At 71.9% G+C, this 113,212-nt stretch carries 105 protein-coding genes, 3 rRNA genes and 2 pseudogenes (2 of these 110 cut by a window edge); 76 read left to right on the forward strand and 34 right to left on the reverse strand.

The genetic code is table 11. The annotated features are described in order from the left end of the window. Positions 1 to 457, reverse strand: the start of a protein-coding gene (locus tag PZB77_RS25020) for an inorganic phosphate transporter (RefSeq protein WP_275494875.1). Its footprint begins 824 nt before the window's first position; the window shows 457 of its 1,281 coding nt (coding positions 1–457); its start codon is at positions 455 to 457; its stop codon lies off the left edge, out of view. 299 nt (positions 458 to 756) lie between these two features. Between PZB77_RS25020 and PZB77_RS25025 the strand changes: the two genes are divergently transcribed. The 3 genes from PZB77_RS25025 to PZB77_RS25035 all read left to right on the forward strand — a co-directional run bounded on the left by PZB77_RS25025 (position 757) and on the right by PZB77_RS25035 (position 4,207). Further along, positions 757 to 1,440 (forward strand): class II aldolase/adducin family protein, encoded by a 684-nt coding sequence (locus tag PZB77_RS25025; protein ID WP_275494876.1) that lies wholly within the window; start codon positions 757 to 759, stop codon positions 1,438 to 1,440. A 127-nt stretch (positions 1,441 to 1,567) separates the two neighbouring features. Then, positions 1,568 to 2,695, forward strand: a complete 1,128-nt coding sequence (locus PZB77_RS25030; protein ID WP_275494877.1) for an alpha/beta fold hydrolase — start codon at positions 1,568 to 1,570, stop codon at positions 2,693 to 2,695. 183 nt (positions 2,696 to 2,878) lie between these two features. Continuing rightward, entirely contained in the window at positions 2,879 to 4,207 is a 1,329-nt protein-coding gene (locus PZB77_RS25035; RefSeq protein WP_275496208.1) for a hypothetical protein, read from the forward strand. A gap of 33 nt (positions 4,208 to 4,240) precedes the next feature. On the opposite strand, the gene PZB77_RS25040 is transcribed toward PZB77_RS25035, so the two are convergent. Beyond that, complete coding sequence (locus PZB77_RS25040; protein ID WP_275494878.1) at positions 4,241 to 4,672, reverse strand: VOC family protein; 432 nt, start codon at positions 4,670 to 4,672, stop codon at positions 4,241 to 4,243. 223 nt (positions 4,673 to 4,895) lie between these two features. On the opposite strand from PZB77_RS25040, the gene PZB77_RS25045 reads away from it, so the two are divergent. The 3 genes from PZB77_RS25045 to PZB77_RS25055 all read left to right on the forward strand — a co-directional run bounded on the left by PZB77_RS25045 (position 4,896) and on the right by PZB77_RS25055 (position 8,025). After that, a complete protein-coding gene (locus tag PZB77_RS25045; RefSeq protein WP_275494879.1) occupies positions 4,896 to 6,494 on the forward strand; it encodes an ABC-F family ATP-binding cassette domain-containing protein in 1,599 nt (532 codons plus the stop codon). Positions 6,495 to 6,871: 377 nt separating this feature from the next. Beyond that, positions 6,872 to 7,093, forward strand: a complete 222-nt coding sequence (locus tag PZB77_RS25050) for a helix-turn-helix domain-containing protein (protein WP_266702971.1) — start codon at positions 6,872 to 6,874, stop codon at positions 7,091 to 7,093. A 140-nt stretch (positions 7,094 to 7,233) separates the two neighbouring features. After that, the gene (locus PZB77_RS25055; protein ID WP_275494880.1) at positions 7,234 to 8,025 is read left to right on the forward strand and encodes an enoyl-CoA hydratase/isomerase family protein; all 792 of its coding nucleotides are present in this window, start codon (positions 7,234 to 7,236) and stop codon (positions 8,023 to 8,025) included. Positions 8,026 to 8,066: 41 nt separating this feature from the next. Here the strand turns inward: PZB77_RS25055 and PZB77_RS25060 are convergent, their stop codons facing one another. Then, positions 8,067 to 8,897: a hypothetical protein gene (locus PZB77_RS25060; protein ID WP_275494881.1), complete on the reverse strand. Its 831-nt coding sequence runs from the start codon at positions 8,895 to 8,897 to the stop codon at positions 8,067 to 8,069. A gap of 96 nt (positions 8,898 to 8,993) precedes the next feature. Here PZB77_RS25060 and PZB77_RS25065 point away from each other — a divergent pair, with 96 nt between their 5' ends. The 5 genes from PZB77_RS25065 (at position 8,994) to amaP (ending at position 11,401) form a co-directional block, all read left to right on the forward strand. Further along, positions 8,994 to 9,482, forward strand: coding sequence for an Asp23/Gls24 family envelope stress response protein (locus tag PZB77_RS25065; RefSeq protein WP_275494882.1), 489 nt, complete (start codon positions 8,994 to 8,996; stop codon positions 9,480 to 9,482). 108 nt (positions 9,483 to 9,590) lie between these two features. Beyond that, entirely contained in the window at positions 9,591 to 9,782 is a 192-nt protein-coding gene (locus PZB77_RS25070; RefSeq protein WP_275494883.1) for a hypothetical protein, read from the forward strand. After that, positions 9,779 to 10,132, forward strand: a complete 354-nt coding sequence (locus PZB77_RS25075; protein ID WP_275494884.1) for a hypothetical protein — start codon at positions 9,779 to 9,781, stop codon at positions 10,130 to 10,132. The genes PZB77_RS25070 and PZB77_RS25075 overlap by 4 nt, the downstream gene beginning before the upstream one ends. Positions 10,133 to 10,176: 44 nt before the next feature. After that, positions 10,177 to 10,818 (forward strand): DUF6286 domain-containing protein, encoded by a 642-nt coding sequence (locus tag PZB77_RS25080; RefSeq protein ID WP_275496209.1) that lies wholly within the window; start codon positions 10,177 to 10,179, stop codon positions 10,816 to 10,818. Between the two features lie 4 nt (positions 10,819 to 10,822). Further along, positions 10,823 to 11,401: an alkaline shock response membrane anchor protein AmaP gene (gene amaP, locus PZB77_RS25085; protein ID WP_275494885.1), complete on the forward strand. Its 579-nt coding sequence runs from the start codon at positions 10,823 to 10,825 to the stop codon at positions 11,399 to 11,401. 45 nt (positions 11,402 to 11,446) lie between these two features. Here amaP and PZB77_RS25090 read toward each other — a convergent pair whose 3' ends face one another. The 5 genes from PZB77_RS25090 to PZB77_RS25110 all read right to left on the reverse strand — a co-directional run bounded on the left by PZB77_RS25090 (position 11,447) and on the right by PZB77_RS25110 (position 16,221). Then, on the reverse strand, positions 11,447 to 12,202 hold the full coding sequence (locus tag PZB77_RS25090; protein WP_275494886.1) for an SDR family oxidoreductase: 756 nt from the start codon (positions 12,200 to 12,202) through the stop codon (positions 11,447 to 11,449). A gap of 4 nt (positions 12,203 to 12,206) precedes the next feature. Next, complete coding sequence (locus PZB77_RS25095; protein ID WP_275494887.1) at positions 12,207 to 13,997, reverse strand: glycoside hydrolase family 15 protein; 1,791 nt, start codon at positions 13,995 to 13,997, stop codon at positions 12,207 to 12,209. Between the two features lie 76 nt (positions 13,998 to 14,073). Continuing rightward, the gene (locus PZB77_RS25100) at positions 14,074 to 14,883 is read right to left on the reverse strand and encodes an SURF1 family protein (RefSeq protein WP_275494888.1); all 810 of its coding nucleotides are present in this window, start codon (positions 14,881 to 14,883) and stop codon (positions 14,074 to 14,076) included. Between the two features lie 60 nt (positions 14,884 to 14,943). After that, a complete protein-coding gene (locus PZB77_RS25105; protein ID WP_136320436.1) occupies positions 14,944 to 15,177 on the reverse strand; it encodes a hypothetical protein in 234 nt (77 codons plus the stop codon). A gap of 69 nt (positions 15,178 to 15,246) precedes the next feature. After that, a complete protein-coding gene (locus tag PZB77_RS25110) occupies positions 15,247 to 16,221 on the reverse strand; it encodes a DEDDh family exonuclease (protein ID WP_275494889.1) in 975 nt (324 codons plus the stop codon). A 110-nt stretch (positions 16,222 to 16,331) separates the two neighbouring features. Between PZB77_RS25110 and PZB77_RS25115 the strand changes: the two genes are divergently transcribed. From PZB77_RS25115 to PZB77_RS25130, 4 genes are all read left to right on the forward strand, one after another. Continuing rightward, entirely contained in the window at positions 16,332 to 17,054 is a 723-nt protein-coding gene (locus PZB77_RS25115) for a VIT family protein (protein ID WP_275494890.1), read from the forward strand. 140 nt (positions 17,055 to 17,194) lie between these two features. Further along, positions 17,195 to 18,091, forward strand: a complete 897-nt coding sequence (locus tag PZB77_RS25120) for a sterol desaturase family protein (protein WP_275494891.1) — start codon at positions 17,195 to 17,197, stop codon at positions 18,089 to 18,091. A gap of 98 nt (positions 18,092 to 18,189) precedes the next feature. Then, positions 18,190 to 18,804, forward strand: a complete 615-nt coding sequence (locus tag PZB77_RS25125) for a lysoplasmalogenase (RefSeq protein ID WP_275496210.1) — start codon at positions 18,190 to 18,192, stop codon at positions 18,802 to 18,804. An 18-nt stretch (positions 18,805 to 18,822) separates the two neighbouring features. Then, complete coding sequence (locus tag PZB77_RS25130) at positions 18,823 to 19,866, forward strand: zinc-dependent alcohol dehydrogenase family protein (protein ID WP_275494892.1); 1,044 nt, start codon at positions 18,823 to 18,825, stop codon at positions 19,864 to 19,866. A 66-nt stretch (positions 19,867 to 19,932) separates the two neighbouring features. Here PZB77_RS25130 and PZB77_RS25135 read toward each other — a convergent pair whose 3' ends face one another. Beyond that, a complete protein-coding gene (locus PZB77_RS25135; RefSeq protein WP_275494893.1) occupies positions 19,933 to 21,456 on the reverse strand; it encodes a S8 family serine peptidase in 1,524 nt (507 codons plus the stop codon). Positions 21,457 to 21,761: 305 nt separating this feature from the next. Between PZB77_RS25135 and PZB77_RS25140 the strand changes: the two genes are divergently transcribed. From PZB77_RS25140 to moaA, 3 genes are all read left to right on the forward strand, one after another. Continuing rightward, complete coding sequence (locus tag PZB77_RS25140) at positions 21,762 to 22,127, forward strand: DUF485 domain-containing protein (protein WP_275494894.1); 366 nt, start codon at positions 21,762 to 21,764, stop codon at positions 22,125 to 22,127. Continuing rightward, complete coding sequence (locus tag PZB77_RS25145) at positions 22,124 to 23,764, forward strand: cation acetate symporter (RefSeq protein WP_275494895.1); 1,641 nt, start codon at positions 22,124 to 22,126, stop codon at positions 23,762 to 23,764. Before PZB77_RS25140 ends, PZB77_RS25145 begins: the two co-directional genes overlap by 4 nt. Before the next feature lie 207 nt (positions 23,765 to 23,971). Continuing rightward, positions 23,972 to 24,961 carry a GTP 3',8-cyclase MoaA gene (moaA, locus tag PZB77_RS25150; protein WP_275494896.1) on the forward strand — a complete coding sequence of 330 codons (990 nt, stop codon included), beginning with the start codon at positions 23,972 to 23,974 and terminating at the stop codon, positions 24,959 to 24,961. Between the two features lie 51 nt (positions 24,962 to 25,012). Here the strand turns inward: moaA and PZB77_RS25155 are convergent, their stop codons facing one another. Next, positions 25,013 to 25,264: a hypothetical protein gene (locus PZB77_RS25155; RefSeq protein ID WP_275494897.1), complete on the reverse strand. Its 252-nt coding sequence runs from the start codon at positions 25,262 to 25,264 to the stop codon at positions 25,013 to 25,015. Positions 25,265 to 25,480: 216 nt separating this feature from the next. Continuing rightward, entirely contained in the window at positions 25,481 to 25,855 is a 375-nt protein-coding gene (locus tag PZB77_RS25160; protein ID WP_275496211.1) for a DUF3099 domain-containing protein, read from the reverse strand. A 201-nt stretch (positions 25,856 to 26,056) separates the two neighbouring features. Between PZB77_RS25160 and PZB77_RS25165 the strand changes: the two genes are divergently transcribed. Continuing rightward, positions 26,057 to 26,335 (forward strand): GlsB/YeaQ/YmgE family stress response membrane protein, encoded by a 279-nt coding sequence (locus PZB77_RS25165; protein WP_275494898.1) that lies wholly within the window; start codon positions 26,057 to 26,059, stop codon positions 26,333 to 26,335. A gap of 71 nt (positions 26,336 to 26,406) precedes the next feature. On the opposite strand, the gene tyrS is transcribed toward PZB77_RS25165, so the two are convergent. From tyrS to PZB77_RS25180, 3 genes are all read right to left on the reverse strand, one after another. Beyond that, entirely contained in the window at positions 26,407 to 27,675 is a 1,269-nt protein-coding gene (gene tyrS, locus PZB77_RS25170; RefSeq protein ID WP_275494899.1) for a tyrosine--tRNA ligase, read from the reverse strand. A 158-nt stretch (positions 27,676 to 27,833) separates the two neighbouring features. Next, on the reverse strand, positions 27,834 to 29,228 hold the full coding sequence (locus tag PZB77_RS25175) for a metallopeptidase TldD-related protein (RefSeq protein ID WP_275494900.1): 1,395 nt from the start codon (positions 29,226 to 29,228) through the stop codon (positions 27,834 to 27,836). Further along, the gene (locus tag PZB77_RS25180) at positions 29,225 to 30,748 is read right to left on the reverse strand and encodes a TldD/PmbA family protein (RefSeq protein WP_275494901.1); all 1,524 of its coding nucleotides are present in this window, start codon (positions 30,746 to 30,748) and stop codon (positions 29,225 to 29,227) included. The genes PZB77_RS25175 and PZB77_RS25180 overlap by 4 nt, the downstream gene beginning before the upstream one ends. 252 nt (positions 30,749 to 31,000) lie before the next feature. Here PZB77_RS25180 and fabG point away from each other — a divergent pair, with 252 nt between their 5' ends. The 3 genes from fabG to PZB77_RS25195 all read left to right on the forward strand — a co-directional run bounded on the left by fabG (position 31,001) and on the right by PZB77_RS25195 (position 33,058). Next, a complete protein-coding gene (gene fabG / locus PZB77_RS25185) occupies positions 31,001 to 31,720 on the forward strand; it encodes a 3-oxoacyl-[acyl-carrier-protein] reductase (RefSeq protein WP_275494902.1) in 720 nt (239 codons plus the stop codon). Positions 31,721 to 31,725: 5 nt separating this feature from the next. Continuing rightward, complete coding sequence (gene fabI / locus PZB77_RS25190) at positions 31,726 to 32,493, forward strand: enoyl-ACP reductase FabI (RefSeq protein WP_275494903.1); 768 nt, start codon at positions 31,726 to 31,728, stop codon at positions 32,491 to 32,493. Positions 32,494 to 32,689: 196 nt separating this feature from the next. Next, entirely contained in the window at positions 32,690 to 33,058 is a 369-nt protein-coding gene (locus PZB77_RS25195) for a hypothetical protein (RefSeq protein ID WP_275494904.1), read from the forward strand. A 69-nt stretch (positions 33,059 to 33,127) separates the two neighbouring features. On the opposite strand, the gene PZB77_RS25200 is transcribed toward PZB77_RS25195, so the two are convergent. Then, positions 33,128 to 33,805: a FadR/GntR family transcriptional regulator gene (locus PZB77_RS25200; RefSeq protein ID WP_275494905.1), complete on the reverse strand. Its 678-nt coding sequence runs from the start codon at positions 33,803 to 33,805 to the stop codon at positions 33,128 to 33,130. A 191-nt stretch (positions 33,806 to 33,996) separates the two neighbouring features. On the opposite strand from PZB77_RS25200, the gene PZB77_RS25205 reads away from it, so the two are divergent. The 4 genes from PZB77_RS25205 to PZB77_RS25220 all read left to right on the forward strand — a co-directional run bounded on the left by PZB77_RS25205 (position 33,997) and on the right by PZB77_RS25220 (position 36,504). After that, complete coding sequence (locus PZB77_RS25205) at positions 33,997 to 35,292, forward strand: MFS transporter (RefSeq protein ID WP_275494906.1); 1,296 nt, start codon at positions 33,997 to 33,999, stop codon at positions 35,290 to 35,292. A 17-nt stretch (positions 35,293 to 35,309) separates the two neighbouring features. Continuing rightward, positions 35,310 to 35,426 (forward strand): SGM_5486 family transporter-associated protein, encoded by a 117-nt coding sequence (locus PZB77_RS25210; RefSeq protein WP_275494907.1) that lies wholly within the window; start codon positions 35,310 to 35,312, stop codon positions 35,424 to 35,426. A 252-nt stretch (positions 35,427 to 35,678) separates the two neighbouring features. Next, a complete protein-coding gene (locus PZB77_RS25215) occupies positions 35,679 to 35,885 on the forward strand; it encodes a hypothetical protein (protein ID WP_275494908.1) in 207 nt (68 codons plus the stop codon). A gap of 100 nt (positions 35,886 to 35,985) precedes the next feature. Continuing rightward, positions 35,986 to 36,504, forward strand: a complete 519-nt coding sequence (locus PZB77_RS25220; RefSeq protein ID WP_275494909.1) for a histidine phosphatase family protein — start codon at positions 35,986 to 35,988, stop codon at positions 36,502 to 36,504. A gap of 181 nt (positions 36,505 to 36,685) precedes the next feature. Here PZB77_RS25220 and serB read toward each other — a convergent pair whose 3' ends face one another. Continuing rightward, a complete protein-coding gene (gene serB / locus PZB77_RS25225) occupies positions 36,686 to 37,936 on the reverse strand; it encodes a phosphoserine phosphatase SerB (RefSeq protein WP_275494910.1) in 1,251 nt (416 codons plus the stop codon). A 296-nt stretch (positions 37,937 to 38,232) separates the two neighbouring features. On the opposite strand from serB, the gene PZB77_RS25230 reads away from it, so the two are divergent. Beyond that, positions 38,233 to 40,770 carry an FHA domain-containing protein gene (locus tag PZB77_RS25230; RefSeq protein ID WP_275494911.1) on the forward strand — a complete coding sequence of 846 codons (2,538 nt, stop codon included), beginning with the start codon at positions 38,233 to 38,235 and terminating at the stop codon, positions 40,768 to 40,770. Between the two features lie 142 nt (positions 40,771 to 40,912). Here the strand turns inward: PZB77_RS25230 and PZB77_RS25235 are convergent, their stop codons facing one another. Further along, positions 40,913 to 41,698 (reverse strand): transglycosylase SLT domain-containing protein, encoded by a 786-nt coding sequence (locus tag PZB77_RS25235; protein WP_275494912.1) that lies wholly within the window; start codon positions 41,696 to 41,698, stop codon positions 40,913 to 40,915. 531 nt (positions 41,699 to 42,229) lie between these two features. Here PZB77_RS25235 and PZB77_RS25240 point away from each other — a divergent pair. Continuing rightward, entirely contained in the window at positions 42,230 to 43,375 is a 1,146-nt protein-coding gene (locus tag PZB77_RS25240; protein WP_275494913.1) for a GAF domain-containing sensor histidine kinase, read from the forward strand. Continuing rightward, positions 43,368 to 44,012 (forward strand): response regulator transcription factor, encoded by a 645-nt coding sequence (locus PZB77_RS25245; protein WP_275494914.1) that lies wholly within the window; start codon positions 43,368 to 43,370, stop codon positions 44,010 to 44,012. The genes PZB77_RS25240 and PZB77_RS25245 overlap by 8 nt, the downstream gene beginning before the upstream one ends. 48 nt (positions 44,013 to 44,060) lie before the next feature. Here PZB77_RS25245 and PZB77_RS25250 read toward each other — a convergent pair whose 3' ends face one another. Then, entirely contained in the window at positions 44,061 to 44,849 is a 789-nt protein-coding gene (locus tag PZB77_RS25250) for a hypothetical protein (protein ID WP_275494915.1), read from the reverse strand. Positions 44,850 to 44,994: 145 nt separating this feature from the next. Between PZB77_RS25250 and PZB77_RS25255 the strand changes: the two genes are divergently transcribed. The 4 genes from PZB77_RS25255 to PZB77_RS25270 all read left to right on the forward strand — a co-directional run bounded on the left by PZB77_RS25255 (position 44,995) and on the right by PZB77_RS25270 (position 48,292). Then, positions 44,995 to 45,792: an ABC transporter ATP-binding protein gene (locus PZB77_RS25255; protein WP_275494916.1), complete on the forward strand. Its 798-nt coding sequence runs from the start codon at positions 44,995 to 44,997 to the stop codon at positions 45,790 to 45,792. A gap of 86 nt (positions 45,793 to 45,878) precedes the next feature. After that, a complete protein-coding gene (locus PZB77_RS25260) occupies positions 45,879 to 46,301 on the forward strand; it encodes an NfeD family protein (protein WP_275494917.1) in 423 nt (140 codons plus the stop codon). Positions 46,302 to 46,433: 132 nt separating this feature from the next. Continuing rightward, positions 46,434 to 47,378, forward strand: coding sequence for an SPFH domain-containing protein (locus tag PZB77_RS25265; RefSeq protein ID WP_275494918.1), 945 nt, complete (start codon positions 46,434 to 46,436; stop codon positions 47,376 to 47,378). A gap of 146 nt (positions 47,379 to 47,524) precedes the next feature. After that, complete coding sequence (locus PZB77_RS25270) at positions 47,525 to 48,292, forward strand: sulfite exporter TauE/SafE family protein (protein ID WP_275494919.1); 768 nt, start codon at positions 47,525 to 47,527, stop codon at positions 48,290 to 48,292. A 96-nt stretch (positions 48,293 to 48,388) separates the two neighbouring features. On the opposite strand, the gene PZB77_RS25275 is transcribed toward PZB77_RS25270, so the two are convergent. The 3 genes from PZB77_RS25275 to PZB77_RS25285 all read right to left on the reverse strand — a co-directional run bounded on the left by PZB77_RS25275 (position 48,389) and on the right by PZB77_RS25285 (position 50,477). Then, positions 48,389 to 48,895, reverse strand: coding sequence for an HNH endonuclease (locus PZB77_RS25275; RefSeq protein ID WP_275494920.1), 507 nt, complete (start codon positions 48,893 to 48,895; stop codon positions 48,389 to 48,391). A 141-nt stretch (positions 48,896 to 49,036) separates the two neighbouring features. Continuing rightward, a complete protein-coding gene (locus PZB77_RS25280) occupies positions 49,037 to 49,570 on the reverse strand; it encodes a YbhB/YbcL family Raf kinase inhibitor-like protein (protein WP_275494921.1) in 534 nt (177 codons plus the stop codon). A gap of 124 nt (positions 49,571 to 49,694) precedes the next feature. Further along, positions 49,695 to 50,477, reverse strand: a complete 783-nt coding sequence (locus tag PZB77_RS25285; RefSeq protein ID WP_275494922.1) for a sporulation protein — start codon at positions 50,475 to 50,477, stop codon at positions 49,695 to 49,697. 89 nt (positions 50,478 to 50,566) lie between these two features. Here PZB77_RS25285 and PZB77_RS25290 point away from each other — a divergent pair, with 89 nt between their 5' ends. From PZB77_RS25290 to PZB77_RS25315, 6 genes and pseudogenes are all read left to right on the forward strand, one after another. After that, positions 50,567 to 51,208 (forward strand): DNA-3-methyladenine glycosylase, encoded by a 642-nt coding sequence (locus tag PZB77_RS25290; protein ID WP_275494923.1) that lies wholly within the window; start codon positions 50,567 to 50,569, stop codon positions 51,206 to 51,208. Between the two features lie 692 nt (positions 51,209 to 51,900). Then, positions 51,901 to 53,426, forward strand: a 16S ribosomal RNA gene (locus PZB77_RS25295). Between the two features lie 311 nt (positions 53,427 to 53,737). Beyond that, a 23S ribosomal RNA gene (locus PZB77_RS25300) occupies positions 53,738 to 56,862 on the forward strand. A 110-nt stretch (positions 56,863 to 56,972) separates the two neighbouring features. Next, positions 56,973 to 57,089: ribosomal RNA gene (rrf, locus tag PZB77_RS25305) — 5S ribosomal RNA — on the forward strand. Together the 16S, 23S and 5S rRNA genes form the textbook arrangement of a ribosomal RNA operon. Positions 57,090 to 58,034: 945 nt before the next feature. Next, positions 58,035 to 58,619 (forward strand): annotated as a pseudogene (locus tag PZB77_RS25310) (RNA helicase); the annotation flags it as partial. A gap of 276 nt (positions 58,620 to 58,895) precedes the next feature. Beyond that, positions 58,896 to 59,870 (forward strand): tetratricopeptide repeat protein, encoded by a 975-nt coding sequence (locus tag PZB77_RS25315; protein ID WP_275496212.1) that lies wholly within the window; start codon positions 58,896 to 58,898, stop codon positions 59,868 to 59,870. 114 nt (positions 59,871 to 59,984) lie between these two features. Here the strand turns inward: PZB77_RS25315 and PZB77_RS25320 are convergent, their stop codons facing one another. Continuing rightward, positions 59,985 to 61,259 (reverse strand): DUF1015 domain-containing protein, encoded by a 1,275-nt coding sequence (locus PZB77_RS25320; protein ID WP_275494924.1) that lies wholly within the window; start codon positions 61,257 to 61,259, stop codon positions 59,985 to 59,987. Positions 61,260 to 61,330: 71 nt separating this feature from the next. On the opposite strand from PZB77_RS25320, the gene PZB77_RS25325 reads away from it, so the two are divergent. Beyond that, complete coding sequence (locus PZB77_RS25325) at positions 61,331 to 62,371, forward strand: HAD hydrolase-like protein (RefSeq protein WP_275494925.1); 1,041 nt, start codon at positions 61,331 to 61,333, stop codon at positions 62,369 to 62,371. 105 nt (positions 62,372 to 62,476) lie between these two features. Here the strand turns inward: PZB77_RS25325 and PZB77_RS25330 are convergent, their stop codons facing one another. Continuing rightward, positions 62,477 to 62,824 (reverse strand): SCP2 sterol-binding domain-containing protein, encoded by a 348-nt coding sequence (locus tag PZB77_RS25330; protein ID WP_275494926.1) that lies wholly within the window; start codon positions 62,822 to 62,824, stop codon positions 62,477 to 62,479. Positions 62,825 to 62,866: 42 nt separating this feature from the next. Between PZB77_RS25330 and PZB77_RS25335 the strand changes: the two genes are divergently transcribed. The 5 genes from PZB77_RS25335 to PZB77_RS25355 all read left to right on the forward strand — a co-directional run bounded on the left by PZB77_RS25335 (position 62,867) and on the right by PZB77_RS25355 (position 68,315). Beyond that, positions 62,867 to 63,211: a hypothetical protein gene (locus PZB77_RS25335; protein WP_275494927.1), complete on the forward strand. Its 345-nt coding sequence runs from the start codon at positions 62,867 to 62,869 to the stop codon at positions 63,209 to 63,211. A gap of 8 nt (positions 63,212 to 63,219) precedes the next feature. Then, positions 63,220 to 64,035 carry a TlyA family RNA methyltransferase gene (locus PZB77_RS25340; RefSeq protein WP_275494928.1) on the forward strand — a complete coding sequence of 272 codons (816 nt, stop codon included), beginning with the start codon at positions 63,220 to 63,222 and terminating at the stop codon, positions 64,033 to 64,035. Beyond that, positions 64,032 to 64,940 carry an NAD kinase gene (locus PZB77_RS25345; protein ID WP_275494929.1) on the forward strand — a complete coding sequence of 303 codons (909 nt, stop codon included), beginning with the start codon at positions 64,032 to 64,034 and terminating at the stop codon, positions 64,938 to 64,940. Before PZB77_RS25340 ends, PZB77_RS25345 begins: the two co-directional genes overlap by 4 nt. A gap of 127 nt (positions 64,941 to 65,067) precedes the next feature. Next, positions 65,068 to 66,822 (forward strand): DNA repair protein RecN, encoded by a 1,755-nt coding sequence (recN, locus tag PZB77_RS25350; protein ID WP_275494930.1) that lies wholly within the window; start codon positions 65,068 to 65,070, stop codon positions 66,820 to 66,822. Between the two features lie 398 nt (positions 66,823 to 67,220). Then, positions 67,221 to 68,315, forward strand: coding sequence for a glycosyltransferase family 4 protein (locus PZB77_RS25355; RefSeq protein WP_275494931.1), 1,095 nt, complete (start codon positions 67,221 to 67,223; stop codon positions 68,313 to 68,315). On the opposite strand, the gene PZB77_RS25360 is transcribed toward PZB77_RS25355, so the two are convergent. From PZB77_RS25360 to PZB77_RS25370, 3 genes are all read right to left on the reverse strand, one after another. Next, positions 68,299 to 68,484, reverse strand: coding sequence for a BBE domain-containing protein (locus tag PZB77_RS25360; RefSeq protein ID WP_275494932.1), 186 nt, complete (start codon positions 68,482 to 68,484; stop codon positions 68,299 to 68,301). The genes PZB77_RS25355 and PZB77_RS25360 overlap by 17 nt on opposite strands. Positions 68,485 to 68,701: 217 nt before the next feature. Continuing rightward, positions 68,702 to 69,244, reverse strand: a complete 543-nt coding sequence (locus PZB77_RS25365) for a DapH/DapD/GlmU-related protein (RefSeq protein WP_275494933.1) — start codon at positions 69,242 to 69,244, stop codon at positions 68,702 to 68,704. Between the two features lie 253 nt (positions 69,245 to 69,497). Continuing rightward, positions 69,498 to 71,351 (reverse strand): glycoside hydrolase family 15 protein, encoded by a 1,854-nt coding sequence (locus PZB77_RS25370; protein ID WP_275494934.1) that lies wholly within the window; start codon positions 71,349 to 71,351, stop codon positions 69,498 to 69,500. 416 nt (positions 71,352 to 71,767) lie between these two features. Here PZB77_RS25370 and PZB77_RS25375 point away from each other — a divergent pair, with 416 nt between their 5' ends. The 13 genes from PZB77_RS25375 (at position 71,768) to PZB77_RS25435 (ending at position 86,722) form a co-directional block, all read left to right on the forward strand. Further along, positions 71,768 to 73,432, forward strand: a complete 1,665-nt coding sequence (locus PZB77_RS25375) for a CTP synthase (RefSeq protein ID WP_275494935.1) — start codon at positions 71,768 to 71,770, stop codon at positions 73,430 to 73,432. Positions 73,433 to 73,516: 84 nt separating this feature from the next. After that, entirely contained in the window at positions 73,517 to 74,143 is a 627-nt protein-coding gene (locus tag PZB77_RS25380; RefSeq protein ID WP_275494936.1) for an NUDIX hydrolase, read from the forward strand. A 172-nt stretch (positions 74,144 to 74,315) separates the two neighbouring features. After that, the gene (locus tag PZB77_RS25385) at positions 74,316 to 76,445 is read left to right on the forward strand and encodes a tetratricopeptide repeat protein (RefSeq protein WP_275494937.1); all 2,130 of its coding nucleotides are present in this window, start codon (positions 74,316 to 74,318) and stop codon (positions 76,443 to 76,445) included. Positions 76,446 to 76,621: 176 nt separating this feature from the next. After that, on the forward strand, positions 76,622 to 77,737 hold the full coding sequence (ald, locus tag PZB77_RS25390; protein ID WP_275496213.1) for an alanine dehydrogenase: 1,116 nt from the start codon (positions 76,622 to 76,624) through the stop codon (positions 77,735 to 77,737). Positions 77,738 to 78,108: 371 nt separating this feature from the next. Beyond that, positions 78,109 to 79,227 (forward strand): ParA family protein, encoded by a 1,119-nt coding sequence (locus tag PZB77_RS25395; protein ID WP_275494938.1) that lies wholly within the window; start codon positions 78,109 to 78,111, stop codon positions 79,225 to 79,227. Beyond that, entirely contained in the window at positions 79,224 to 79,778 is a 555-nt protein-coding gene (locus tag PZB77_RS25400; protein WP_275496214.1) for a hypothetical protein, read from the forward strand. The genes PZB77_RS25395 and PZB77_RS25400 overlap by 4 nt, the downstream gene beginning before the upstream one ends. A gap of 163 nt (positions 79,779 to 79,941) precedes the next feature. After that, positions 79,942 to 80,976, forward strand: a complete 1,035-nt coding sequence (locus PZB77_RS25405; protein ID WP_275494939.1) for a ScpA family protein — start codon at positions 79,942 to 79,944, stop codon at positions 80,974 to 80,976. Continuing rightward, positions 80,973 to 81,734, forward strand: coding sequence for an SMC-Scp complex subunit ScpB (gene scpB / locus PZB77_RS25410; protein ID WP_275494940.1), 762 nt, complete (start codon positions 80,973 to 80,975; stop codon positions 81,732 to 81,734). Before PZB77_RS25405 ends, scpB begins: the two co-directional genes overlap by 4 nt. Beyond that, on the forward strand, positions 81,734 to 83,059 hold the full coding sequence (locus PZB77_RS25415) for a pseudouridine synthase (protein ID WP_275494941.1): 1,326 nt from the start codon (positions 81,734 to 81,736) through the stop codon (positions 83,057 to 83,059). Before scpB ends, PZB77_RS25415 begins: the two co-directional genes overlap by 1 nt. A 120-nt stretch (positions 83,060 to 83,179) precedes the next feature. Next, entirely contained in the window at positions 83,180 to 83,860 is a 681-nt protein-coding gene (gene pnuC / locus PZB77_RS25420) for a nicotinamide riboside transporter PnuC (RefSeq protein ID WP_275494942.1), read from the forward strand. Next, a complete protein-coding gene (locus PZB77_RS25425) occupies positions 83,857 to 84,936 on the forward strand; it encodes an AAA family ATPase (protein ID WP_275494943.1) in 1,080 nt (359 codons plus the stop codon). The genes pnuC and PZB77_RS25425 overlap by 4 nt, the downstream gene beginning before the upstream one ends. Next, entirely contained in the window at positions 84,933 to 85,700 is a 768-nt protein-coding gene (locus PZB77_RS25430) for an NUDIX domain-containing protein (RefSeq protein WP_275494944.1), read from the forward strand. Before PZB77_RS25425 ends, PZB77_RS25430 begins: the two co-directional genes overlap by 4 nt. After that, positions 85,697 to 86,722 carry an ADP-ribosylglycohydrolase family protein gene (locus PZB77_RS25435; protein ID WP_275494945.1) on the forward strand — a complete coding sequence of 342 codons (1,026 nt, stop codon included), beginning with the start codon at positions 85,697 to 85,699 and terminating at the stop codon, positions 86,720 to 86,722. The genes PZB77_RS25430 and PZB77_RS25435 overlap by 4 nt, the downstream gene beginning before the upstream one ends. A 44-nt stretch (positions 86,723 to 86,766) precedes the next feature. Here the strand turns inward: PZB77_RS25435 and PZB77_RS25440 are convergent, their stop codons facing one another. Continuing rightward, a complete protein-coding gene (locus PZB77_RS25440) occupies positions 86,767 to 87,465 on the reverse strand; it encodes a nucleotidyltransferase domain-containing protein (RefSeq protein WP_275494946.1) in 699 nt (232 codons plus the stop codon). Positions 87,466 to 87,849: 384 nt separating this feature from the next. Between PZB77_RS25440 and PZB77_RS25445 the strand changes: the two genes are divergently transcribed. The 5 genes from PZB77_RS25445 (at position 87,850) to der (ending at position 92,346) form a co-directional block, all read left to right on the forward strand. After that, complete coding sequence (locus PZB77_RS25445; RefSeq protein ID WP_275494947.1) at positions 87,850 to 88,212, forward strand: chorismate mutase; 363 nt, start codon at positions 87,850 to 87,852, stop codon at positions 88,210 to 88,212. Further along, a complete protein-coding gene (locus tag PZB77_RS25450) occupies positions 88,209 to 89,294 on the forward strand; it encodes a prephenate dehydrogenase (RefSeq protein ID WP_275494948.1) in 1,086 nt (361 codons plus the stop codon). Before PZB77_RS25445 ends, PZB77_RS25450 begins: the two co-directional genes overlap by 4 nt. A 165-nt stretch (positions 89,295 to 89,459) precedes the next feature. Beyond that, complete coding sequence (gene cmk / locus PZB77_RS25455) at positions 89,460 to 90,155, forward strand: (d)CMP kinase (protein ID WP_275494949.1); 696 nt, start codon at positions 89,460 to 89,462, stop codon at positions 90,153 to 90,155. Then, complete coding sequence (locus tag PZB77_RS25460) at positions 90,152 to 90,820, forward strand: lysophospholipid acyltransferase family protein (protein ID WP_275494950.1); 669 nt, start codon at positions 90,152 to 90,154, stop codon at positions 90,818 to 90,820. Before cmk ends, PZB77_RS25460 begins: the two co-directional genes overlap by 4 nt. 56 nt (positions 90,821 to 90,876) lie before the next feature. Continuing rightward, on the forward strand, positions 90,877 to 92,346 hold the full coding sequence (gene der, locus PZB77_RS25465; RefSeq protein ID WP_275494951.1) for a ribosome biogenesis GTPase Der: 1,470 nt from the start codon (positions 90,877 to 90,879) through the stop codon (positions 92,344 to 92,346). A gap of 130 nt (positions 92,347 to 92,476) precedes the next feature. Here der and PZB77_RS25470 read toward each other — a convergent pair whose 3' ends face one another. Continuing rightward, positions 92,477 to 92,788, reverse strand: a complete 312-nt coding sequence (locus PZB77_RS25470) for a hypothetical protein (protein WP_275494952.1) — start codon at positions 92,786 to 92,788, stop codon at positions 92,477 to 92,479. A 137-nt stretch (positions 92,789 to 92,925) separates the two neighbouring features. After that, a complete protein-coding gene (locus tag PZB77_RS25475) occupies positions 92,926 to 93,708 on the reverse strand; it encodes a hypothetical protein (RefSeq protein ID WP_275494953.1) in 783 nt (260 codons plus the stop codon). A gap of 409 nt (positions 93,709 to 94,117) precedes the next feature. On the opposite strand from PZB77_RS25475, the pseudogene PZB77_RS25480 reads away from it, so the two are divergent. After that, a pseudogene (locus PZB77_RS25480) lies at positions 94,118 to 95,100 on the forward strand (YafY family protein). 368 nt (positions 95,101 to 95,468) lie between these two features. After that, a complete protein-coding gene (locus PZB77_RS25485) occupies positions 95,469 to 95,684 on the forward strand; it encodes an I78 family peptidase inhibitor (RefSeq protein ID WP_275494954.1) in 216 nt (71 codons plus the stop codon). Positions 95,685 to 95,819: 135 nt separating this feature from the next. On the opposite strand, the gene PZB77_RS25490 is transcribed toward PZB77_RS25485, so the two are convergent. Continuing rightward, a complete protein-coding gene (locus PZB77_RS25490) occupies positions 95,820 to 96,824 on the reverse strand; it encodes a phosphatase PAP2 family protein (RefSeq protein ID WP_275494955.1) in 1,005 nt (334 codons plus the stop codon). A gap of 655 nt (positions 96,825 to 97,479) precedes the next feature. Here PZB77_RS25490 and PZB77_RS25495 point away from each other — a divergent pair. Further along, positions 97,480 to 98,718 carry an acyl-CoA dehydrogenase family protein gene (locus PZB77_RS25495; RefSeq protein ID WP_275494956.1) on the forward strand — a complete coding sequence of 413 codons (1,239 nt, stop codon included), beginning with the start codon at positions 97,480 to 97,482 and terminating at the stop codon, positions 98,716 to 98,718. 62 nt (positions 98,719 to 98,780) lie between these two features. On the opposite strand, the gene PZB77_RS25500 is transcribed toward PZB77_RS25495, so the two are convergent. Continuing rightward, entirely contained in the window at positions 98,781 to 99,224 is a 444-nt protein-coding gene (locus tag PZB77_RS25500) for a cell division protein SepF (protein WP_275494957.1), read from the reverse strand. Positions 99,225 to 99,537: 313 nt separating this feature from the next. Between PZB77_RS25500 and PZB77_RS25505 the strand changes: the two genes are divergently transcribed. Continuing rightward, positions 99,538 to 100,719: a DUF5685 family protein gene (locus PZB77_RS25505; RefSeq protein WP_275494958.1), complete on the forward strand. Its 1,182-nt coding sequence runs from the start codon at positions 99,538 to 99,540 to the stop codon at positions 100,717 to 100,719. Between the two features lie 56 nt (positions 100,720 to 100,775). On the opposite strand, the gene PZB77_RS25510 is transcribed toward PZB77_RS25505, so the two are convergent. Further along, positions 100,776 to 101,708, reverse strand: coding sequence for an ABC transporter substrate-binding protein (locus tag PZB77_RS25510; RefSeq protein ID WP_275494959.1), 933 nt, complete (start codon positions 101,706 to 101,708; stop codon positions 100,776 to 100,778). Between the two features lie 554 nt (positions 101,709 to 102,262). Here PZB77_RS25510 and PZB77_RS25515 point away from each other — a divergent pair. From PZB77_RS25515 to PZB77_RS25550, 8 genes are all read left to right on the forward strand, one after another. Next, positions 102,263 to 103,159 carry an amino acid ABC transporter permease gene (locus tag PZB77_RS25515; protein WP_275494960.1) on the forward strand — a complete coding sequence of 299 codons (897 nt, stop codon included), beginning with the start codon at positions 102,263 to 102,265 and terminating at the stop codon, positions 103,157 to 103,159. Then, positions 103,156 to 105,057 carry an FAD/NAD(P)-binding protein gene (locus tag PZB77_RS25520; protein WP_275494961.1) on the forward strand — a complete coding sequence of 634 codons (1,902 nt, stop codon included), beginning with the start codon at positions 103,156 to 103,158 and terminating at the stop codon, positions 105,055 to 105,057. Before PZB77_RS25515 ends, PZB77_RS25520 begins: the two co-directional genes overlap by 4 nt. Before the next feature lie 101 nt (positions 105,058 to 105,158). Continuing rightward, on the forward strand, positions 105,159 to 105,911 hold the full coding sequence (locus PZB77_RS25525) for an amino acid ABC transporter ATP-binding protein (RefSeq protein ID WP_275496216.1): 753 nt from the start codon (positions 105,159 to 105,161) through the stop codon (positions 105,909 to 105,911). 62 nt (positions 105,912 to 105,973) lie between these two features. Continuing rightward, positions 105,974 to 107,050: an LLM class flavin-dependent oxidoreductase gene (locus PZB77_RS25530; RefSeq protein WP_275494962.1), complete on the forward strand. Its 1,077-nt coding sequence runs from the start codon at positions 105,974 to 105,976 to the stop codon at positions 107,048 to 107,050. A 14-nt stretch (positions 107,051 to 107,064) separates the two neighbouring features. Beyond that, positions 107,065 to 108,345: an NtaA/DmoA family FMN-dependent monooxygenase gene (locus tag PZB77_RS25535; protein ID WP_275496217.1), complete on the forward strand. Its 1,281-nt coding sequence runs from the start codon at positions 107,065 to 107,067 to the stop codon at positions 108,343 to 108,345. Positions 108,346 to 108,348: 3 nt separating this feature from the next. After that, positions 108,349 to 109,134 (forward strand): DUF1684 domain-containing protein, encoded by a 786-nt coding sequence (locus PZB77_RS25540; RefSeq protein WP_275494963.1) that lies wholly within the window; start codon positions 108,349 to 108,351, stop codon positions 109,132 to 109,134. 264 nt (positions 109,135 to 109,398) lie between these two features. Next, a complete protein-coding gene (locus PZB77_RS25545) occupies positions 109,399 to 110,298 on the forward strand; it encodes a S1 family peptidase (protein ID WP_275494964.1) in 900 nt (299 codons plus the stop codon). Between the two features lie 277 nt (positions 110,299 to 110,575). Then, a complete protein-coding gene (locus PZB77_RS25550) occupies positions 110,576 to 111,055 on the forward strand; it encodes a hypothetical protein (protein WP_275494965.1) in 480 nt (159 codons plus the stop codon). A gap of 37 nt (positions 111,056 to 111,092) precedes the next feature. Here the strand turns inward: PZB77_RS25550 and PZB77_RS25555 are convergent, their stop codons facing one another. Continuing rightward, positions 111,093 to 111,992: a DUF4231 domain-containing protein gene (locus PZB77_RS25555; protein WP_275494966.1), complete on the reverse strand. Its 900-nt coding sequence runs from the start codon at positions 111,990 to 111,992 to the stop codon at positions 111,093 to 111,095. A gap of 330 nt (positions 111,993 to 112,322) precedes the next feature. Here PZB77_RS25555 and PZB77_RS25560 point away from each other — a divergent pair, with 330 nt between their 5' ends. Beyond that, on the forward strand, positions 112,323 to 113,033 hold the full coding sequence (locus PZB77_RS25560) for a hypothetical protein (RefSeq protein ID WP_275494967.1): 711 nt from the start codon (positions 112,323 to 112,325) through the stop codon (positions 113,031 to 113,033). Positions 113,034 to 113,171: 138 nt separating this feature from the next. On the opposite strand, the gene PZB77_RS25565 is transcribed toward PZB77_RS25560, so the two are convergent. Beyond that, a protein-coding gene (locus PZB77_RS25565) for a hypothetical protein (protein ID WP_275494968.1) crosses the window boundary here: on the reverse strand, positions 113,172 to 113,212 show its 3' portion. Its footprint extends 142 nt past the window's final position; 41 of the gene's 183 nt are visible here — the last part of the coding sequence; the start codon falls outside the window, past its right edge; the stop codon is at positions 113,172 to 113,174.

Genomic DNA, 113,212 nt, shown 5'->3' on the forward strand with positions numbered 1-113,212 from the left:
CGAGCATCGCGGCCGCACCCGCCACCAGCGGGGCGGCGACGGCGGGCAGCAGGACCTTGGTGACGACGGTGCCGCCGTTGACCGAGGACCAGCCCGCGGACATCACCGCGGCGCCGATGAGGCCGCCGAACAGGGCGTGGGACGAGCTGGACGGCAGACCGACCAGCCAGGTCACCAGGTTCCACAGGATGGCGCCGACGAGCGCCGCGAAGATGACCTCGGTTCTCAGGCCGTCCTCGGAGACGATCCCGCCGGAGATCGTCTTCGCGACCTCCACCGACAGGAAAGCGCCGACCAGATTGAGGGCGGCCGACATGGCCACCGCTGTCTTGGGCTTCAGGGCGCCGGTCGAGATGGTGGTGGCCATCGCGTTGGCGGTGTCGTGGAAACCGTTCGTGAAATCGAACACGAGAGCTGTCGCGACGACTATCGCGAGCAGCAGCGTGATGTGTTCCATTTACCCAGGCAATCGTTCGACGTCATTGGCAGGGTGAACGTAAGCAACCTGGGTGAACGGAAGATGAACTGGGCGGGGCGTCGCGGTGCCCTTCGGCGGGGCGGGTCATTCCGCTCGAGTCCGCGGAAGATCGCCCGGAGCCGCCGGCGCGGTGCGGGGACTGCCCCCGACCGGCGAGTCCCTCCGCACGAGGGAGCCCGCCGGGCCCCCGGATGTCTTTCCGGTCACGTTCCCGCCCGGTCGCCCGGTCCCCGGCGGATTCACAGGAAGCCGTCGTGGCGGTCCCTATGATCTCCTCCATGACCGAGGAGCGGGCGGCGAAGCGGAACCCACCGGAGCGGCACGCGCTCGCCCGGGCATGGGAGGACCTCGTCCGCACGGCGCGCAGGACGGCGGCGGAGGGGCTGGTCGTCGGTACCTCCGGCAACGTCTCCGTCCGCGTGGGCGACACCGTCCTGGTCACCCCGAGCGGAGTTCCGTACGACCGGCTCGGCCCCGAGGACCTCCTCGGCGTCGACCTCACGGGCCGCCGCACCGTCGGCACCCTCACCCCCACCAGCGAACTCCCGCTCCACCTGGCGGTCTACCGCGCCACCGGCGCCCTCGCCGTCGTCCACACCCACGCCGTGCACGCCACCGCCGTCTCGACGCTCGTCGACGAGATCCCGCCCGTGCACTACGCCGCCGCGATGCTCGGCGGACCGGTCCGCACCGCCGGTTACGCCCGCTACGGCACCCCCGAACTGGCGGCGAACATGCTCACCGCCCTCCGCGACCGCACCGGCTGCCTGCTCCGCAACCACGGCACGGTCACCTACGGGACGCATCCGGACGAGGCGTACGAGCGCACCGCCCAGCTGGAGTGGCTCTGCCGGGTCTGGCTCGCGGCCAGTTCCGTCCCCGGCCGCGCCCCCTCCCTGCTCACCGCGGAGCAACTCGACGAGGTCTCCGACGCGCTGCGGACCTACGGCCAGCCGGGCTGACCCGGCCGGCGCCTCCGGGGGCCCGCACCCGGCCGCCGCCCCACGCGGCACGCCCCGCGACACGCCGCCCCCACCGGACGGCCCATCCCACTGGCCTCCCGCACCCCCTTGCCCCGAGACTGGGGCCGTGCGCCAGGCAACAGCGACGGCAGCGGCCGTGTCCACGATCCTCGGCGCCGGCGCGGCAGCGGTCGCCGTCGGCAGATACGCCGGCGGCACCGCTCTCACGGTGCCCGCCGGCCGCCCCCTTCCCGCCGACCGCGGCCTGACCGTGCACGCGACGGCGCCCGGGCAGGTGACTCTGACCCGCTCCTTCGCCGCGCTCCGCCCCGGCGTCTGGGGACTCTCCGGCCCGGACGTGCACGCCGTCGTCGGCCCGGTGCTGGACGCACCGGCGCTCTCGGCCGACACCGTCGTCCGCCGCCTCGAACGCGTCACCCACGGCGCCCTCGAACCGGGCACCCGGGTCCGCGCCACCCCGCAGGTCCACCGGGGCGACCCCGGCAGCGCCCTCGGCCTCCTCCACCACGACGTCGAGATCCCGGGCGAACTCGGCGCGCTTCCCGCCTGGTTCACCCCGGCCGACCGCTCCACCTGGGTCATCGCCCTGCACGGCGTCGGCGCCACCCGCGAACACACCCTGAACGTCACGGGCTTCCTGCACGACCTGGGCTTCCCGGTGCTCGCCCTCGCCTACCGGGGCGACGCCGGGGCCCCGCGTTCCCCGGACGGGCTCGGCCACCTCGGAGCGTCGGAGTGGCGCGATCTCGACGCCGCGATCCGCTACGCCCTGCGCTACGGCGCCGAGAAGGTCGTCCTGCTCGGCTGGTCGTCCGGCGCCACCATGGCCCTGTACGCCTACGTCGACTCCGCGCTCCGCGACCACGTCAGCGGCCTCGTGCTCGACTCGCCCGTGATGGACTGGGAGACCACCCTGCGCGCCCTCGCCGCCGCCCGGGGAGTCCCGGCCGCGCTGATGCCGCTCGCCGTCCGCGCCGCCCAGGGGAGGACCGGCCTGCGCGGCGCCCCGCTCCTCCAGGGCAGGCTGCCCACCGTCCTGCACGTCCCCACGCTGATCTTCCACGGCCCCGGTGACACCCTGGCCCCCTGGGGACCCTCGCGGGAGCTCGCCGCCCTCCGCCCCGACCTCGTCACCCTGCACACGGTGCCCGACGCTCCGCACGCGTCCATGTGGAACCCGGAGCCCGCCGCCTACGAGGAGACCCTCCGCCGCTTTCTCACGCCCCTGATGTGAGGGTTGAGGGCAAACCGCCCGGTTGATGACGGCCGGGCGGGGCCGCTCGCACGAGGCGGCGCGTCCTCCGTTTGGGCTTTCGGCCCGTCAGAGGCAAGACTGCTCCCCGTGACGTCCCGTAACCCGCGCGACTCCAGGCTGCGACTTGTCCGCCCGCGACCCCTCGCCACGGCGCGCAAGGCCGTGACCACCCGCCGCACCAGGCCCGCCCCGCGCCCCCCCGAGGGCACTCCGCCACGCACCGAACTGGCCCGCCAGGCCAGGGAGGTGCTCGCCACGGACGTCCGGGTCGCCCACTGGGCCGCCGACGGCGGCAGCCCCGCCACGGCGCCGCTCGCCGCCCCCGACCTGGCACGCGCCGCCGCCGACCTGAACCTCACCCCCGACCGCGTGCTGGCCGGCTGGGACCGCGCCCGGCTGGCCGGTCTCGTCGAGGTGCACGGCGACACCGTGCGCCCCGGCTGGCGCCTGCGGGCCTGGGACCGCGACGACTCCGCGGTGCTCCGCGGCTGGGTCGCGCTCTTCGACGCCTGGTCGCTCGTGCACGCCTCGCCCGAGGGCATCGAGACGACCGCCGTCGCCGAGGCGATCGAGGCGGTGCCGCAGGTCCTCTCGCTGCTCCAGCTCTCGGCGGGCCCCGTCTCCGTGGCCGTCCTCCTGGACCTCCTCGGCCAGCGCGTCGCCGAGCTCCACGAGGAGCGGTGCGAGGTGCCGTACGCCCCCGGGGCCGAGGGAGCCCCGGCCGTCGCGCAGCCCGGCACCCCGGCCGCCGCCCCCTCCGAAGGGCTGAACGAGCTGCTGCTCCACTGGGCCCTGGAGGGTCTCGCCGCAGTCGGCGCCCTCACCCTCGAACCGGGCCACGCCACCCTCACCCCGCTGGGCAACTGGGCGGTCTGGGTCAAGCTGGAGCAGATCTGCGTCGCCGCGCAGAGTCCGGCCGGGAACATCGAGCAGTCCGCCGCCGACATGCTGCTCGGCTGCGCCCGCCTCACCCCGGGCCCGGCCCGCGCCGAGTACCGCGCCTGGCTCGCCGCCCGTACGGTCCCCGGCGCCGTCGCCGAACTGCTCACCGTCGCCCGGGGCGAGGACGCCCTGCTGCGCGGACTCGCCTTCGAGGCGCTGCGCGTCGTCGGCGCGCCGGCCGAACCCGAGGTACGCGCGGTCGTCACGCATCCCTCCCTCCGCCCGTACGCCCTGCTCTGGCTCGCCGAGTACGAGGGCGCCGACCCGGACGACGCCCAGGAGGTGCTCAGCCGCGAGGAGGCCACCTGGCTCTGGGTGGACACCGCGGCGGCCGTCGCCGACCACGGGGAGACCGGGCTGCTCGTGCGCCACCTCGACTCCGCCGTCCAGGGCACCGTCCCGGCGCTGCTCGAAGAGGTCCGGGCGGTCGGCCACCCGCGCACCGTTCAGGTCCTGGTCGCGCTCGCCGCCGCCCACCCCGACCCGGCACTCGCCAAGGCGATGCGCCGTGCGGCCTTCCAGGTGCACACCGGCGGCAGCCGCGCCTGACCGAATGGCGCCCCCGGGGCCCGGGGGCGTCGTTCAGGCGCGGCCCGGGGCATACGTCCCGAAGCTCCACACGTTGCCCTCGGCGTCCCGGGCCAGGTACTCCCGGGAGCCGTACTCCTGGTCGGCCGGCGGCACGAGGATCTCCATCCCGTGGGCCGCCGCCCGGGCGTGGTGGGCGTCCACGGCGTCCGCCGACGGGAGGACGACGTACACGCCCGCCGGACCCGCCCCCGCCATGGCCCGCGCGAAGGCGCCCTCGCGTCCCCGGGACCCCAGCATCACGCGGCCGTTGCCCAGGGACAGCTCGGCGTGGACCACCCTGCCGTCCTCGCCCTCGTACACCGCTTCCTCGACGAAACCCAGAGCCTGGGTCAGCGTCCTGATCGCCGCCCTCGCGTCCTCGTACAGGACCGTCGGGAAGACGGTCGGAGCGCCGGACGTTCTGCCGTGTGCCGTGTCCGCCATGGCTCGTCACCCTTCTCCGACTTCTCCGGCTTCCCCGACACTCGCGGAGCGATGTGATCCCCGTCTCATTCTGGCACCGCCCGGCGGTCCGGGCCCGTGCACGGCGGAGGAGTTGCGCACCGCCCGTAGAATGGGCCCATGGCAATTCTCCTTGTGCATTAGCGGCGTCGAGAGACCTCCGCCCCTCGTCCCTCCGCCGTCCATACCGCCCTGGAGTCTTACCGTGATCACCGCTTCCGGCATCGAGCTGCGCGCCGGCGCCCGCATCCTCATCGAGAACGCGTCCTTCCGCATCGCCAAGGGCGACCGCATCGGTCTCGTCGGCCGCAACGGCGCCGGCAAGACCACCCTCACCAAGTGCCTGGCCGGCGAGGGCACCCCCGCCGGCGGCACGATCACCTCCTCCGGCGAGGTCGGCTACCTCCCGCAGGACCCGCGCACCGGCGACCTCGACGTCCTCGCCCGGGACCGCATCCTCTCCGCCCGCGGCCTGGACGAGATCCTGCGCCGCATGCGCGAGAACGAGGAGCGGATGGCGAACGGCAAGGGCGCCACCCGCGAGAAGGCGATGAAGAAGTACGAGCGCCTGGAGACGGAGTTCCTCACCAAGGGCGGGTACGCCGCCGAGGCCGAGGCCGCCACCATCGCCGCGGCCCTCAGCCTCCCGGACCGGGTGCTGGGCCAGCCGCTGCACACCCTCTCCGGTGGTCAGCGCCGTCGTGTCGAGCTCGCCCGCATCCTCTTCTCGGACGCCGACACCCTCCTCCTCGACGAGCCCACCAACCACCTCGACGCCGACTCCATCGTCTGGCTGCGCGACTACCTCAAGTCCTACCGGGGCGGCTTCATCGTGATCTCCCACGATGTCGACCTCGTCGAGACGGTCGTCAACAAGGTCTTCTACCTGGACGCCAACCGGTCCCAGATCGACGTCTACAACATGGGCTGGAAGCTCTACCAGCAGCAGCGCGAGGCGGACGAGAAGCGCCGCAAGCGCGAGCGCCAGAACGCCGAGAAGAAGGCCGCGGCGCTCAACTCGCAGGCCGACAAGATGCGCGCCAAGGCCACCAAGACCGTCGCGGCCCAGAACATGGCCAAGCGCGCCGACCGCCTGCTCGCCGGGCTGGAGGCGGTCCGGGTCTCCGACAAGGTCGCCAAGCTGCGCTTCCCCGAGCCCTCGCCCTGCGGCAAGACCCCGCTGATGGCGGAGGGCCTCTCCAAGTCGTACGGCTCGCTGGAGATCTTCACCGACGTCGACCTCGCGATCGACAAGGGCTCCCGCGTCGTCATCCTCGGCCTCAACGGCGCCGGCAAGACCACCCTGCTGCGCCTCCTCGGCGGCGCCGAGAAGCCCGACACCGGCGAGATCATCGAGGGCCACGGCCTCAAGCTCGGCTACTACGCCCAGGAGCACGAGACCCTCGACCCGGAGCGCACGGTCCTGGAGAACATGCGCTCGGCCGCCCCCGACCTCGACCTGGTCGAGGTCCGCAAGACCCTCGGCTCGTTCCTCTTCTCCGGCGACGACGTGGACAAGCCCGCGGGCGTCCTCTCCGGCGGCGAGAAGACCCGGCTGGCGCTGGCCACCCTGGTCGTCTCCTCGGCCAACGTCCTGCTGCTCGACGAACCCACCAACAACCTCGACCCGGCCAGCCGCGAGGAGATCCTCGGCGCCCTGCGCACGTACAAGGGCGCGGTCGTCCTCGTCACGCACGACGAGGGCGCGGTCGAGGCGCTCCAGCCCGAGCGCATCATCCTGCTCCCCGACGGGGTGGAGGACCTCTGGGGCGCGGACTACCGCGACCTGGTGGCCCTGGCCTGACCGGTCCCGCGGACCGCCCGGGGGAGAGAGGCGCGGCTGACGCCGCCCGGATCGAATGATCCACCCCGGATGGATCATTCGGCCTACGCGTGATCCCTCATCTGTGCGAGACGGTCTCATCCCTCGGCGCGGCGCCCGGCAGATACCTGCCGGGCGCCGTCGTATCCGTGCCCCGCACCCGCACGGCCCTGACCTGCACCTTCCGTTCCGTGCTCTCCCCACCTGCCTCGTGAGCCCCTCGGAATGCTTCATTCCGCGTCCGTGGCCCCCTTCCCTGGCGCGGAATCGGGTTGTACGTACCTTGCCGAATGGGTGGCCAGGGCGCACGGTAGGGGTGATCATGAGATTCCAGAGCGCACTTCCTTGAGGAGGCACGGGTGGCCGAGACTCTGAAGAAGGGCAGCCGGGTTACCGGCGTCGCGCGTGACAAGCTCGCGGCAGACCTGAAGAAGAAGTACGACTCCGGGGCGAGCATCCGGGCACTGGCCGAGGAAACCGGCCGCTCCTACGGATTCGTCCACCGGATGCTCAGCGAATCCGGCGTGACCCTGCGGGGACGCGGCGGGGCGACACGCGGCAAGAAGGCCGCATCGGCCTGAGGGCCGACGGCGGGTCGCGGGCGGGCACGTGCCCCCCGGACCGGGATGACCACCCGGTCGGCCGACTGGCCGGCCAGGTGGTTACTGTTCAGTCACTTAGCAAGTCAAGTGCTGACAGCACCCCGATCCGGAGGCGCACGATGACCTCGCTCGACCCGCTGCTCGACAAGGACGGCGTACGACTCACCGTCGAAGACGCGGTCGCCACGGTGACCTTGACCAACCCGGCCAAGCGCAACGCTCAGTCTCCCGCTCTGTGGCGGGCGTTGACGGAGGCCGGGCGGGCAGTCCCCGGCACCGTGCGGGTCGTGGTGCTCCGCGGCGAGGGCGCGTCCTTCTCCGCGGGCCTCGACCGGCAGGCGTTCGCCCCCGAGGGCTTCGACGGTGAGCCGTCCTTCCTCGACATGGCACGCGGTCCCGAGTCCGAACTCGACGCGATCATCGCCTCCTACCAGGAGGCGTTCACCTGGTGGCGGCGGAACGACATCGTGTCGATCGCGGCGGTCCAGGGCCATGCCATCGGCGCGGGATTCCAGCTCGCCCTCGCCTGCGACCTGCGGATCGCCGCCGAGGACGCGCAGTTCGCCATGCGGGAGACCAGCCTCGGTCTCGTCCCCGACCTCACGGGCACCCACCCCCTGGTCCATCTCGTGGGGTACGCCCGCGCGCTGGAGATGTGTGCCACCGGCCGCTTCGTGCTCGCCCCGGAGGCCGAGCGCCTCGGTCTCGCCAATCTCGTCGTCCCCGCCGACCAGCTCGACGCCGCGACCCAGGACCTGGCCGCCGCCCTGCTGGCCGCGCCGCGCGACGCCGTCGTGGAGACCAAGGCGCTGCTGCACGGCGCCGTCTCACGCACGTACGAGGAGCAGCGCGCCGCCGAGCGGGCCGCCCAGGGCCGCCGTCTGCGCGACCTGGCCGGCCTCACCGACTGACGGCCCCGCCCGCCCCGAGGGCCGGCCGGCGCCGCCGGCCCTCAGCGGGGCTCCGGAGCCTCCACCACGGTGGTCTTCACCACGGTCGTCTCCACCACGGCGGCCTCCGTGGTGGGGGCCGCCACCACAGCGGTGACCAGCACCGACACCGGCGGCCCGTCCTCCAGGGCGCCCGTCACCGCCGTCCGCACCGCCCGGGCCACATCGAGCGCGCGATGGCCCCCGGCCGTCGCCACCTCGACCCGCACATGATCGTCGGACGTGGTCACCGGCGCGCCCAGCACCCGGGTCAGCGAGACCACCCCGGGAACCGCGGCGGCCGCCAGACCCACCGCCCCGTCGTCCCGCGCCGCGCGGACCTCGGGCCGGGGCGCACCGGCCGCCCCCTCCCCGGTCCCGGGCACCCGTCCCCCGTCCAGCAGGCCCGTCACCCGCAGATCCACCTCGGCCACGTCGAGGCCCAGCCGCCGGGAGGCGGCCTCCAGCAGCGCCTCCCTGAGCAGCGCGGCGGACGTCGGCAGCGGCCGGTCGGCGGCGGCGGCGAACTCCGCCTCGATCCGCAGCGGACCCGCCGGCAGCGCGCTGGGAGGGGCGGGCGGACGCCCGTCCGCGCGCTCCCGCCCTTCGTCCGCTCCCACGTCTTCCCGCGCCGGCGGGCCGGGGTCCGCGCCCGCCGTCGCCGCACCGATGCGCAGCCGCCCGAGCACCGTGCCGGGCCCCGCCGAGTCCCGCAGCACCGAAGCGGCGGCGCGTTCCGCGATCCACGCTCCGTCCGCCGGGCCGCCCAGAGGGAGCAACCGGCCCAGACCCAGCCGCTCGCGCACCGCGGCCGCCCATCCATTCGCCCGCCCGGGGCCGTCCGCAGTCGTCATCGCCCCAGCCTGCCGCATCCGCAGCGCGAACCCGGACAAGCGCACTTAATGTGGGCAAGGGAGTACACCCCTGCCCCATCGAAGGGATGAGCGGCCATGAGTGAGACCACCACGCAGCGCCCCGGCCCGGACAGCTCCGGTGAAGACCGGGGCAGGAGCCTGACCAAGCGCGCGGGCGACGCCGGTACCCGCGGGCGCACCACGATCGCGGACGGGGTCGTCGAGAAGATCGCCGGCCTCGCGGCACGCGACGTCGACGGTGTGCACGCCATGGGGGGCGGGCTGTCCCGTACCTTCGGCGCCATGCGCGACCGGGTCCCCGGCGGTGGCAGCGGCTCCAAGTCGCCCTCGCGCGGGGTGAAGGCCGAGGTCGGCGAGTCCCAGGCCGCGCTCGATCTGGAGATCGTCGTCGACTACGGCTTCCCCATCCACGAGGTGGCGCGTGACGTCCGCGAGAACGTCGTCGCCGCCGTCGAGCGGATGACCGGGCTCGAAGTCGTCGAGGTCAACATCGCGGTCAGCGACGTCAAGCTGCCCGACGAGGAAGACGATGACGACGACGGTTCCTCCTCGCGGGTCCAGTAGCCCCGGCCGCACCATGCGCCCGGTGTCCCAGCACACCCCGCGGCCCGGCGGTCCGCCGGTCCACCGGATCCGGTTACCCCTGTGCGACCAGGGAGTTGAGGAGTCAGCATGAGCATGGCCGTGGTCGGCATGGTGGCCGGCATGGCACTCGGATTCGCCGGATACTTCGGCGGATTCGGTGCCTTCCTGCTGGTCGCCGCACTGGGGGCGATCGGCTTCATCGCCGGCCGCTTCCTGGACGGCGACCTGGAACCCGGCGACTTCTTCCGGAGTCGCGAGCGCGGCGACCGGCAACGGTGAGCGAGGTGACCGGCCCGGTCCCGGCGGCCGAGCGGGGTGAGACCCGGATCGCCGACCGGGTGGTGGCGAAGATCGCGGCGCAGGCCGCCCGGGAGGCGGTCGACGGCGTCCCCGAGGACGGTGCGCCACCCCATGCCTCGGTCACCGTTCACCGGGACTCCGCCCGGGTACACGTCAGTCTGGAGCTCGGCTACCCCGGCGACATCGGCCGCCAGTGCGGCGCCGTACGGAACCGGGTCGCCGAGCGGGTCAAGACGTTGGCGGGCATGGACGTGCCCGAGGTGGCCGTGCGGGTCGAACGCCTGCACTCGGCCGCCACGGGCTCCGGCGCACAGGGGAGGATCCGGTGAGCGAGCCCTCGTACCAGGACGGTCCGGAGCACGGCACCCAACGGCTGCCCGTCGTCGAGCCGCCGGATCCGCCCGGCCCGGGCCAGGACTCCTCCTCGTCCTCGTACCGGCCCGTCCCCGCGACGGACGACCGCGGGGGCGGACGGGCCGGACGCTTCTGGTCGGCCCGCCGCGTCCCGGCGGCCCTCCTGGCGCTGGTCGTCCTCGGCGCCTCGGGGCTCTTCCTCTACGACGTCGCGGCCGTCCGCGCCGACCGTCCGGCGATGCGGTGGCGGCGCTCCCTCGCGGACGGCCTCGCCGAACGGCCCCTCGACGACGTGTGGGTGCGCACCGGTGCGGGCGTCGCCGCCGCTCTCGGGCTGTGGCTGCTCCTGCTCGCCCTCACCCCGGGGCTGCGCGGCCTCCTGCCGATGAGCCGCCGGTACCCCGGGGTGCACGCGGCCCTCGACCGCGACGCGGCCTCCCTGGTCCTGCGCGACCGGGCCGTGGAGGTGTCCGGCGTGCAGTCGGTACGGGTCAGGACGGGCCGCCGCAAGGCCGCCGTCCGGGCGGTCTCGCACTTCCGCGAACTGGACGAGGTACGGGCGGACCTGGACTCCGCGCTCTCCGCCGCCGTCGGCGAACTCGGCCTCGCCAAACCGCCGAAGCTCTCGGTCCACGTCCGCCGGCCCGCCAAGAAGGGATAGCGCCATGCTCCGAACGGTGAACCGGGTCCTGCTGGCCCTCGCCGGGCTGATCCTCGTCGTCGTCGGCGGCGCCGTGCTCGCCACCGGCTTCGGCGCCCCGGTGCCGTCCTGGTTCCCGTGGAGCGGCGCGTCCGACGTGCTGCTCAGCGACGCGGACCGGACCAGCCGGCGCGACGAGGGCTGGTGGTGGCCGACCGTCATCGCGATCCTCGCCGTCCTGGTCGTCCTCGCCCTGTGGTGGCTCCTCGCCCAGCTCCGGCGCGGCCGGCTCGCCGAAGTGCTGGTCGACAGCGGCGACGGCGAGGGCGCGTTGCTGCGGGGGCGGGCCCTGGAGGGCGTCCTCGCCGCCGAGGCGGGCCACCTCGACGGCGTCGCCCGCGCCCAGGTGTCGCTGAGCGGCCGGCGGAGCGCCCCGCAGGCCCGCGTCGGGATGCGGCTGGAACCGCACGCCGTGCCGGCGGAGGCGCTGCGCGGCCTCTCCGAGGAGGCGCTGGCCCACGCCCGCGCCTCGGCCGGGCTGGAGAAGCTGCCGGCCGAGGTGCTGCTGAAGGCCGTCAAGCACCGCGCGGAACGCGTCACCTGACGGACGGGCCCGGCCGGGTGGTCACCCGGGCCGGGCCCGGACCGCTCAGAACCCGTGCCGGGCTCCGCCGTCCACCGGCAGCATGATCCCCGTCAGGTAGGACGCGGCGGGGGAGAGCAGGAAGGCCGCGGTCTTCCCGAACTCCTCGGGGGTGCCGTAGCGGCGCAGCGGGATGCGCGACTCGTTCGCGGTCCGGGCCGCCTCCGCGTCGCCCGAGAGCGCGTCGAGTTCACGGACCCGGTCGGTGTCGATGCGGGACGGCAGAAGTCCGACCACCCGGATCCCGCGGGGTCCGAGGTCGTTCGCCAGGGACTTGGCGAAACCGGCCAGACCGGGGCGCAGCCCGTTGGAGACGGTCAGTCCGGAGATCGGCTCGTGGACCGAGCCGGAGAGCACGAAGCCGATGACACCGCCCTCCCCGAGCTCGGCCGCCGCGGCGCGGGCCAGGCGGACCGCACCGAGGAAGACCGACTCGAAGGCCGCCTGCCACTGCTCGTCGGTGTTGTCGGCGGCGGAACCGGGGGGCGGGCCGCCGACACTGATCAGTACGCCGTCGAGCCGGCCGAACCTCTCCCTGGCCGCCGTCAGCAGCCGCGTCGCGGCGGTCGGGTCGCCGTTGTCGGCCGCGACGCCGAGGGCGTCCGGTCCGAGCGCGGCGGCAGCCGCCGTGACGCTCTTCTCGTCCCGGCCGGTGATGATCACCTTCGCGCCGTCCGCCGCCAGGGCGGTCGCGGCGGCGTTCCCCAGCCCCCGGGTGGCTCCGGTGACGAGGTAGACGCGGTCCTTCAGTCCAAGATCCATGGCTCTATAGTGCCTCGCCCTCCATGAGGGCGACCGCCGTGTTGACCAGACCGATGTGGCTGAACGCCTGGGGGTAGTTCCCCAGCTGGCGCCCCGTCACCGTGTCGTACTCCTCGGCGAGGAGCCCCACGTCGTTGCGGAGCTCCAGCAGCCGCTCGAAGAGCTCCTCCGCCTCGGCGGGCCGGCCGGTCCGCAACAGCGCGTCCGCCAGCCAGAACGTGCAGACGATGAAGGCCCCTTCCTCGCCCGGCAGCCCGTCCACCGACGCCCCCTCGGTGCTGTAGCGGCGGACCAGGCCGTCGCTGCCCAGCTCCGCGCGGACCGCGTCGACCGTGCCGACGATCCGCGGGTCGTCCGGCGGCAGGAATCCCGTACGGACCATGAGCAGCGTCGCCGCGTCCAGCGCCTTCGACCCGTACGACTGGGTGAAGGTGTTGCGCACCGGGTCGTACCCCTTCTCGCACACCTCCGCGTGGACGGCGTCGCGCATCGCGCGCCAGCGGTCGGGGTCACCCGGCAGCGAGGGGTCGGCCTCCAGGGAGGTCACCGCCCGGTCGGCCGCGACCCAGGCCATCACTTTGGAGTGGACGAAATGCTGCCGCTCGCCCCGGATCTCCCACAGGCCCTCGTCCGGTCGGCGCCAGGTGGACTCCAGGAAGCCGAGCAGGCTGAGCTGGAGGTTCCAGGCGTGCGGCTTGTCGCTCAGACCGGCGTCCCGGGCGAGGCGGAGGGAGTCGATCACCTCGCCGTACACGTCGAGCTGGAGCTGGTGGACCGCCGCGTTGCCGGTACGGACCGGCCGCGAGTTCTCGTACCCGGCGAGCCAGGGCAGTTCGGTCTCGGGCAGCCGGCGCTCACCGGCCAGCCCGTACATGATCTGCAGGTCCGCCGGATCGCCCGCGACCGCGCGCAGCAACCAGTCCCGCCAGGCCGCCGCCTCGTCCAGGTAGCCGGCCGAGAGGAGCGCGCCCAGGGTCAGCGTGGAGTCCCGCAGCCAGCAGTAGCGGTAGTCCCAGTTCCGTACGCCGCCGATCTCCTCCGGCAGCGAGGTGGTCAGAGCCGCGACGATTCCGCCGGTCGGCCGGTAGGTCAGCGCCTTCAGCGTGATCAGCGACCGGAGCACCGCGTCCCGGTACTTCCCCTGGTAGGTGCAGGTCGCCGACCACTTCGCCCAGTCCTTCAGGGTGTGCTTCAGCGCCTTGTAGGGGTCGATCAGCTTCGGCCGCGGCGAGTGCGAGGGGTGCCAGGTCAGGACGAACGCCACCTGCTCGCCCTCGGCGACGGTGAACGACGAGCAGGTGCTGAACTGCTGCCCCCACGTCTTGACCGGCGGATCGCTGCGCAGCCAGACGGAGTCCGGTCCGGCCACCGCCACCCGGTGGCCGTGCGAGCGCCGCATCCACGGCACGATGGAACCGAAGTCGAAGCGCAGCCGCAGCACCGAGCTCATCTCGACACTCCCGCTGACGCCCTCGACGATCCGCATCACGTCGGGCGACTTGTCGCGCTGCGGCATGAAGTCGATGACCTTGACGGTGCCGGTGGGGGTCTCCCAGAACGTCTCCAGGACGAGGGAGTCGCCGGCGTAGCCGCGGCGGGTACAGGTGTCGGATGCCGTGGTGCCCTCGGGCGCGATCCGCCAGTGGCCGTTGTCCTCGTCCCCGAGCAGAGCCGCGAAGCAGGCGCCGGAGTCGAAGCGGGGCAGGCAGAGCCAGTCGACGGAACCGTTCCGGCCGACGAGAGCGGCCGTCTGGAGATCGCCGATGAGGGCGTAGTCCTCGATGCGTTGTGTCACGCAGTTGCGTTTTCCCGAACGGGGGTGTTGCTAAGCAGACGCGATGCCGGGAAAGGGCGGCCGCGGGGGCGGGTGTCTACACGCGGGCGGGTTCCGGCTGCCCGGCGCCGTCCTCGGCCCCGGCGGCCCGTGCCGCGGCCGCTTCGGCCCGGTCACGCTTCTCACGGCGTACCAGGACCACCCAGCCCACCGGCACGCCGGCCGCGAACAGCCACCACTGCACGGCGTACGCCATGTGGGGGCCGATCGAATCGTGGTCGGGGGTGGCGATCTGCTCGGGCGAGTTCCCGGCGGCCTCGGGCGCGGTCATCTCGATGTAGCCGCCGAGGACGGGGCGGGAGAGCAGCGCGGACTGCTGGGCGCTGTTGATCAGCATGACCTGGCGGTCGGGCAGTCCCCTGAGATCCTTGATGCCGCTGGTGCCCGTCGTCTCGTCCGCCATCAGGCGCCCGGTGACGGTGACGTCGCCCCGGGGGGCGGGCGGCACGTCGGGGAAGGCCGCCTGGTCGGCGGCGGCCTCGATCCAGCCGCGGTTCACCATGACGGTGCCGCCGCCGTCGAGGTTCAGCGGAGTGAGGACGTGCACCCCGATCCGGTCGTCGTCGGACGTCCGGCGGCGCACCACGACCTCGTGGGCGGTGTCGAAGGTGCCTTGGGCGGTGACCGTGCGCCAGTAGTCCGCGCGGGGCACGGTGTGGCCCGGCGAGGTGAGCCGCTGGACAGGCTCCGGATCGGCCGCGAGGTTCCGCGCGATCAGGGCGTTCTGCGCCACCTTGTGTTGATGGCGGTGCAGCTGCCAGAAGCCCAGCTCGACCATGGTCGGGATCAGGACGAGAAGGAGGAGGGTGACGAGCACCCACTGCCGGGTCAACAGGAAGCGGTACACCCCATGACGGTACAACCGGGGCCGGGGAGCACGTCACGGTGGGGTGGTCCGGTGGACCCGTCACACTTTGTCCACGATGCCCGCCTTCCCCTCGGCGCGGGCGCAGTGACCGCCGCAGAACCAGTGCCCGTCCACCTCGACGCCCTGCCCGATCACCTGCACGCGGCAGTGCTCGCAGATCGGTGCCATGCGGTGGATGGCGCAGGCGAAGCAGTCGAAGACGTGCACCGCGCCCTGCGCGTGCACCTCGAAGGACATCCCGTAGTCGTTTCCGCAAACCTCACAACGTGCCATGCGCCACAGGGTGGGACCCGGGCGCGCGGGGGGCGAGCGGTCGGCGGGCGAGTCGCCGCCGGTTCACTCCTATGCCGGGGGGGAGGCCGGTGCCACGTCCCGCAGCAGATGCGTGAAGGCGGCCTCGTCCACCACGGGGGTGCCGAACGACTTCGCCTTGACCGTCTTCGACGTCGCGGAGTCCGGATCGTTGGTGACGAGCAGGCTGGTGAGGCGCGACACACTCGTCGCCACGTGCAGCCCGGCCTCCACCGCCCGGTCCTCCAGCAGTTCGCGGTCGACCGAGGTGTCCCCGGAGAACGCCACCCGCATGCCCTGCTTCAGCGGCTGGTCGGCGCTGTAGCGCCCCGGATTGGGGTACGGACAGGCGGCCCGTTTCCGCGAGGGGCGCCAGCTGGTCTGCCCGTACGACGGCTGGTGGCCGATCTTCGGCCGTACCGGCGAGTCGGACCACTCGGTCAGCGGCAGGCACTCCAGCAACGGCAGCCGCACCCCGTCCCGTGCGGCCGCCCGCAGGCTCGGCCGGAAAGCCTCGGCCAGCACCCGGGCATCGTCCAGCGCGTGGTGCGCCCGCTCCTGGACGACCCCGAAGTGCGAAGCCAGCGACGACAGCTTGTGGTTGGGCAGCGGCAGTCGCAGCTCCTTGGCGAGCGCGATGGTGCAGAGCCGCTGCTGGACCGGGGCGACCACCGAGGCGCGCGCGTACTCCCGGGCGATCATCGACCAGTCGAACGCGGCGTTGTGGGCGACCAGCACCCGGCCGGCGAGGTACTCCGAGAGCTGTCCCGCGATCTCCGTGAAGAGCGGGGCGCCTTCGAGCACCTCGCTGGTCAGGCCGTGGATCCACACCGGACCCGGGTCGCGCTCGGGGTTGACCAGCGTGTACCAGTGATCCTCGATCTCCCCCCGGGCGTCCAGGCGGTAGACGGCGGCGGACACTATCCGGTCGTCGCGGGCGAGGCCGGTGGTCTCCACGTCGACGACCGCGTACCCCTGGGGATACGCGGCCGGCCACGGTGCTGCGGTCTGACGGTCGTCGAGCATGGTCCAAGAGAATACGGGCCACGACCGACACTCCCCTATTCGGCTGTCCCGCGGGCTCCGATGCGGTACACGAGCCCCACGTCGCCGCCGGGCGGTGGCACGATCCCAAGATGACGCCGAACCAGGCCCCCGACGGCCACGACGAGCCCCACGCCGGCGGTCTCGGCACCCGGCTGAACTGGCTGCGCGCCGCGGTCCTCGGAGCCAACGACGGCGTGGTCTCCACCGCCGGCCTCGTCGTCGGTGTGGCGGGCGCCACGGGCAGCAGGAGCGCGCTGCTGACGGCCGGCCTCGCCGGACTGCTGGCCGGTTCGATGTCCATGGCGGCGGGCGAGTACGTCTCCGTCTCCACCCAGCGCGACTCCGAGAAGGCCGCGCTCGCCACCGAACGCCGCGAGCTGCGGGACGATCCGGAGGCGGAACTCGTCGAGCTGACCGCCCTGTTGGAGGGCAAGGGCCTCAGCCACCCACTGGCCCGCGAGGCCGCCCGCCAGCTCACCGAACGCGACGCGCTGCGCGCCCACGCCGAGGTGGAGCTCGGCATCGACCCCGACGGGCTCACCGACCCGTGGCACGCGGCGGGCGCCAGCTTCCTCGCCTTCACGGCGGGCGCACTGCTGCCGCTGCTCGCCATCGCGCTGCCCCCGTCCGCCTACCGGCTGCTGGTGACCGTGGTGGCGGTGCTCGTCGCCCTCACGGTGACCGGCTGGTGGAGCGCCCGCCTGGGCGGCGCCCCGGCGGTCCCGGCGGTCCTGCGCAACGCGGGCGGCGGAGCGCTGGCGATGGGCGTCACCTACGCGGCGGGGACGCTGCTGGGGGCGGCCGGGGTGTGAGACCGGCGCGGCACGGCGGACGGAGTGCGACGGTCGGCGGCGGTTGGTGGAACTCACCAAACAATCAGGGCGGTTGGTCCCGATTACTTGGTGGTAACCACGTCTGTTCCGCCACCCTCCGGCGGCCCTACGGTCTTCGCATGGAGCCGAACCTGCCCGATGTCGTGCTGTGGTCCCTGCCGGCCTTCGTCCTGCTCACCGTCGTCGAGATGATCAGCTACCGCTTCCGTCCGGACGAGGACGCCGCCGGGTACGACACCCGGGACGCGGCGACCAGCGTGACCATGGGACTCGGCTCGCTCGGCTTCGACCTGCTGTGGAAGATCCCGGTCGTGGCCCTCTACACGGCGCTGTACGGACTCACCCCGCTGCGCGTCCCCGTCCTGTGGTGGACGGTCCTGCTGATGCTGCTCGCCCAGGACTTCCTCTACTACTGGTCCCACCGGGGCCACCACGTCGTCCGCGTCCTGTGGGCCTGCCACGTCGTGCACCACTCCAGCCGCAGGTTCAACCTCACCACCGCGCTGCGCCAGCCCTGGACCTCGGCGACGGTCTGGCCGTTCTACCTGCCGATGGTCGCCTGCGGGGTGCACCCGGCCGCGCTCGCCTTCTGCCAGTCCGCCAACCTCGTCTACCAGTTCTGGGTGCACACCGAACGGGTCGGGAAACTGCCCCGGCCCTTCGAGTACGTCCTGAACACGCCCTCGCACCACCGGGTGCACCACGCCTCCCAGGGCGGCTACCTGGACCGGAACTTCGGCGGGATCCTGATCCTCTGGGACCGGCTCTTCGGCTCGTTCACCGAAGAGACCGAGCAGCCCGTCTACGGCCTCACCAAGAACATCACCACCCACAACCCGCTGCGCGTCGCCACCCACGAGTACGCCGCCATCGCCCGGGACGTCCGGGCCGCCACGAGCTGGGGCGAACGCGCCGGGCGGATCTTCCGGGGCCCGGGATGGCAGCCGGCCAAAACCCCCACCACCGCCCCGGCCCCCGCCCCGCAGCTCCCGCCGGTCGCCGGGACCACCCGGTGACCGGCCGGAGAGCGGCGGGCGGACCCGGCGGCCCCCGCGCCGGTACGACACGGAAAGGAGGACGGCTCACCCTCGCGCTCCTCGCCGGGTACCTCGTCCTGTCGGCAGCCGACCTGGCCGGACTGCTGGCCGGCGCGGACACCGTCCACCTCCTCGCCAAACCGCTGCTGATGCCGGTGCTCGCCGCGTACGCCCTCACCCGGGGCGGGCCCCGGTGGCTGATCGCCGCGCTGCTCTTCGGATGGGGCGGCGACCTGGCCCTGCTGGCCGAGGACGACACCGCGTTCCTCCTCGGCATGGGGTCCTTCGCCGCCGGACACCTCTGCTACCTGCGGCTCTTCGGCCGGGCGCGCGCCTCGTGGACGGCGGGCGCCGCCTACGCGCTCGCGCTCACCGCCGCCCTGGTGGCGATGTGGGGCGACCTGCCGGCCGCGATACGGCTGCCGATGGCGGGGTACAGCCTGCTGCTCGCCACCATGGCCTGGCGCTCCGGCGTCCTCGGCCGGTACGCCGGAGCGGGCGGGGCGCTCTTCCTGCTCTCCGACTCGCTGATCGCCACCGGCGTCGCCGACTGGCCGCAGCCGCCCGCCCACGACGCCCTCGTCATGGCCACCTACCTCGCCGCCCAGCTCCTGCTGACCGCAGGGGCGCTCGGGGGCACGGGACGGCCGTCGGTGCCGGGGGCGTACCGTGGAAAGGTTGCAACCGTCTGATCAGCGAGGACCCCCCACATGCGCGCCACCGTCATCCACGCCCCGCACGACATCCGGGTGGAGGACGTGCCCGACCCGGCCGTCCAGCACCCCACCGACGTGGTGGTGCGGGTGGTGCGCGCCTGCATCTGCGGCAGCGACCTGTGGGCCTATCGCGGCGAGTCCGCCCGCAAGCCCGGCCAGCGCATCGGACACGAGTTCCTCGGAATCGTGGAGGAGACCGGCTCCGAGGTCGCCGGCTTCCGCGCCGGTGACCTCGTCGTCGCCCCCTTCGTCTGGTCGGACGGCACCTGCGCCTACTGCGCCGACGGTCTCCACACCTCGTGCCCGCGGGGCGGGTTCTGGGGGTCCGAGGGGTCCGACGGCGGCCAGGGCGAGGCCGTCCGGGTCCCGTTCGCCGACGGCACCCTCGTCAAGCTTCCCGCCGAGGCGGCCACCGACGACCGGCTGCTCACCGCGCTGCTCGCCCTCTCCGACGTCCTGGGCACCGGCCACCACGCCGCCGTGGGCGCCGGGGTGAAGCCCGGTTCCACCGTGGCGGTCGTCGGTGACGGTGCGGTCGGCCTCTGCGGCGTCATGGCCGCCAAGCGCCTGGGCGCCGACCGGATCATCGCGCTGGGCCGCCACACCGCCCGTACCGACATCGCCCGCGCCTTCGGCGCCACGGACGTCGTCGCGGCCCGCGGCGAGGAGGCCGTGGCCGCCGTGCGGGAGCTGACCGGCGGGGCCGGCGCGCACAGCGTCATCGAGGCCGTCGGCACCGAGCAGTCCATGCGGACCGCCTTCGGGATCGCCCGCGACGGCGGGGCCGTCGGCTACGTCGGCGTCCCGCACGGCAGCGGCACCGGCCTGGACCTCGGCGACATGTTCTCCCGCAACGTCGCCCTGCGCGGCGGGGTCGCCCCGGTGCGCGCGTACATCCCCGAGCTGCTCCCCGACGTGCTGGACGGCACCATCGACCCCTCGCCCGTCTTCGACCTCGCGGTCGGCCTCGACGAGGTGCCCGCCGGATACGCGGCGATGGACACGCGCACCGCGCTGAAGGTCCTCGTCAAGCCGTAGCGGAAGCGGCGGCACGCGCAGGGGCCCGGGGAGCGATGCTCCCCGGGCCCCTCCGGTCGTACGGTGCTAGAAGCGGACCGCGTCCAGCGCGTCCACGTTCCCGGCCCCGTAGAAGCCGTTGTACGCCTTGCCGCCCTCGCAGACCGCGTCGACGGCGCCGTCACCGTCGATGTCGTACGGCGCTCCGCACGCGGTGGCGTCGGCCTCCACGGCCAGCAGCGCCTTCACCGCCGCCGCCGAGGCGTGCGGGTGCTTCGACTTGATCAGGGCCACGACGCCCACCACGTGCGGGGTCGCCATCGAGGTGCCGGCCTTGTAGTTGTAGCCGCCGCCCACCGTCGTGGAGAGGATGCGGCCGTTGGTCGCCGGGGCCTCGGGCGCCTGGTAGATCGTCGAGTCGCCACCGGGGGCGGCCACGTCGATCACGCCGTAACCGTAGTTCGAGTAGGACGACTTGAGACCCTTCGCCCCCGTCGCGGAGACGGTCACCACACCCGGCAGCATCGACGGGATGTCGAGGCAGGTGCGCGGGTCGATGACCCGGTCCTCGGTGACGGTGTCGTTGGGGCTCGTCGTGTCCTCGATGGAGTCGGCGGCCAGGTCGTGGTCGGAGTTGCCGGCCGCCGCGACGTTGACGACACCCTTCTTCTCGGCGTACCGGGTGGCCCGGCCGAGCGCCTCGACCAGGGCGCCCTGGTCGGGGTCGTTCTTGCAGTTGTAGAGCCACGGGTCGGTGTAGTAGCTGTTGTTCGTCACGTCGACGCCGTGCTCGGCCGCCCAGACGAAGCCGCAGACGACGGCCTCCGTGTAGAAGAACCCGGCTGTGGTGGCGACCTTGATCCCCGCCACCCTCACGCCCGGCGCGACGCCCGTGATGCCGATCCCGTTCTTCGCGGCGGCTATGGTGCCGGCGACGTGGGTGCCGTGGTCGCTCTCGCCCTCCGTGGGACGCCACGAGCCGGGAGTGGTGTCCGGAGCGCCGGAGACGCAGTTGGCGGAGGCCGCCGCGTCGAAGTTCGGCGCCAGGTCCGGGTGGGTGTCGTCGACGCCCGTGTCGATCACGGCGGCCGTGACGCTCCGGCTGCCCAGGGTGATCTGCTGGGCCTTGTCCGCCTTGATGGCGGGCAGGTCCCACTGCAGCGGCTCCAGCGGGTCCTGCGAGGCGGTCGCGTCCTCGGCCGCGCCGGCCGCCTCCGCCGCCGTGAGGGGCTGCGCCGCCGAGCCGACGTCGGTGGTCGACTGCGGCACGATCGGGTTGGTGCGGGTCGCCCCGGCCGACTCGACTCCGCGCACCTTGCGGATGGTCCGGGCGAAGTCGGGGTTCTGCGAGTGGACGACGAGGACGCCGATCTGCTCGTACGCGACGACGATCGTGCCGCCGGCCTTCGCGATGGCCCGCTCGACCTGTGCGACGGTCTTGTGGCCGCCTTCGGTGTTCACGACGTAACTGAGCTCCGGACCGTCCAGCGACACGGCCGGGGCGGACGCGGCCGAGGCGGTGGCGGCCGGCAGGAAGCCGAGGGAAGCGGTGAGCGCGAGTCCTACCGGCAGCGCGAGTGCACGGACGCGCCTGGATGCCAGATGAGCCATGGGTTCTCCACATCATCCGTATCAGCCGACCGGACCTTGCATGTCTGGTCGGGTACATGACCAGTGAAGTTAGCGCCGATCATCGCCCCGCATCAACGAATTGAGGCAAACGAGTTCGAAGGGTGATCTCCGAGGGCCGTCCGGGTCACCCGCACGTCATCCACGACGGCCCAAAGCGGGAGTGAACCGCTTCGCCGTGCCGTACGTGCCGTTGTCAGGGAGCCGCACCACCGATCCCGGCAGCGAGGTTCCCCATGAGACCGATCCCGTCCCCCATCACCGCACCCGCGTCGCGAGGAGAATCCGTGGCTACCGATGCACCGCCGCCCCAGGGCGGTACGGACACCAGTCCGGCCCAGCCCACCACCGAGGCGTACCGCCAGGTGCAGGAGAGCGCGGAATTCGCCGAACTGCGCCGGTCCCACCGGTCCTTCGCCTTCCCGCTGACCGTCGCCTTCGTCACCTGGTACCTGCTCTACGTCCTGCTCTGCAACTACGCGGGCGACTTCATGGGCACCCAGGTCGTCGGCAACATCAACGTCGCGCTCGTCCTCGGGCTCGCCCAGTTCGCCACGACCTTCCTCATCGCGTGGTTCTACTCCCGCCACGCGGCGACCAAGCTCGACCCGAAGGCCGCAGCCATCAAGTCCCGTATGGAGGCCGACGCATGAGCGCCGCCCAGGTCGCGCACCCCGCCGTCCAGCTCGCCGCCGAAGGCGCGAGCGACCACCGGACGCTGATCATCACCCTCTTCGCGGTCTTCGTGGTCGCGACCCTCTGCATCACCGTCTGGGCCGGCCGCCAGACCAAGAGCGCCGCCGACTTCTACGCGGGCGGACGCCAGTTCACCGGCTTCCAGAACGGCCTCGCCGTCTCCGGCGACTACATGTCCGCCGCGTCCTTCCTCGGCATCGCCGGAGCCATCGCGCTCTTCGGCTACGACGGCTTCCTCTACTCCATCGGCTTCCTCGTCGCCTGGCTCGTCGCCCTGCTCCTGGTCGCCGAACCGCTGCGCAACTCCGGCCGGTACACGATGGGCGACGTCCTCGCCTACCGCATGCGCCAGCGCCCCGTCCGCACCGCCGCCGGCGCGTCCACCATCGTCGTCTCGATCTTCTACCTGCTCGCCCAGATGGCCGGCGCCGGAGTGCTCGTCTCGCTGCTCCTCGGCATCACCAGCGACGGCGGGAAGATCGCCATCGTCGCCCTGGTCGGCCTCCTCATGATCGTCTACGTCACCATCGGCGGCATGAAGGGCACCACCTGGGTGCAGATGGTCAAGGCCGTCCTGCTCATCGCGGGCACCCTGCTCATCACCTTCCTGATCCTGCTGAAGTTCCACTTCAACATCTCGGACCTGCTGGGCAGCGCCGCCTCCAACAGCGGCAAGGGCTCCGCCTTCCTGGAGCCCGGCCTGAAGTACGGCGCCACCGGCACCTCGAAGCTGGACTTCCTCTCCCTCGGCATCGCCCTGGTCCTCGGCACCGCGGGGCTGCCGCACATCCTGATCCGCTTCTACACCGTGCCCACCGCCAAGGCCGCCCGCAAGTCCGTGAACTGGGCCATCGGCATCATCGGCGCCTTCTACCTGATGACGATCGTGCTCGGCTTCGGCGCGGCCGCGCTGCTCAAGCCGGACGACATCATCGCCTCGAACAAGGCGGGCAACACCGCGGCCCCGCTGGCCGCCCTGGAGATCGGCGGCGGCTCCGGCTCCACCGGCGGCGCCGTGCTGCTCGCGGTGATCTCCGCCGTCGCCTTCGCCACCATCCTCGCCGTGGTCGCCGGACTCACCCTGGCGTCCTCCTCGTCCTTCGCCCACGACATCTACGCCAACGTCATCCGCAAGGGCAAGGCGACGGAGAAGGAGGAGGTCCGCGCCGCCAAGTGGGCCACCGTCGCCATCGGCATCGTCTCCATCGGCCTCGGCGCCATGGCCCGCGACCTCAACGTGGCCGGCCTGGTCGCCCTGGCCTTCGCCGTCGCCGCCTCCGCCAACCTGCCGACCCTCCTCTACAGCCTCTTCTGGAAGCGGTTCACCACGCAGGGCGCCCTCTGGTCCATCTACGGCGGGCTCGCCTCATCCGTCCTGCTGGTGCTCTTCTCGCCGGTCGTCTCCTCCAAGCCGTCCTCGATGTTCCCGGACGCCGACTTCGCCTGGTTCCCGCTGGAGAATCCCGGCCTGATCTCCATCCCGCTCGGCTTCCTGCTCGGTTTCGTCGGCTCCCTCCTCTCCAAGGAGGAGCCCGACGTGGCCAAGTACGCCGAGCTGGAGGTCAAGTCCCTCACCGGCGTCGCCGCGCACTGAGCGCAGGAGTTCACACAAGCGTGGCGATCCACCACGCCCTCCGGTGCCGGGCGCGTCGTAGAGTCGTCACGACGCGCCCGGCACGGCACCGGTGGCGGAGCCCTCGTGCTCCACCACCGGCCGTCCGGCTCGCGTAGTCTCGTGAGGGAGAGAAGAAGCCCGGACCGCAACCGCGGTGACCGCGGAACCATCGGGGGAGGGGCGTCCATGCTCATCGACACCTACGACCGGGTCGCCACCGACCTGCGTGTCTCCCTGACCGACAAGTGCAACCTCCGCTGCACCTACTGCATGCCCGAAGAAGGGCTCCAGTGGCTCGGCAAGAGCGAGCTGCTCAGTGACGACGAGATCGTCCGCCTCGTCCGGATCGCCGTCACCTCGCTCGGCATCACCGAAGTGCGCTTCACCGGCGGCGAACCCCTGCTCCGGCCCGGCCTGGTGGGCATCGTCGAGCGCTGCGCGGCGCTGACCCCCCGCCCCCGGATGTCCCTCACCACCAACGGCATCGGGCTGCGACGCACCGCCGCCGCCCTCAAGGCCGCCGGGCTCGACCGGGTCAACGTCTCCCTGGACACCCTGCGGCCCGACGTCTTCAAGACCCTGACCCGCCGCGACCGGCACCACGACGTGCTCGACGGACTCACCGCCGCCCACGAGGCGGGCCTCACCCCCGTCAAGGTCAACTCCGTGCTGATGCCCGGACTCAACGACGACGAGGCGCCCGACCTGCTCGCCTGGGCCGTCGCCCACGACTACGAGCTCCGCTTCATCGAGCAGATGCCACTGGACGCCCAGCACGGCTGGAAGCGCGACGGACTGATCACCGCCGGTGACATCCTCGCCTCGCTGCGCACCCGCTTCACGCTCACCGCCGAAGAGGACGGGGAACGGGGCTCCGCCCCCGCCGAACGCTGGACCGTGGACGGTGGCCCGCACCGCGTCGGAGTCATCGCCTCGGTGACCCGGCCGTTCTGCCGCGCCTGCGACCGCACCCGTCTCACCGCCGACGGACAGGTCCGCACCTGCCTCTTCGCCCGGGAGGAGACCGATCTGCGGACCGCGCTCCGCTCAGACGCGCCGGACGAGGAGATCGCCCGCCTCTGGCGCGTCGCGATGTGGGGGAAGAAGGCGGGATCCGGCCTGGACGACCCCTCCTTCCTCCAGCCCGACCGCCCGATGTCCGCGATCGGCGGCTGACGGGGCACGACGACGACGGACGCGGGCAAGGCGCGCCGCGTCCGCCGGAGGTCAGCCCTCCGCCGGGGCCTCCCACTCGCCCAGCACCACGACGTCCTTGAGGAATCCCCGGACGCCCAGGAACTGTGACAGGTGCTCGCGGTGCTCCTCGCAGGCCAGCCAGGTCTTGCGCCGCTGGGGCGTGTGCAGCTTGGGGTTGTTCCAGGCGAGCACCCACACCGCGTCCGCGCGGCAGCCCTTGGCGGAGCAGACGGGTGCACCGGAGTCGCTCGCGGCGGAGTCGGGAGTCAGGGGAAAGTTCACGGCCTCCACCCTAAAACAGCCGGTGGGGCCTGCTCCGCGCGCGGGGGGAGACGAAGCGACGCCGAGCAGCCACGGGGGGAGCTGCTCGGCGTCGGTCTCTCGCTCCGACGGGGGATGCGGAGCGCATAACGGAGTATGTCACGCGCACCCTGCCGCGGTGCACCGGAACTCAGCGATTGATCTGAGCTTTTCTTGAGCTTCGCTCGACAACGGAGCTCATCCGTGCTCGTGCGGATCCCCGGCGCCGCGGCCGGTCCCGGCGCCCGTGTCCGGGACCGGTCCGGCCCCGGTTCCCGGCTCCAGAGCCGGTCGTACCGGAGCCGGTACGAAGGTCGACGGCAGCGAAGGCGTGTTCTCCCGGCCCGCGTTGGCGATCACCACCGCCACGTACGGCAGCAGCAGACCCAGCGCCAGCGCCACCATCGAGACGTGCCGCTCGACGTTCCAGAGCACCGCGGCGAGAACCACCGCCACCGTCCGCACGGACATCGAGATCACGTACCGCCGCTGCCGGCCGCGCACGTCGTCGGCCAGTGACTGACGGGCCCCCGTGATCCTGAAGACCTCCGCGTCGCCGCGCTTGACCATCATCTCTTCCACCGCCTGCTCGCTGTGCCGGACGCCCCGTACCGGACCGTCCTCCACGGTACGCCCGGTCCGGGCGTGGAACGGGACCGGGTGGGTCCGTCCGCCCCCGTCGCCGCCCGTCCGGCAGCACCCGACATGCGCCAGAAGCTCCCGCACAGCACACTTGAGCCGATATGCGCATCACGCGCACTTCGAGGAGGCGATATGAGCTGGTTGTGGGCGATCATCGTGGGCCTGGTCCTCGGTGTGATCGCGAGAGCGATCCTGCCGGGCAAACAGAACATCCCGCTGTGGCTGACGGCCGTGTTCGGCATCATCGGCAGCATCCTCGGCAACGCCGTCGCATCCTGGATCGGCGTCGAGGACACCAAGGGCATCGACTGGATCCGGCACGTGCTCCAGTTGATCGGCGCGGTGGCGGTGGTCGGTGTCGGCGACGTGGTGTGGCAGTCGATCCGGGGACGCGGCAGGCAGAGAACCTGACCCCGGGCACCACGGCGGAGGCCGGGCACGCATCACGCGTGCCCGGCCTCCGCGCGGGGTGGGAAGGGCGGTCAGCCGGCGGCGATCTCGACCACCGCGAGGTTCTTCTTGCCCCGGCGCAGCACCAGCCAGCGCCCGTACAGCAGATCCCCGGCGGCGGGCAGCGCGTCACCGTCGGTGATCTTGACGTTGTTCAGGTAGGCGCCGCCCTCGTTGACCGTACGGCGGGCACCCGACTTGCTCGGCGCGAGACCGACCTCGACCAGCAGGTCCACCAGCGGCGCCGGTTCGGCGACCGTCGCGTGCGGCAGCTCGGAGAGCGCCGCGCCCAGGGTCGCCTCGTCCAGCCCACCCAGCTCGCCCTGGCCGAACAGCGCCTTCGACGCGGCGATCACGGCCGCGCACTGGTCGGCGCCGTGCACCAGGGTGGTCAGCTCCTCGGCAAGAGCGCGCTGCGCGGCACGGGCCTGCGGACGCTCCTCGGTGAGCTTCTCCAGCTCCTCCAGCTCGGCCCGCGACCTGAAGCTGAGGATGCGCATGTACGGGGAGATGTCCCGGTCGTCGACGTTCAGCCAGAACTGGTAGAAGGCGTACGGGGTCGTCATCTCCGGGTCCAGCCAGACGGCGCCGCCCTCGGTCTTGCCGAACTTCGTGCCGTCCGCCTTGACCATCAGCGGGGTCGCCAGCGCGTGCACCGTCGCCGCGGGCTCCAGCCGGTGGATCAGGTCGATGCCGGCCGTGAGGTTGCCCCACTGGTCGCTGCCGCCCTGCTGGAGGACGCAGCCGTGGCGCCGGTACAGCTCCAGGAAGTCCATGGACTGGAGCAGCTGGTAGCTGAACTCGGTGTAGCTGATGCCCTCCTGGGACTCCAGGCGGCGGGCCACGGAGTCCTTGGTCAGCATCTTGTTGACCCGGAAGTGCTTGCCGATGTCCCGCAGGAACTGGATCGCGGACATGCCCGCCGTCCAGTCCAGGTTGTTCACCATGACGGCCGCGTTCTCGCCCTCGAAGGAGAGGAACGGCTCGATCTGGGAACGCAGCCGGGTCACCCAGGCCGCGATGGTCTCCGGGTCGTTCAGCGTCCGCTCGGCGGTCGGCCGGGGGTCGCCGATCTGACCGGTCGCCCCGCCCACCAGGGCGAGCGGGCGGTGACCCGCGCGCTGGAGCCGGCGCATGGTGAGCACCTGGACCAGGTGGCCGACGTGCAGGCTGGACGCGGTCGGGTCGTAGCCGCAATAGAAGGTGACCGGACCGTCGCCAAGAGCCTTGCGCAGGGCGTCCTCGTCAGTGGACTGGGCGAACAGCCCGCGCCACTTGAGCTCGTCGACGATGTCCGTCACGGTTTTCGTGTCTCCTTCGGCGTATGGACGGCGGGCCCCCAGCCTGGTGGGCCCACGTCAGGTCAGTCTAAGCGCTGGCCCGGGCCGGCCCGGCGGGCGCGCACCGGGCCCCGCACCCGCCCCGCCGGCCGCCGGGAGCCCCGCGGACCGGGAGTCCCTCAGACCCCCCGGCTGACCGAGCTCATGTTGAAGTCCGGGACGCGCAGCGCCGGCATCGCGGCGCGGGTGAACCAGTCGCCCCACTCGCGCGGCAGCGTCCGCTCGGTGCGCCCCGCCTCACTGGCGCGGGAGAGCAGGTCGACGGGCGACTCGTTGAACCGGAAGTTGTTCACCTCGCCGACCACCTCGCCGTCCTCCACCAGGTAGACACCGTCACGGGTCAGCCCGGTCAGCAGGAGCGTCGCCGGGTCGACCTCCCGGATGTACCAGAGGCAGGTCAGCAGCAGCGCCCGGCCGGTGGTCGCCGCCACCATCTCGTCCAGCGTCCGCTCACCGCCGCCCTCCAGCAGCAGGTTGTCGATGGCCGGGGCCACCGGAAGCCCGGTCAGGGCCGCCGTGTGCCGGGTGGTGGTCAGCCGCTCCAGCCGGCCGCCCCCGATCCAGTCGGTGGACTCCAGCGGCAGCCCGTTGTCGAAGACCGACGCGCCGTCCCCGGAGGAGTGCGCGATGACGAACGGGGCCGACTCCAGCCCCGGCGCGTGCGGGTCGCTGCGCAGGGTCAGCGGCAGCGGCGAGAGCGTCTCGCCCAGCCGCGTACCGCCGCCCGGCCGGGAGAACACCGTCCGTCCCTCGGCGGCGTCCCGGGCCGTCGACGACCAGAGCTGGTAGATCAGCAGGTCAGCCACGGCGGTAGGCGGCAGCAGGGTCTGGTACCGGCCGGCCGGCAGCTCGATGCGCCGCTCGGCCCAGCCCAGGCGCCGGGCCAGCTCGGCGTCCATGGCCGCCGGGTCGACGTCCTCGAAGTCCCGGGTGGCCCGCCCGGCCCACGCGGACCGGGAGCGGTCCGGCGACTTGGCGTTCAGCTCCAGGGTCCCGTTCGGCTGGTCGTGCCGCAGCCGCAGCCCGGCCGAGGTGCCCAGGTAGGTCGAGGACATCTCGTGGTGCGCGAAGCCGTACAGCTCCCGGCCGCCCGCGCGGGCCCGGGCGAAGGCCTCGCCGAGCGCCGGGGCGAAGTCCGCGAAGACGTCCGGTCCGGTCTCGGCGGGGGCGTCGGTGAAGTCCGCGGAGACCGGTACGCCGGTGACCGGCGGCTGCGCGTCCTCGGCCGGTCCGGCCGCGCGGGCCGCCGCCTCGGCCGCGCGCACCAGCGGCTCCAGGTCGTCGGCGGTGACGGCGGAGCGCGAGACGACCCCCGACGCGGAGCCCTTGGAGCCGTCCACGGTCGCGACGACGGTCAGGGTCCGACCCCGGGTCACGCCGTTGGTGGTCAGCGCGTTCCCCGCCCACCGCAGGTTCGCCGAGGAGGTCTCGTCGGCGATGACCACGCACCCGTCGGCGGTGGAGAGCTCCAGGGCGCGCTCGACGATCTCGTACGGCTTGGTCACGCGGCTCATCGGCCCGCCTCCTGCGTCGTGTTGAGGATGTTCACGCCTCGGAAGAGGGCGGAGGGGCAGCCGTGCGAGACCGCCGCGACCTGGCCCGGCTGGGCCTTGCCGCAGTTGAAGGCGCCACCCAGGACGTACGTCTGCGGGCCGCCGACCTTCTCCATGGAGCCCCAGAAGTCGGTGGTCGTCGCCTGGTACGCGACGTCCCGCAGCTGCCCGGCCAGCCGGCCGTTCTCGATGCGGAAGAAACGCTGCCCGGTGAACTGGAAGTTGTAGCGCTGCATGTCGATCGACCAGGAGCGGTCGCCGACCACGTAGATCCCGCGCTCCACCCCGCCGATCAGGTCCTCGGTGGAGAGCCCGCCCGGATCCGGCCGCAGCGAGACGTTGGCCATCCGCTGCACCGGCACATGGCCCGGCGAGTCGGCGTACGCACACCCGTTCGACCGGCCGAGACCGGTCAACTTCGCGATCCTGCGGTCGAGTTGGTACCCGACGAGGGTGCCGTCCCGGACCAGGTCCCAGGACTGCGCCTCGACGCCCTCGTCGTCGTACCCGATCGTCGCCAAGCCGTGCTCGGCCGTCCGGTCACCCGTCACGTTCATCACCGGGGAGCCGTACGCCAGCTTCCCCAGCTGGTCGAAGGTGGCGAACGAGGTGCCCGCGTACGCCGCCTCGTACCCCAGCGCCCGGTCCAGCTCGGTGGCGTGGCCGATCGACTCGTGGATGGTCAGCCAGAGGTTCGACGGGTCGACGACCAGGTCGTACGTCCCCGCCTCCACACCCGGCGCCCGCATCTTCTCGGCGAGCAGTCCGGGGATGCGCTCCAACTCGTCGTTCCAGTCCCAGCCGGTGCCGGTCAGGTACTCCCACCCCCGGCCCACCGGCGGCGCGATCGTCCGCATCGAGTCGAAGTCGCCCGTCGCGGCGTCCACCGCGACGGCCGTCAGCTGCGGATGCAGCCGCACCCGCTGCTGGGTGGTGACCGTACCGGCGGTGTCCGCGTAGAACTTGTTCTCGTGGACGGTCATCAGCGAGGCGTCCACGTGCGCGACCCCGGCCGCCCCGAGCAGCCGGCCGCTCCACTCCGCGAGCAGCCCGGTCTTCTCCCCGTCCGGCACCGCGAACGGGTCGATCTCGTAACGGGAGACCCAGCTCCGCTCCCCGTGCACCGGCTCGTCCGCCAGCTCCACCCGCTCGTCGGAGCCCGCCGCCGCGATCACCTTCGCCGACAGCTTCGCCATCGCGACGGCCTGCGAGGCCACCTTCGCCGCCGCGTCCATCGTCAGGTCCACGCCGGACGCGAACCCCCACGCCCCACCGTGCACGACCCGCACCGCGTATCCGAGGTCGGTGGTGTCGGAAGAGCCGGAGGGACGGGCGTCGCGCAGCCGCAGCGTGGCGCTGCGCACCCGCTCGAAGCGGAAGTCCGCGTGCACGGCGCCGAGCGCGCGGGCCCGCGCGAGGGCCGCGTCGGCGAGGGGCCGCAGGGGCAGGGCGAGAAACGACGGGTCGATGTCATGGGCCACGGACGGGCCTCCCTTGCGCAGTGGAATCGTGCCGGGGCGTGAAGTCAATCACGGCGCGGCCGGGGCGTGATGGACGGTTCCGGGCTTCGCCCCCGGGTGGCACGGGGGCGGTCGGCCGCGCACACCGGGGCCGTGCCGACTGTAGAAACCCGACAGCGCCCCGCACGAGCCACTGTCGGGCCCGATTCTCCGTACACCGCACCGTACCGATAGGTTTTCGACGTACCAGACCGTCAAGGAAAGGGTGATCCGTTGAGCCGCTCGGTTCTCGTCACCGGAGGAAACCGGGGCATCGGCCTCGCCATCGCCCGCGCCTTCGTCGACAACGGCGACAAGGTGGCGATCACGTTCCGCTCCGGAGAGCCGCCCCTGGCACTCACCGAGGCGGGTGTTCTCGCGGTCCGCTGCGACATCACCGACGCCGAGCAGGTGGAGCAGGCCTACAAGGAGATCGAGGAGAAGCAGGGTCCCGTCGAGGTGTTGGTGGCCAACGCCGGCATCACCAAGGACCAGCTCCTGATGCGGATGTCGGAGGAGGACTTCACGTCCGTCGTCGACACCAACCTCACCGGCACCTTCCGCGTGGTCAAGCGCGCCAACCGCGCGATGCTGCGCGCGAAGAAGGGCCGCGTGGTCCTCATCTCCTCCGTCGTGGGCCTCCTCGGCTCCGCGGGTCAGGCCAACTACGCCGCCTCCAAGGCGGGACTGGTCGGGTTCGCCCGGTCGCTGGCCCGTGAACTCGGGTCGCGGAACATCACCTTCAACGTCGTCGCACCCGGATTCGTCGACACCGACATGACTCAGGTGCTCACCGAGGAGCAGCGCAAGGGCATCGTCGCCCAGGTCCCGCTCGGCCGCTACGCGCGGCCCGACGAGATCGCCGCCGCGGTCCGTTTCCTCGCTTCCGACGACGCGTCGTACATCACTGGAGCCGTCATCCCCGTTGACGGCGGATTGGGCATGGGTCACTGATCACCATGAGCGGAATTCTCGACGGCAAGCGCATCCTCATCACCGGGGTGCTGATGGAGTCGTCCATCGCGTTCCACACCGCGAAGGTGGCCCAGGAGCAGGGCGCGGAGATCATCCTCACCGCCTTCCCGCGCCCCACCCTGACCGAGCGCATCGCCAAGAAGCTCCCCAGGCCCGCGAAGGTCCTCGAACTCGACGTCACCAACGCCGAGCACCTGGACCGGCTCGCCGGCCTGGTCCGCGACGAGCTCGGCACGCTCGACGGCGTCGTCCACTCCATCGGCTTCGCGCCGCAGGACGCCCTCGGCGGCAACTTCCTGAACACCCCCTTCGAGTCGGTCGCCACCGCGATGCACGTCTCGGCGTTCTCGCTGAAGTCGCTCGCCATGGCCTGCAAGCCGCTGATGGAGGAGGGCGGCTCGATCGTCGGCCTCACCTTCGACGCGCAGTTCGCCTGGCCGCAGTACGACTGGATGGGCCCGGCGAAGGCCGCGCTGGAGGCCACCTCCCGCTACCTCGCCCGGGACCTCGGCTCGGACAACATCCGCTGCAACCTGATCTCGGCCGGACCGCTCGGCTCGATGGCCGCCAAGTCCATCCCGGGCTTCGGTGACCTCGCGAAGGTCTGGGACACCCGCTCCCCGCTGGCCTGGGACATGAACGACCCGGAGCCGGCCGGCCGCGGTGTGGTCGCGCTGCTCTCGGACTTCTTCCCGAAGACCACGGGCGAGATCATCCACGTCGACGGCGGCGTGCACATGATCGGCGCCTGACCCGTACGGACCCCGTCGGCCGCGTACCCGCATCCGGATCCCCCTCCGGAGGGTGCGCGGCCGCCGTGCGTCCGGGCGTCACGTCCCGGACACCCCGCGCGCTCGCGCGCTCCTCGCCCCGGGTCGTCAAGACGGCCGATCCACCGCAGAATGTGGAGGAACCGGACTCTGGTCAGGCTGCGGGGAGGAGATCGCCGTGCGTCCCACACGCCGCCGCACCTGGGCCCTGATCGGGTCCTCGGCGGCCGTCGCCGCTCTCGTCGTCCCCGCGGGCATCTACGCGGCCGGGCCTGGCGGCGCCGCCACCGGGGCCCGCGCCCCGCGCGGGCCGGTCCCGGCGCCCTCCGGGGCGGAGTGCCGTACGACGGTCGAGGGCTCCCTGGTGATCGCGTACTGCCACAACCCCTACCCCTCCCTCGACCACGTCCGGCTGCACACGGAGTGCGCCCGGTGGTGGGACGTGGACGGCGACGGCACGGCGGTGGCCGTCCTCCCGGGCCGTACGGTCCGGCTCCAGGACCGCTGCTGGAAGGACGTGGCGACCGCCTGGGTCAGCCACGGCTGAACCGGGCCGCGCGGACGGCGGTGCGCCGGTACGGGCCGGACCCGCCGCCGTGGCCGCGCCGGGGCGCCGTCAGGCCTTCGGGTCGGGCGGGCAGCCGTGGGTGTGGGCCGAGGCCTCGTCGGCCGCAGCCCGAGCGTCCCCCGCGCGGATCGCCTCGACCAGGCGCCCGTGGTCCATGAGGTTCTCCGGCCGCAGCTCGGGGTCCACGTCCCCGCGCAGGTAGTCGCGCAGGACGTCCACCAGGTCCGCGTAGATCCCGGTCAGCACGTCGTTGTGCGCGGCGGCCACGATCGCCAGGTGCAGGGTGGCGTCCGCCGCGACGAACGCCTCCGCGTCCCCCGCCGCCCACGTCCGCGCGCGCAGCGCCATGAGGGCGTCCAGCTGCTTGAGGTCCCGGTCGGTGCGCCGAACGGCCGCCAGCCGCGCCGCCGACGACTCCAGTACGGTCCGGAACTCGGCCACATGACGCGGATCGGCGCTCGCGAAGCGCCGCTGCATCACCCCGGCCAGTTCGCTGGTGGCCGCCACGTACGTCCCCGAGCCCTGGCGGATGTCCAGCAGGCCGTTGTGGGCCAGTGCGCGCACCGCTTCGCGGACCGTGTTCCGGGCCACCCCGAGCTGTTCGACCAGCTCCGGTTCGGTGGGGATGCGGGAGCCGACGGGCCACTCGCCCGAGGTGATCTGGTTCCTCAGCTGGGCAATCACCTGATCGGCGAGTGCCGAGCGCCGGGGGGACGTCAGCGCCATGGTGCTCCTTGCTCCGGTCTGCTCGGCCTGCGTGCCGCCCCCGGGGTCACCGCGGGCACCGGCCCGAGGCCCGCGCTGCGGCGGACCACCGAGCGCGGGTGGGCCGTGGCCCGGATTCTCTCAGGCGGGCGCTCCGGGGTGTCCGGACCGGGGGTGGACAACCAATCATCCCATGATTCTATGATGGGGGCATGCTGGAGAAAACGACCGAGGAATCCACCGGCCCGGCCACCTTGTCCGAGCGGCCCGGCGTCGAGTCCGGGTCGCCCGCCCCGGTGGTCCCCCCGTGGCTGCCGCGCCTCCTCGCCGCCGGTCTGGTCGTGGCCGCGCTCAACCTCCGCCCGGCCATCACCAGCCTCGGCTCCCTCCTCGAAGAGGTGCGCGACGGACTCCACATGAGCGGCGGTGTCGCCGGCGCGCTCACCTCGGTGCCCCAGCTCTGCTTCGCCGTCTTCGGGATCACCGCCCCCCGCCTCGCCCGCCGGTTCGGCCCGGCGACGGTCGTCCTCGCCGGCATGGCCGCGATCACCGCGGGCCTGCTGATCCGTCCCTTCACCGGCTCCACCGCCGGATTCCTGCTGGCCAGCACCCTCGCCCTGATGGGCATCGCCGTCAGCAACGTCCTGATGCCGGTGATCGTCAAGCGCTGGTTCCCCGACCGCGTCGGTTCGATGACCGGCCTCTACTCGATGGCCCTCGCGCTCGGCACCTCCCTCGCGGCGGCGGCCACCGTCCCGCTCACCGACGCCCTGGGCGGCAGCTGGCGGACCGGTCTCGGCGTCTGGGCCGCGCTCGGCGTCCTCGGCGTGCTGGTCTGGATCCCGCTGGCCTGGAACCGCGCCCGCGTCCCGGGGGAGGGGGCGTACACCGGCAGCGCCTCCGCGGACCCGCGGCCGGCGCCCGCCGCCTTCCGGATCTCCCGCAGCTCGACCGCCTGGGCCCTCGCCTGCTTCTTCGGTCTCCAGGGAACCGCCGCGTACATCACCATGGGGTGGATGCCCCAGATCTTCCGGGACGCGGGGATCTCGGCGTCCACCGCGGGGGTCCTGCTCGCGGTCACCATGGTCATGGGCGTGCCGCTCGCCTTCGTCATCCCGCGGGTCGCCGCCCGGATGCGTACCCAGGGGCCCGTCGTCGTCGTCCTGGGCCTCTGCGGCCTCGCCGGATACGCCGGGCTCTACCTCGCCCCGGCGGGCGGCGCCTGGGCCTGGGCGGTGCTGCTCGGCGTCTCCAACTGCGCCTTCCCGCTCGCCCTCACGATGATCGGCATGCGGGCCCGCACCGGCGCGGGGGTCGCCCGCCTCTCGGTGTTCGCCCAGTCCACCGGCTACCTCATCTCGATCCCGGGCCCGCTGCTGGTCGGCGTGCTCAACGAGCACAGCGGCGGCTGGGGTCTGCCCATCGCCTTCATGGCGGCGCTGATGGTCCCCCAGATCGTGGCGGGAGTACTCGCCGGACGGGACCGGACGATCGACGGCCGGGGGTGAGATGCGAGACTTGCCCCATGCCAGTGCTCGATCCGAACCCCCAGAACGGCCAGAAGAAGCTCCTCCTCGTGCTCGGGGCCATGCTTCTCATCACCCTGATCATCGGAGTCATCGCGACGGTCTTCTCCCCCTGACCCCCGGCCCGGCCCCGCCCCCCGGCACTCCGGGTACCAACAGCATCCGGCACTCCGGACAGCGGGGCCGGACAGCGGGGCCGGGAAGCGGGCCCGGGAAACCGGTCGGGAAGCGGGCCCGGGGGGTGGGGCCAGCCCCACCATCCCCTAGGGGGCCAGGTTCAGGGTCGAGTGGGTGGGTCACCGGATGGGCGGCCCGACCGTCCTTCCGTAGGTTCTGGGTAAAGGAACCCACGACCTCCGGAGGCGGACATGCCGGCCCGTACGAACCCCCGGTCCGCGCGCGGACCGGCCGCCGGACCACCGGCGCGGCTGCCCTGGTGGGCCGTGGCGCTACCGGTGCTCGCGTTCGCGGCCCTGCTGCTCATGGCGATGAACCCGGAGCAGGCGCAGGCCGCTCCGGCCGACCCCGGCTTCGGCCGGCTGGTCGAGACCGCGCTCGATCGTCTGTCCCACTGAACCGCCCCGCGAGAACTCCCGGGACCTCCGTTTCACCCCTGGCGGTGGAGCCCGTCGACACCCTGCGCCCGGCGTCGCGATTCGTGCGAAGCTGAACGACATGAGCGTCGACACACCTCGCAGGATCGTTCTTCTCCGGCACGCGAAGGCGGAATGGTCGCAAGCGTCCGACCACGAGCGGCCGCTGGCCGAGCGCGGACGCAAGGACGCGCCCGTGGCCGGACGCAAGCTCGCCGACTCCGGCATCGCATTCGACCTCGCGCTGTGCTCGACCGCCACCAGAACGCGGGAGACCTGGAAACTGGCGGTCCACGAGTTCGCGCAGCGTCCCCGGACCGTGTACGAGGAGCGGTTGTACGACGCCTCCCTCGGGGAGCTCGTCGCTCTGCTCAACGAGACGCCCGACGAGGTGCGCAACCTCCTCGTCATCGGCCACAACCCCTCCATGCACGGTGCGGCGGACGCTCTGGCGGGCTCGGCCGACGGCGATGTCCTGGCCCGGATGAACCGGGACGGATTTCCCACCGCGGCCTACGCCGTCCTGGAGTTCCCCGGATCGTGGAAGGGTGTCGAACTCGGCGCCGGCCGCCTCACCGACTACTGGCGGCCCCTGGGCTGACCACTCCGGCCGCTCCGCGCACCCCGGCTTCACCCTCCGGCGGGGCCCAGGCACGCACGCGTGTGCCGGGGCCCCGCCGTCGTCCGTGCACCCGGTTGCCTCGCGCCCCGTGCCGGTGGCGCGAGGCGGTGCGAGCCGGCCGGGGGTGAGCGCGAGGCGGCGCCGGGAGAAGGGGCCGGGCTCAGGAAGCGTCGGCCGCCTCGACCTCTTCCCGGGAGATGCCCAGCAGATAGAGGACGGTGTCCAGGAACGGCACGTTCACCGCGGTGTGCGCGGCCTGCCGGACGACCGGCTTGGCGTTGAACGCCACCCCGAGGCCGGCCGTGTTCAGCATGTCGAGATCGTTGGCGCCGTCCCCGATCGCGACCGTCTGCGCCAGCGGGACGCCCGCCTGCTCGGCGAAGCGGCGCAGCAGCCGGGCCTTGCCCGCGCGGTCCACCACGTCGCCGATCACGTGACCGGTCAGCTTCCCGTCGACGACCTCCAGCGTGTTGGCGGCGGCGAAGTCCAGCCCGAGCCGCTCCTTGAGGTCGTCCGTGACCTGGGTGAACCCACCCGAAACGACACCCACCTGGTAGCCGAGTCGCTTCAGCGTACGGATGAGGGTGCGGGCCCCGGGGGTCAGCCGCACCTCGGCGCGCACCTTCTCCACCACGGACTCGTCGAGCCCGGCCAGCAGGGCGACCCGGGCGTGCAGGGACTGCTCGAAGTCCAGCTCCCCGCGCATCGCCTGCTCGGTCACCGCCGCGACCTCCTTCTCGCAGCCCGCGTGCGCGGCGAAGAGCTCGATCACCTCGTCCTGGATCAGCGTGGAGTCCACGTCCATCACCACCAGGCGCTGCGCACGACGGCTCAGCCCGGCCGACATCACCGCGACGTCCACACCGATCTGCGCCGCGCCGACCGCGAGCGCGGTCCGCAGCTCCTCGGTGCCCGCCCCGGAGACCGCGAACTCCACAGCGGTCACCGGGTACTTGGCGAGCCGGAAGATGCGGTCGATGTTGGCGCCGGTCGAGGTGATCCTGGCCGCTATGGCGGCGGTCGACTCCGCCGTCAGCGGGTTGCCCAGCACGGTGACGTGCGAACGCCCGTCTCCGCGCGGGCGGTTGTCGCCCGTCCCCGAGATGATCTCGGCCTGCAGCTTCAGCGACTCCGCCCAGCTGTGCACGGTCGCCCGCAGATCGCCCTCGCTGGTCCCGTCGGCGGTCGGGGCGGTCACCAGCGCGCACAGCACGATCCGGCCACGCGTGACGACCTGCTCGATGTCCACGACGTCCACCGCGTAGGCGGCGAGCGTGTCGAAGAGCCCCGCAGTGATGCCTGGGCGGTCCTTCCCGAAGATCTTCACGAGGAGAGTGGGGGAGTCGCTGCCCGGACGGGACCCGGCGAGCTCGGGGGACGAGGGGGGCGGAGGTGACTGCGATGCGCTCATGGTGGTTCCACCGTATCGGTCGCTCCCGGAGCCCCGGTGCCCTGTCCCGAGTAGCGGACACCGGGCACCCGCCTCCTGCGGCGTCCTTCGCCGGCCCCTCCGTACGACCCTGCCCGAAGGATCCCCGGGCCGCGCGGCGGAAGCCGCCGATGATCTTCCGCCACCCTCGTGCGACCCTCCGCCGGCGTTCGCGGCGGGCCGCCCGGCTTTCGGATCGACGAGTCTCCCTGGAATAGTGCCCCCCAAGTTCAGCATCCCTGGACTCCCCGCAGCGGGAGCCACTCGGGGGACGACTAGTGGGGCGCGGAGTGCCGGAACTCGTACTGGAATTGAATGGCAGAACCTGGACGCTCGATCCGTCCAGGTCGTACACGCTCGGACGTGATCCCCAGGGGGACCTGACGTTCGAGGACGCCCGGGTGTCGTGGCGGCACGCCACGATCGGCTGGAGCGGGAACGGCTGGGTCGTCGAGGACCACGGCAGCACCAACGGCACCTACGTGGGGGGCAGCCGCGTGCAGCGTACGGCGGTCGGCCCGGGCACCGAGGTGCGGCTCGGCAACGCCACCGACGGGCCGAGCATCCGGCTGACCGCCCCCGCCGGCGCGCCGGGGCAGCCACAGGCCGGACCGGCCCCGCAGGCAGCCCCCCACCGGGCGCCCGCGCAGCAGGCGGCGCCCTCCTACGGGGCTCCCGGGCCGCAGGCCCCCTACCAGCCGCCCGCCGCCCCGGCGCCGCAGCACCCCTGGCAGCAGCCGGGCCCGGCGGCGAAGGTCCCGCACCAGCAGGGCGCCCCGGCGGGTGCCGGGGGAGCGGTGCACGGCGACCGCAGCCCGACCACCTTCCACCAGCTGGCGCTGGGGCGGGTCATGCGCATCGGCCGCGCCCTGGAGAACGAGCTCGTCGTCTCGGACCTGCAGGTCTCGCGCCACCACGCCGAGTTCCACGCGACGCCCGACGGCCGCTTCGAGATACGCGATCTCGGCTCGCACAACGGCACCTACGTCAACGGCCAGCAGCTGCACAAGTCGGGCTCCGCCTTCCTCGGGCCGAACGACATCGTGGGCGTCGGCCACTCCACGTTCCGGCTCGTCGGCGACCGGCTGGAGGAGTTCGTCGACACCGGCGAGGTCACCTTCTCCGCCCGCCACCTCACGGTGACGGTCGACGGGGGCAAGCAGATCCTCAAGGACGTCTCCTTCGGTGTCCCGGAGAAGTCGCTGGTCGCGGTCATCGGCCCGTCCGGCTCCGGCAAGTCCACCCTGCTCAAGGCGCTCACCGGCTACCGCCCCGCCGACCAGGGCGACGTCCTCTACGACAACCGTGACCTCTACAAGCAGTTCGCCGAGCTGCGCCAGCGCATCGGGCTCGTCCCGCAGGACGACATCCTGCACAAGGAGCTCACGGTCACCAAGGCCCTGAAGTACGCGGCCAAGCTGCGCTTCCCCGCCGACACCACCGCGGCCGAGCGGCAGTCCCGCATCCAGGAGGTCCTCGTCGAGCTGAAGCTCGACATCCACAAGGACAAGAAGGTCACCTCCCTCTCCGGCGGGCAGCGCAAGCGCGTCTCGGTCGCCCTGGAGCTGCTGACCAAGCCGTCCCTGATCTTCCTGGACGAACCGACCTCGGGTCTCGACCCCGGCATGGACCGCGACGTCATGCAACTGCTGCGCGGCCTCGCCGACGACGGGCGTACGGTGCTCGTCGTCACCCACTCCGTGGCCGAGCTGGCCATCTGCGACAAGCTGCTCGTCATGGCACCCGGCGGCTCGGTGGCGTACTTCGGACCGCCGGAGGAAGCGCTCAACTTCTTCGGCTACAGCACCTGGGCCGACGTCTTCTCCGCCTTCGAGAACTACCGCGACTACGACTGGGCCGGCCGCTGGCGCGGCTCGCAGCACTACCAGTTGTACGCCGCCGACATCGACGCCGTCGCCGCGCAGCCCGTGAACACGGCTCCGCCGCAGCAGTTGCGGCCGCCCAAGCCGCAGGGCTGGACGACGCAGCTGTGGACCCTGATCCGCCGGTACGTCTCGGTCATCGCCTCCGACAAGGGCTTCCTGGGCCTGATGGTCGTCCTGCCCGCCGTCCTCGGTGTCGTCAGCGTGGTCATCCCGGCGAAGTACGGCCTGGCCGCGCCCACCGGGTCCGCGAAGTTCAACGGCAAGGCCGGCACGATCCTGCTGATCCTCGCGGTCGGCATGTGCTTCTCCGGGGCGGCCAACTCCGTACGGGAACTGATCAAGGAACGCGTCATCTACGAACGGGAACGGGCCACCGGCCTCTCCCGGTCCGCCTACCTGATGTCCAAGGTCATCGTCCTCGGGGTGATCACCGCACTGCAGGGCGTCATCATCTGCGCCATCGGCCTCTCCACCCGGCAGCTGCCCGCGGAAGGGCTCGTGATGCCCCCGGCCGCGGAGGTCTGCCTGGCGATCATCGCGCTCGGCTTCACCTCGATGATGGTGGGCCTGGTCATCTCCTCACTGGTGAGGACCGCCGAGAAGACGATGCCGCTGCTCGTCATGTTCGCGATCGTCCAGGTCGTCTTCACCGGTGTGCTCTTCCAGATCTACGACTCCCCGGGCCTGGAGCAGTTCGCCTGGCTGATGCCGTCCCGCTGGGCCGTGGCCGCGGCCGGGGCCACCCTCGACCTCGGCCACCTCATGCCGCCGTGGGAGCCGGACCACCCCACCGACCTGGACCCGCTGTGGGAGCACACGGTGGGTGTGTGGGCGACCGACCTCACCGTGCTGGTGGCGCTCGGCGTCATCTGCTGCTTCGTGGTCGCCCGACTGCTGCGCCGCCACGAGCCCGAGGTCATGCGCAAGTAGGGGCGGCCCGTACGCCGCACGCCGCCCCCGAGCGGCGGGGGCCACGGAAATGCCGGAGGGCGGCACCCCTGTCGGGTGCCGCCCTCCGGCGACGTCAGCCGTGCTCAGGCCCGCGGCCCGCGGTCATGCCGCGAGGCACCGGTCAGTACGCGCTGTCGACGTTGTCGATCGAGCCGTACTTGTCGGCCGCGTAGTTCGCCGCGGCGGTGATGTTGGCGACCGGGTCGTACTGGCTGTGGACCGTGCCCGAGACGTGGTAGAAGTCGAAGGTCGGCTTGATGATCTGGAGCAGACCGATCGAGGGGACGCCGTTCTGGGCGTTGATGTCCCAGTCGTTGATGGCCTGCGGGTTACCACTGGACTCGCGGATGATGTTGCGGTGCAGCCCCTCGTACGTACCGGGGATGCCCTTCGCCTTCATGATCGCGAGGGATTCCCGGATCCAGCCGTTGAGGTTGTCGGCGTAGACCGGCTTCCGCTCGGCGGAGCGGCTCGCGCTCTCGCCGGACGAGCGCTCCCCGACGTCCGCCCTGGCCTTCGCCCGGTCGGCCGCCTTGATCTTCGCCTCGGCGTCGAGCCGCGCCCGCGCCTTCGCGTCGGTCAGCGCCTTCGCGTCCTCGACGGCCTTCTTCCGGGCGGCCTCGTCCTTCGCCTTGGCGGCGTCGGCGGCCTTCACCAGCTGAGCGGCGGTGGAGTGCTCCTCGATGACACTGTTCCGCACGGCCTCTGCCTGCTTGGAACCCGTTGCCGCCGAGGAGTAGACGACCGGGGAGGCCGCCAGCGAGGCGGTGCTGCCCTCGGCCTGGGCGCTGCCCGGCACCAGGGAGAAGGTCAGGGCGGCGACCCCCAGCGCGGAGACGCCGGCGACGGAGAGCTTCTGCGCCTTGTTCAGACGACGGGTTCGGTCACATATGCGGGACACGGACATGCAGACGTACCTCTTCGAATCGCAGGGCCCCTCACGGGACACGAGGACGGAGAGTGGCGGTGCGCCTCTCAGTCAGGGGGACGAGAGCAATTCTTAGCTCCAGCAAAATGCTCTGGCAAAGGTGTGACGTACGAAGCCACGTAGTGGATCAGGGGCTTATGTCCGTTTCGCCGAGGCTGCTCGCGACCGGTTGAATCACCTCTATTCGCCACTAAAGGGCTTCGTACGTGACGTGAGTCCTATGCGTGGGCTCACATCGCCCGGCCGTCGGTCTCACTGTGCGTTGCAGGAGCAATGCTCACTGTCAGGGGCTTGAGGAGGGCCGCGCACCGGTGCCCGCAGCACTGCGGGGTGACGTGCCCCGGGGAGGGCGTACCTCCCCGGGAGCGCCCGCCTGTCCGGGCGGCTCCCGGACCGCCCCCCCTTCACCGGCCCCGGGCCGCGTCGGCCACACGGCCTAGGACCATGGCCCGGCCCGGCGCCGTCCACAGGCCGATACCGGGGGTGCGCCCCGCCGGTACCGTGAGCCGTATGAGCCAACTCCGACCGTCGGGCCTCGCCGCCGTGAGCGCCGCGCTGCTCGCGATGAGCCGGCAGCTGGACATGCGTGACGTCCTCAAGACGATCGTCGCCTCGGCCCGGGAGCTGCTCGACGCCGAATACGCCGCACTGGGCGTCCCCGACGACCACGGGGGTTTCGCCCAGTTCGTCGTCGACGGCGTGAGCGACGAACAGTGGAAGGCGATCGGCCCGCTGCCCCGGCAGCACGGCATCCTCGCCGCGATGCTCCACGAGGCCAAGCCCGAGCGGCTCGCCGACGTCCGCGAGGACCCCCGCTTCGGCGGCTGGCCCGACGCCCACCCGGACATGTCGGACTTCCTCGGCCTGCCCATCCAGGACGGCGACGAGATCATCGGCGCGCTCTACCTCGCCAACAAGAGGTGCGCCAAACCCGAAGGAAGCTGCGGCTTCACCGCCGAGGACGAGGAACTCCTCTCGATCCTCGCCCAGCACGCCGCCATCGCCCTCGTCAACGCCCGTCTCTACGAGCGCAGCCGCGAACTCACCATCGCCGAGGAGCGCTCGCGCCTCGCCCACGAACTGCACGACGCCGTCAGCCAGAAACTCTTCTCCCTGCGGCTGACCGCCCAGGCCGCCGCCGCCCTGGTCGACCGCGACCCGGCACGCGCCAAGGGGGAACTCCAGCAGGTCGCCGCCCTCGCCGCCGAAGCCGTGGACGAACTCCGCGCCGCCGTCGTCGAACTCCGCCCCGCAGCCCTCGACGAGGACGGGCTCGTCGCCACCCTCCGTACCCAGGTCCAGGTGCTCGACCGGGCCCAGAGCGCACGGGTCACCTTCGAGAGCCACGGCGTCCGCGCCCTGCCCGCCGCCCAGGAGGAGGCGCTGCTCCGGGTCGCACAGGAGGCCCTGCACAACGCGCTGCGCCACTCCGGCGGCCATCACGTCACCGTCACCCTGACCCGGCGCGGCGCGGCCACCGTGCTGCGGATCGCCGACGACGGCCAGGGCTTCGACCCCACGGCGGTCCGCCAGGCGGGCCGGCACCTCGGTCTCGTCTCGATGAGCCACCGCGCGCACAGCGTCGGCGGCACCCTCAGCGTGGAATCGGCGCCCGGACAGGGCGCCACGATCGAGATGGAGGTCCCCGGTGGCTGACAAGACCATCCGCGTGCTGCTGGTCGACGACCACCAGGTCGTACGGCGCGGGCTGCGCACCTTCCTGGAGATCCAGGACGACATAGAGGTCGTCGGAGAGGCGTCCGACGGAGCGGAGGGCATCGCCCAGGCCGAGGCGCTCCGCCCCGACGTGGTGCTGATGGACATCAAGATGCCCGGCACCGACGGCATCGAGGCGCTGCGCAAGCTCCGCGAGCTGGCCAACCCGGCGCGGGTCCTCGTCGTCACCAGCTTCACCGAGCAGCGCACGGTGGTCCCCGCCCTGCGTGCCGGAGCCTCCGGCTACGTCTACAAGGACGTCGACCCCGACGCACTGGCCGGCGCCATCCGCTCCGTCCACGCGGGCCACGTCCTGCTCCAGCCCGAAGTGGCCGGCGCACTCCTCGCCCAGGAGGACACCGGCGGCGGCACCGGCCGGGGCACCACCCTCACCGAGCGCGAGCGCGAGGTGCTCAACCTCATCGCGGACGGCCGGTCCAACCGCGAGATCGCCCGCGCGCTGGTCCTGTCCGAGAAGACCGTCAAGACCCACGTCTCGAACATCCTGATGAAGCTGGACCTCGCCGACCGCACCCAGGCCGCCCTGTGGGCCGTACGCCACGGCATGGCGGGCTGACGGACCCGGCGCGCCCTCGCGCGCGGGCCCCGTCCCCGCCGTGCGGCGTCAGCGCAGTCCCCGCTCGCCCTCTTCGACGTACGCGTTGTACGCGGCGACCTGCGCCCTCCGAGCCACCCGTTCCACCGGCCGCAGCGCCTCACCCCTGGCCGCGATCTCCGAGGCGCTCACCGCGCCGCCGTGGCCGTTCCCGTGTGCCAGCTCGATCAGCAGTCCCACCCGCTGGGCCAGCTCCAGCACCCGGACGGCGCGGGGCGGATACCCGGGCGCCAGCACCTCGCGGCCGCGCTCCGCCCGCGCCCGGTACGCGTCGACGGCCGCCGCGGCCACCGGCCCGGAGCCCGCCACGTCCAGCCGGGACAACAGCGCCGTCGCGTCCCGCAGCGCCTCCGCGAGCTCCCGCTCGGCCTCGCCCAGCGACGGCACGTCCGCCGGCGGCGCCTCCCGTACCCCCGTCACCCGCCACACCACCTCGACGTGCAGGTCGCCGGGCGGCCCGGCCTCGGTCACCTCCGGCACCAGTCCGTACGCGGCGCCCGACGCGACCACCGCCTCCCCGGTCTCCAGAGCCCGCGCGTTGAACTCCGGTGGACCGCTCAGACCCAGCGGATGCCCCGGAGCCGGCAGCGCCACGCGGTACCCCGTCACCCCCAGGCCCCGCAGCCGGCCCAGTGCCAGCGTGAGCCCGACGGGCCCCGCCTCACCGGGAAGCCCCTCGACGCGGTGCACCGCGTCCTCTTGGACGATCGCGTCCACCGCGTCGTCCGGTGACACGAGTCCGGCGAGCAGCGCGTTTCCCCAGGCGGCCAGCAGCCCTGAGCGAGGTTCCGAAAGCATGGGAACAGCCTAAGAGCTGCCGGACGATCCCCGGCGGGAACGGACCTCGCGGCCGGAGCGCTCCCTGGGTGGCGTAAGTTTTGCGTGGGAGCTGTGCCCTCCGGCACGCGACGATCTCGACACTGCATGGGGAGACAACGCGCTCATGAGCGATGTACTGGAGCTGGTGGACGTATCCGTGGTCCGCGACGGACGCGCTCTGGTGGAAGACGTCTCCTGGTCGGTCAAGGAGGGGGAGCGCTGGGTCATCCTCGGCCCGAACGGCGCCGGTAAGACGACGCTGCTCAACATCGCCTCCAGCTACCTCTTCCCCTCCACCGGCACCGCCAAGGTCCTCGGCGAGCAGCTCGGCGGCGTCGGCACCGACGTCTTCGAGCTCCGTCCGCGCATCGGCATCGCCGGCGCCGCCATGGCCGAGAAGCTCCCCAAGCGCCTCACCGTCCTGCAGGCGGTGCTCACCGCCGCGTACGGCATGACGGCGACCTGGCACGAGGACTACGAGGACGTCGACGAGCAGCGCGCCCGCGCCTTCCTCGACCGGCTCGGCATGAACGACTACCTCGAGCGCACGTTCGGCACCCTCTCCGAGGGCGAGCGCAAGCGCACCCTGATCGCCCGCGCGATGATGACCGACCCCGAACTCCTCCTCCTCGACGAGCCCGCCGCCGGACTCGACCTCGGCGGACGCGAGGACCTGGTGCGCCGTCTCGGCCGCCTAGCCCGCGACCCGTACGCCCCCTCCATGATCATGGTGACCCACCACGTCGAGGAGATCGCGCCCGGCTTCACCCACGTGCTGATGATCCGGCAGGGCAAGGTGCTCGCCGCCGGTCCCATGGAGACCGAGCTCACCTCGCGCAACCTCTCGCGCTGCTTCGGCCTGCCGCTCGTCGTCGAGCACCAGGGCGACCGCTACACCGCGCGCGGACTGCCGCTCTCCTGACGGTCCTCCCGCGGGCGGTGTCCCGATCCGCCGATCCCGCCCACGGGCCCCTGTCCCCGGAGCACATGCGGTCCTACCATGACGACATGGACGCGTGGGTGTGGTGGTTGATCGCGGCGGTGGGGCTGGGCATTCCCCTGGTCCTCACCGCCATGCCGGAGTTCGGGATGTTCGCGGTGGGAGCGGGCGCGGGGGCGATCGTCGCCGCCCTCGGCGGCGGCATCGTGGCCCAGGTGCTGGTCGCCGTCGCCGTCTCCGTCGCACTGGTCGCCGTGGTGCGCGTGGTCGCCGCGCGTCACCGCGGCGACGGCCCCCAGTTCTCCTCGGGGATCGACGCGCTGAAAGGCCGTCAGGCCCTCGTTCTCGAACGCGTCGACGGCCGGGGCGGACGCATCAAGCTGGCGGGCGAGACGTGGTCCGCCCGCGCACTCGACGACACCCGGAGCTACGAGCCGGGACAACAGGTCGACGTCGTCGACATCGAGGGCGCGACGGCCGTCGTCATGTGACCGAACCGGCCACGCGGCAGGGCGAGTTCTGCGACACTCGAAGTCGATCATGTCGCTCGCCCGGTCCGTCACAGCGAAGAGTGCGACCCGATCACCAGGATCCGTCGGCTATCGAAGGGCTTGAGGCACACGATGCAACCGGTCATCATCGTCCTGATCATCTTGGTGGTGCTCGTCTTCATCGCCCTGATCAAGACGATCCAGATCATCCCGCAGGCCAGCGCCGCCATCGTCGAGCGCTTCGGGCGCTACACCCGCACGCTCAACGCGGGGCTCAACATCGTCGTCCCGTTCATCGACTCCATCCGCAACCGCATCGACCTCCGCGAGCAGGTCGTGCCCTTCCCGCCGCAGCCGGTGATCACCCAGGACAACCTGGTCGTCAACATCGACACGGTCATCTACTACCAGGTGACGGACGCCCGCGCCGCGACGTACGAAGTCGCCAGCTACATCCAGGCGATCGAGCAGCTCACCGTCACCACGCTGCGCAACATCATCGGCGGCATGGACCTGGAGCGGACCCTGACCTCGCGCGAGGAGATCAACGCCGCCCTGCGCGGAGTCCTCGACGAGGCCACCGGCAAGTGGGGCATCCGCGTCAACCGCGTCGAGCTCAAGGCGATCGAACCGCCCACCTCCATCCAGGACTCGATGGAGAAGCAGATGCGCGCCGACCGTGACAAGCGCGCCGCGATCCTCACCGCCGAGGGCATCCGGCAGTCCCAGATCCTCACCGCCGAGGGTGAGAAGCAGTCCTCCATCCTGCGCGCCGAGGGTGACGCCAAGGCCGCCGCCCTGCGCGCCGAAGGCGAGGCCCAGGCGATCCGCACGGTCTTCGAGTCGATCCACGCGGGGGACCCGGACCAGAAGCTCCTTTCGTACCAGTACCTCCAGATGCTCCCGAAGATCGCCGAGGGCGACGCCAACAAGCTGTGGATCGTGCCCAGCGAGCTCGGCGACGCCCTCAAGGGCCTCAGCGGCGCGTTCGGCAACCTCGGCGGCGGGATGCCGGGGTTCGACACCTCGCGGCCCGCGCCGGGCAAGGAGCGCCGCGAGGCGCCGCCGGTCGACTGACCGTTCGCTCCTCGGCGGCCCGGAGGCGGGCCGGACGGCGTCCTCTCGGGGACCCCCGTCCGGCCGGCGCCGGGCCTTCGTGCATGATCGGTGCGGCACCCCGACCTTCATGGCGGGGATGCGTCATCGCTCACCAAGGAGTGGCCTTGTCCCTCTGGGAAATGCTCGCCGTCCTCGCCGCAGGTACCGCCGCGGGAACGATCAACACCATCGTCGGATCAGGCACGTTGATCACCTTCCCGGTGCTCCTCGCCGTCGGCCTTCCGCCCGTCACCGCGACCGTCTCCAACGCGCTGGGCCTGGTGCCCGGGTCGGTCAGCGGGGCTGTCGGCTACCGCAAGGAGCTCAAGGGCCAGCGTGGACGGGTCATCAGACTGTCCGTCAGCTGTCTCGTCGGAGGACTCGCCGGAGCCACCCTGCTGCTGGCCCTGCCCTCGACCGCGTTCGAGACGATCGTCCCGGTCCTGGTCACCCTCGCCCTCGTACTGATCGTGCTCCAGCCACGCCTCAGCAGAGCCGTGCAGGGCCGTCGCGAACGCACCGGCACCCCCGCGCGCCCCGAAGGCGGTCCGGTCCTGGCCGTCGGACTCGTCCTCGCCAGCGTCTACGGCGGCTACTTCACCGCCGCTCAGGGGATCATCTACCTCTCCCTGATGAGCATGCTGATCGACGACACCATGCAGCGACTCAACGCCGTCAAGAACGTCCTGGCCGCCGTCGTCAACAGCGTCGCCGCGCTCTTCTTCCTCTTCGTCGCCGACTTCGACTGGACCGCGGTCCTGCTCATCGCGGTCGGCTCCACCCTCGGCGGCCAGATCGGCGCGCGCGTCGGCCGCCGCCTCAGCCCGACGGTACTGCGCTGCCTCATCGTGACGGTGGGCATCTGCGCCATCGTCCAGCTGCTGCTCCGCTGACGCACGGAAGCCCGTCTCCCCCCGGAGGCGGGCTTCCGGTACGCCGTCGGGCGCAGGTCGTTCGGGCGCGGGGCGACATCGGCGACGCGGGCGGTCTCAGGCGGCCGTACGGTCCAGCCAGGCGGGCAGCGACGAACGGTCGGCCGACGCCATCGCCAGCAGCATCGCCTCGGCCGGCGAGGGTATGAAGGGCTGCCGCAGCAGCGGCATCTCCGCCTGCTCGGGGGTGCGGTCCGCCTTGCGGTGGTTGTCCTCCGCGCAGGAGGCCACGGTGTTCAGCCAGGTGTCCTGGCCGCCCTGGGCGCGCGGTACGACGTGGTCCACGGTGGACGCCCGCCGCCCGCAGTAGGCGCACCGGTGCTGGTCCCGTACGAGGACACCCCGTCTCGACCACGGCGCCTGTCTTCGGAAGGGCACGCGCACGTAGCGGCAGAGCCGGATGACACGGGGCACCGGGATGTCGACGGCGGCACCACGCATCCGCAGGCCCGGATCCGCCTGCTCGACGACCGCCTTGTCCGTCAGGACGAGAACCACCGCACGGTTGAGGGTCACCGTCGACAGCGGCTCGAAACTCGCGTTGAGGACCAGCGTGTCACGCATCCTGCCCACCTCCCTTGTGCCGCCCGCACCTCGGCGGGCCCGGACCAACTCTGGCTGGGCAGGCCGTGTGGGACAACGCAATAAAAAGTGCCCTGCCCAGATCTCTCCAAGACCGGGGCAGGGCAAACGGGAGAAGAACGTTCAGCTTTCGGGGGCCGCGTACTCCCCGATCAGCTGCGCACGTCCCAGCGTGTGGAAACGCAGATTGAACCCGACCACCGCGGGGGAGGCGTCGCTGTCCGGTCCGAGCTTCTCGGTGTCCACCGCATACACGGTGAAGACGTAGCGGTGGTTCTCACCGGCCGGCGGCGCGGCCCCGCCGAAATCCTTCGACCCGTAGTCGTTGCGCGCCTGCACCGCTCCCTCGGGCAGCCCGGCGAACGCACCGCTGCCGGCGCCGGCCGGCAGCTCGGTGACCGTGGCCGGAATGTCGAAGAGCACCCAGTGCCAGAACCCGCTGCCCGTGGGGGCGTCCGGGTCGAAGCAGGTCACGGCGAAACTCTTGGTCCCCGACGGGAAGCCCTCCCAGCGCAACTGCGGGGAGGTGTTGCCCTCCGCGTACACCTGCGCGTCCGCCAGCACGGCGCCCGGCGCCAGGTCGTCACTCACCACGGTGAACGGGGGCACCTCGGGGTGGAAGTCGTGCGGGAGCGGGGCCCTCTTCGGCTCGGTCACATCAGCGCCTTTCCTCTGGTCCGGCCGGCGGGAACCCCCACCGGCCCTGCTGCCTGTACCTCTTCCCCGGATCATGCCGGACGCCCCTCGGAGCCCGGCATGATCCGAGGGCGGGAGGGGCGAACTACAGCCAGTTGCGCTGTCCGCCGACCTGGGCGAGCCACTGGTTGAGGTAAGCGGCCCAGTCGGTCTGGTGGAAGTCGTCGAAGCCGACCCGGAAGGAGCGGTACGAGTCGCTGCCCTCGCTGAACAGCCCCGGCTTCTTGTCCATCTCCAGGACGACGTCCATCTCACGGTCGTCGGCGACGAAGGAGAGCTCGACCTGGTTCAGACCGCGGTACTGCTGCGGCGGCACGAACTCGATCTCCTGGTAGAACGGCAGCCGCTGACGCGTCCCGCGGATGTGGCCCCGCTCCATGTCCGCGCTGCGGAAGCGGAAGCCGAGCTGCCCGAACGCGTCCAGGATCGCCTGCTGGGCGGGGAGTGGGTGGACGCTGATCGGGTCCAGGTCACCGGAGTCCAGCGCCCGCGCGATCTCCAGCTCGGTCGTCACCCCGATGTTCATGCCGTGCAGGTTCTGCCCCCCGAAGGTCGTGATGGGCGTCTCCCACGGGATCTCCAGCCCGAACGGCACGACATGCACGGCCCCGGCCTGCACCTCGAACGCCCCACCCAGCCGCACCTTGGTGAACTCGATGTCCTGCTTGGTCTCCTGGTCGTTGCCCTCCACCTCGACCCGCGCCTGGAGACCGACCGAGAGCCCTTCGATCTGCTGGTTGACGGACCCGCCCTGGACACGCACCTCGCCCTGGACGACGCCACCGGGGACCACATTGAGCTCGATGAGCTCGGTCTCCACCGAAGCGCCGCCGGCGCCCATGCTCGCGAGCAGCCGCTTGAAGCCCATGGTTTCTCCTTACAGGTGTCTGACCCCTACATACGCGCCCCGACGGTAGCCGGTTCCCCCCGGCGCTTCCGCCAGTACCCTCGGTCGCCATGGACGACGCCCAGGACCGTACGCCGCTGACGCGGGACTTCTTCGACCGTGACGTCCTGGACGTCGCACCCGACCTCCTCGGCCGCACCCTGGTGCGCCGCACCGACGAGGGGCCCATCGAAGTGCGCCTGACCGAGGTGGAGGCGTACGCCGGGGAGATCGACCCCGGCTCGCACGCCTTCCGCGGGCGGACGGCCCGTAACGGCGTGATGTTCGGTCCGCCGGGTCACGCGTACGTCTACTTCACGTACGGGATGTGGCACTGCCTGAACCTGGTCTGCGGTCCCGAGGGACGGGCGAGCGGAGTGCTGTTGAGGGCCGGTGAGGTACGCGTCGGTGCGGAGCTGGCCCGCCCTCATCGACTTTCGGCCCGCAACGACCGAGAACTCGCCAAGGGGCCGGCCCGGCTGGCGACCGCTCTCTCGATCGACCGGGCGCTCGACGGGAGCGATGTCGTCGCCGGCCCGCCGGAGCCGATGTCGGTGCTGTACGGCACTCCGCCCCCTCGTGACCAGGTACGGAGCGGTCCGCGCACCGGCGTGGGCGGGGACGGCGCCCACCAGCCCTGGCGTTTCTGGATCGACGGAGACGCGACGGTGAGCCCTTACCGGGCGCACGCTCCCCGGCGGCGCCGGGCTTGACGCGGCCTCGGGCAGCCCCTAATGTAGTCCGAGCCGCTTTACACGGGTGCACGTGCCGCACCGGTCCTCGGACCGCACCGGCCCGCCCCGATGCGGTCCACCACTACCTACGATCCGCCCTGACGGGCACGAATTCTGCTTGCCCGAATTCGCATCGTATTCGGCGCTCGACGCCGGATTATGAACCGTCATGGAAATCGACTACGGTAGCGGCACGCCGAAAGGAAACCGAAAGGCTTTCCCGGGGCGGAGGCCCTCCGACAGGCCGCCGGAATCAGTTCGGACCGGAAACGGAGCGGACAAGAAGTCTGGTACGGTTGGACTCGCCTGAAAGGGAAACGCGAAAGCGTAGAACTGGAAAGCGAAAATGTTCCTCCCGCTTCGACCGGGAAACAGACACGAAAGTGTCTGATAGAGTCGGAAACGCAAGAACGAAGGGAAGCGCCCGGAGGGCCCCGGTGAAACGGGACCGAAGGAAGCGTCCGTTCCTTGAGAACTCAACAGCGTGCCAAAAGTCAACGCCAGATATGTTGATACCCCGGCCTGCTTCGGCAGGTTGGTGGTTCCTTTGAAAAGTCCTGCCGGCACTTAACGGTCCGGTGGGCAACAACAGCGAGGACGCTGTGAACGACCGGTCATATTCCGACCTGGTCGTTCCGCTCTCGTGTTGTGATCCCGATTACGGGAAAACATTCACGGAGAGTTTGATCCTGGCTCAGGACGAACGCTGGCGGCGTGCTTAACACATGCAAGTCGAACGATGAAGCCTTTCGGGGTGGATTAGTGGCGAACGGGTGAGTAACACGTGGGCAATCTGCCCTTCACTCTGGGACAAGCCCTGGAAACGGGGTCTAATACCGGATAACACTCTGTCCCGCATGGGACGGGGTTAAAAGCTCCGGCGGTGAAGGATGAGCCCGCGGCCTATCAGCTTGTTGGTGGGGTAATGGCCTACCAAGGCGACGACGGGTAGCCGGCCTGAGAGGGCGACCGGCCACACTGGGACTGAGACACGGCCCAGACTCCTACGGGAGGCAGCAGTGGGGAATATTGCACAATGGGCGAAAGCCTGATGCAGCGACGCCGCGTGAGGGATGACGGCCTTCGGGTTGTAAACCTCTTTCAGCAGGGAAGAAGCGAAAGTGACGGTACCTGCAGAAGAAGCGCCGGCTAACTACGTGCCAGCAGCCGCGGTAATACGTAGGGCGCAAGCGTTGTCCGGAATTATTGGGCGTAAAGAGCTCGTAGGCGGCTTGTCACGTCGGATGTGAAAGCCCGGGGCTTAACCCCGGGTCTGCATTCGATACGGGCTAGCTAGAGTGTGGTAGGGGAGATCGGAATTCCTGGTGTAGCGGTGAAATGCGCAGATATCAGGAGGAACACCGGTGGCGAAGGCGGATCTCTGGGCCATTACTGACGCTGAGGAGCGAAAGCGTGGGGAGCGAACAGGATTAGATACCCTGGTAGTCCACGCCGTAAACGTTGGGAACTAGGTGTTGGCGACATTCCACGTCGTCGGTGCCGCAGCTAACGCATTAAGTTCCCCGCCTGGGGAGTACGGCCGCAAGGCTAAAACTCAAAGGAATTGACGGGGGCCCGCACAAGCAGCGGAGCATGTGGCTTAATTCGACGCAACGCGAAGAACCTTACCAAGGCTTGACATATACCGGAAAGCATCAGAGATGGTGCCCCCCTTGTGGTCGGTATACAGGTGGTGCATGGCTGTCGTCAGCTCGTGTCGTGAGATGTTGGGTTAAGTCCCGCAACGAGCGCAACCCTTGTTCTGTGTTGCCAGCATGCCCTTCGGGGTGATGGGGACTCACAGGAGACTGCCGGGGTCAACTCGGAGGAAGGTGGGGACGACGTCAAGTCATCATGCCCCTTATGTCTTGGGCTGCACACGTGCTACAATGGCCGGTACAATGAGCTGCGATGCCGCGAGGCGGAGCGAATCTCAAAAAGCCGGTCTCAGTTCGGATTGGGGTCTGCAACTCGACCCCATGAAGTCGGAGTTGCTAGTAATCGCAGATCAGCATTGCTGCGGTGAATACGTTCCCGGGCCTTGTACACACCGCCCGTCACGTCACGAAAGTCGGTAACACCCGAAGCCGGTGGCCCAACCCCTTGTGGGAGGGAGCTGTCGAAGGTGGGACTGGCGATTGGGACGAAGTCGTAACAAGGTAGCCGTACCGGAAGGTGCGGCTGGATCACCTCCTTTCTAAGGAGCATTTCTTACCCGGTTTCGGCTGGGTCAGAGGCCAGTACACCGGCGAATGTTCGGTGCTGGTTGCTCATGGGTGGAACGTTGACTATTCAGCACCTGGTGGTTCTGCCGGGTCGTGAGTACTGCTCTTCGGGGCGTGGAAAACGATCGGGCCGGATTCCGGGTGCTGGGCACGCTGTTGGGTGTCTGAAGGTATGGCCGTAAGGCTGCCTTCGACGCCGGCCCCAGTGCACTCGTCCGTTCCGGTCGGGGTGATGGGTGGCTGGTCGTTGCTTGAGAACTGCACAGTGGACGCGAGCATCTGTGGCCAAGTTTTTAAGGGCGCACGGTGGATGCCTTGGCACCAGGAACCGATGAAGGACGTGGGAGGCCACGATAGTCCCCGGGGAGCTGTCAACCTAGCTTTGATCCGGGGGTTTCCGAATGGGGAAACCCGGCAGTCGTCATGGGCTGTCACCCACTGCTGAACACATAGGCAGTGTGGAGGGAACGAGGGGAAGTGAAACATCTCAGTACCCTCAGGAAGAGAAAACAACCGTGATTCCGGGAGTAGTGGCGAGCGAAACTGGAACAGGCCAAACCGTATGTGTGTGATACCCGGCAGGGGTTGCGCATGCGGGGTTGTGGGATCTCTCTTTCATAGTCTGCCGACTGTGAGACGAGTCAGAAACCGTTGATGTAGGCGAAGGACATGCGAAAGGTCCGGCGTAGAGGGTAAGACCCCCGTAGCTGAAACATCAACGGCTCGTTTGAGAGACACCCAAGTAGCACGGGGCCCGAGAAATCCCGTGTGAATCTGGCGGGACCACCCGCTAAGCCTAAATATTCCCTGGTGACCGATAGCGGATAGTACCGTGAGGGAATGGTGAAAAGTACCGCGGGAGCGGAGTGAAATAGTACCTGAAACCGTGTGCCTACAAGCCGTGGGAGCGTCGCTGTATGTGCTTGCACATGCAGTCGTGACTGCGTGCCTTTTGAAGAATGAGCCTGCGAGTTAGCGGTGTGTAGCGAGGTTAACCCGTGTGGGGAAGCCGTAGCGAAAGCGAGTCCGAACAGGGCGATTGAGTTGCACGCTCTAGACCCGAAGCGGAGTGATCTAGCCATGGGCAGGTTGAAGCGGAGGTAAGACTTCGTGGAGGACCGAACCCACCAGGGTTGAAAACCTGGGGGATGACCTGTGGTTAGGGGTGAAAGGCCAATCAAACTCCGTGATAGCTGGTTCTCCCCGAAATGCATTTAGGTGCAGCGTCGTGTGTTTCTTGCCGGAGGTAGAGCACTGGATAGGCGATGGGCCCCAACGGGTTACTGACCTTAGCCAAACTCCGAATGCCGGTAAGTGAGAGCGCGGCAGTGAGACTGTGGGGGATAAGCTCCATGGTCGAGAGGGAAACAGCCCAGAGCATCGACTAAGGCCCCTAAGCGTACGCTAAGTGGGAAAGGATGTGGAGTCGCAGAGACAACCAGGAGGTTGGCTTAGAAGCAGCCACCCTTGAAAGAGTGCGTAATAGCTCACTGGTCAAGTGATTCCGCGCCGACAATGTAGCGGGGCTCAAGCGTACCGCCGAAGTCGTGTCATTCCAGCACATACCCCCAACGGGGGCTGGGATGGGTAGGGGAGCGTCGTGTGCCGGGTGAAGCAGCCGCGGAAGCGAGTTGTGGACGGTTCACGAGTGAGAATGCAGGCATGAGTAGCGATACACACGTGAGAAACGTGTGCGCCGATTGACTAAGGGTTCCTGGGTCAAGCTGATCTGCCCAGGGTAAGTCGGGACCTAAGGCGAGGCCGACAGGCGTAGTCGATGGACAACCGGTTGATATTCCGGTACCCGCTTTGAAACGCCCAGTACTGAATCAGGCGATGCTAAGTCCGTGAAGCCGGCCCGATCTCTTCGGAGTTGAGGGTAGTGGTGGAGCCGATGAACCAGACTTGTAGTAGGTAAGCGATGGGGTGACGCAGGAAGGTAGTCCAGCCCGGGCGGTGGTTGTCCCGGGGTAAGGGTGTAGGCCGTGTGGTAGGCAAATCCGTCACACATGAGGCTGAGACCTGATGCCGAGCCGATTGTGGCGAAGTGGATGATCCTATGCTGTCGAGAAAAGCCTCTAGCGAGTTTCATGGCGGCCCGTACCCTAAACCGACTCAGGTGGTCAGGTAGAGAATACCGAGGCGTTCGGGTGAACTATGGTTAAGGAACTCGGCAAAATGCCCCCGTAACTTCGGGAGAAGGGGGGCCATCACTGGTGATTGGATTTACTCCATGAGCTGGGGGTGGCCGCAGAGACCAGCGAGAAGCGACTGTTTACTAAAAACACAGGTCCGTGCGAAGCCGTAAGGCGATGTATACGGACTGACGCCTGCCCGGTGCTGGAACGTTAAGGGGACCGGTTAGCTGACTTTCGGGTCGGCGAAGCTGAGAACTTAAGCGCCAGTAAACGGCGGTGGTAACTATAACCATCCTAAGGTAGCGAAATTCCTTGTCGGGTAAGTTCCGACCTGCACGAATGGCGTAACGACTTCTCGACTGTCTCAACCATAGGCCCGGTGAAATTGCACTACGAGTAAAGATGCTCGTTTCGCGCAGCAGGACGGAAAGACCCCGGGACCTTTACTACAGTTTGATATTGGTGTTCGGTTCGGCTTGTGTAGGATAGGTGGGAGACTTTGAAGCGGCCACGCCAGTGGTTGTGGAGTCGCCGTTGAAATACCACTCTGGTCGTGCTGGATGTCTAACCTCGGTCCGTGATCCGGATCAGGGACAGTGTCTGATGGGTAGTTTAACTGGGGCGGTTGCCTCCTAAAGAGTAACGGAGGCGCCCAAAGGTTCCCTCAGCCTGGTTGGTAATCAGGTGTTGAGTGTAAGTGCACAAGGGAGCTTGACTGTGAGACCGACGGGTCGAGCAGGGACGAAAGTCGGGACTAGTGATCCGGCAGTGGCTTGTGGAAGCGCTGTCGCTCAACGGATAAAAGGTACCCCGGGGATAACAGGCTGATCTTCCCCAAGAGTCCATATCGACGGGATGGTTTGGCACCTCGATGTCGGCTCGTCGCATCCTGGGGCTGGAGTCGGTCCCAAGGGTTGGGCTGTTCGCCCATTAAAGCGGTACGCGAGCTGGGTTTAGAACGTCGTGAGACAGTTCGGTCCCTATCCGCTGTGCGCGTAGGAATATTGAGAAGGGCTGTCCCTAGTACGAGAGGACCGGGACGGACGAACCTCTGGTGTGCCAGTTGTCCTGCCAAGGGCATGGCTGGTTGGCTACGTTCGGAAAGGATAACCGCTGAAAGCATCTAAGCGGGAAGCCTGCTTCGAGATGAGTATTCCCACCCCCTTTGAGGGGTTAAGGCTCCCAGTAGACGACTGGGTTGATAGGCCAGATGTGGAAGCCCGGTAACGGGTGGAGCTGACTGGTACTAATAGGCCGAGGGCTTGTCCTCAGTTGCTCGCGTCCACTGTGTTGTTCCCGGGTTGCGAACAGTCGCTTCCGGTTGAACAGCTTCACTAACTTAATTGAAAAGTGTGCTTGTTCGCTAGAACCCGATAGGGTTTCGGTGGTCATTGCGTTAGGGAAACGCCCGGTTACATTCCGAACCCGGAAGCTAAGCCTTTCAGCGCCGATGGTACTGCAGGGGGGACCCTGTGGGAGAGTAGGACGCCGCCGAACAATCTTTCAAGGACCCTTGGTCCCAGCGTTCACGCTGGGACCAAGGGTCTTTTTGTTTTCCCGAAGCGCGTCGCCAGGTCGGCTGCGCGAGAATGTCTGCAGTACCCAAAGACAGGAGTCGTACCCATGTCCACCAACTCTCCCGACGATCGTCCGGATCGCGAGCCGCGTCGCCGGGACGGTGGCGACGGGGCCGGCTTCCGCGGTGGTCGCGACGACCGCTCCGGCGCGCCCCGCCGTGACAACGACCGTGGTGGCTCCGGTGCCGGCGGCGGTTTCCGTCGTGACGACAACCGTGGTGGCTCCGGCTCCGGTTCCGGTGGCGGTTTCCGTCGTGACGACCGTGGTGGCTCGGGTTCCGGTGGTGGCTTCCGTCGTGACGACAACCGTGGCGGCTCGGGTACGGGTGGCGGCGGTTTCCGCCGGGATGACAACCGTGGTGGCTCTGGCTCCGGTTCGAGTGGTGGTTTCCGCCGTGACGACCGTGGTCCTCGTCGTGATGACGACCGTGGTGGGCGTCCGGGTGGCTTCGAGCGTCGTGACGACCGGCCGCGCGGCCCGCGCCGCGACGACGACCGGCCCTCCGGCGGTGGTTTCCGCCGTGATGACAACCGTGGTGGCTCCGGTGCCGGTGGTGGCTTCCGTCGTGACGACCGTGGTGGCTCCGGTGCGGGCGGTGGCTTCCGCCGCGACGACAACCGTGGCGGCTCGGGTGCCGGTGGTGGTTTCCGCCGTGACGACCGTGCTCCGCGTCGTGATGACGACCGTGGGGGGCGTCCGGGTGGCTTCGAGCGTCGTGACGACCGGCCTTCCGGCGGTGGCTTCCGCCGTGATGACAACCGTGGTGGCTCCGGTGCCGGCGGCGGTTTCCGTCGTGACGACCGTGGTGGCTCCGGCTCCGGTGGTGGTTTCCGCCGCGATGACCGTGCTCCGCGTCGTGATGACGACCGTGGTGGGCGTCCGGGTGGCTTCGAGCGTCGTGACGACCGGCCCTCCGGCGGTGGCTTCCGCCGTGACGACAACCGTGGTGGCTCCGGTGCGGGCGGTGGTTTCCGTCGTGACGACCGTGGTGGCTCCGGCTCCGGTGGTGGTTTCCGCCATGACGACAACCGTGGCGGCTCCGGCTCCGGCGGTGGCTTCCGCCGTGACGACCGTGCTCCGCGTCGTGATGACGACCGTGGTGGGCGTCCGGGTGGCTTCGAGCGCCGTGACGACCGGCCCTCCGGTGGTGGCTTCCGCCGTGACGACCGTGCCCCTCGTCGGGACGACGACCGTGGTGGCTTCCGTGGCCAGCGCGACGACCGTGGTCCTCGTCGTGATGACGACCGTGGTGGGCGTCCGGGTGGCTTCGAGCGTCGTGACGACCGGCCGCGCGGCCCGCGCCGCGACGACGACCGGCCCTCCGCCGGCGGCTTCCGCCGGGATGACAACCGAGGTGGCTCCGGTACGGGTGGCGGCGGCGGCTTCCGCCGTGACGACAACCGAGGCGGCTCCGGCTCGGGTGCGGGTGGCGGTTTCCGCCGCGACGACCGAGGCGGCGCCGGCGGTGGCTTCCGCCGTGACGACAACCGTGGCGGCTCGGGTACGGGTGGCGGCGGTTTCCGTCGCGACGACCGTGGCGGCTCCGGTGCCGGCGGCGGTTTCCGGCGCGACGACCGTGGACCGCGCCGTGACGACGACCGCGGTGGCTACCGGGGTGAGCGGGACGACCGCGGTGGCTACCAGGGCCGCGACGACCGTGAGCGCGAGCCCATCAAGCGGCTGCCCATTCCCGACGACGTCACGGGCCACGAGATCGACAAGGACGTGCGGCAGGAGCTCATGAGCCTGCCGAAGACCCTCGCCGAGGACGTCGCGCGCAACCTCGTCATGGTCGCCCGGCTCATCGACGAGGACCCCGAGGAGGCGTACGGGTACTCCCGTGTCGCCCTCCGCCTGGCCTCCCGCGTCGCCGCCGTGCGCGAGGCGGCCGGCTTCGCCGCGTACGCGACGCAGAAGTACGGGGAGGCGCTCGCCGAGTTCCGTGCCGCGAAGCGGATGACCGGTTCGGTGGAGCTGTGGCCCGTCATGGCGGACTGCGAGCGCGGCCTGGGCCGCCCCGAGCGCGCGATGGCCATGGCCGGTGAGCCCGAGGTCCAGAAGCTGGACAAGGCCGGACAGGTCGAGATGCGTTTGGTCGCAGCCGGGGCCCGTCGTGACATGGGGCAGATCGACGCCGCCATCGTCACCCTGCAGAGCCCTGAGCTGGCCTCCCACGCCATTCACCCGTGGACCCCGCGCCTGCGCTACGCGTACGCGGACGCGCTGCTGGAGGCGGGCCGTGAGGACGAGGCCCGTGAGTGGTTCGGCAAGGCCCTCGAGTCCGACAAGGACGGCTCGACCGACGCCTCCGACCGGCTCGCCGAGCTGGACGGTGTCGAGTTCGTCGACGCCCTGGACGAGGACGAGGAGCGCGCGGCCGGCACCGCCGCCGCGGTGACCTCCGAAGCCCCGGCCGCCACGACGGCCGACGAGTCCGACGAGGACGTCGCCGACAACGACCTCGCGGACAACGACGTCTCCGACGACGACACCGGCGCCGACGGCGACGAGTACGACGACGAAGAGGACGATGACGACACCGACGAGCTGAACGCGTGGGCCGACCGTGCCGACGCGGCCGCCGAGAGCGTGGAGGCGGCCCCCGAGGCGGCCCCCGCGACGGAAGCGGGCACCGAGGAAAGCACCGAGAGCACCGAGAGCACCGAGGGACCCGGCACCGACGGACCGGCCAAGGCCTGATCCGTACGGCCGCGCAGGCGGCCACACACGGAGAACGGACGTAGAAGAAGGGCGGCACCCCTCCGGGGGTGCCGCCCTTCTTTCGTCGTGCGAGCGGGTACGGGCGAGTTCCGCTCAGTCGGTGCCGAGCCTCCGCAGCACCAGGCCGGTCGCCGGCTTCGGGCCGAACGAGGTGGACTTGCGGGGCATGGTGACGCCTTGCCGGGCGAGGTCCCGGACGACCGACTCGCGTACCGGGTGCATCAGCACGGCCGTTCCGCCCGACCGCTCGGCCTGGTCGACCGCCGCCACCGCGTCGTGGAGGTACGCGATCTCCTCGGCGGTGTCCGGGAGTCGCCAGACCCGGTCGAGCAACGTCGCGTGCAGCACCGTCGCGTCCAGCGTCCGCCAGGCCTCCGGCCCCGCCGGTACGGTACGGGCGAGCAGGGCCGGGTCCGCCCGGTCCACGAGGCGGTAGGCGCCGTCTCCCGCCAGCAGGAAGGCGTTGCCCTCCTCGGAGGCGGCGGCGAGTGAGCCGAGCGCCCGGTGCAGCGGGCCCGCCACCGTGCGCACCCGGAACCGGCCGTCCAGCGCGGCGACGGCGTCGGCGGGGGAGAGCCGGCGGAGCAGCCGGTGGATCGCGCGGACCTGGAGCGGGTACCGGGCGGTGTCGACGAGATAGACCAGGCCCGAGTCCCACGGGCCGGGGGAGTTCTGCTCCCGCTGGAGCCGCAGGTAGGTGGCCCACCGGTGGTGGCCGTCGGCGATGAGGGCCTGGCGGGGAGCGAGATCGGCGGCGGCCTCGGCCTGCTCGGCCGGATCCGTGACCGCCCACAGCCGGTGCCGCAGGCCGTCCTCCGTCGTGGTCGTGAGCAGTGCGGGCCGCTGGACCGCCCGCTCCACCACCGCCGCCGCCCCGGAGTCCGCCGCGTCGCCCACGTACGTGAGGAGCAGCGGTTCGAGGTGGGCGCCGGTGGCCCGCATGAGGTCCGCGCGGTCGGCGACCACGTCGTCCATCACCTCCTCGTGCGGGAGGACGACCCGGTCGGCGGCGGGGGAGAGCCTCAGGGCGCCGATCAGACCGCGCTGGAGGAGACCGTTGCCGCGCTGCTCGTAGACGTAGAGGGCCGGAACCGGGTCGGGAGCCAGTACACCTTCGGCGATCCACGTGTCGAGGGTCCGGGCCGCCTGCTGGTTGCGGGCGGCCGGAGAGCCGTCCTGCGGCAGGATCAGCCGCACGATGTTGTGCGGGTCCGCCGACTCCAGGTGGTGCAGGCCGTCCGGCCGCACCACCACGTCGTACGGCGGCGACGTCACCGCCGCGAGGCTGCCGACCCGTTCGGGGACGTAGCGCAGTCCGCGGAACGGCGACAGGCGCAGCCCTTCCCCGGCGTCCCCCGATGTGTCCATCCCAGCATCGTAGGTGGGGTTCTCCGATGCGGGATGATCGGGGGGAAGGCGTCGAACGAGGAGCGAACACAATGAGTCAGCAGGACAGGTCACGGCCGCTCGGCAGCGCTGCGGCGCTGAACGAGGCGTACGACACGGCTCTGCTCGACCTCGACGGGGTCGTGTACGCGGGCGGCCGGGCGATCGGTCACGCCGTCGAGTCGCTCGGCAGTGCCCGCGACGGCGGGATGCACCTCGCGTACGTCACCAACAACGCGCTGCGGACCCCCGCCGCGGTGGCGGCGCACCTCACCGAACTGGGCGTGCCCGCCGAACCGTCGGACGTGATCACTTCCGCGCAGGCGGTGGCCCGGCTGGTCGCGGACCAGCTCCCGGCGGGTTCCCGGGTCCTCGCCATCGGGGGCGAGGGGCTGCGGGTGGCCCTCGAGGAGCGCGGACTCGTCCCCGTCGACTCGGCGGACGACGACCCGGTGGCGGTGGCCCAGGGGTACGGCGGCCCGGACTTCCCGTGGTCGCGCTTCGCCGAGGCCTCGTACGCGATCAACAGCGGCCTGCCCTGGTTCGCGTCCAACACCGACCTGACCATTCCGAGCGCCCGGGGCATCGCCCCCGGCAACGGTGCGGCGGTCGCGGTCGTACGGATCGCGACCGGCGCCGAGCCGCAGGTCGCGGGGAAGCCGCTGCCCCCGATGCACCGGGAGACCGTGCTGCGCACCGGTGCCGAGCGCCCGCTCGTCGTCGGCGACCGGCTGGACACGGACATCGAGGGCGCGTTCAACGGCCAGGTGGACTCGCTGCTGGTGCTGACCGGCGTCACCGACGCAGCACAGCTGGTCGCGGCCGTGCCGGAGCACCGCCCGACCTACGTCGACCGGGACCTGCGCGGGCTGCTCACCGGGCAGCCCGAGGTGACCGTGGAGGACGACGGGACGGCCCGCTGCGGCGGGTGGACCGCGTCGGTGCGCGGCCAGGAGCTGGCCCTGGAGGGCGAGGGGGACGCTCTCGACGCGATCGACGGGCTGCGGGCGCTCTGCGGCGCCGCGTGGACGGACGGGGGCGCGGAGGCGTGCGCTCTCGACGCGGGGAAGGCCGTCGCCCGCCTGGGGCTCTGACGGAGCGTACTCAGGCGGAGGGGCCGGCCCCGGCGGTTGTCGGGAGCAGCGGCCCCTCCGCCCTCGGGCGGACCTCGGAGTGCCGGCCTCGGGCCCGGGCACCCCTCAGAGCAGCGTTCTCAGCTTGATCAGGTCCCGGAACCCCGCCTCCAGACGGACCCGCCCCGCCCCCCACGCCTTGGCGAAGTTCAGATCGCCCGCCACCAGCGCGACCAGGTCGTCGCCGGTCATCGCCAGTCTGATCTCGGCCTTCTCGGGGGGCGGTCCCTCGACCGTGTCGAGCACCCGGATGCGGCCGTCCGCGAGCCGGCCGGTGAACGTCACGTCGAGGTCCTTGATGTGACAGCTCAGCGAGCGGTCCAGGGAGGCGGCGCTGCGCACGTCGCCGTCCGCGCCCGCGAGATTGTCGGAAAGTCTGTCCAGTGCGCTGCGGCACTCAGCCATGGTCGCCATCGTGATCGACGGTACCGCAGCCCACCGGGGTAGCGTTCCGGCATGAGCGATTGGACGGCGGAGCCGGGCACGGCCTCCGCACAACCATCCACCGACGCGCCCCCGGCGGCGCCCGACCACCCGGCGGAGCGCCCCGGCGGGGAGACGGCCCCGGACGGCGCGGGGCCCTCCGCCGAGCCCGCCGCGCCCGCCCCGCTCGGCGTCGTCCGCACGCCCACCGGGAACGCGGAGGTGGACGCCGCGCTGGAGCGGCTGGCCGACGCCGACCACCTCGCGGCGGACGGGCACACCGCGGTGTACGAGGATGTACACCGCGGGCTGCGCTCCACGCTGACCGCGCTGGACGCCGGGCCCGCACCCGCACCCCCGTACGACAACAGGAGCTGAACGTAACCGTGGCAGGAGTGGCCCGTCGCCGCCTCGACGCAGAGCTGGTTCACCGCAAGCTCGCCCGCTCGCGCGAGCACGCGAGCCAGCTGATCGCCGCGGGACGCGTCTCCGTACGCGGCCTCGTCGCGACCAAATCCGCCACCCAGGTGGAGACCAGCGCCCCCGTCGTCGTCGCCGAGGACGAGAGCGACCCGGAGTACGTCTCGCGCGGCGGCCACAAGCTCGCCGGCGCCTTCGCCGCCTTCGTCCCGCTGGGACTGGAGGTGGCGGGCCGCCGCGCGCTGGACGCCGGGGCGTCCACCGGCGGCTTCACCGACGTGCTGCTGCGCACGGGGGCGCGGCAGGTCCTCGCCGTCGACGTCGGCTACGGACAGCTCGCCTGGTCGCTCCAGTCCGACGAGCGGGTCGTCGTCAAGGACCGCACCAACGTGCGTGAGCTGACGCTCGACCACATCGACGGGCTGCCGGTGGACCTGGTGGTGGGCGACCTCTCGTTCATCCCGCTGGGGCTCGTGCTGCCCGCGCTGGTGCGCTGCGCCGCCCCCGACGCCGACCTGGTCCTCATGGTCAAACCGCAGTTCGAGGTCGGCAAGGAACGGCTCGGCAGCGGCGGGGTGGTGCGCAGCCCCGAGCTGCGCGCCGAGGCGGTACGCGAAGTCGCCCGCCGGGCGGCGGCGCTGGGGCTCGGGGTGCGCGGGGTGACGGCCAGTCCACTGCCCGGCCCTTCGGGGAACGTCGAGTACTTTCTGTGGCTGCGGGCCGGCGCACCCGAACTGGATCCGGCAGATGTGGACCGTGCAGTGGCGGAGGGGCCGCGTTGACGACGACAAGTACGGCACGAACAGTCTTCCTTCTGGCGCACACCGGCCGTCCGGCCGCGATCCGCAGCGCGGAGCTCGTGGTGCAGGGGCTGCTCCGCAACGGCCTGGGGGTACGGGTCCTGGAGGCGGAGGCCGCCGACCTTCCGCTGCCGCCGTCCGTGGAGACGGTCTGCGACGCCACCCCCGCCGCGGTGGACGGGTGCGAGCTGCTGATCGTGCTCGGCGGTGACGGCACCCTGCTGCGCGGCGCGGAGATCTCGCGCGCCTCGGGCGTCCCCATGCTCGGGGTGAACCTCGGCCGGGTCGGCTTCCTCGCCGAGGCCGAGCGCGACGACCTGGACCGGGTCGTCGCCCGCGTGGTGACCCGGGCGTACGAGGTCGAGGAGCGGATGACCCTCGACGTGGTGGTGCACAGCAACGGCGCCGTCGTGCACACCGACTGGGCGCTCAACGAGGCGGCCGTCCAGAAGGTCTCGCCCGAGAGGATGCTGGAGGTCGTCCTGGAGATCGACGGCCGGCCGGTCACCGGGTTCGGCTGCGACGGCATCGTCTGCGCGACCCCCACCGGTTCGACCGCCTACGCGTTCTCCGCCGGCGGCCCCGTCGTCTGGCCCGAGGTCGAGGCCCTGCTGATGGTGCCGATCAGCGCGCACGCCCTGTTCGCCAAACCGCTGGTCACCTCGCCGACGTCGGTGCTCGCGGTGGAGGTCCAGCCGCACACCCCGCACGGTGTCCTGTGGTGCGACGGCCGCCGGAACGTCGAGCTGCCCGCCGGCGCCCGCGTCGAGGTCCGGCGTGGCGCCGTGCCCGTACGGCTGGCACGGCTGCACCACGCGTCGTTCACCGACCGGCTGGTCGCGAAGTTCGCGCTGCCGGTCTCCGGGTGGCGGGGCCTGCCCCAGTGAGACACGGGTTCCCGGGCCCCGCGAAGGCTCCGGAACCCGCCCCGTCCGGTGGTCGTGGGACGCCCGCGCGAAGGCGTGGGGGTGAGTCGCGGCCGGGGGCCGTCGCACGGGGGCGGTGAAACCTCGTATGGTCGTGTCCGTGTTGGAGGAGATGCGGATACGGTCGCTCGGAGTCATCGACGATGCCGTGGTCGAGCTGTCGCCCGGATTCACCGCGGTCACGGGTGAGACCGGTGCGGGCAAGACCATGGTCGTCACGAGCCTCGGGCTGCTGCTCGGCGGACGCGCCGATCCCGCCCTGGTGCGGATCGGCGCCAAGGCAGCGGTGGTCGAAGGACGGATCACGGTCGCGGACGGTGACGCGGTCGCCCTGCGGGCCGAGGAGGCCGGTGCGGAGATCGAGGACGGCGCGCTGCTCATCAGCCGTACCGTCTCGGCGGAGGGGCGCTCACGGGCCCACCTCGGGGGCAGATCCGTGCCCGTCGGGGTCCTCGCCGAACTCGCCGACGAACTCGTCGCAGTGCACGGCCAGACCGACCAGCAGGGCCTGCTCAAGCCCGCGCGGCAGCGGCAGGCGCTGGACCGGTACGCCGGCGACGGCGTCGCCGGGCCGCACACCAAGTACGCGGCGGCCTACCGGCGGCTGCGCGCCGTCGTCGTGGAGCTCGACGAGATCACCACCCGGGCCCGGGAGCGGGCCCAGGAGGCGGACCTGCTGCGCTTCGGCCTCGACGAGATCGCGGCCGTCGAACCGCTCCCCGGCGAGGACACCGAACTCGCCGCCGAGGCCGAGCGCCTCGGACACGCCGAGGCCCTCGTCTCCGCCGCCGCCCTCGCGCACACCGCGCTGGCCGGGAACCCGGAGGACCAGGAGGTCGTGGACGCGACGACCGTCGTCGCGGCGGCCGGCCGTTCGCTGGACGCCGTGCGCGCCCACGACCCCGCCCTCGCCGCCCTCGCGGACCGCATCGGAGAGATCTCCATCCTGCTCGCCGACGTCTCCGGTGACCTCGCCGGGTACGCCGACCAGCTCGACGCCGATCCGCTGCGGCTGGCCGCGGTCGAGGAACGGCGGGCCGCGCTCACCGCCCTCACCCGCAAGTACGGCGCGGACATCGCCGCCGTGCTCCGCTGGGCCGAGGAGGGCGCCGCACGCGTCACCGAGCTGGACGGCGACGACGACCGGATCGGTGAACTCACCGACGAGCGGGACGCCCTGCGCCGGGAACTCTCCGAGCTGGCCCAGGCCCTGACCGACGCCCGCACGGAAGCGGCGGCCCGCTTCGCCGCGGCGGTCACCGAGGAGCTGGCCTCCCTCGCGATGCCGCACGCCCGGGTCTCCTTCGCCGTCCGGCAGACCGAGGCGCCCGACGAGGCGTCCGGCATCGACGTGGGCGGCCGCAGCGTCGTCTACGGTCCCCACGGAGCCGACGAGGTCGAGCTGCTGCTCGCCCCGCACCCCGGAGCCCCGCCCCGGCCGATCGCCCGGGGAGCCTCCGGCGGTGAGCTCTCCCGGGTGATGCTCGCCGTCGAGGTGGTCTTCGCGGGCTCCGCCCCCGTGCCCACGTACCTCTTCGACGAGGTCGACGCGGGAGTCGGTGGCAAGGCGGCCGTGGAGGTCGGCCGCCGCCTGGCCAAGCTCGCCCGCACCGCCCAGGTCGTCGTCGTGACCCACCTCCCGCAGGTGGCCGCCTTCGCCGACCGCCAGCTGCTCGTCGAGAAGACCGTGGACGGCTCGGTGACCAGCAGCGGGGTCACCGTCCTGGAGGGCGAGGACCGGGTACGCGAGCTCTCCCGGATGCTGGCGGGCCAGGAGGACTCGGAGACCGCCCGCGCCCACGCCGAGGAGCTGCTGGCCACCGCGCGGGCAGACATTCGCTGAGGGGCCTTCGAAGGCCCCCGCCGAGGCTGCCCCCGGGCCGGGGGAGACCCGGCGGAGGGCGGCAACGGCGAAGGACGCTCAGGGAGCACGGGGGCGTCTCGTCACGGGGCGCCCCGGCCGGTGCCGAGCAGGGCGACGGACGCCCTCGGGGATCCCTGAGCGCTCCTCCGTCCGGAGCTCCGCCACGAAGACCGCGTGCGCACTGCGCGCCGCCGACGAGCGACGTCGCCCCAGGAGCATCACTCGTGCGAGTGATGTGAGGCGGCCGGTTGTCTCCGGAGTGAGTGCAGCAACGTTCCGGCGGTCGGCAACGCCCGTACCGACTGGCATCCTTGGGGCTGTGCCCGTCATGGCGCGCATCCCCTCACCGACCGCGGGAAGTCCGGGAGCCAATCAACGTGTCACAGCTGCGAACGGTGCAGGTCCTGGGCAGCGGCGGAGCGGGCAGCGGTGCCCACGTCGGATCGCTCGCCGCCGGGCTGATCGCGCGGGGCGTGCAGGTCACCGTCTGCGCCCCGGCCGCCGTGGACCGGGTCCACGACTTCTCCGCGACGGGAGCCCGCTTCGCGGCGGTGCCCCGGCGCGGCGACCCCGCCGCCATGGCGGCCCTGCGCTCCGCCTGCCTGGGCGCGGACGTGGTGCACGCGCACGGGCCGCACGCCGCCGTCCGTGCCTCCGCCGCACTCGGCGGTCTGCGGGTCCCGCTGGTCGTCACCTGGCACGGCCGGGGCCACGCCGAGGGCGCCCGCAGGCGTCTGCGGCACCTGCTGGAGGTGCGCGCGGCACGCGCGGCCGCCGTCGTGCTGGGCACCTCGTCGGACCTCGTGGACCGGGCCCGCCGCAGAGGTGCCCGGGACGCCCGGCTGGCGCCGGTCGCCGCACCCGTCTCCCGTACGCTCGCCGACACCGCGCACCTCGGCAAGGTACGAGCCGAACTCGGCTCGCTCGCGGGACCCTTGATCTTCTCGGCGGGCACCCTGATGCCGCGTCAGGGGTACGGCACCCTGCTGGACGCGGCCCGGCTGCTGGGCACCCTCGATCCGGTGCCCCAGTTCGTCGTCGCCGGGGAGGGGCGCGAGCGGTCCGCCCTGCAACGCCGCATCAAGGGCGAGCGGTTGCCGGTCCGGCTGATCGGCGCCCGGGACGACGTCCCCGAACTCGTCGCGGCGGCCGACCTCGTGGTGATCCCGAGCCGCTGGGAGGCACGCTCCCCCCTCGCGCAGGACGCCCTGCGGGCCGGTACACCGCTGGTGGCCACCGCGGTCGGCGGTATCCCCGAACTCGTGGGCAGCGCCGCCGAACTGGTTCCGTACGGTGACGCCGAAGCGCTCGCCCGCGCCGTCGCGGGACTCCTCGCCGACCCGGAACGGCGCTCACGGCTGGTGGCCGAGGGCCGGGAGCAGGCGTCCGGCTGGCCCACCGAGGACGACACGATCACCCATGTGCTCAGCGTCTACGACGAGTTGGCGCAGCCACTCACCCGGACGCGGTGACGCCCGGCCCAGCGGTGAGGTCGGCCGCCGGCCGGATGTTGTGGTGGAAGCGGCACATGCCCTCGGGGTCGCAGCGGCGCTTCACGTCGGCGAGCCGCGCGCAGGTGTCCGGGCCGAACGCTGCGCCGACCCGCTCGTGGCCCTCGTGGCCGATGAAATCGAGGTACACCGCGTCGTCCGCCCACGGCCGGACCCCGGCACGCACCTCGTGGACCGGCTCCGGGCCCGGCCGTCGTCGGCCGGGCCCGCCTCGTGCGAGAGCCGGCGACGGCGCGGCGACCTCCCGGAGCCCGGCCTCCCGGTCCGCCGTCACCCCGGGGCCGCCGGGGCGGGGCGGGGCGGGCGGACCGGAGCCGTACACGGTCCGCCCGGCTCACCGGAGGCCGTCACCACCGCCGGCGCACGGTCGCCTTGTCGCCGGTCACCAGGCTGGCCGCCGGAACGTCCTCGGCCACCACCGCGCCTGCGGCGATCACCGCGTCCCGGCCGATGCTCACGCCGGGAAGGATCGTGGCCCCGGCTCCGATCCACACGTTCTCCGCCACGTCGATGGGGCCGCCGCTGATCCATCCGCGCCGTTCCTCGGGATCGACCGGATGACCGACGGTGATGAACGTGGCCTTCGGGCCGACCATCACGCGCTCGCCGAGCCGGATGCCCGCGAAATCCAGGAACGTGCAGTTCTGGTTGATGAACACGCGCTCACCGAGTTCGAGGTGGAGACCGTGGTCCGTGTAGAAGGGCGGGTAGATCGTCACGCGCGGCGGGAGCGGCCTGCCGAGGATCTGCTCGAACAGTTCCGCCTTCCCCGCCTCGTCGTCGAAGGGCAGCACGTTGAGCCGGGAGGTGAGTGCGGTGACCCGCAGCACCCTCTCGGACATGGCCCGGAAGCCGTCGCCGCGGATGGGCAGGAAACGGTCGTCGGACATATCAGAGCCCTTTCTCGTGCACGTCGGGGAGGGCCGGCCGTCCGGCCCGGGCGCGGGGACGACCCCAGACCCTGCGCGAGCGCCGGATCCCGGGAGAGCCGTCCCCCGGTGCGCGGCCCGGCTCGCGCCCGGAGCGGCGGACCCGAGGCACCGGACCGGTCCGGTGCGCGGAAACGGATCCGGTCCGCCCCCGGGACGTACCCGGGAGGCGGACCGGACGGACGTGACGACGGTGACGGACGTCGCCCTCGGATCAGCCCGCGTAGGCGCCGCTGGCGGTCAGCCGCAGCGCGGTGTCGATGAGCGGGACGTGGCTGAACGCCTGCGGGAAGTTGCCCACCTGGCGCTGGAGCCGGGAGTCCCACTCCTCGGCGAGGAGCCCGAGGTCGTTGCGGAGCGAGAGCAGCTTCTCGAAGAGCTGGCGGGCCTCGTCGACCCGGCCGATCATCGCGAGGTCGTCCGCCAGCCAGAACGAGCAGGCGAGGAACGCGCCCTCGTCGCCCTCCAGGCCGTCCACACCCGCGTCGTCGCCGGAGGTCGGGTAACGCAGCACGAACCCGTCCTCGGTCGACAGCTCGCGCTGGATCGCCTCGATCGTGCCGATGACCCGCTTGTCGTCCGGCGGGAGGAAGCCCATCTGCGGGATGAGCAGCAGGGAGGCGTCCAGCTCCTTCGAACCGTAGGACTGGGTGAAGGTGTTGCGCTCGCGGTCGTAGCCCCGGTCGCAGACGTCGCGGTGGATGTCGTCGCGCAGTTCGCGCCACCGCTCCAGCGGCCCGTCCACGTCGCCCGACTCGATCAGCTTGATCGTCCGGTCGACCGCGACCCAGGCCATCACCTTGGAGTGCACGAAGTGCCGGCGCGGGCCGCGCACCTCCCAGATGCCCTCGTCCGGCTCGTACCAGTGGTTCTCCAGGTAGCTGATCAGCTTGAGCTGGAGCCCCATGGCGTAGTCGTTGCGGGCCAGGCCCGTCATGTGCGCCAGGTGGAGCGCCTCGGTGACCTCGCCGTACACGTCGAGCTGGAGCTGGTCGGCGGCGCCGTTGCCGACGCGGACCGGGCCGGAGTTCTCGTATCCGGGCAGCCAGTCCAGCTCCGCCTCACCGAGCTCCCGCTCGCCGGCGATGCCGTACATGATCTGCAGGTTCTCCGGGTCGCCCGCGACGGCCCGCAGCAGCCACTCGCGCCAGGCGCGGGCCTCCTCGCGGTAGCCGGTGCGCAGCAGCGAGGAGAGGGTGATCGCGGCGTCGCGGAGCCAGGTGTAGCGGTAGTCCCAGTTCCGTACGCCCCCGATCTCCTCGGGCAGCGAGGTGGTGGGCGCGGCGACGATGCCGCCGGTCGGCGCGTAGGTGAGCGCCTTCAAGGTGATGAGCGAACGGATCACGGCTTCCCGGTAGGGGCCGTGGTACGTGCACTGCGCGACCCACTCCTCCCAGAACCGCGCGGTCGCCTCCAGGGAGACCTCCGGTTCGGGCAGCGCGGGCGGCTCGTGGTGCGAGGGCTGCCAGCTGATCGTGAAGGCGATGCGGTCGCCGGGGGAGACGGTGAAGTCGGAGTAGGTGGTCAGGTCCTTGCCGTACGTATCCGCCGGCGTGTCCAGCCAGACCGAGTCCGGTCCCGCGACGGCGACGGTGCGGCTGTCCACCTTGTGCACCCAGGGGGTGATCCGGCCGTAGCTGAAACGCATCCGCAGGGAGGAGCGCATCGGCACCCGGCCGCTGACGCCCTCGACGATCCGGATGAGCTGGGGAGCGCCGTCGCGCGGCGGCATGAAGTCGATCACGCGTACGGTGCCGCGCGGCGTGTCCCACTCCGATTCCAGGATGAGGGAGTCGCCGCGGTAGCGCCGCCGGTCGGCGGCGGGCGGCTCACCGCCCCCGGTGCCCGCGTCCCCCTCGGGCCCCTCCGGCTCCAGCGGACCCAGGCGCCAGAAGCCGTGCTCCTCGGTACCCAGAAGTCCCGCGAAGATGGCGTGCGAATCGAAGCGTGGGAGGCAGAGCCAGTCGACCGTGCCGTCCCGGCAGACCAGCGCCGCTGTCTGCATGTCTCCGATGAGTGCGTAATCCTCGATGCGCCCGGCCACGTGCGTCTCCAGTCGAACGGCCATGTCGCCCCGCTCGGGGGCGCTTGCTACATGAAAAGGGAAGTGTTCCAGAAGGGGGCCGATGAGCCCTCGGGGCGGGGGGAGCGGGCGGGGATGACGCCGTCGCCGGCCGACCCGCTCGTCGGCGAGTGTCCGAGCAGGATACGACGCACCGATGTCATCCGCGCGACGGTCTCTGGATCATGTCGGCACCGATCGGGTGGGCCCCGGGACAGGTGGGGAGGAATCGTGACGCTCGTGCGGGGAGCGTGACCGGAAGCAGGCCGTCTTCGGCGCTGTTAGGCTGGTAGCCCGTGGACCGGTGGTCGTGCCCGAGAGCGGACGAGGCCCCCGAACCGCAGCGACGGCACCCCCGGAATCTCGGGTTCGGCAGCCGGTACGTACCCCAGATCCGCTACCACGGGAGCCCCCTCTTGGCTATGCAGCCCACATCCACGACGACCAAGCACATCTTCGTCACCGGGGGTGTCGCCTCCTCCCTCGGCAAGGGTCTGACTGCCTCCAGCCTGGGTGCGCTGCTCAAGGCGCGTGGCCTGCGCGTCACGATGCAGAAGCTCGACCCCTACCTCAACGTCGACCCGGGCACGATGAACCCGTTCCAGCACGGTGAGGTGTTCGTCACCAACGACGGCGCCGAGACCGACCTGGACATCGGTCACTACGAGCGCTTCCTCGACGTCGACCTCGACGGTTCCGCCAACGTCACGACCGGGCAGGTCTACTCCCAGGTCATCGCCAAGGAGCGGCGCGGCGAGTACCTCGGCGACACCGTCCAGGTCATCCCGCACATCACCAACGAGATCAAGTCCCGGATCCGCCGCATGGCGACCGGCGACGTCGACGTGGTCATCACCGAGGTCGGCGGCACGGTCGGCGACATCGAGTCGCTGCCCTTCCTGGAGACCGTCCGCCAGGTGCGGCACGAGGTCGGCCGGGACAACGTCTTCGTCGTGCACATCTCGCTGCTGCCCTACATCGGCCCCTCCGGCGAGCTGAAGACCAAGCCGACCCAGCACTCGGTGGCCGCGCTCCGCAACATCGGCATCCAGCCGGACGCCATCGTGCTGCGCGCCGACCGCGACGTCCCCACCGCCATCAAGCGCAAGATCTCGCTGATGTGCGACGTGGACGAGACCGCCGTCGTCGCCTGCGTCGACGCCAAGTCGATCTACGACATTCCCAAGGTGCTGCACACCGAGGGCCTGGACGCCTACGTCGTGCGCAAGCTCGACCTGCCGTTCCGCGACGTGGACTGGACCACCTGGGACGACCTGCTGGACCGCGTCCACAACCCCGACCACGAGGTCACCGTCGCCCTGGTCGGCAAGTACATCGACCTGCCGGACGCCTACCTCTCGGTCACCGAGGCCATCCGGGCCGGCGGTTTCGCGAACAAGGCCCGCGTCAAGGTCGAGTGGGTCACCTCCGACGACTGCAGGACCCCGGCCGGGGCCGCCCGTCACCTCGCCGGCGTGGACGCCATCTGCATCCCCGGCGGCTTCGGCGAGCGCGGTGTCGACGGCAAAGTCGGCGCCATCCAGTACGCCCGCGAGAACAAGGTGCCGCTGCTCGGCCTCTGCCTGGGCCTCCAGTGCATCGTGATCGAGGCGGCCCGCAACATCGCCGGCATCCCGGACGCCAACTCCACCGAGTTCGACGCCGCGACCTCGCACCCCGTCATCTCCACGATGGAGGAGCAGCTCGCGTACGTCGAGGGCGCCGGAGACCTCGGCGGCACCATGCGCCTGGGCCTCTACCCGGCGAAGCTCGCCGAGGGCTCCCTCGTCCGCGAGGCGTACGCCGGCGAGCCGTACGTCGAGGAGCGCCACCGTCACCGCTACGAGGTGAACAACGCCTACCGCACGGAGCTCGAGAAGAAGGCCGGACTGGTCTTCTCCGGCACCTCCCCGGACAACAAGCTCGTCGAGTACGTCGAGTACCCGCGCGAGGTCCACCCCTACCTCGTCGCCACCCAGGCCCACCCGGAGCTGCGCTCCCGGCCCACCCGCCCGCACCCGCTCTTCGCGGGTCTGGTGAAGGCGGCCGTCGCCCGCCGGGTCGCGGCCGGCGAATCGGGCCAGTAGGGCCGAGGCATTACCGTTGACCGGGGTATCCGTCCGCAGAGGGCGGGTGCCCCGGTTTTTCGTGACGGACGTGGGAGGACGCAGATGGGCATCCAGGACAGGGCCGAGGAATGGCGGGTCACCGCCACGGTGACGCCCTTCACCGGCAACAAGACCAGCGTCCGCACCGACGACGTCGTGATGCCCGACGGCACGGTCGTGGGGCGCGACTACCAGGTGCACCCCGGCTCGGTCGCGATCCTGGCGATCGACGAGGAGGATCAGGTCCTGGTCCTGCGTCAGTACCGCCACCCGGTGCGCCACAAGCTCTGGGAGATCCCGGCCGGGCTGCTCGACGTCCCCGGCGAGAACCCGCTGAGCGCCGCCCAGCGCGAGCTGTACGAGGAGGCGCACGTCAAGGCGGACGAGTGGCGGGTCCTGGCCGACGTCTTCACCAGCCCCGGCGGCTCCGACGAGGCCGTGCGCATCTTTTTGGCCCGCGGCCTCTCCGAGGCGGTCGGCGAGCGCTTCGCGGTCTCCGAGGAGGAGGCGGACATGGAACAGGCGCGGGTCCCGCTGGCGGAGCTGGTCCGGGGCGTCCTCGCCGGCGAACTGCACAACAGCTGCCTGGTGATGGGTGTACTGGCGCTGACCGCCGCCCGCGCCGGGGACGGCGAGCGGGCGTTGCGCCCGGCCGAGGCGCCCTGGCCGGCCCGCCCGTTCGAGGCGTGATCCAGGACGTTTGCGCCGACCACCGTCCGTCGGACGATCGTACGAATCACTGATCCGATCGGGGGACGTCTCCGCCCCGCTCCGCCCCGAACGGCGGTGCCGCTGAACTAGGCTCGAAAAGTCCCGCCGGAGCTCCGGCGGACACCGGGTGCGGCGGAACGGAGCGTGGCTCGTGACGGATCAGGCGGTGGACACCAGCGGTCCGGCCCGATCGCCCGGCACCGAGGAGCCCTCCGGTGCCACCCCATCCGAACTGCTCGGCCGTCAGCGCGAGTTGAAATCTCTTCAGGAGGACATCGAGCGGGCCGGACTGGACACCATCGCCGGCCGCAAGGCGTCCCGCGCCCGGGTCCTGCTCGTCGCCGGACGGCCCGGATCCGGGCGCAGCACCCTCGCCGCCGCCTTCGCGCACACGCTGGCCGGCACGGCCCCGGCCGCCGGCTCCGCGGGCCCGTTGCCGTGGGCCGCACCCGGGAGGGGGACCGGCGACTACCCGGACGGCGTCCTGCGCGTCTGCCTGACCGATCCCGGCGGCGCCCGGGTGCCCGCGGTCCGCACCGCTCGCGAGATCCTCGGCCTGCTCTCCCTCGCCTCCCCACCCGGCGCGGACGCCGACGAACTGACCGGGATGGTCCGTGAGGCCCTCGCCGTGCGCCGGCTGGTGCTGGTCCTCGACGACGCCGTGGACGCCGAGCAGGTCGACCCGCTCCTCCCCGACGGGCCCGGCGTCCTCGTGCTGGCCACCGCGACCGGCCCGCTGACCGGCGTCGCCGACGTCCGCCCCTGCACCATCGGGGGACTGGACACCGGCTCCGCCGTACGCCTCCTCGCCCGGGTGGTCGGACAGGTGCGGATCACCGTGGACCCCCTGACCGCCGAGACCCTGGTGGAGGAGTGCGGCGGCCTGCCCGCCGCCCTGCTGCTGGTCGCGGGATGGATCGCGGCCCGGCCGACCGCCTCCGTCGCCGACGCCACCGCGCACCTGCGGCGGACCCCCGAGGACACCGACCAGCCGGTGGACGCCCGCCCGCTGGCCCGCGCCTTGCGGATGGCCCACGACTCCCTGCTGGAGACCCCCGCCCGGATACTGCGCCTGCTCGCGCTCGCGCCCGCGGGGCTCGCCGACGCGCACACCGCCTCCGCGCTGGCCGGCTGCTCCGTCTCCGCGGCCCGCCGGACGCTGGACGACTTCGTCGCCCTCGGCCTGCTGCGCAAGGACGGTGCCGCCGAGCCCCTGTACGAGGTGCCCGGCTGCCTGGCGCCACTGCTGCGGGCCCTGCTGGAGGAGCGCGACCGCCCGGCCGAGACCGGACTGGCCCGGGCGCGGATGCTGGAACGCACCGTCCGGCTGCTGCACTCCTGCGGGGCCGTCACCGAGCCGGAGGGCTCCCCGGCCCGCCGCACGCTCGCCGGGCTGCCCAGGGCGCTGCGCTTCGCCGGTCCGGAGGAGGCCGCGCTCTGGCTGCGTGTCCGGCTCCCCTCGCTGGTGGCCGCCGCCCGGATGGCGGTGGCCGACGGCGAGCTCGACACCCTCGCCCGCCGCCTGATCGCCGCACTGGTACGGGCGCTCGCGGCGCACTGGGGCACGGAGGCGGCGGCGCCCGAGCTCTACGGACTCCACGGTCTGGTCCTCGACGTCGCGGAGCGCCGGGGGCTGGCCCGGGAACGCGCCGCCGCCCTGCTCAACCTCGCCGACCTCGACGCGGGAACCGGCCGCACCCGCGCCGCCCTGGCCCGCTACCGCGCAGCCCTCGACGCGGGGCGGGAGGCGAAGGACCTCTACGCCACCGGCCGCGCCATGGAATCCGTGGGAGGCGCCCACGCCGAACTGGGGGACTACCCGCGCGCTTCCGACTGGTACGGCCGGGCGCTCGCGCAGCGCCTCGCCCAGGGCGACCGGGAGGGCGAGGCCCGGCTGTACGGGCGTCTCGGAGCGGTGCACGCCTACGCCGGGCGGTACGGCGAGGCGCTGCGCAACTGGCGCGCCGCCGCCTCCGGCCACCGCAGGCTCGGTGACCTCCCCTCCCAGGCCCGGGCGCTCAGCGAGGCCGCGCGGGTCCAGGAGTACGCGGGCCGCCCGCACGATTCGCTGCGCACCTGCCGGGAGGCCGTCGACCTCGCCCGGCAGGCCGAGGACGTGCGGCTGCAGGCGGCGCTGGAGCTCCGGCTGGCCGACACCCTGGACCGGCTCGGGGACCCCGCGGCGGCGTCCCTGCACCGCGCGACGGCGCAGAGGCTGCTGGGAGAGGGGGGAGCAGCCGAAAAAACCTGCGAAACAAATGGCGTCCCGGTCGAAAGTTAGTTCTTTGCAAGGCTAGACAGAGGGAAGTCCTTCATTAGACTGGTTCCGCCGCACACCTCCGCGGCGCCTCCAGTGATGAGGTACAAGTCCGCGCGCATCCGTGCATGCCGGTGTTTCCCCACCGCGTCGTCCGTACGGGTGCCCGGCGTCCCTCCGAGCCAAGGACCGTGATCGACGTGAAGGTCGGCATCCCCCGCGAAGTCAAGAACAACGAGTTCCGGGTGGCGATCACGCCCGCCGGAGTCCACGAACTCGTCCGTCACGGCCACGAGGTGGCCGTCGAGCGGAACGCCGGCGCCGGCTCGTCCATCCCCGACGAGGAGTACGCCGCCGCGGGCGCACGGGTCCTGCCCACCGCCGACGAGGTCTGGGCCTTCGCCGACCTGCTGCTCAAGGTCAAGGAGCCGGTCGCCGAGGAGTACCACCGCCTGCGCAAGGGCCAGACCCTCTTCACCTACCTCCACCTCGCCGCCTCCCGCGCCTGCACCGACGCGCTGCTGGAGTCCGGCACCACGGCCATCGCGTACGAGACCGTCGAGACCGCCAACCGCGCGCTGCCGCTGCTCGCCCCCATGTCCGAGGTCGCGGGCAGGCTGGCCCCGCAGGTCGGCGCGTACCACCTGATGCGGTCGGCGGGCGGGCGCGGCGTCCTGCCCGGAGGTGTCCCCGGCACGGCCGCCGGCAGGGCGGTCGTCATCGGTGGCGGCGTCTCCGGCTGGAACGCGACGCAGATCGCCGTGGGACTCGGCTTCCATGTGACTCTGCTCGACAGGGACGTCCACAAACTCCGCGAGGCCGACAAAGTCTTCGGCACCCGGGTGCAGACGGTGGTCTCCAACGCCTTCGAACTGGAGAAGGCGGTCGTCGGGGCGGACCTCGTCGTCGGTGCCGTCCTCATCCCGGGCGCGAAGGCCCCGAAGCTGGTCACCAACGAGCTGGTCGCGAAAATGAAGCCCGGAAGTGTTCTTGTCGACATTGCGATCGACCAGGGCGGCTGCTTCGAGGACTCGCACCCGACCACCCACGCCGAACCGACCTTCACGGTCCACGACTCGGTGTTCTACTGCGTCGCGAACATGCCCGGTGCCGTCCCGAACACCTCCACCTACGCCCTCACCAACGCCACGCTTCCGTACATCGTCGAGCTGGCGAACCGGGGCTGGGTCGAGGCTCTGCGCCGCGACGCCGCCCTGGCCAAGGGCCTCAACACCCATGACGGACAGGTCGTTTACCGCGAGGTGGCGGAAGCGCACGACCTCCCGCACGTCGAGCTGAGCGCTCTCGTCGGCTGACGCGCGCCGACCCCGTCCCGTCAATCCCGCGCCTGCGGCCGGACCTTGTCGCCCGAGGTCCGGCCGCAGGCGCGATGGGCGTTCTGAGACCTATGGGCAACTCGCCTCTTCCATGAGCCTTTACCCGATTCGAACCCCCGCGAAATGCGCGCCTTGCTCCCTGTGCACCCTTGACAGGGGGGTGTTCGATTGCCGACACATCGGGCCGGGTCCGGCGGATTGTGTTGCTGCGGAGCGGTGACACGCCATAGAGTCGCCCATCGTCGGCATGGTGCCACGCTGACCTATCGATAAGTTTCCTGGTCGCATCCAAGGAGGTAAGACGACTTGTGAATGAGTCGACATTTACTCCCGGGGGTGGTCAACCAGGGATGCCCGCACGGGGTCAGGGCCCGAACGGGCTCAGAGCTGTCGGCTCCGTCGCGGTCCGCACCTTCGCGACCCACCAGCACATGACGACGCCCCCCCAGATGATGGACGGCCTACACGTGAACGCCATGGCCGGCAACGAGAGTGGCCGCGACACCGCCCACCTCGCCGACTTCGCCGAGATGCCCGAGGGGCACTTCTACGACCCCGACGCCGAGTACGAACCCGATCCGGAGTACGCGGCCACACTCGCCCCCGACGCGGCGCGCCAGCGCCGTGAACGGATCGGCCCGACCGGGCGCCCGTTGCCCTACTTCCCGATCCCGGGACCCCTCACCGAGCACGGTCCCGCCAAGATCATCGCGATGTGCAACCAGAAGGGCGGGGTGGGCAAGACCACCTCGACCATCAACCTGGGCGCCGCGCTCGCCGAGTACGGACGACGCGTCCTGCTCGTCGACTTCGACCCGCAGGGCGCCCTCTCGGTCGGCCTGGGCGTCAACCCGATGGAGCTGGACCTCACCGTCTACAACCTGCTCATGGAGCGGGGCATGACGGCCGACGAGGTGCTGCTGAAGACGGCGGTCCCCAACATGGACCTGCTGCCCAGCAACATCGACCTCTCGGCCGCGGAGGTGCAGCTCGTCAGCGAGGTGGCCCGCGAGTCGACCCTCCAGCGTGCGCTCAAGCCGCTGATGGCCGACTACGACTACATCGTGATCGACTGTCAGCCCTCGCTCGGCCTGCTCACCGTGAACGCCCTGACGGCCGCTCACAAGGTGATCGTCCCGCTGGAGTGCGAGTTCTTCGCGCTGCGCGGAGTGGCCCTGCTCACGGAGACCATCGAGAAGGTCCAGGAGCGGCTCAACCCCGAGCTGGAGCTCGACGGCATCCTCGCCACGATGTACGACTCCCGCACGGTGCACAGCCGCGAGGTCCTCGCGCGTGTCGTGGAGGCCTTCGACGACCACGTCTACCACACGGTCATCGGGCGCACGGTGCGCTTCCCGGAGACCACGGTCGCCGGTGAGCCCATCACCACCTACGCCTCGAACTCGGTCGGCGCCGCAGCCTACCGACAGCTCGCCAGGGAGGTGCTCGCCCGGTGTCACGCCGAGTGAGTCTGCCCGGTGCCGACGAACTGTTCCGCACCACGGGGGGCATGGGACTGCAGTCCTCGTCCCCGGCGGAGCGGCGGCGCAAGGCGAACGGCGAGGCACGCGTTCCCGCTCCCGCCGGGGAAGGCGACCCGGCGTCGTCCTCCCCGGCGGGCGGCGGCGCCGCACCCGAGCGGCCCGCGGGCCGACCGGAGCAGGCCGAGGGCGGCCCCGAGGGCGCGGCGGCGGCGCGGAACGGATCCGGACCCCAGGGCCGGCCACCGGTCCCGGAGCAGGCGGCAGCGCCCCAGCCGCAGCGCGGACGCGGCGGCGGCCAGGGCAGGGGCGCCAACCGGCGCCCCAGCGGCCGGGAACGGCACGACGAGAAGATCACGGTCTACGTCTCCGCCGAAGAGCTGATGGACCTCGAACACGCCAGGCTCGTCCTGCGCGGCGAACACGGCCTCGCCGTCGACCGCGGACGCATCGTCCGCGAGGCGGTCGCCGTCGTCCTGGCGGACCTGGAGTCGCGCGGCGACGCGAGCATCCTCGTACGGCGGCTGCGCGGCCGCTGAGCGGTCCGCCGCGGGTAGCCTGCCCGGGAGGGCCGCACGCCCCGCCGACCGCCCCGCGCGACCGGCTCCCGCCGCCCGCACCCTGCCGGGCACCCGGACGCCGGGGGCCCGCACGACCGCCCGGTACGGCCGGTCCACCGCCCGCCGTACACCTGGACTGCGTTTGCCCACGACCGACGACCCCGCCGCCCCGCGCCGCCGTGCCCTGGGGCGCGGCCCCCGGGAGGTTCCGGCGGCGGACGCCGACGCGGCCCCGCCCCCCGATCCCGCCGAGCCCTCCAGGGCGCCCGGGACGCCGTCCTGGGCGGCCCAGGACGGCGCCGGGGCTCCCCGGTCGCCCCGGTCGCCCGCCGCGCCTCCTGAGGGCCCTGCGGCGACGCCGGAGGACGGCAGGCGGTTCACCGTACGGCTGGCGAACTTCGAAGGCCCCTTCGACCTGCTGCTCCAGCTGATCACCCGGCACCGGCTGGACGTGACGGAGGTGGCGCTCTCCCGGGTCACCGACGAGTTCATGGCCCACATCCGCGCGATGGGGGCGGAGTGGGACCTCGACCAGACCACCGAGTTCCTGGTGGTCGCCGCGACCCTGCTCGACCTCAAGGCCGCCCGGCTGCTGCCCACCGCCGAGGTGGAGGACGAGGCCGACCTCGCTCTCCTGGAGGCGCGCGACCTGCTCTTCGCCCGGCTGCTCCAGTACCGGGCGTACAAGCGCGTCGCGGACATCTTCAGCGAGCGGCTCGACGCGGAATCGCGCCGCTTCCCCCGTACGGTCGGGCTGGAGCCGCACCACGCGGCCCTGCTGCCGGAGGTGGTCCTCAGCATCGGCCCGGAGGGGTTCGCACGGCTCGCCGCCAAGGCCATGCAGCCCCGGCCCGAGCCGCAGGTGTACGTGGACCACATCCACGCCCCCCTGGTCAGCGTGCGCGAGCAGGCGGGGATCGTGGTCGCGCTGCTGCGGAAGTCGGGCGGGGCGAGCTTCCGGGAACTCACCGAGGACGCGGCGGACACCCTCACGGTGGTGGCCCGCTTCCTCGCGCTCCTGGAGCTGTACCGGGAGAAGGCGGTCGCGCTGGACCAGGAGGAGGCGCTCGGCGAACTCCTCGTGCGGTGGTGCGGCGAAGAGGGTGCGCAGCCGGTGGTGACGGACGAGTTCGACCGGGAAACGCGGCCGGACGCGGAGGAGGACGAGGAGCCATGAGCGGGTTCGGCGCATTCGACGGGACCGGCACGGCCGTGGACGGACCGACGCACGGGGGCGCACCGGGGCGCGGCGGAGCACGGGCCCGCGAGCACGCGGGGGAGAGCGGAGGCGGCGCGGAGCCCGCCGGGTCCGGGGGCGTCGCGGAACTCGAGCTGAAGCCCGCCCTGGAAGCGGTTCTGATGGTGGTGGACGAGCCGGCCACCGAGGAACACCTCGCCAAGGTCCTCCAGCGGCCTCCGAGAGCCGTGGCCCTCGCGCTGCGGGAACTGGCCGACGAGTACACCGCCCAGCGCCGCGGATTCGACCTGCGGCTCGTGGCGGGCGGCTGGCGGTTCTACAGCCGGACCGCGTACGCGGAGGCGGTCGAGGGCTTCGTCCTGGACGGCCGGCAGGCCCGTCTCACCCAGGCGGCACTGGAGACCCTGGCGGTGGTCGCGTACCGCCAGCCGGTCAGCCGTTCGAGGGTCTCGGCGGTGCGCGGAGTGAACTGCGACGGGGTCATGCGGACCCTCCTGCAGCGTGCTCTGGTGGAGGAGGCGGGGACGGAACCCGAAACAGGTGCGATCCTGTACAGGACGACGAACTACTTTCTGGAGCGTATGGGCCTGCGTGGTCTGGACGAGCTCCCGGAACTCGCTCCCTTCCTCCCGGAGGCGGACGCGATCGAGGCTGAGACGCTAGAGGGTGTGCCGTCGTTCGATCCGGACGCACCGGACACCCCGGATACTCACGCAGACGACAAGACGGAATTTTGATGCGAAGCAGTGGCAGTAACAGCGGAAGCGGCAGCAGCGGCGGCGGCAACCGGAACCCCCGGGGCGGCAGCGGCGGCTCCTTCCGGTCCAACTCCCAGGGCGGTGGCCAGGGCGGCCGCGGCCAGGGCGGTGGCGGCCAGGGCGGCCGCGGCCAGAGCGGTGGACAGGGTGGTCGCGGCCCGGCCCAGGGCGGCCAGGGTGGTCGCGGCCAGGGCGGTCGCGGGCCGGCCCAGGGCGGTCGCGGCCAGGGCGGTCGGGGGCCCGCGCAGGGCGACCAGGGCCGCGCGGGGCGCGACGACCAGCAGGAGCAGCGTCCGCGCCGCCCCCGCCCGGAGGAGCGCCGTTACGACGTGGGCCCCTCGACCAGTTCGTCGGGCGCGGGTGACAGCGAAGCCCGCAAGGGCCGCGGCGCCTCGGCGCGCGGCGGCGCCAAGGGTGGCCCGAAGGCCCCTCTGCCGGGCAACGCCCGCGGCGGGTTCCGGCGCGGCCCCTCGGGCCAGGCCAGGCCGCGCGAGCTGGACGCGAAGATCGAGCAGCGCAACCGCGACCGGTACGCGGACAAGCCGGACTTCAAGGTCGTCAGGACCCACCCGGGCGCCGAGCAGGAGGGCGAGCGGCTGCAGAAGATCCTCGCCCGTGCCGGCATGGGCTCGCGGCGGGCGTGCGAGGAGCTGATCGAGCAGTCGCGCGTCGAGGTCAACGGCGAGATCGTGCTGGAGCAGGGCAAGCGCGTCGACCCGCAGAAGGACGAGATCAAGGTCGACGGCCTGACCGTCGCGACCCAGTCGTACCTCTTCTTCGCGCTGAACAAGCCGGCCGGTGTCGTCTCCTCGATGGAGGACCCGGACGGCCGCCAGTGCCTCGGCGACTACGTCACCAACCGTGAGACGCGGCTCTTCCACGTCGGCCGGCTGGACACCGAGACCGAGGGCATCATCATGCTCACCAACCACGGTGAGCTCGCCCACCGCCTCACCCACCCGAAGTACGGCGTCAAGAAGACGTACCTCGCAGCCATCCAGGGACCGCTCCCGCGCGACCTGGGCAAGCGGCTCAAGGACGGCATCCAGCTGGAGGACGGGTACGCCCGCGCCGACCACTTCCGGGTCGTCGAGAACACCGGCAAGAACTACCTGGTCGAGGTGACCCTCCACGAGGGCCGTAAGCACATCGTCCGCCGGATGCTCTCCGAGGCCGGGTTCCCGGTCGACCGGCTGGTGCGGACGTCCTTCGGGCCGATCCCGCTGGGCGACCAGAAGTCCGGCTGGCTGCGCCGCCTGACCAACACCGAGGTCGGCATGCTGATGCGCGAGGTCGGCCTGTAGGTCCCCGGTCCTCGAAGGCCCGCGGCCCCTTCCGTCCGGAAATTCGGACGGAAGGGGCCGCGGGCCTTCCGCATGCCCCCGTCCACCTTTATAGTCAAGATGACTATTAAGGAGGCGGGCATGAGTCTCGCGGATGTCCTCGATCCCCTGCAGGAGCCCTTGTTCACCTGGCTGGACACCCCGGTCAGCTGGACCGAGGTGCTCGGCTTCGGCAGCGGGGCCCTCTGCGTCTGGCTGGTGGTGCGCCAGCACCTGGCCAACTGGCCGGTCGGCATCGCCAACAACCTCTTCTTCGTCCTGCTGTTCACGCAGTCCGGCCTCTACGCCGACGCCGGACTCCAGATCGTCTTCATCGCCCTCGCCGCGTACGGCTGGTGGACCTGGACCCACGGGGGTGGACCAGGGACACCCACCCTGCCGGTGCGCTCCACTCCGCGCGCCGAAGGGGTCCGGCTGCTCGCGGCGGGGGTGGTGGGGACCCTCGCGCTGACCCTCCTGCTCTCCCGCGCCACCGACTCCACCGTGCCGTTCTGGGACGCGCTGACGACCTCGCTCTCCCTGACGGCGACATACGGGCAGTGCCGCAAGCGGGTCGAGTCCTGGTGGCTGTGGATCACCGCCGACCTCGTCTACATCCCGCTCTACGCCTACAAGGACCTCTACCTGACCTCACTGCTGTACGTCGGCTTCCTCGCGCTCTGCGTGGCCGGACTGCGCTCCTGGCGGCGCGACATGGCGGCGGGCGCGGATCCGGCGGACACCACCGGCCGCCCGGCCGGGCGCACGGGGGTGACGGCGTGAGGAAGTACGCCCACGGCCTGGTCCTCGGCAAGTTCTACCCGCCGCACGCCGGCCACCACCACCTCGTCCGTACCGCGCAGGACCGCTGCGAGCGGCTGACCGTCCTGGTCTGCGCCGCCGGGGTGGAGTCGGTGCCGCTCGCCGACCGGGTGGCCTGGATGCGTGAGACCCACCCCGCCGCCACGGTCGTGGGGGCCGTCGACGACATACGGATGGACGTCCACGACCCGGCGGTCTGGGACGCGCACATGGCCGTGTTCACCGCCGCCGTCCCCGAGCGGGTCGACGCCGTCTTCTCCTCGGAGGCGTACGGCGACGAACTCGCCCGGCGCTTCGGCGCCGAGGCCGTCTCCGTCGACCCCGGCCGCACCGTCTTCCCCGTCTCCGGCACGGCCGTCCGCGAGGACCCCGTCGCATGCTGGGACTTCCTGGAGCCGCCCGTGCGCGCCGCGCTCGCCCGCCGGGTCGTCGTCCTCGGCGCCGAGTCCACCGGCACCACCACCCTGACGCTCGCGCTGGCCGACCACTACCGGCGGCGCGGCGGGGTGTGGGCCCGCACGCGCAGCGTGCCGGAGTACGGACGGGAGTACAGCGCGCAGAAGCTCGCCGCGCTGCGCGCCGACCACCCCGGCGCCCAGTGGGAGGACGTGATCTTCACCTCCGACGACTTCCCGCTGATCGCCGCCGTCCAGAACGACCGGGAGGAGGCCGCCGCCCGGACCGGTTCGCCCGTCCTCCTCTGCGACACCGACTCCTTCGCCACCACCGTCTGGCACGAGCGGTACGTCGGGGGACGCAACCCGCGCGTCGAGGCGACCGCGGACCTCGTCGACCACCACCTGTGGCTGCTCACCGATCACGAGGGCGTCCCCTTCGAGGACGACGGGCTGCGCGACGGCGAGGAGCTGCGGCCCTGGATGACGAGCCGCTTCCGCGCCGAACTCACGCGCACCGGGCGCCGGTTCGTGGAGATCACCGGCTCCCGCGAAGAGCGGCTGGCCGCCGCCGTCGCCGCCGTCGACGAACTCCTCGCATCCGGCTGGAATTTCAACCCGCCCCTCCCGGAGCGGCGATGAACGCCGGGGCGGGCGGAGCGGGGAAGGCCCCCGAGGGGTACGACCCGTACGCCTTCACCCCGTTCGCCGTCACCGTCGATCTCGCCGTCTTCACCGTCCGCGAAGGACGGCTCCACGTGCTGCTCGTTGAACGCGGCGAGGAACCGTACCGGGGGCGCTGGGCGCTCCCCGGTGGGTTCGTCGCCCCCCGTGAATCGGCCCCGCAGGCCGCCCGCCGCGAACTGGCCGAGGAGACGGGTCTGGACGAGGACACCGTCTGCGAGGTCCACCTCGAACAACTGCGCACCTACACCGACCCGGACCGCGATCCGAGGATGCGGGTCGTCTCCGTCGCGTACACGGCGCTCCTGCCGGACCTGCCCGAACCCCGCGGCGGCGGCGACGCGGTCAGCGCCCGTTGGTGGGCGTTCGGCGAGAGGGCCACCGAGGTTCCCGGGCCCCTCGCCTTCGACCACGGCACCATCCTCGCCGACGCCCACGACCGCATCGGCTCCAAGCTCGAATACACCTGCCTGGCAACGGCGTTCTGCCCCTCCGAGTTCACCCTGGGCGAGCTGCAGCAGGTCTACGAGACCGTCTGGGGCACCCCGCTCGACCGCCCCAACTTCCGGCGCAAGGTCCTCGCCACCTCCGGCTTCGTCGAAGCCGTCGAAGGGCCGCCGCGCCGCACCGGAGGCCGGGGGAAACCCGCCGCCCTCTACCGGGCGGGCTCCGCCACCGCCCTGCACCCCCCGCTCCTGCGACCGGAAGGACGAACCCCATGACCGCCGCCACCGCAACCCGCACCAAACAGGCCGCCACCGGCTCGCTCATCGGGCTCGCCCTCGGCGACGCGCTGGGCTTCCCGACCGAGTTCGACGACGTGCCCTCCATCCTCGCCACGTGCGGTCCGTGGCGGGCGATGGAGCTGCCCCGGCGGGCCCTCGTCAGCGACGACACCCAGATGACGCTCGCCCTCGGACGGGGCATCCGCACCGCCATGGACCGGGGCCCGCTCACCGGGCCGCGGCTGGCCCGGCCGGTCCGGGACGAGTTCGTCGACTGGTACCACTCGCCGGACAACAACCGCGCCCCCGGCCGCACCTGCCTGATCGCCTGCGAGCTCCTCGACGGCGACCGCCCCTGGCAGGAAGCCAGCCAGACCGGTTCCAAGGGGTGCGGCGCCCCCATGCGGGTCGCCCCCGTCGGGCTGGTCCCCGGACTCGGCGACGACCAGCGCGCCGGGGCCGCCCAGCTCCAGGCAGCCCTCACCCACGGCCACCCCACCGCCCTCGCCGCCTCCGACCTGATGGCCCGCGCCGTCTTCCTGCTCGCCCGGGGCGCGGAACCCCTCGGCCTCGTCGGACAACTGCGCAGCTACGCGTACGAGAACCGGAGCCGCTACCACGAGCGCTGGCTCGGCGACCTCTGGCGCCACACCCACGACGCCTCCGCCCAGTCCTACGTCCAGCGCGGCTGGGACGAGTGCCTGGACGCGCTCACCCGCGTACAGGACGCACTGCGCCACCCGTCCCCGGAGACCGACCCCTGCGAGAGGACCGGTGACGGCTGGATCGCCGAGGAGGCGCTCGCGACGGCCCTCCACTGCTTCCTGCTCTTCCCCGAGGAGCCCGTCACCGCGCTGCGCCGCGCCGCCTGCACCCGGGGCGACTCCGACTCGCTCGCCTGCCTCACCGGGGCGCTCTCCGGGGCCCACCTGGGAGCGTCGGCGTGGCCCCAGGAGTGGGCCGAGCGGATCGAGTACCGGAGCGACCTGCTGTCGCTGGGAGCGCTCTGGGACTCCTGACCCGCGCACCGTGCGACGAGCGGGGCCGGGCCGGCGACCCGCGCTCAGCCGCCGCTCAGCGCCGACTTCCGGCGGGTCCGTACGAGGAACTCCTCCACCCGGGCCCGGTCCGGGCGGTCCGGCAGCGGCGACCGGTCCACGGCCGCCGCGCACTCCTCGGTCAGCCGCTCCACGCGGCGCTCCACCTCGGACCACTCCACCGCGCCCCGCTTCACCGCGAGCAGCTCCTCCCGGCGCTCGCCGACATCGGTCGTCAGCACCCCGGTGCGCAGCAGGTCACGGGCGGAGATCAGCAGCCGCAGCAGGTGCATGGCGTGCTTCCCGCGCGGCGCCCCGCGGTTGCGCGCATCGGCCTCCAGCTTCCGGCGCTGGCCCACCGCGTACCGGGTGAACGTCTCGTGCGCCCGCCGGGAGAGAAAGGCCCCCCGCAGCGCGAGGAGCTCGCGGCCGGTGTCGTCGATCCGTTCCACCAGCGGGGAGTGCAGACACTCGAGGACGTTCGGGTCGGCACGCAGCGCCAGCTCGCAGAAACGCTCCAGCTCCCACGAGAACTGCTCAGGGGCCGGACCGTCCAGGTACGTCGGAGGCTTCTCGAACCGCCAGAACGAGGCGGTCGGAGCGAGGAACACCCCGCGCCGGTCGGTGTCGCTGTCCTCGGTGGCCAGCCCGAACGCCCGTGACCCCGTCACACAGGAGTACACCGTGTGGTCGCGGACGAGGGCTGCGGCGTCAGGGCTGCTCATGGCGGGAGGTTACGCGGCGCACCGGCGGTGGCGCCCCTGGATTCTCCTTGTGGGGGTGCGGACACGGATGCCACCATCGCCGCGCCCGGGTCACCCGTCGCCCCGGAGAAGAGGGCGTCCGCACCCGGTGCGCCACCCGGGTCCGTCCGTGCCGGGGCGGAAGTGCCCCGCACCCCGCATCGTGGCGCCGTCTTCGCGCCGGGAGAAGCGACGGGAGAAGCGACGGGGCGGAGAACGCGGCCACCCGGGTGCCGCGGAGGGACGCTTCCGCCGCCGGGCCGCCCGGGCGCGTCTCACGGAGAGGAACGTCCGTCCCACGCACCGGACCGCCCTCTACTGTGACCGGAGAGCGTCGACGGGGACGAGCGGGCGTGGGAGAGCGACGTGGCGGTACGAGCGGTCGGGGGAGCGGTCCAGCCGGCCCGGGACGGGACGGCGGAGACGGACGGGGGGGTGGGCGCCCTGCCCGTCGCCGGGGAACGCGACGACCCGGGCCACGAGGACCCCGGCGGCGTCCGGTTCGCCACCGCCCCCGACCTCCGCGACGGCTTCCCGGTCACCGCGGCGCCCCGCCGGCTCGGTATCGTCGACGTCCCGCTGATCCGCGCCCGGGAACCCGACGGCGGGAGGACCCCGTCCCGGGTGGTCCGGAACCTCGCGCCCGTCGAGACCGGCCTTCCCCCGGCACGGATCCAGCACGTCCGCCCCGACTCCATCGCCGCCCTCCGCAAGGACATCGCCCAGTGAGAACCGCCCTCGTCATCGGTACCGGACTGGTCGGCACCTCCGCCGCCCTCGCTCTGGCCGGCCGCGGCATCCACGTCCACCTCGCCGACCACGACCCCGCATCGGCCCGCACCGCCGCCGCACTCGGAGCCGGTACCGAAGAGCCGCCGAAGGCGCCGGTGGACCTCGCGGTCATCGCCGTACCGCCCGCGCACACCGCGTCCGTGGTGGCCGGAGCCATGCGCGGCGGCCTCGCCCGGGGGTACCTCGACGTGGCGAGCGTCAAGGGCGGACCACGCCGCGAGCTTGAGGCGCTGGGCCTCGACCTGACCCCGTACATCGGTACGCATCCGATGGCCGGCAAGGAGCGCTCGGGCCCCCTCGCCGCCACCGGCGACCTCTTCGAGGGCCGCCCCTGGGTCCTCACCCCGACCCGCGACACCGACACCGAGGTGCTCAACCTCGCCCTGGAACTGGTCGCGCTCTGCCGCGCCGTCCCCGTGGTCATGGACGCCGACGCGCACGACCGGGCCGTCGCCCTCGTCTCGCACACCCCGCAGCTCGTCTCCTCGATGGTCGCCGCCCGCCTGGAAGAGGCCGACGAGACCGCCGTACGCCTGTGCGGGCAGGGCATCCGCGACGTCACCCGGATCGCCGCCTCCGACCCCCGGATGTGGGTGGAGATCCTCTCCGCCAACCCCGGGCCCGTCGCCGACGTGCTCGCCGGCATCGCCGCCGACCTCGACGAGACGGTACGGGCCCTGCGCGGCCTCCAGTCCGACGACGAGGACGCGCGCCGCGCGGGTACGGACGGCATCGAGGACGTCCTGCGCCGCGGCAACGCCGGCCGCGTCCGGGTCCCCGGCAAGCACGGCGCGGCCCCCGCCACCTACGAGGTCGTCGCCGTCCTCATCAGCGACAGTCCCGGCGAACTCGCCCGGATCTTCGCGGACGCCGGACGGGCCGGGGTGAACATCGAGGACGTCCGGATCGAACACGCCACCGGCCAGCAGGCGGGCCTGGTCCAGCTCATGGTCGAGCCCAGCGCCGCCGCCGTCCTCGGCGCGGCCCTCACCGAGCGAGGCTGGTCGCTCCGTCCCTGAGGCCCGACGGTGCCCCGACGCGGTCCGCAGCGCCGTCCGGTGCGGGACCCGCGCCCGTCCCGGGCCGGGGTGCGTCCGAACGGGGTACAGGTGTGGCCCCGGCACTCGGTAACCTTGGCACAGGCCGTTCCCCGGCCCGCCCGTCCCCGCCCGTGTACCAGGAAGGTGCCCACCGCCGTGGAAACCGCAAGCTCCGCAGTGATCGTCGCCATCGACGGCCCCTCCGGCACCGGCAAGTCGAGCACCTCCAAGGCCGTCGCGGCCACGCTCGGCCTGAGCTACCTGGACACCGGCGCGCAGTACCGGGCGATCACCTGGTGGATGCTGACCAACGACGTCGACGTGGACGACCCGGCCGCCGTCGCCACCGCCGCGGCCAAGCCCGTGATCGTCTCCGGCACCGACCCGACCGCCCCGACGATCACCGTCGACGGCGAGGACGCCTCCGGGCCGATCCGTACCCAGGAGGTCACCTCCAAGGTCAGCGCCGTCAGCGCGGTCCCCGAGGTGCGCACCCTGATCACGGAGCTCCAGCGCTCCATCGCCGCGGACGCCGGGCGGGGCATCGTCGTGGAGGGCCGGGACATCGGCACCACCGTGCTGCCCGACGCCGACCTCAAGATCTTCCTCACCGCATCGCCGGAGGCCCGCGCGGCCCGGCGCAGCGGCGAGCTGAAGGGCGCGGACGTCGCGGCCACCAAGGAAGCCCTGATCAAGCGGGACGCGGCCGACTCCGGCCGCAAGACCTCCCCGCTCGCCAAGGCCGACGACGCCGTCGAGGTGGACACCACCGAGCTGACCCTGGAGCAGGTCATCGAGTGCGTCGTCACCCTCGTCGAGGAGAAGCGGGCCGCGAAGTGACAGAAGCCACCCCGGCGCCCTCCCGACGCGGAGCGGCCGTGGGGCGCGGCATCGGCATCGGGCTGATGTACGGGCTGTGGAAGCCCCGGGTCCTCGGCGCCTGGCGGGTTCCGTCCGCCGGACCCGTCATACTCGCGGTGAACCACTCGCACAACATCGACGGACCGATGCTGATGGGCACCGCGCCCCGTCCGGTGCACTTCCTGATCAAGAAAGAGGCGTTCGTCGGCCCCCTCGACCCGTTCCTGCGCGGAATCGGGCAGCTGGAGGTGGACCGCACGACCGCCGACCGCACCGCCATCACCCGGGCGCTCGGCGTGCTGGCGGACGGCGGCGTCCTCGGGATCTTTCCCGAGGGCACCCGGGGCGAAGGCGACTTCGCCGCGCTGCGGTCCGGACTCGCGTACTTCGCGGTACGCGGCGGGGCGCCGATCGTCCCCGTCGCGGTCCTCGGGAGCACGGAGGCCCGCGGACGGCTGATATCCGCGCTGCCCCCGCTGCGCAGCCGCGTGGACGTCGTCTTCGGCGACGCGTTCGACGCCGGCGACGGCAGCGGGCGACGGACCCGCAAGGCCCTGGACGAGGCCACCGAGCGGATCCGGCGGAAGCTGGCCGCGCACCTGGAAGACGCCAGGCGCCTCACCGGGCGCCCGGTCAAGACCTGAGTAGTGAGCCGCGTCACGGCGGCCCATCGATGATGACGTACAGAGGAACGGACTTCATGAACGACCAGATTCACTCCGACGGCTCGGACCACGAGCACGGAGCACTTGGCGACGCCGAGTACGCGGAGTTCATGGAGCTCGCCGCGCAGGAAGGCTTCGAGCCCGAGGACATCGAGGGTGCCCTCGACGAGGCCGGAGCGGGCCCCCTGCCCGTCCTCGCCGTCGTCGGCCGCCCCAACGTCGGCAAGTCGACGCTGGTGAACCGCATCATCGGCCGCCGCGAGGCCGTCGTCCAGGACAAGCCCGGCGTCACCCGTGACCGCGTCACGTACGAGGCCGAGTGGGCCGGACGCCGCTTCAAGGTCGTCGACACCGGCGGCTGGGAGCAGGACGTGCTGGGGCTGGACGCCTCCGTCGCCGCCCAGGCGGAGTACGCCATCGAGACCGCCGACGCGGTCGTCTTCGTGGTCGACTCGACCGTCGGTGCCACCGACACCGACGAAGCCGTCGTCAGGCTGCTCCGCAAGGCCGGCAAGCCCGTCGTGCTCTGCGCCAACAAGGTCGACGGCCAGAGCGGCGAGGCCGACGCCACCGCCCTGTGGTCGCTCGGACTCGGTGAGCCCCACCCGGTCTCCTCGCTGCACGGCCGCGGCACCGGCGACATGCTCGACGCCGTGCTCGAAGCCCTCCCCGAGGCCCCGGCCCAGCGCTTCGGCACCCCCGTCGGCGGCCCGCGCCGCATCGCCCTCATCGGCCGCCCGAACGTCGGCAAGTCCTCGCTGCTGAACAAGGTCGCGGGCGAGGACCGGGTCGTCGTCAACGAGCTCGCGGGCACCACCCGTGACCCGGTGGACGAGCTGATCAACCTCGGCGGCATCACCTGGAAGTTCATCGACACGGCCGGCATCCGCCGCCGCGTCCACCTCCAGGAAGGCGCGGACTACTACGCCTCGCTGCGCACCGCCGCCGCGCTCGAAAAGGCCGAGGTCGCCGTCATCCTGATCGACTCCAGCGAGTCCATCAGCGTCCAGGACCAGCGGATCATCACCATGGCCGTGGACGCCGGACGCGCGATCGTCGTCGCCTTCAACAAGTGGGACACCCTCGACGAGGAGCGCCGCTACTACCTGGAGCGCGAGATCGAGACGGAGCTCGCACAGATCGCCTGGGCGCCCCGCGTCAACGTCTCCGCGGTGACCGGCCGGCACATGGAGAAGCTGGTCCCGGCGATCGAGACGGCCATCGAGGGCTGGGAGACCCGCATCCCCACCGGGCGGCTGAACGCCTTCCTCGGTGAGATCGTCGCCGCCCACCCGCACCCGGTCCGGGGCGGAAAGCAGCCCCGCATCCTCTTCGGCACCCAGGCGGGCACCAAGCCGCCGCGGTTCGTCCTCTTCGCCTCCGGCTTCCTGGAGCACGGCTACCGCCGCTTCGTGGAGCGCCGTCTGCGCGAGGAGTTCGGCTTCGAGGGCACCCCGATCCACATGTCGGTGCGCGTCCGCGAGAAGCGCGGCCGCAACAAGTAGCACGCGGGCCGGCACACGACGGAGCCCCGGACGCTCCCCCCGCCAGGAGGGAAGCGTCCGGGGCTCCGTCGTGTGCCGGCCGGGACCTTCGGCGGGCGGCCGGGCCTCCGCCCGGGCCGGACGGCCCGTCTCAGGGCTCCCGGGAGCCCGGTGGCAGCGCCGCCGGCTGCGGGCGCCCCGCGTGCCGGCCCACCCGCTGCCAGGCGCCCACCCCGCCGCTCTGGGCGGCCGTGCGGCCCTGCTGCGCGGCAGCGGCGGCGTGTCCGAAACTCCCCGGACGGCCGACGAGCCGGTGGGGACCGCCGAAGCTCAGGAAGCTCAGGCTCTCCTCACCGCTGCGGTCACCCGGAAGCGCCCGGAACGACCGCAGGTATTCGGAGTACAGCGCGTCGTAGATCGGGGTGGGCGACGAGCCCCCCGCGGCGTCCTTCGACGGACGCATGCCGGGGATCGGGCTCAGGTGCTGGCGGGGAGGGTCGTATGAGTGCACATGAGGGCCAACGACCCCGGCGGCCGCGGGATGCGGGCCCGGAGGAGAAATCGCCACGCGCCGGAGACCGGCGGGAGGCGTGGACACGGTCAGGTCCCGGCCAGCGGCATCGCGGCCGCGACGAGCAGACCGTTGACCGCCGCCTTGTCGAGCGCGTCCCTGAGCAGGTCCTCGCGGGGCTGCTGGCCGATCGAACCCGCCGGAGCGGCGAACACCAGGACCTGCTGCGACTTGTTCGCCGCGGCCCGCCACCCGTCGGTGACCTGGAGGGGCTGGTGGGCCTGCCACCAGGCCACGGGGGAGCCGCCGCCGGATCCCGGCTGCAGCACGGCGTGGAGCTGGCCCATGGCCAGCAGCACCGACCAGCCGGGCAGCAGCCCGGGCAGCCGCTCCAGACCGTGGGAGGAGCGGAAACCCTGCTCCAGGAGCAGCTGGAGGAACTCGTCGCCCCCGCTGCCGTCGGTGCCGGGCCGGGCGATCGGACCGGTCGGCTCGACCACCAGGGCCGGGCGGAGGTCGTCCTCGATGAGGACGAGTCCGCTGGTGATGCCGAGGACGGCCTGTTCGGGCATGAGCCCCTCCGGATTCTGCGGTTCGCTGCCGGTGATACTGCGCACCGCGCCCTGGAGCTGGTCCTCCGCGACGCGCACGACCTGGGACGGGATGCAGGAGGCGTGGGCGAAGGCCAGCACGGCCGTCTCGTCGCCCACGAACAGCACGGTGCTGGTGCGTTCCTGCTCCGAGTCGCCGGGGGTGCGGCAGGAGGTGCAGTCGTAGCTGCCCGGGGCGTTGTCGCCGACGAGCAGCCGGTCTGCTTCGGCGTCGCCGATCTCGGCGCGGACGTCCTCGCTGACGTCGAGCATGCGCGGCACGGGTGGCTCCCAGGAGTCGGTGCGTGGCCGGGCGGGTCCCGGCTCATGCAAGAACAACGGACGACCCGCCGCCCGGGTCACGCCCCGAGGCCCATCTAAAGGGGGGCGTCCGGGCGCGACGGCACCCCGGCCGCTCCGGCCGGACCCCTCGCCCCGCGGCCGGAATCCGGGCTCCCCGCCCGGTCGACGCCCCGGTACGGGGCCGCGGGGCCGCTGCGGAAGCCCGCCCGGTGCCCTCGGGCAGGGCCCCTGCTCTCCTGACACGCGTACAGCATCGGGGGCAGCGTCCGTACGATTTTCGACGGGCCGCCCGCCGGACCGGTCCGTCAGGGGGTCCGGACGGGCACCGGCGGCGGGGAGCGGTATTCGCGGACGGAAGGTGTCCGCGAGTGCTGGCAGACTCCCCGGCATGTTGGAGACCTCGGCACGACTGCTGCGCCTGCTCTCACTTCTCCAGGCCCACCGCGACTGGAGCGGCCACCAGCTGGCCGAACGCCTCGGCGTCACCCCGCGCACCGTTAGGCGCGACGTCGACAAGCTGCGCGAACTGGGCTATCCCGTCCACGCCACTCCGGGTACGGGCGGCGGCTACCAGCTCGGTGCGGGGGCGGCGTTGCCGCCGCTGCTGCTGGACGACGACGAGGCGGTGGCGGTGGTGGTCGGGCTGCGCACCGCCGCCGGCCACGGGGTCGAGGGCATCGGCGAGACCTCGGTACGCGCGCTCGCCAAGGTCGAGCAGGTACTGCCGGACCGGCTGAGCCGCCGGGTGGGCGCGCTGAGCGCCTTCACGGTGCCCATGGTGCGTGGTCCGGGGCCGGAGGGGAGCAGCGTGGACCCGGGGCTGCTGACCGAGCTCGCGGGAGCCTGCCGGGACTGCCGGCGACTCCGGTTCACCTATCGGGACCACGGCGGCGCCCAGTCGCGCCGGCACGCGGAGCCGCACCGGCTGGTGTGCGCCGAGCGCCGCTGGTACCTGGTGGCCTGGGACGTGGACCGGGAGGACTGGCGCACCTTCCGGGTGGACCGGATCACCCCGACGCCGCCGCACGGCGCCCGCTTCACCCCTCGCCCGCTCCCGGCCGAGGACCTGGCCGCCTACGTCTCCCGGGGCGTCTCGATCACCGCCTACCCGGTCAGGGGGTGGTCCGGCTGATGGTCTCCGCCGAGGAGGCGGCCACCCGGATCAGCCCTTCGGCGGGCGTGCTGGAACCGGTGGACGCCGGGAGCTGCCTGCTCACCTCGGGGGCGGTGAGTCTGGACGTGCTCGTCATCCACGTGCTGATGACGGGATTCGATTTCGCGGTGGTGGAGCCGCCGGAGCTCACCGCGCGCATCCGGGCCGCCCGTGACCTGCTGACCTCGGCCTTGCGTAGATCTGGACATTCCACATAGTGGACGCGCCGGAAGGATGTGTGGGCTTGGTGAGGGCGGATAAGGGCGGCATAAGAACTGATGAATTGCGGGGGGCGCGCACTCCGACGTGAATTCTCCGCGGAAGGAGTCCGAGCGGTTCCGTCCGGGATCCTCCGCGGAATTGCGTGCCCGCCACGGAGCGTGTGCGCGGAGCCCTGTTCCTTACCGTTCCGCGTGCGGCGGCCGACTTGTTCGAGGCAATTGTTCGAGCTGAATACATGAGTGGATCTTGTGACACAAGTGTGACCGACGCCGCACCGGCAGAGGGCTCCGGGGCGGAGGGCCGGGCCGCTTCCCGTCTCCCCGGAGACTGCCCGCCGGCGCCCCCAGGCCCTACCGTGGAGGGCATGAGCTCCCTGCCGACCCCGCCCGCCCGGCCCGACGACCCGGCCGAGCCCTACGTGGGCCTGGACGCCGAGACCGCTGAGCGCAGGGCCGTCGCGCGCGGCTGGACCACGGTCCGGACCGTGGCGCCCGGCACCTTCCTGACCATGGAGTTCCGCCCCGGGCGCATCAACTTCCAGGTCGAGGACTCCACCGTGACCCGCTGCTGGATCGGCTGATCCCCTCCCGCTCCCCGGACGTCGCGCGGGACCCCCGTACGGCCAGGCCCTTCACGTCGGAGCCGTCCGGCCCGGGCACGCGGAAGGCCCCGGCCGGAGCCGGGGCCTTCGCCCGCAGTGGTCGGGGACCGGCCCTCAGCCGCCCGTCATCGGACGGGCCGGGGCGCTGCCGCTCCGGGGCGGCCGGTCCGTGTGCGAGGGCCGCCGCGATCCGGCCGGCGTCCCGGGGGAACGTTCCGTACGGGCCGGATGGGCCGGGTGCGGAGCCGCGCGGACCCGGGCCGGCATCAGCCCCGGCACGCCGTCCGGCAGGCTCGCTGCGGCCTCACCGGCGGACGCCGCGCCGAGCGGCAGCAGCGGCCGGGGCGTACCGGCGGCGACCGGGACCAGGACGGCGGCCCTCCGGCGCCCGCGTTCCCGCCACCGGTCGCGCGCGCTCAGGATCAGCTGCTCGGCCCGGGTGATCAGCGGCTCCGTCCAGGGCAGGGCCAGCAGGACGAGGAGTCCGGCCGCCCAGCCCAGCAGGACGTCGCTGAGCCAGTGGGTGCCGATGTACACCGTGGTGAGCCCCACGCCCAGGGAGACCGTCGCCGAGATGGCCGACAGGTAGCGCCGGGCCCGTGGAGTGGTCGCCAGGTAGGCGAGGATGCCCCAGGTCACGACGGCGTTCGCGGTGTGGCCGGAGGGAAATATATCGCCGCCGGCGAAGAGCTCCGCCGATCCGATCTGGGTCGCGTAGTGGGGTCCGAGGCGCCCGAGCACGTGCTTGACGCCCCCCACGGAGGCATTGAGCAGCAGGAGGGCCGCACCGAGCGTGAGGAGCGGCCGCAGCGTGTGCTGGCGCCAGGAGCGCCAGCCGAGCCAGCTGGCGATCATCACCGCGGTCGGTCCTCGCTGGCCCAGGACGACGTAGTAGTCGAGGAAGGCGTGCAGCGACGGCCACTGCTGATACGGCCGGAAGAGCATGACCTTCCAGTCGAGAGCCACCAGCCAGGACGAGATCAGGACCAGGTGGACGATGACGAGGTAGAACGCCAACGTCCCGCCGAAGAGGGCCACGCGGTGACGACTCATCCGCGGGATCTCTATCTTCGGCGGTTCCGGCTCCCGGTCCAGCCGGGCAAAGATGTCGGTACGCACCCAATCGACGTTACAGCGAGTGAGTGTGTGACCCGGTCGATCCCACCGGTTTGTGATGACCATGTGATGTGGCCCGGCTCTCCGGACGTGCCGTTTTCCGGTCCCGGAAGAAAAACGACGGGATCGGGTCTTCTCCCCCTTCCGGGTGCTTTCCTCCGTGCCGTGGTGACCGCCGGTCCCTTTCTCCGGAGAAGTCGCGCCCCGCATTTCCCCCCGCCTTTGCCGTCCTCCGCTCCGCCCGGGCCGACGCTGTACTCGCCGTCCGCCGGCCGGGGAGACGTCGGTGCCGGGCCCGGGGAGCGCGGCCACCCTCACCGCTCCGGTCCGCCACGCGGGAGCGACGGGTGGGGTACGCGGATGCGGTCCACCGCGAGGGCTGTGGAGTGCGCGGCGGGGCGGGTCCCGGCCCTGCGGAGCCGGAGTCCCGGATCGCCGGCCCCCGCACGGCCGGCCACCAGGAGCCGGGCGGCCCGGGCCCGGCCGGAAGGTGCCTCCCGCGCGACGCGAACCGGCCCGGGCGACCGGCTCTGGACGAGCGCCCCGCTGAGCCGTAGCGTCGCCCGCGAAGCTGACTACCACTGCTAGTTTGTGCGCCGGTCCCGGCCGCCCGAGCGGGGTGGTGGCCGGGAGGACCGCGCGAGCCGCCGGAGGCACCATGCAGAGCACCGAGCACGACGAGCCCGGCGGGACCGCCCGCCGGCCGAAGCTTCCGCCCTTCGACCCCGGCGACCCGATCGGCGTCGACGACCTCCTCGGCGCCGAGGACCTCGCGATCCGCGCCGCCGTCCGCGCGTGGGCGGCCGACCGGGTGCTGCCGCACATCGCCGAGTGGTACGAGAAGGGAGAGCTGCCCGGCATCCGTGAGCTGGCCCGCGAACTCGGCTCGCTCGGCGCGCTGGGCATGTCCCTCCAGGGGTACGGCTGCGCGGGCGCCTCGGCCGTCCAGTACGGCCTCGCCTGCCTGGAACTCGAAGCCGCCGACTCGGGCATCCGCTCCCTCGTCTCCGTACAGGGTTCGCTCGCCATGTACGCGATCCACCGCTACGGCTCCGAGGAGCAGAAGCGCGAATGGCTGCCCGCCATGGCGGCGGGCGAGACCATCGGCTGCTTCGGGCTGACCGAGCCCGACCACGGATCCGACCCCGCCAGCATGCGTACCCGGGCCCGGCGCGACGGCGACGACTGGATCCTCACCGGCCGCAAGATGTGGATCACCAACGGGTCGGTCGCGGGGGTCGCCGTCGTCTGGGCGCAGACCGACGAGGGCGACGCGGGGCGCGGCATCCGGGGGTTCGTGGTGCCGACGGACCGTCCCGGATTCTCCGCACCCGAGATCAGGCACAAGTGGTCGCTGCGCGCCTCGGTCACCAGCGAACTGGTGCTGGACGGAGTGCGGCTGCCCGCCGACGCGGTGCTGCCGGGGGTGAGCGGACTGCGGGGCCCGCTGAGCTGCCTCAGCCACGCGCGGTACGGAATCGTGTGGGGCGCCATGGGGGCGGCCCGGTCGAGCTTCGAGGCGGCCGTCGACTACGCGCGGACCCGGGAGCAGTTCGGCCGGCCCATCGGCGGGTTCCAGCTCACCCAGGCCAAGCTGGCGGACATGGCGGTGGAGCTCCACAAGGGCATCCTGCTCGCCCACCACCTGGGCCGCCGGATGGACGCGGGCTCGCTCCGCCCCGAACAGGTCAGCTTCGGAAAACTCAACAACGTGCGGGAGGCGATCGAGATCTGCCGCACCTCGCGCACCATCCTCGGTGCCAACGGGATCTCCCTGGAGTACCCCGTGATGCGGCATGCCACGAACCTGGAGTCGGTGCTCACGTACGAGGGCACCGTCGAGATGCACCAGCTGGTGCTGGGCAAGGCGCTCACCGGCCTGGACGCCTTCCGGTAGGGCCGCGCCCGCCCGTGCGGGACGGTGGGCCGGCGTCCGGAGCGCCGCGGCGAGCGCCCTGCTCAGCTCTGGTTGAAGAAGCCGCCGGTCCGCCGGCCGGAGGCTTCGCCGCTGACCACGTGGGTGTGGGCCGGGGTCAGCAGGAAGACCCGGGTGGCGACCCGGTCGATCGAACCGCGCAGGCCGAAGATGAGCCCGGCGGCGAAGTCCACCACGCGCTTGGCGTCGGCGGGGTCCATGGCCGTGAGGTTCAGGATCACCGGGACGCCCTCCCGGAAGAGTTCGCCGATGGTGCGCGCGTCCCGGAAGCTGTCCGGGGTCACGGTGGCGATGCGCCGCTCCTGCTCCTCGGCGGCCTCGGAGGCGACCTGGACCCGCGGGTCGGTCACCCACGCCTGGCCGTGTGCCCCCGTTTCGGTGGCCTCGGAGTACTCGTCGTCGTAGTAGCGCTCGTCGCTGTCCTCCACGAGGCCCAGCCAGGCACTCGCCTTGCGTACCGATCCCATGGACGCCTCCTCTCACCGCGGTTCTCTGATGTTCCGCATGTCTTTCGTATCCCTATGGTCGTCCATCATGCGGATACCGCGCCAAGTGGATAGTCGGCACGCAGGGGATTCGTGACGCTACTGATGCAGAACATGTGGCGGTTCGTCAGGGTTGCGACCGAATAAGAGGGCTTGTAGGAAGAAAATACGATGCTCCGGTCCGTACGGGTGAGACGCGGGACGTACGGGTGAACGGCCGGATCGGTACGATGGCCGACGCGCGCGTGTGCGAGGGGTCGCTGAGCCCTCGTCGGAGTTTTCGGGGGGACACTTCATGTTCGGGATCGTCAGGCCGTGTACGCACCGGCTGAGCGAAGGGCTGAGAGCCGAGTGGATGGCCCATCTCTGCGGGCTCTGTCTCGCTCTGCGCTCCGACCACGGACAGTTCGCCCGGATCGTGACCAACTACGACGGCCTGATCGTCTCGGTCCTGACGGAGGCTCAGCTCGGCCGCGTCCCGTCCGGCCGGCGCACCGCGGGCCCCTGCCCGTTGCGCGCCATGCGGACCGCGCCGGTCGCCCGGGGCGAGGGAGCCCGGCTCGCCGCCGCCGTCTCCCTGGTCCTCGCCTCCGCCAAGGTCCGCGACCATGTCGCCGACCGGGACGGGCTGCTGGCGCACCGTCCGGTCGCCGCCGCCGCCCGCCGGGTCGCGGCGGGCTGGGACCGGGCGGGGGCCAGGAGCGGCGCGGCCCTCGGCTTCGACACCGCGGTCCTGGTGGACGCGGTGGACCGGCAGGCCGGGATCGAGTCCCTGGTCGTGACGGGCACCCCGCTGCTCGTGGTCACCGAGCCCACCGAAACGGCCACCGCCGCGGCCTTCGCGCACACCGCGGTCCTCGCGGGCCGACCGGGAAACGCGGCACCGCTCGCCGAGGCGGGACGGCTCTTCGGGCGGCTGGCACACCTGCTGGACGCCGTGGAGGACCAGCGCGCCGACGCCGAGGCGGGGGCGTGGAACCCGCTCACCGCCACCGGCACCCCGCTCGCCGAGGCCCGCCGGCTCTGCGACGACGCCGTGCGCGGGGTGCGGCTGGCGCTGGCCGACGCGGAGTTCAGCGACGGCAAGCTGGTGCACGTCCTGCTGGTGCACGAACTGCGCCGCGCGGTCGACCGGGCCTTCGCCACGGACTCCTGCGGGCACCGGCAGGCGTACGGGCCGCCCCCCGGCAACCCCTTCGCCCCCGGTGGTCCGACGGCGCCGCCGCCCCAGCCTCCGCCGCCGCCCCGCGACCGGCGCGGACTCATCACCGGATGCCTGGTCTGGGCCGGCCTCGCCTGCACCTGCCAGATGTGCTGCGGCACCTACGAGGGCCCCTGGTCGCGCGAACGGCGCGAGGGCCTCTGCCACCAGGCCGACTGCGGGGACTGCTGCGACTGCTGTGACTGCTGCTCGAACTGCTCCAGCTGCGGCGACGGATGCAGTTGCTGCGACTGCGACTGCGGGTGCGACTGCTGAACGACCGGCGGGCGCGGCACGGCCACCGAAGGGGTGCCGGCCGCGCCCGCGGGGTCTCACTTGATCTCGGGGGGCGAGATCTGCGAGGTCTCGATCGCCGACGCGGTGGTGCCCCACTTCTTCAGGATGCGGTCGTAGGTGCCGTCCGTCTTCAGGCTGTTCACCGCTGCCTGGAAGGCGGGGGCCAGTGGAGTGCCCTTCTTGAAGGCGAAGCCGACGTCGAGCCGCTTGAACTCGTTGAGGAAGCGGACGTTCTTCTGCTGGGTCACGGCGTAGCGCAGACCGTTGATGGTCGACATCACCACGTCGACCCGGCCCTGCTGCAGCCCGATCCAGATGGACGTCGGGTCGGCGAAGGTCTGGACGGTGTAGGGCTTCTCGCCCGCCGCCGAGCACACGCCCTTGTTCTTCTCCAGCGTCACCTCGAAGGTCGTGCCGGCCCCCGTGGCGACGTTCAGCCCGCAGAGCTGGGTGAGGTCGGTGACCTCCTTCAGCTTGCTGTCCGCGCGCACGGCGAAGCCCTGGCCGTCGTTGATGTAGGTGACGAAGTCGATCGTCGCGCGCCGTTCGTCGGTGACACCGAAGTTCCCGGTGCCCAGGTCGTACTTGCCGCTGCCGAGCGCGGGCAGGATCGCCTCGAAGGAGGCCACCTCGCGGTGGAGTTTCAGACCGAGCTTGCGGGCCACCGCGTCGGCGAAGTCGACGTCCGCGCCGGACAGGGTCTTGCCGTCCGCCTCGTAGAACGCTCCCGGCGGGGCGCCCGCGGCGCTGGCGATTCTCAGCGTTCCGGCCGATCTGACGTCCGCGGGCAGCAGGGCCGCCGCCGCCTCGTCCTTCCGCACGGCGGAGACCACGTCGTTCTTCGGTGTGTCCTCGGCGGCCTTGCTGCCCGCCTGGGCCGTGGCGGGCTCGCCCGTCCCGCACCCGGCGAGTGCGAGGGTGGCGGCGGTGATCAGGGCGAAGGTGACGGTGTGCCGGGTGCTGGGCATGACGGAGCTGCTCCAGAGGGATCGGGGGCGTGCCGGACGTGTACCGGACGCTGCGGATGGACCTGATGGGTGGGTGCACCGCCACGGGGCGGACGCGCTGGACGTGCCGGGGTATGCCGGCCGGCCCCGCCGGGCACGGCCCGGGGGCAGCGCGGAGCGGAGCGCGGAGGTCGTCAGTGGTGCGAGGGGAGGGGAGGGTGCTCTCGTGCGGGTGAAGTCACGCGGGGAGGAACGCTCACGCTCGAAGACGCGCGAGGGCGCGAGCGTGCGGAGAGGAGCAGGGGGTCAGCTCAACAGGAAGAGGACCACACGCGACCGAAGTCGATGTGGGAGCGGGTGACCAGCCACTGCTGCGAATACATGCGCCCAGTGGAACAGGCATTCGGTGGTCCGTCAACTGCCGCCGGACCGGGGCCCACAGTGTGGACAGGCTTGACAGAGGGGCGCGTACGCCGCTTATCTCATGAGCGGACCGGTGCTGAGGGGCCTGGTCCGCATCGTGCTCGCTGTGAAGCCGCGCCCCGTGTTCGATCCCGCATCCACGGAGCCCCAGCATGTCCGCGAAGACAGAATCCCTCACTCCCGCACCCGCCTCCGGCTTCTCCCCGGACGCGACCTCCGCCGCGGACCCGCCCGATCCCGGGGGCGACGCCGTCCCCCGCATCGTGCCGGTGCGCCGTACGGGCCAGCGCCTGTCCGCCGCCGTCGTCCTCGTCCTCCTCGCCCTCGTCCTCGTCTCCGTGGTCCGTAACAAGGCGTTCCAGTGGGGCGTGGTCGGGGAGTACTTCACCACCGACTCCGTCCTGCGGGGACTCGGACTGACCCTGTGGCTGACCGCCGTCGTCATGGTGCTCGGCTTCGCGCTGGGCGGGCTGCTCGCGGTGATGAGGCTCTCCAGCAACCGCGTTCTGCGAGCGGCGAGTTGGGGGTACGTCTGGCTCTTCCGGTCCACCCCGATCCTGGTCCAGCTGCTGTTCTGGTTCAACATCGGGGCGCTCTACCCGAAGATCCTCGGCGTCGAGACCGTGAACCTCCTCGGCCCGCTCACCGTCGCCGTCGTCGGGCTCACCCTGCACGAGGCCGCGTACGCCGCCGAAGTGGTGCGCGGCGGCATCCTCTCGGTGGAACGAGGCCAGGTGGAGGCGGCGCAGTCGCTGGGTCTCGGCCCCTGGCGCCGGTTCCGCCGGATCGTGCTGCCGCAGGCGATGCGGTCAATCGTCCCGCCGGCCGGGAACATGCTGATCGGCACCCTCAAGGGCACCTCGATCGTCAGCATCATCGCCGTGCAGGACCTGCTCTACTCCGTGCAGCTCGTGTACCACCGCACCTACCAGATCATCCCGTTGCTGCTGGTCGCCACCATCTGGTACGTCGTGGTCACCTCCCTCCTCAGCATCGGCCAGCACTACGTCGAGCGCTACTACGCACGCGGAACGGCGGACGCCCGATGAGCCTCGCACCCACCCTCGTCATCATCGGAGCGGGTCCCCGCGGCACCGGTCTGATCGAGCGCATCGCCGCCAACGCCGCCGAGCTGTACGCGGGCGAGCGGCTCGACATCCACCTCGTGGACCCCCACCCGGCCGGCGGCGGCCGCATCTGGCGACACGACCAGTCACCGCTGCTCTGGATGAACTCGATGGCGCAGGACGTCACCGTCTTCACCGACGACACGGTCCGCCAGGAGGGGCCGGTCCGCCCGGGACCCGCCCTGGACGCCTGGGCGGAGGACGTCCGGGCGGGCCGCATCACCGTCGACGCCGAACCCGCCGTCCTCGCGGAGATCCACGCCCTCGCGGGGCAGGACTTCCCGACCCGCCGGCTCCAGAGCGTCTACCTGCGCTGGTTCTACGAGGAGTCCGCCGCCGCCCTGCCCGCCGGGATCACCGTGCACGAGCACCCCACCCGCGCACTGCGGGTCACCGGTCCGCGCGACGGCCGGCAGCGCGTCTGGCTGGAGGGACGCGCCGAACCGCTCGTCGCCGACCTCGTCGTCCTCACCGTCGGCCACCTGGACGCAGAACTCGACGACGAACAGAAGGAGTTGGCCTCCTTCGCACTCCGCAACGACCTGGTCCACCTGCCGCCCGACTTCACCGCGGACACCGACCTCGACGCGCTGCTCCCCGGCGAGCCCGTCATCGTGCGCGGCTTCGGACTGGCCTTCGTCGACCTGATGGTGCTCCTCACCGAGGGCCGCGGCGGACGGCACGAGGACGGCGTCTACCACCCGTCCGGACGGGAACCCGTGCTGCACGTCGGGTCCCGGCGCGGTGTCCCGTACCACTCGAAGATCGGTTACGGCTGGGAGGGCGAGCGTCCACCGCTGCCCCACCACCTCGGACCCGAGCACATCGGGAAACTCCTCTCCGCACCGGGCCCGTTGGACTTCCGGCGCGACGTCTGGCCGCTCATCGCGCGCGAACTCGCCCACGCCCACTACCACCGGCTCTTCACCGCGCACCCCGAGCGCACCACCACGTCCTGGGAGGAGTTCCGGCGGGACCACGAAGCAGCCGAGCCGGGCAGCCCCGAGCTGGTCGAGCTCGTCGCCCGCTCCGTACCCGACCCGGCCGACCGCCTCGACCTCGACGTGCTCGACCGGCCGCTCCAAGGGCTCACGCTCCCCACCCAGGACGCCCTCCAGGAGACCCTGCGCGACTACATCACCGCGGACCTGGCACGCCGTCATGACTCCGCCCACTCCTCGGACCTCGCCGTCTTCTTCGGACTCCTCTCCGCCTACGTGCAGTTGGTGGCCCTCGGCGACTCCGGAGACAGCTGGCACGGATTCTTCAGCTACCTCGCCTCCGGACCGCCCGGGCCCCGGCTCGAACAGCTGCTCGCGCTCTCCCGTGCCGGAGTCGTCCGCTTCCTCGGCGCCGACATGACCGTCGAGGCCGACGAGAAACAGGGCGTCTTCCGGGCCGGCAGCCCCACCGTCCCCGGTGCGCACGTCGAGGCCCGGGCGCTCGTCGAGGCCCGTCTCCCGTCCCCCTCCCTGCGGCACACCAGCAGCCCCCTCCTGCGCGGCCTGTACGAGGACGGCGCGGCGGTCACCGACAACGGCCTCCTCCAGGTCTCCCCGCGGGACGGCCGGATACAGGACCGCGACGGCGTCGCCCACCCCCGCCGTTTCGCCCTCGGCCCCTTCACCACGGCACGCTCCTCGGGCGCCTTCACCCGGCCGCGCACCGGGGGACCCGCGTTCAGCCAGAACGACGGAGCCGCCCGTGCCGTACTCGCCTTCCTGCACACCCTGGCGGACCACCGGACCTCTGTGAGCCGCCCCGCCCCCGAGGACCGCCCCGCCCCCGCCCCGGCGGACCGACCCGTCCTCGCGACGTGACCCGCCCCGGCGCCCCGACCGCCCCCGAGCCTCCGGACCGCGTCCGCCCGCTACCCCGCGTCCAAGGAGATGCCATGCCGCTCACCACCGAAGCGCCCTCCATGGTCGAGATCCGCTCCCTGCACAAGAGTTTCGGCTCGACCGACGTGCTGCGCGGCATCGACCTCACCGTCCGGCCCGGCGAGGTGACCGTCGTCCTCGGCCCCTCCGGTTCCGGCAAGTCCACCCTGCTGCGCACCATCAACCATCTGGAGAAGGCCGACCGCGGCTGGATCACCGTCGACGGCGAACTCATCGGCTACCGCAGGGACGGCGACAAGCTGTACGAACTGCGGGAGCGCGAGGTGCTGCGCCGCCGCACCCGGATCGGGTTCGTCTTCCAGAGCTTCCACCTCTTCCCGCACCTCACGGTGGTGGAGAACATCATCGAGGCACCCGTCTCCGCCCTGCGGCGCCCCCGGGACGAGGCGATCGCCGCGGCCGGGAAGCTGCTGGAGCGGGTGGGCCTGGCCGACAAGGCGCAGGCGTACCCCCGGCAGCTCTCCGGAGGGCAGCAGCAGCGCGTCGCCATCGCACGGGCCCTCGCGCTGGAGCCGAAACTGCTCCTCTTCGACGAGCCGACCTCCGCGCTCGACCCCGAGCTCGTCGGTGAGGTCCTCGACGTCATCAAGGACCTCGCCGCACAGGGCACCACCATGATCGTGGTCACCCACGAGATCGGCTTCGCCCGGGAGGTGGCCGACACCGTCGTCTTCATGGACGAGGGGCGGATCGTCGAGCAGGGGCCGCCGGACGAGGTGCTCGACCGCCCCACCGAAGCGCGCACCCGCGCCTTCCTCTCCAAGGTCCTGTGAACCGGCGGGCCCCCGCCCGCCTCCTGAGGACCATCGACCACCCCCCGATGTGGAAGGCCCGCATGACCCCCGGCAGACCGCTCCATCTGGCCGCCGAGATCGGTGGCCCGCCCCGCTACGATCCGGACCACTACCTCGGTCTGGCCCGGCTCGCCGAGCGCGGCGCCCTGGACTACGTGACCCTCGGCGACTCCTTCGCCCGGCCCGGGCCCGACGCGCTCTCCGTGCTCGCGCGGATCGCGCCCGCCACCGACCGGATCGGTCTGGTGCCGACCGTCGACACCACCCACACCGAGCCGTTCCACGTCTCGTCCGCCGTCGCCACCCTCGACTGGGTGAGCCGGGGACGGGCCGGCTGGAGGGCCGACGTCTCGACGACCGAGGCGGTGGCGGGACTCTTCGGGCGGCGTACCGCCCGGCCCGCCGAGGAGCTGTGGCACGAGGCGGGTGAGGTCGCCGACGCCGGGGCACGGCTCTGGGACAGCTGGGAGGACGACGCCGAGATCAGGGACACCGCCACCGGCCGGTTCATCGACCGGGACAAGGTGCACCACATCGACTTCGAGGGCGACTCCTTCTCGGTGCGGGGCCCCGCCATCGTGCCGAGACCCCCGCAGGGGCGCCCCGTCACCGTGATCGACGGCACCACCGCGCCCGCGCGGGCGGCCGCGGCACGCCACGCGGACGTCGTGCACATCCGGGCCACCTCGCCCGAGCAGGCCGCCGCCGCCCGCGCGGACGTCCACCGGCTGGCCGCGACGCACGGCCGCGCCGCGCACGAGGTACGCGTGCTGGTCGCACTCGCGGTCGACCTCGGCGACGCCGAGACCGCCCCCGAACCGGGGCTCGCGAGCGGACCGCCGCTGGCCGGCCACGGCACCTACTTCCGGGGCGGGCCGGTGGACCTCGCCGAGCTCGTCTCGGAGTGGTACCGGGCGGGCGCGGCGGACGGGTTCCACCTCACGCCCATCACCCCCGCCCGCGACCTCGAAAGGATCGTCAACGGCACCGTGGCCCTCCTCCAGCACCGCAGCCTCTTCCGCACCTTCCACCCCGGCGGCACCCTCCGCGAGCACCTCGGGCTGGCCCGCCCCGCCAGCCGCTACGCGCTCGCCCGGACGGCGGGGGAGCGGCGATGAGCAGGCACCGGACGATGCATCTGGCCGCCCACTTCCCGGGCGTCAACAGCACCACGGTCTGGTCGGACCCCCGGTCCGGCAGCCAGATCGACTTCGCCTCCTTCGAGTACCTGGCCAGGACCGCCGAGCGCGGCACGTTCGACTTCTTCTTCCTCGCGGAAGGACTCCGGCTGCGCGAGTACGACGGGCGCGTCCACGACCTCGACGTCGTGGGACGGCCGGAGTCCCTCACCGTGCTGAACGCGCTCGCCGCCGTCACCGACCGCCTCGGCCTCGCCGCCACGGTCAACACGACGTTCAACGAGCCGTACGAGCTGGCCCGCCGGCTGGCCACCCTCGACCACCTCAGCGGGGGCCGCGCCGCGTGGAACGTGGTCACGTCCTCGGACGCCTTCACCGGTGAGAACTTCCGCCGGGGCGGATACCTCGACCGCGCCGACCGGTACACCCGGGCCGCCGAATTCGTCGCCGCGGCACGGGAACTGTGGGACTCCTGGACGCCGGACGGGCGGCCCCGGCCGTTCGAGCACCGCGGCCGGCACTTCGACGTCTCCGGCGAGTTCACCGTGCCGCGCTCCCCGCAGGGGCATCCGGTCGTCATCCAGGCCGGAGACTCGGACGAGGGCCGCGAGTTCGCCGCCTCCTCCGCCGACGTGATCTTCACCCGGCACGGCACCCTGGAGGCGGGACGCGCCTTCTACGCGGACGTCAAGGGACGGCTGGCGGCGTACGGACGCCGGCCCGAGGATCTCAAGATCATGCCCGGCGTCACGGTCGTGGTCGGCGACACGGACGCGGAGGCCCAGGAGCGGGCCGCCGCGATCCGCCGCCTCCAGGTCTCGCCGCAGAACGCCATCCTCGCCCTGGAGCAGGTCTGGGGCACCGACCTCTCCGCGTACGACCCCGACGGCCCGTTCCCCACGAGCGACCCGGTGCCGGACTCCGAGTTCGTGCAGGGCCGGGTCCGGGTCGCCGACCCCCTCGCGGTGGCGTCGCGGTGGCGGGCGCTCTCCCGGGAGAAGGGGCTGTCCATCCGGGAGACCGTGATCGAGAGCACCACCCGGCAGTCCTTCGTGGGTGCCCCCGAGACGGTCGCCGCGGAGCTGACCGCCTTCGTCGACGGGCGGGCGGCGGACGGCTTCATCCTGGTCCCGCACCTCACCCCCGGCGGCCTGGACGACTTCGTCGACCGGGTCGTCCCCCTCCTGAGGGAACGCGGTGCGTTCCGGTCCGAGTACACCGGTTCCACCCTGCGCTCACACCTCGGGCTGGCCGAACCCGTAGGGAAAGGTTGACGCATGAGCACGCACGCGCAGCAGGAGTGGCAGAGCTGGCACGAAGGGCGGATCGCCGCGGCGGCGGCGCCCTACGGCCCGCTCGCACTGGCCGGTACCCACTGGCTGGCCGACTACCCGGAAGGGCGAATTCCGGCCGTCCCCGGGGAGTGGCGCGAGGACGGTGACGATCTCGTCCTCAGCGCCGGTGCCGAGGACGGCCCGACCGTCGACGGCAAGCCGCTCACCGGCGACGTACGCCTCCAGCCCGACCTCGGGGCGGTCGAGGACGCCCGGGTCGCCCTCGGCGAACGGCGGTTCGTCGTGCTCCGCCGCGAAGGTCTCTGGGCGGTGCGCGACTTCGATCCCAGGACGCCGGCCCGCCTCGCGTTCCGGTCCATCGGGGCGACCGGGTACGACGGCCGCTGGTCGCTGCCCGGCACCTTCCGGAGGTACGAGGACCGGACGGTCCGGGTGAAGAACGCGGACGGCGTGGAACGCGGTTTCCCACTCGCCGGAGAAGTCGGCTTCGTCGTGGACGGAGCCGCGCACACGCTCCAGGCGGCGGTCGAGCCGGACGGCTCGCTCTGGATCGTTTTCGCCGACGCCACCAGCGGCGACAGCAGCTTCCGGTTCCGCTTCCTGCGCCCTTCCGCCCCGGCCGCCGACGGCTCGGTGACGGTCGACTTCAACCGCTCCCTGCTGCCGCCGTGCGCCTTCGCGGACCACTTCATCTGTCCCTTCCCACCGCCGGGCAACACCCTCCCGATCGCGGTGCCGGCGGGTGAGCGCCGGCGGCTGGACGGCTGAGCGCCGAGACCCCGCGGACCCCTCGCCCCGGCCCCGACGGCCCGCACGCTGCCGGGGCCGGGGCGTCGTTGCGTCCGGCGAGGTTCCGGGCGGCCGAAAGGCGCCCTTGCGCGGTGCGCGGCCGGTCCCAAATACTCCCAACCAGCGCTTGTCAGGAACACGGCATCCGCATAGCGAACACCTGTCGGAAGCCCGAACCTGACCGCGCCTCACGGGTCCGCCACCCCACGGACGGACCCCTGACTCCCCTTGGAGGGACGCGAAGTGAGGATCAAGCGCATCACCCCCCGCAGCACCACCGCCAGACGCAGCAGGGCCGTCGCCGTCGCGGCCGGCCTGGTCGCCGTCGCGGCACTCGCCGTACCCGCGGCCAGCGCCGACTCGGCCGGCACCTACAGCACCGCGCAGCTCACCGCCGCGAGCGACGCCGTCCTCGCCGCCGACATCCCGGGCACCGCCTGGAACGTCGACCCCGCCACCAAGCGCCTCCTCGTCACCGTGGACAGCACGGTCACGCAGGCCGAGATCCAGAAGATCAAGGACACCGCCGGCGACGACGCGGGTGCCCTGCGCATCGAGCGTACGGCCGGCACCTTCAACAAGCTGATCTCGGGCGGCGACGCCATCTACGCGAGCAGCTGGCGCTGCTCGCTCGGCTTCAACGTCCGCAGCGGCAGCACCTACTACTTCCTGACCGCCGGTCACTGCACCGACGGCGCGGGCACCTGGTGGTCCAACTCGGCCCACACCACCGTGCTGGGCACCACCTCGGGCTCCAGCTTCCCGACCAACGACTACGGCCTGGTCACCTACACCAACAGCAGCGTGGCCAAGAGCGGCACCGTGGGCAGCGTGGACATCACCGGCGCGGCCAACGCCACCGTCGGCCAGTCCGTGACCCGCCGCGGTTCCACCACCGGCATCCACAGCGGTACGGTCACCGGCCTCAACGCCACCGTCAACTACGGCGGCGGGGACGTCGTCTACGGCATGATCCGCACCAACGTGTGCGCCGAGGGCGGCGACTCCGGCGGCCCGCTCTACTCCGGCACCCTGGCGATCGGTCTCACCTCGGGCGGCAGCGGCAACTGCAGCTCCGGCGGGACGACCTTCTTCCAGCCCGTCACCGAAGCACTGAGCGCCTACGGGGTCAGCGTCTTCTGATCCCAGCGTCCGTCCGATCCCACCGGTCCACCGCTGCCCGCGGGTGTTCCCCCGCCCCGCGTGCCGCGGTGGTACCACGGAATTGGCACACGGCGCAGTCCGGCGGCCCAGCCCGTCGCGTCGAGCCCCCGTTCGCCCCGGACGGGGGCTCCCGCACGCCCCCCGCTCCCTGAGATGATGGCCGCGAGGTCGGACACGAAGGAGCGACGGGGCGGACGCGCAGTCCGTGCGGAGGGACGACCTCCGGCCCCGCAGACACCCAGGGGGTTCCAGGCCCGTGCATCGCATCGGAGTGACCGGACACCGTTCCATTCCCCCGGCGGCCTACGCCCACGTCCACGACGGCCTGTGCGAGGCGCTGAGCGCGACCGGGGACTCGCCGGAGGCCCTCTCCTCCCTCGCCGTGGGGGCGGACCAGCTCTTCGCCCGGCTGGCGCTCGCGCGGGGAGCGCGGCTGACGGCGGTCATCCCCAGCGACGACTACGAGAAGTGCTTCGACGACGAGGCCGACCTCGCGCGCTACCGCGAGCTGAAGTCCCTCGCCACACGGGAGTTCCGGCTGGACTTCCGGCACTCCACGGACGAGGCCTACTACGCGGCGGGCACCTGGATCGCCGACCACTGCGACCGCCTCGTCGCGGTCTGGGACGGCCTCCCGGCCCGCGGCCTGGGCGGCACCGGCGACATCGTCGCCTACGCCCGCACCCTCGGCCGCCCGGTCACGGTGATCTGGCGCGACGGGGTGCGCCGCGACTGAGGGACGTCGTGCCGGAACCCAGCGGGCCGGCCCCGCGTCACATGCGGTGCCGCACCAGCCAGTCGGTGTGCTCGGGGGAGACGATCCGCTCGGTCTCGTAGACCGCCACCGGCCACTGCCGCTCGGTGAGCGTCGTCTCCATCGCCGCCTGCATCGACTCCAGGTCCTTCTCGACCAGCGAGTGCGCCGAGATCAGCGGGTGGTGGCGGCGCATCTCGTTCCAGGCCAGGCACGCCGCGGCCGCGGCCGACAGCACTCCGGTCAGCCCGAAGGACCGGGCTGTGCCGAAGGTCTGCAGCAGGCTGAGGGCGAGCGCCGGAACCGTGAGCGCCGCCACCGTGCTCGACCACACCAGCGCACCCCGCCGGGAGACCAACTGCCGCCGCCGGTACCAGCGGCGCTGCTCGATGAGCCGGTCCCGGACGTACGTCTCCTTGCGCACGGTGAACGCCTTGTCCCGCAGGGTCCGCATGGAGTCGGTGATCAACCCCGCGTCCGGACCGTCCAGACCGTCGCGGGGATCGTCCCAGCCGACCTTCCGCAGCTCCTGGAGGCCTTCCTCCAGCCGACTGGCGAAGACCGCCTCGGGATGCTGCGTGGTGGTGTCGAAGGGGGAGCCGTGCACGGCGTAGCGCCAGCAGTTCGACTTGATGAACTCGGCTGCCGAGCGGTTGAGTTGCCAGTGCGACTTCGCTTTGCGGTGCGAGGCGAGGAAGGTCGCGACCAGGGCGCCCGCGTATGCCGAAGCCGCCAGCAGGTCGAGGAGTTGCAACGAGTCCCCGACCTCCACGCTCCACGGCAGCGCGGCCGGCACCGTCCCGAGGACGAGGAGCACCAACTGGGCGCGGGTCGTGTTGGTGGCCTCCCGCTGCCGGGCGACCGCGATGGCGTCGGTGCGGTGGAAGAGTTCCGGCAAGTCTTCGGTGCGGAAAACCATGGACCGGAGCGGTCCGGGAATCGCCATCTTCTGCCCCCGCCTGCCGTGGTGTAGGTCGTCGGATCCCCTCGTGGCGAGGTTCTCGCCCGCGAACGGCGGGATGCCTGTCGCGCCCCCCGTTCCGGTGGATCCGCGCGCGTACGACCGGGTCAACGAGAGTAGGGGGCCGCCCGGTGGGCCTGCAACGGCGGCTTTCGGCCGGGGGAGGCCCCGTGGGAGCCGTGGGTCGTGTGGTGCGCACATCGAAGCGCGTATACCTCAACTCATATGCAAAACAGCTCTGTTGCAGCAGAATGCTGCCCGGCGCAGAAAGCACCGCGGGGGGTCGGAGTGAGCGGAAGAGAGCCGGGGGGAGACCCCTTCGGCCACGGGGTCCAGCGCAGGGTGCGCCGCAGCCGCCTGCTGTTCGTCACTCCTCTGGTACTCCTGGGCGTGCTGAGCACCCTGCTCGTCTGGGAGACCGTCCGGGCCAATGTGTCCGCCGGAACCGGGGAGGCATGGCCCTGGCGGCTCCAGTTGCTCGACGGCGACGTTCTGGGCAGCTTGCTGGCCGTCGCCCTGGGGGCGGTCCTGGCCCGGGCCCAGTACGCCCGCTCGACCCGGCCGCATCTCGGCTCCCGGTGCGTCTGGAGCAAGGGCCTGCTCAAGGGCGACGCCACGGCGTGGCGGGTCGGGCTCTTCAACGGAGGCCTTCACGTCGCCACGGTCGAGCGGTGCGACTACCGGGTGGTCCTGGCCGGTGAGGAGGGCGCCGCGGACCGGAGCTGGGTGAGTGCCGGTGAGGCGGTGCGGCGCTTGACCGGAGCCGGTCTCGTCTTGGCGGAGGACTTCCAGTTCGTCGAGTTCGGTGCGGGCTTCCCGCTCGTCGGGGGCGCCGGCTACGAGACGCTCCTCGTCGGCGCCTTCTCCCTGCGCTTCGTCGGGGAGGTCGAGGAGCTCTCCGTCCGCTTCCGGGTGGGCGACGTCGTGGGGGACAGCCACGAGCGGGTCGTCGACTGCGTACGGAACGCCCGTGCGGGGCTTCATGCGCCCCTCGACTGAACTACGCCGAGCGGGTGGACGCGCGGTTGCGTCCGCGGCCGGTCCGTGCATCGCCCCTGTGCGGCTCGTGCGCTGGTGGAGCCCCGGCACCATTCTCTCTTTTTCGGTCCGGTTAATTGTGTGAGCGCGGCCGGGCGCCTACCGATCACCCGCGCGGATGAATTCGACTGTGGTTTCGC

The sequence above is a fragment of the Streptomyces sp. AM 2-1-1 genome (genome assembly GCF_029167645.1).
In the GTDB taxonomy this organism is placed as follows: Bacteria; Actinomycetota; Actinomycetes; order Streptomycetales; family Streptomycetaceae; genus Streptomyces.

What these genes read in the sequence shown, in the direction of transcription:
- PZB77_RS25025 (WP_275494876.1), top strand. Translation starts at nt 757, where the DNA reads ATGACCGAGGAGCGGGCGGCGAAGCGGAACCCACCGGAGCGGCACGCG.
- PZB77_RS25040 (WP_275494878.1), bottom strand. Translation starts at nt 4,672, where the DNA reads ATGGCGGACACGGCACACGGCAGAACGTCCGGCGCTCCGACCGTCTTC.
- PZB77_RS25055 (WP_275494880.1), top strand. Translation starts at nt 7,234, where the DNA reads ATGACCTCGCTCGACCCGCTGCTCGACAAGGACGGCGTACGACTCACC.
- PZB77_RS25060 (WP_275494881.1), bottom strand. Translation starts at nt 8,897, where the DNA reads ATGACGACTGCGGACGGCCCCGGGCGGGCGAATGGATGGGCGGCCGCG.
- PZB77_RS25065 (WP_275494882.1), top strand. Translation starts at nt 8,994, where the DNA reads ATGAGTGAGACCACCACGCAGCGCCCCGGCCCGGACAGCTCCGGTGAA.
- PZB77_RS25070 (WP_275494883.1), top strand. Translation starts at nt 9,591, where the DNA reads ATGAGCATGGCCGTGGTCGGCATGGTGGCCGGCATGGCACTCGGATTC.
- amaP (WP_275494885.1), top strand. Translation starts at nt 10,823, where the DNA reads ATGCTCCGAACGGTGAACCGGGTCCTGCTGGCCCTCGCCGGGCTGATC.
- PZB77_RS25090 (WP_275494886.1), bottom strand. Translation starts at nt 12,202, where the DNA reads ATGGATCTTGGACTGAAGGACCGCGTCTACCTCGTCACCGGAGCCACC.
- PZB77_RS25105 (WP_136320436.1), bottom strand. Translation starts at nt 15,177, where the DNA reads ATGGCACGTTGTGAGGTTTGCGGAAACGACTACGGGATGTCCTTCGAG.
- PZB77_RS25110 (WP_275494889.1), bottom strand. Translation starts at nt 16,221, where the DNA reads ATGCTCGACGACCGTCAGACCGCAGCACCGTGGCCGGCCGCGTATCCC.
- PZB77_RS25115 (WP_275494890.1), top strand. Translation starts at nt 16,332, where the DNA reads ATGACGCCGAACCAGGCCCCCGACGGCCACGACGAGCCCCACGCCGGC.
- PZB77_RS25120 (WP_275494891.1), top strand. Translation starts at nt 17,195, where the DNA reads ATGGAGCCGAACCTGCCCGATGTCGTGCTGTGGTCCCTGCCGGCCTTC.
- PZB77_RS25130 (WP_275494892.1), top strand. Translation starts at nt 18,823, where the DNA reads ATGCGCGCCACCGTCATCCACGCCCCGCACGACATCCGGGTGGAGGAC.
- PZB77_RS25135 (WP_275494893.1), bottom strand. Translation starts at nt 21,456, where the DNA reads ATGGCTCATCTGGCATCCAGGCGCGTCCGTGCACTCGCGCTGCCGGTA.
- PZB77_RS25145 (WP_275494895.1), top strand. Translation starts at nt 22,124, where the DNA reads ATGAGCGCCGCCCAGGTCGCGCACCCCGCCGTCCAGCTCGCCGCCGAA.
- moaA (WP_275494896.1), top strand. Translation starts at nt 23,972, where the DNA reads ATGCTCATCGACACCTACGACCGGGTCGCCACCGACCTGCGTGTCTCC.
- PZB77_RS25160 (WP_275496211.1), bottom strand. Translation starts at nt 25,855, where the DNA reads ATGATGGTCAAGCGCGGCGACGCGGAGGTCTTCAGGATCACGGGGGCC.
- PZB77_RS25165 (WP_275494898.1), top strand. Translation starts at nt 26,057, where the DNA reads ATGAGCTGGTTGTGGGCGATCATCGTGGGCCTGGTCCTCGGTGTGATC.
- PZB77_RS25175 (WP_275494900.1), bottom strand. Translation starts at nt 29,228, where the DNA reads ATGAGCCGCGTGACCAAGCCGTACGAGATCGTCGAGCGCGCCCTGGAG.
- fabI (WP_275494903.1), top strand. Translation starts at nt 31,726, where the DNA reads ATGAGCGGAATTCTCGACGGCAAGCGCATCCTCATCACCGGGGTGCTG.
- PZB77_RS25200 (WP_275494905.1), bottom strand. Translation starts at nt 33,805, where the DNA reads ATGGCGCTGACGTCCCCCCGGCGCTCGGCACTCGCCGATCAGGTGATT.
- PZB77_RS25205 (WP_275494906.1), top strand. Translation starts at nt 33,997, where the DNA reads ATGCTGGAGAAAACGACCGAGGAATCCACCGGCCCGGCCACCTTGTCC.
- PZB77_RS25210 (WP_275494907.1), top strand. Translation starts at nt 35,310, where the DNA reads ATGCCAGTGCTCGATCCGAACCCCCAGAACGGCCAGAAGAAGCTCCTC.
- PZB77_RS25215 (WP_275494908.1), top strand. Translation starts at nt 35,679, where the DNA reads ATGCCGGCCCGTACGAACCCCCGGTCCGCGCGCGGACCGGCCGCCGGA.
- PZB77_RS25220 (WP_275494909.1), top strand. Translation starts at nt 35,986, where the DNA reads ATGAGCGTCGACACACCTCGCAGGATCGTTCTTCTCCGGCACGCGAAG.
- serB (WP_275494910.1), bottom strand. Translation starts at nt 37,936, where the DNA reads ATGAGCGCATCGCAGTCACCTCCGCCCCCCTCGTCCCCCGAGCTCGCC.
- PZB77_RS25235 (WP_275494912.1), bottom strand. Translation starts at nt 41,698, where the DNA reads ATGTCCGTGTCCCGCATATGTGACCGAACCCGTCGTCTGAACAAGGCG.
- PZB77_RS25240 (WP_275494913.1), top strand. Translation starts at nt 42,230, where the DNA reads ATGAGCCAACTCCGACCGTCGGGCCTCGCCGCCGTGAGCGCCGCGCTG.
- PZB77_RS25250 (WP_275494915.1), bottom strand. Translation starts at nt 44,849, where the DNA reads ATGCTTTCGGAACCTCGCTCAGGGCTGCTGGCCGCCTGGGGAAACGCG.
- PZB77_RS25255 (WP_275494916.1), top strand. Translation starts at nt 44,995, where the DNA reads ATGAGCGATGTACTGGAGCTGGTGGACGTATCCGTGGTCCGCGACGGA.
- PZB77_RS25260 (WP_275494917.1), top strand. Translation starts at nt 45,879, where the DNA reads ATGGACGCGTGGGTGTGGTGGTTGATCGCGGCGGTGGGGCTGGGCATT.
- PZB77_RS25265 (WP_275494918.1), top strand. Translation starts at nt 46,434, where the DNA reads ATGCAACCGGTCATCATCGTCCTGATCATCTTGGTGGTGCTCGTCTTC.
- PZB77_RS25275 (WP_275494920.1), bottom strand. Translation starts at nt 48,895, where the DNA reads ATGCGTGACACGCTGGTCCTCAACGCGAGTTTCGAGCCGCTGTCGACG.
- PZB77_RS25285 (WP_275494922.1), bottom strand. Translation starts at nt 50,477, where the DNA reads ATGGGCTTCAAGCGGCTGCTCGCGAGCATGGGCGCCGGCGGCGCTTCG.
- PZB77_RS25290 (WP_275494923.1), top strand. Translation starts at nt 50,567, where the DNA reads ATGGACGACGCCCAGGACCGTACGCCGCTGACGCGGGACTTCTTCGAC.
- PZB77_RS25320 (WP_275494924.1), bottom strand. Translation starts at nt 61,259, where the DNA reads ATGGACACATCGGGGGACGCCGGGGAAGGGCTGCGCCTGTCGCCGTTC.
- PZB77_RS25325 (WP_275494925.1), top strand. Translation starts at nt 61,331, where the DNA reads ATGAGTCAGCAGGACAGGTCACGGCCGCTCGGCAGCGCTGCGGCGCTG.
- PZB77_RS25330 (WP_275494926.1), bottom strand. Translation starts at nt 62,824, where the DNA reads ATGGCGACCATGGCTGAGTGCCGCAGCGCACTGGACAGACTTTCCGAC.
- PZB77_RS25335 (WP_275494927.1), top strand. Translation starts at nt 62,867, where the DNA reads ATGAGCGATTGGACGGCGGAGCCGGGCACGGCCTCCGCACAACCATCC.
- recN (WP_275494930.1), top strand. Translation starts at nt 65,068, where the DNA reads ATGGTCGTGTCCGTGTTGGAGGAGATGCGGATACGGTCGCTCGGAGTC.
- PZB77_RS25365 (WP_275494933.1), bottom strand. Translation starts at nt 69,244, where the DNA reads ATGTCCGACGACCGTTTCCTGCCCATCCGCGGCGACGGCTTCCGGGCC.
- PZB77_RS25370 (WP_275494934.1), bottom strand. Translation starts at nt 71,351, where the DNA reads ATGGCCGTTCGACTGGAGACGCACGTGGCCGGGCGCATCGAGGATTAC.
- PZB77_RS25375 (WP_275494935.1), top strand. Translation starts at nt 71,768, where the DNA reads ATGCAGCCCACATCCACGACGACCAAGCACATCTTCGTCACCGGGGGT.
- PZB77_RS25380 (WP_275494936.1), top strand. Translation starts at nt 73,517, where the DNA reads ATGGGCATCCAGGACAGGGCCGAGGAATGGCGGGTCACCGCCACGGTG.
- PZB77_RS25395 (WP_275494938.1), top strand. Translation starts at nt 78,109, where the DNA reads ATGCCCGCACGGGGTCAGGGCCCGAACGGGCTCAGAGCTGTCGGCTCC.
- scpB (WP_275494940.1), top strand. Translation starts at nt 80,973, where the DNA reads ATGAGCGGGTTCGGCGCATTCGACGGGACCGGCACGGCCGTGGACGGA.
- PZB77_RS25415 (WP_275494941.1), top strand. Translation starts at nt 81,734, where the DNA reads ATGCGAAGCAGTGGCAGTAACAGCGGAAGCGGCAGCAGCGGCGGCGGC.
- pnuC (WP_275494942.1), top strand. Translation starts at nt 83,180, where the DNA reads ATGAGTCTCGCGGATGTCCTCGATCCCCTGCAGGAGCCCTTGTTCACC.
- PZB77_RS25430 (WP_275494944.1), top strand. Translation starts at nt 84,933, where the DNA reads ATGAACGCCGGGGCGGGCGGAGCGGGGAAGGCCCCCGAGGGGTACGAC.
- PZB77_RS25435 (WP_275494945.1), top strand. Translation starts at nt 85,697, where the DNA reads ATGACCGCCGCCACCGCAACCCGCACCAAACAGGCCGCCACCGGCTCG.
- PZB77_RS25440 (WP_275494946.1), bottom strand. Translation starts at nt 87,465, where the DNA reads ATGAGCAGCCCTGACGCCGCAGCCCTCGTCCGCGACCACACGGTGTAC.
- der (WP_275494951.1), top strand. Translation starts at nt 90,877, where the DNA reads ATGAACGACCAGATTCACTCCGACGGCTCGGACCACGAGCACGGAGCA.
- PZB77_RS25470 (WP_275494952.1), bottom strand. Translation starts at nt 92,788, where the DNA reads ATGCGTCCGTCGAAGGACGCCGCGGGGGGCTCGTCGCCCACCCCGATC.
- PZB77_RS25485 (WP_275494954.1), top strand. Translation starts at nt 95,469, where the DNA reads ATGAGCTCCCTGCCGACCCCGCCCGCCCGGCCCGACGACCCGGCCGAG.
- PZB77_RS25495 (WP_275494956.1), top strand. Translation starts at nt 97,480, where the DNA reads ATGCAGAGCACCGAGCACGACGAGCCCGGCGGGACCGCCCGCCGGCCG.
- PZB77_RS25500 (WP_275494957.1), bottom strand. Translation starts at nt 99,224, where the DNA reads ATGGGATCGGTACGCAAGGCGAGTGCCTGGCTGGGCCTCGTGGAGGAC.
- PZB77_RS25505 (WP_275494958.1), top strand. Translation starts at nt 99,538, where the DNA reads ATGTTCGGGATCGTCAGGCCGTGTACGCACCGGCTGAGCGAAGGGCTG.
- PZB77_RS25510 (WP_275494959.1), bottom strand. Translation starts at nt 101,708, where the DNA reads ATGCCCAGCACCCGGCACACCGTCACCTTCGCCCTGATCACCGCCGCC.
- PZB77_RS25515 (WP_275494960.1), top strand. Translation starts at nt 102,263, where the DNA reads ATGTCCGCGAAGACAGAATCCCTCACTCCCGCACCCGCCTCCGGCTTC.
- PZB77_RS25520 (WP_275494961.1), top strand. Translation starts at nt 103,156, where the DNA reads ATGAGCCTCGCACCCACCCTCGTCATCATCGGAGCGGGTCCCCGCGGC.
- PZB77_RS25525 (WP_275496216.1), top strand. Translation starts at nt 105,159, where the DNA reads ATGGTCGAGATCCGCTCCCTGCACAAGAGTTTCGGCTCGACCGACGTG.
- PZB77_RS25530 (WP_275494962.1), top strand. Translation starts at nt 105,974, where the DNA reads ATGACCCCCGGCAGACCGCTCCATCTGGCCGCCGAGATCGGTGGCCCG.
- PZB77_RS25535 (WP_275496217.1), top strand. Translation starts at nt 107,065, where the DNA reads ATGCATCTGGCCGCCCACTTCCCGGGCGTCAACAGCACCACGGTCTGG.
- PZB77_RS25540 (WP_275494963.1), top strand. Translation starts at nt 108,349, where the DNA reads ATGAGCACGCACGCGCAGCAGGAGTGGCAGAGCTGGCACGAAGGGCGG.
- PZB77_RS25555 (WP_275494966.1), bottom strand. Translation starts at nt 111,992, where the DNA reads ATGGTTTTCCGCACCGAAGACTTGCCGGAACTCTTCCACCGCACCGAC.